A 112,822-nucleotide genomic window follows, 5' to 3' on the forward strand; every position below is an offset into this window, starting at 1 on the left:
CGATCGCGGTGAAGATCAGAGGAACGACGGCGGCGCGGAGCAATGTCACATACGAGCTGCCGATCGTGTCGAGCGTGGCGGACAGGCCGTTCGGGTTCTCCGCCGTGGCGCCGAGCTGACGGCCGATGAGGCCGGCGGCGATGCCGAGGACGAGGGCTGCGAGGATCTGGAAGCCGAACGAGGTCAGCAGCTTCCGGACCGGCCCGCGGGTGTCTGGCGCCTTCTGGGCGCGTGCGGTGGTGCTCATGGGACTCCAAAGTCGATGCGCGCCGGGTGCGCGCCATGAGATCCAACGTTAGGAGTCCTCATTCATTCCGAGCGTGCATATGACAAAGGATGACGGATGCCGGCGGCATCCGTCATCCTTTCGGCGGCAGTCAGTGACCGGCGATCACTCGGTCACACAGGTCGTGACGGCCTCGCCGATCGTCTTGGAGACCAGGTCGCGGGCCTCGATGCTCGTCTGCTCGTCCTTGCCGTCCGCGAGGTTGGTCAGGTCCTGGTCGGAGACCTCGGAGTCGAGGAGGGCCTCGGCCATGCAGTCGTTCTGCTCGTCGGTGAAACGGTCTGCCGTCGACGGGTCCGACTGCCAGATCTTCGCCATGCCCTCGGCGAGTTCATCCTGGGTCGGTCGCTGCGGGCCGCCGATGCCGGCGCAGGCTGCAAGAGAGAAGGAGAGTGCGGCGACGGGCAGCGCCATGAGGAGGCGGGAGTACGGGCGCAGCTTCCGGTCGGTGTTGGTCATGTCTCAACGGTATCGGCACACAGCCCGTTCATAGGACAGAACGCATGGGCACGATTGCCCATATTCCCCGAGTGTTCATCACGCGGCATCCACCGTACAGAGAGCGCGAAGTGCTGGATATTCGCCAGGATGCAGCAGTTCGCACTCTCCGACGTCGATTCCGGCCGGCTCCCGCAGCAGCGTCGGCAGTCGGGGGAGCCGTCGCTTGTACGCTTGCGCACAATCGACGCGCATTCGTGAGGAGAACCAGATGAGCACACCGGCCGAGCTCGACGACCAGTCACTGGCGCGCGCGGTCGAGCAGAACGCGGCCGACCTGCTGCTGCGGATGGGAGCGGCCGGCGGCGGGCACGCGCGCGACGGCGACGTCGTCTGGAGCCTCGGCGGCTCTCCGGTGGATTATCACAACGCGGTCGTCGGAGCGGACCTCGAGGCGGATGCCGCCGATTCCGCTATCGCCGAGAGTCGGGAACTGCTCGCAAGAGCTGCGCTGCCCGGCACCTGGCACGTCGGGCCGTCCATGCGTCCGCTCGACCTGCCGGCGCGGCTCGAGGCGGCGGGCTTCGCCGCGGACGGTGACGAGCCAGGCATGGCCGCCTCACTTGATCGGATGGTCGAGCATCGCGTCCCCGGGATCGACATCGAGACCGTGAGTGACGCCCGCGCTCTCAGCGAGTGGGTGGAAGCGCTCGGCAGCGGTTTCGGCGAAGGGCCGCGCGAAGCGGAGTGGGTCGGCGAGGTCTTCGATCGCATGGGACTCGGCCACCCCGACCTCCGGCTTGTGCTCGCTCGTCGAAACGACCGCGTCGTCGGCACCGCCACGGTCTTCTTCTCGTCCGGAGTCGCCGGTCTCTACTTCGTATCGACCGTGCCCGAGGCGCGGCGGCAGGGCGTCGGTGCCTTCCTCACCCGGGGAGCGATGGCGGCCGCTCGCGATGCCGGCGCGCGACACGTCGTCCTCACTTCGGCGGCGGCGGGGCGACCCCTCTACGAATCACTCGGCTTCCGCCAGGTGTGCACCATCAGGCTGTACACCTGGCGGCCGAGTTGACCAGCGCGCGCGGCGGGGTGCCGGACGCGCCCCGGCGGCGTGAGATGTCGGGCATTCACTCCTGGCCCGTGTAGAACCGGAAGGTCGCGTCCGCAGCAGCAGCCGCCGCTTCCGGGTCCGCGCCTGCGGCGACATGGGCCTCAGCCCAGCCGTCCGCGGCGCCGCGGCTGAACGCCCGACCCTCCTCGGAAAGCTGCCACGCTTCGGCGTCCGCGCGCGAGATCGCGCCAGCGACCGCGCCGAGATGCAGAGCGAGCCCGAGCAGACCCTGGTCCCACCCGACGCCGGCCGCCCCCGGTCCGAAGGTCTCCCACATCCCGGGCGGCACATCGGCGGAGCGTGCGGTGTGCTCGAGCTCGAGGCGCGTGCGGGCCTCGCCCACGGCGGTCAACCGGACGGCGACCCAGCTGATGCCCCCGCCGTACTCCCACGTCACGCGGTAGGAGGCGCCATCTGCGGACGGCGGCGCGCAAGCCAGAATCTCGCCGCCGGCGTTGCCTTCGAGCTGGTACCGGCCGCCGAGCCGAAGGTCACCCGAAACGGGAAGGAACCACCGGGCGATCCGCTCGGGGGTGGTCACCGCCTGCCAGACATCGTCGATCGCCGAGGGGTACTCCTGCGCGACGGTCTGCATGTACGAGGGCTGTCCGTCGAGATCGGACTCTCGCAGCTCTCGAGAGACCGAGTCGAGCTGGGCCTGGATGTCGACCATGATCATTCCTTTCCGTGGGCAGGACTCTCCTGACCACCTACTACGGATCGCTCGGCTCGCCCACGGGCGCTGCGGCCGCGCGCGAGCTCGGTGTCGAGGGCGGCGAGGGGACCGCGCCAGAACCGCTCGAACGGCGTGAGCCAGGCGTCGGCCTCCCGTACGCCGCGCGGATCGACGGCATACAGTCGCCGAGCGCCGTCCGCGCGCACCGTCGCGAACGCCTGCTCTCGCAGGACGCGCAGGTGCTGCGAAACGGCCGGCTGGGTGATGCCGAACTCATCCTGGATGACCGCGCCGAGCTCGCCGGCGGAAGCCTCGCCGTCCGCGAGGACCTCGAGAATGCGCCGGCGTACCGGATCTCCGAGGACATCGAGCGCGTGCATGATCTCAGTATTCAGCCACGACTTATATAAGTCAAGACTTATCCACCAGTTCCAGTTTCGAAGTGCGCAAAGTGCTCGATATTCGCCAGGATGCAGCACTTTGCGCACTTCGAACGACGATCGGCCGCCACTCAGCGCTCGGCCAGGACCAGCAGCTCTCCGACCTCGCAGCCGAGTGCGTCGCAGATCGCCCGCAGCGTCGAGTATCGGATGGCACGGGCCCGGTCGTTCTTCAGCACCGACAGGTTGACGATACTGACCCCGACCCGTGCGCTGAGTTCGGTGAGCGTCATCCCGCGCTCGGCGAGCAGTTCGTCGAGCCGGCAGTGGATGCCTGTGGGCTCCCCGTCGTCGGGAGCGGCCGGGGTCACACCAGCCCCGCTGTCTCACGCTGCAGCCGGTCGCCCACCACGAAAGCGGTGCCGATGACCGACAGGATGAACGCGGCGAGGATGAATCCGAACGGCTCGATGCTGATGACCGCGGTCTCGAAGGCGTTGTCGGCGACGACCGACACGGTGGCGTTGGCGAGCATGTTCTCGAAGAACCGCGAGGCGGCCGCGCCGAGGAGCCCGGTGATGCCTGCGGTCATCACGAGCCGCGTGTTCCGGCGCGAGAACACTCGTCCGCGCAGCGTGCTCTGAGCCAGCAGGATCAGACACGCGATCACCGTCAGGATCGTGAGGATCTGGACCACCTGACCGATGATCCCCGGCACCGTCGCGATCGGGGGCAGTTGGGCCGCTGTGAGCGTCGCGCGGTCGAGTCCGATCGACAGCGCCGAACCGTCAGGGCCGAGCGGTGCATCCACCGTGTCGCCGATGAACTCCACCATCACCGGTACGTCGGTGCCGCGGGCGAGTTCGATGATGCGCATCACCGAGAAGACGGTGATCCACGCGGCGATGGCGATGCCGGCGACGCAGAAGGCGATGAGTGCGGCGGCGTCCGCTCGTGACAGCGTGCTCTGTCTGGTGGTGTCCATGAGCGCTCCTTATCGATAGTCGTTATTAGCGATGATCGATAAGTTATCGACATTCGTTACGCTCGTCAACTCCAGGTGTGATGGCGGCGTGCCACGGCCGGCCGAAAGGGCGTCGGCGACGCCCCCGCTCAGCCGCGCTATGCCCAGGGCGAACACGGGCATACGTGCAGTTCCCGGTGGTTACTCTCGATGTACAAGGCGCACGGCCGGACCCCGGTGTCGGCGCATTCGCCCCGTGCGAACCAAGGAGTCACAATGTTCGAGAGATTCACGGACCGAGCCCGTCGAGTGGTCGTCCTCGCCCAAGAAGAGGCGAAGATGCTCAACCACAACTACATCGGCACCGAGCACATCCTGCTCGGCCTCATCCACGAGGGCGAGGGTGTCGCAGCCAAGGCGCTGGAGTCACTCGGCATCTCCCTCGACGCCGTGCGCGAGCAGGTGCAGGACATCATCGGTCAGGGCCAGCAGCAGCCGACCGGTCACATCCCCTTCACCCCGCGTGCGAAGAAGGTGCTCGAGCTGAGCCTCCGCGAGGCCCTGCAGCTCGGCCACAACTACATCGGCACCGAGCACATCCTGCTCGGCCTCATCCGCGAGGGTGAGGGCGTCGCCGCACAGGTGCTCGTCAAGCTCGGCGCCGACCTGAACAAGGTGCGCCAGCAGGTCATCCAGCTGCTCTCCGGCGCCCCGGGCCGCGAGACCGCCTCCGTCGGCGCGCAGACCAACGACTCGCCCAGCGGAGCGCAGGGCGGATCCCAGGTGCTCGACCAGTTCGGACGCAACCTGACGCAGGCCGCGCGCGACAACAAGCTCGACCCGGTGATCGGGCGCGAGAAGGAGATCGAGCGGGTCATGCAGATCCTGTCTCGCCGCTCCAAGAACAACCCCGTCCTCATCGGCGAGCCCGGCGTCGGCAAGACCGCCGTCGTCGAGGGCCTCGCACAGGCGATCGTCAAGGGCGATGTGCCCGAGACGCTCAAGGACAAGCAGCTGTACTCGCTCGACCTCGGCTCGCTCATCGCGGGTTCTCGCTACCGCGGCGACTTCGAGGAGCGCCTGAAGAAGGTCACCAAGGAGATCCGCACCCGCGGCGACATCATCGTCTTCATCGACGAGATCCACACTCTGGTCGGCGCCGGCGCAGCCGAAGGCGCGATCGACGCGGCCAGCATCCTCAAGCCGCTGCTCGCCCGGGGTGAGCTGCAGACGATCGGTGCGACCACGCTCGACGAGTACCGCAAGCACTTCGAGAAGGATGCAGCCCTCGAGCGCCGCTTCCAGTCGATCCAGGTGGCGGAGCCGAGCCTTCCCCACACGATCAACATCCTGAAGGGCCTGCGCGACCGCTACGAGGCGCACCACAAGGTGCAGATCACCGACGGCGCCATCGTCGCGGCCTCCAACCTCGCCGACCGGTACGTCAGCGACCGCTTCCTGCCCGACAAGGCCATCGACCTGATCGACGAGGCCGGCGCCCGCCTGCGTCTGTCGATCCTGTCCAGCCCGCCGGAGCTGCGCGAGTTCGACGAGAAGATCGCCGCGGTGCGCGAGCAGAAGGAGCTGGCATCCGAGGACCAGGACTTCGAGAAGGCGGCATCGCTGCGCGACGAGGAGAAGAGCCTCCTCGCCGAGCGCCTGCGCCTCGAGAAGCAGTGGCGCTCGGGTGACGTCGCGACCGCCGCGGTCGTCGATGAGGGCCTGATCGCCGAGGTGCTCGCACAGGCCACCGGCATCCCGGTGTTCAAGCTCACCGAAGAGGAGTCGAGCCGTCTCGTCTTCATGGAGAAGGCGCTGCACCAGCGCGTCATCGGCCAGGAAGAGGCGATCGCCGCGCTTTCGAAGACGATCCGTCGTCAGCGTGCGGGCCTCAAGGACCCGAAGCGCCCCTCGGGCTCCTTCATCTTCGCCGGCCCCACAGGTGTCGGAAAGACCGAGCTCGCCAAGGCGCTGGCGGAATTCCTGTTCGACGACGAGGCAGCTCTCATCGCGCTCGACATGAGCGAGTTCGGTGAGAAGCACACGGTCTCGCGTCTGTTCGGTGCCCCTCCCGGGTTCGTCGGATTCGAAGAGGGCGGTCAGCTCACCGAGAAGGTGCGCCGCAAGCCGTTCAGCGTCGTTCTCTTCGATGAGATCGAGAAGGCTCACCCCGACATCTTCAACTCGCTCTTGCAGATCCTCGAAGAGGGTCGCCTGACCGACGGTCAGGGTCGCATGATCGACTTCAAGAACACCGTGATCATCATGACCACCAACCTCGGTGCGCGTGACATCGCCGGTGGCCCGGTCGGCTTCCAGATCGAGGGCAGCAACGCGACCACCTACGACCGGATGAAGGGCAAGGTGAACGAGGAGCTCAAGCGCAACTTCAAGCCCGAGTTCCTGAACCGTGTCGACGACATCATCGTGTTCCCGCAGCTGTCGAAGGAGGAGCTGGTGCAGATCGTCGATCTGTTCACCAAGCGCCTCGGCGAGCGGCTGCTCGACCGCGACATGACGATCGAGCTGTCGCAGGCCGCCAAGGAGCGCCTCATCGAGATCGGGTTCGACCCGGCCCTCGGCGCCCGCCCCCTGCGTCGCGCGATGCAGCACGAGATCGAGGATCGTCTGTCGGAGAAGATCCTGCACGGCGAGCTCAACGCCGGCGACCACGTCAAGGTGGATGCCGAGAACGGCGAGTTCCTGTTCGTGCACGGCCCGCGCGGCGAGCGGGTGGCCGTCGGAGTGAACACCGGCGGTGCGATCAGCGGCACCCCCGACCTGGCGGTCGCCAGCGGGGAGTGAGGCACTGAGGCCCCGAGGGGGCGCAGGAACGAAGGGGCGGATGCTGCGGCATCCGCCCCTTCGTCGTTCGTGCCTAGACTTGTGCCGTGAGCGAGATCATCGTACGGCCGGCGCGAAGCGCAGACATCGTCGAGATCCGAAACCTCCTCCAGCCGCTCGTCGAGCGGCGCATCCTGCTGGGCAAAGATCTCGCGGTGCTCTACGGCTCGGTGCAGGAGTTCGTCGTCGCCGAGGCCGACGGGACGTTGATCGGATGCGGTGCGCTGCACGTGATCTGGGAGGATCTGGGCGAAGTGCGCTCCCTGCTGGTCCGCGATGACTGGCTCCGTCACGGGGTGGGGCGAAGGATCGTCGACCGACTCGAGGAGAACGCCCGGACGCTCGGACTCACGCGGCTGTTCTGTCTCACCTTCGAGGTCGACTTCTTCAGCAGGCGAGGGTACGCGCCCATCGGCGAGCAGGTCGTGGACCCGGATGTGTACTCGCAACTGCTGCGAAGCGGCGACGCCGGTGTCGAGGAGTTCCTCGACCTCGCGCATGTGAAGCCGAACACGCTCGGCAACACGCGGATGCTCAAGGTGCTGAACTAGCCTGGAATCATGCCCCGTACGTCTGCCGCCGTCTATCGACGACGTCGCCTGGTGGTGCTGGGCGCCCTGATCCTGTTCGTCGCAGCGGTCGGCATCGGCATCTGGCTTCTCGTGGCACAGCCGTGGGTGACCGGGGCGGCCGAGGTGACGCCGCGGCCTACTCCGTCATCGTCGGCCTCCGCGGCGCCGACGACACAGTCTTCGGAGCAGGCGTCGCCCGAGTCGACACCGGAGGAGACCCCCGGGATCGTCGCCTGCGAGGCGAAGGACGTCGTCGTCACGGCCGTCACCGACGCTGATCGGTACCCGGAGGGCGTGCTTCCGAAGCTGTCGATATCGCTCACGAACACGGGCGCGACCGATTGCACGCTCGACGTCGGATCGACCCTGCAGGTGTTCACCGTGTCGAGCGGCAATGACATCTGGTGGCGCTCGACGGACTGCCAGGAGAACCCGAGCAGCATGATCGCGACGCTCGCCGCCGGCGTGACGGTGACGAGCAAAGAGCCCGTCGTCTGGGATCGCACCCGCTCGAGCGTCGAGACATGCGCCGAGGAGAATCGCCCCCGGGCACCCGCGGGCGGATCCTCGTACCACGTGGCCGTGTCCATCGGCGGCTTCGCGAGCGAGACGACGAAGCAGATCCTGCTGGATTGATCGCGGGCCCCGCGAACACAGGACATCTCGGCCGTGAAAGATCTGCGAGTAGAGGATTTTCCCCTCATGAGGCTGACAGCGGCCGTTCTTTGGGATACCATTGAATGACTCTCGGGAACACGCGGCACCATGCCATCCCCAGTGGCGTCGAGTTACAGCGTCCCCAGCGCTTCGACATCGCCGTACGAGAGTCTGAGGGCCCTCTCGAGTACCCCAGTCCCCAATGGAGGACTCGAGAGGGCCCCAATCATTTCCGCGAGCGGCGAAATATGCGTTGCACCGGACGGTTCCGGCATCCGTAGGCTGGAAGCATGGCAGTGAAGAAGTCGGCGAAGAACAAGCCCGCCCCTGAGGAGTTCCGCTCCGAGGCGCTCGCGCGGGCCTTGGAGAAGCAGGACATCGCCGCCGTCGCGCTGGCCCTTCGTCATGGCACGACGGTCGTCCCGCTGATCAAGCCCGGTGCCCGCGACAATCCGCTGGACTCGGGCGAGGTGTGGACTTACCGCAACCCGGACAGCGGCGATCTGGCACTCCTGCTGTTCAGCGATGCGAAGAACAAGCCGGCGAACCTGCCTCCCGGTGTCGGCATCTACGACGCCGACTGGCTGCGCCGGTTCCTCGCAGCCCACCCGATCACGACTGTGTTCCTCGACATCGCGGGACCTCACCCGATGCAGGCCGCGCCCGAGGAGCTTCTGAAGGCACTCGACGCCTGAGCCATTCTTTCGAGCGCGGCCCGAGCCGCGCGAACGGCCGCAAGATGTCAGAACGGCGGGATGTCTTCTTCGTTGCGCCGCGACGTGCCGCGAGCCCGCACATCGCCGAGGGCTGCCCTGAGCGTCTTCGAGCGATCGTCCACCACCTGCTCGTAGCCGAGGCGCGCGGCTTCGGACCGCCGCTGCGCAGCCTGCGTCACCGGCCGGATCTCGCCGGCGAGACTCAGCTCTCCGACCGCCGCGATCGTGCGCGGCACCGAGTTCAGCTGCACGGAGCCGGCCACCGCGATCGCGATGGCGAGGTCGGCGGCAGGTTCGGTGAAGCGCACACCACCCACCGTCGAGACGTAGACATCGAGCATGCTGGTCTTGATGTTGGCCCGCTTCTCGAGGATCGCCAGCACCATCGCGACGCGTGATGCATCGAGCCCGTGCACCACGCGGCGGGGGTTCGGAGCATTGCTCGGGATGGTCAGGGCCTGCACCTCGACGGGAAGCGCGCGCTTTCCTTCGAGCGCGATCGCCACGCAGGTTCCCGGCTCGGCCGCGCCCTGCGAGAGGAACAACCCCGACGGGTCGGGAACCTCGGCGATGCCGCCGCCGGTCATCTCGAAGCAGCCCACCTCGTCGGTCGGGCCGAAGCGATTCTTCAGCGCGCGGATGAACCGCAGCGATGTCTGTCGATCGCCCTCGAAATGACAGACGACGTCGACGAGGTGCTCGAGCACCCGCGGGCCGGCGACCTGCCCGTCTTTGGTGACATGGCCGACGATGATGATGGGAAGGCTCCGCTCCTTCGCCACACGGATGAGCGTGGCGGCCACCTCGCGGACCTGGCTCGGCTGTCCCGCCGCGCCCTCCGACAGGGAGGACGACACCGTCTGCACGGAGTCGACGATCACGAGCTGCGGCTTCACCTCGTCGATGTGACCCAGGATCGTGGCGAGGTCGGTCTCGCTCGCGAGATACAGCTCGTCGTGCAGCGCCCCCGTCCGCTCGGCGCGCAGCCGCACCTGGGCCGGAGACTCCTCGGCGCTCGCGTACAGCACGCGGCGCCCGGAGCGGGCGGCTTGAGCTGCCACCTCGAGCAGCAGCGTCGATTTGCCGACGCCGGGCTCGCCGCTGAGCAGGATCGCAGCTCCCGGCACGATGCCCCCGCCGAGCACCCGGTCGAACTCGCCGACGCCGCTGGTGCGGCGAGGCGCATCCTCCGTGGTGATCTGCGTGATGGGTCGGGCGGCGCGATCGGCGTGCGGGGCGAGCGGCGTCATCTGACGCAGGATGCCGGTCGGCGCCGACTGCTCGGCGACGGTGCCCCACTGCTGGCACTCGGCGCAGCGGCCGACCCACTTCGCGGTCGTCCACCCGCATTCGGTGCAGACATACGCGGGGGGAGCGGGTTTGCGGGCGGCCATACCCTCAGGCTATCGGCGGCATCCGACATCGCCCATGCGCGCAGGCTATCGGCGGCATCCGACATCGCCCATGCGCGCAGGCTATCGGCGGCATCCGACATCCCTATCGCCCAGGGCTGGGTTCGCGGACGACCGCACGGGACAATTGAGGCATGGCCAACGGCGGACTCATCCGCAGGCCGGCTCCGCCCCTCTTCCGGATGCAGATCCCGCTGCACCAGTGAACAGGAGTCGCGCATGGAATGGCTTGATCCGCTGGCCCTCTCCCGATGGCAGTTCGGGCTGACCACCGTCTACCACTACCTGTTCGTGCCGCTGACGATCGGCATGGTCACGGTCGCCGCGATCTTCCAGACTCTGTGGGTGCGAACCGGCAGGGTCGAGTACCTGCACCTGACCCGGTTCTTCGGGAAGATCTTCCTCATCAACTTCGCGATGGGCGTCGTGACCGGCATCGTGCAGGAGTTCCAGTTCGGCATGAACTGGTCTGACTACTCGCGCTTCGTCGGCGACGTGTTCGGCGCGCCGCTCGCATTCGAGGGACTGCTGGCGTTCTTCTTCGAGGCGACCTTCATCGGTCTGTGGATCTTCGGGTGGGACAAGCTGCCGCAGAAGCTGCACCTGGCGACGATCTGGTGCGTCTCGGTGGGCAGCATCCTCTCGGCCTACTTCATCATCGCGGCCAACTCGTTCATGCAGAATCCCGTCGGGTACGAGTACAACCCGACGACCAACCGCGCCGAGCTCGTGGACATCTGGGCGCTGCTGACCAACCCCGTAGCCCTCGCCGCGTTCCCCCACACGATCTTCGGCGCGTTCATGTTCGCAGCCGGCGTGGTGATCTCGGTCTCGGCCTGGCACCTGTCACGAGGACAGCATCTCGACACGATGCGGATCTCGCTCAGATTCGGGCTGTGGGCGATGATCGTCTCGACCGCCGGCGTCGTGCTCACCGGCGACCAGCTGGGACTTGTGATGTACGACGCGCAGCCGATGAAGATGGCGGCCGCCGAGGCGACGTTCAACACCGTCTGCGGGTACGACGCCTCCTTCAGCCTGTTCACGCTGGGAACGCCGGACGGCAGTTCTGAGCTGTTCTCGATCCGCGTGCCGTACCTGCTCTCCCTGCTGTCGACCCACTCGTTCGACGCATGCGTGCACGGGATCAACGATCTCAACGCCGAGTACGCCGAGACCTTCGCCGGCACCGGGCTCACCGAATTCGCACCGATCCTGTGGATCACGTACTGGGCCTTCCGCTGGATGATCGGCCTCGGCATCGCCGCAGCAGTGGTCGCCCTCGCCGGTCTCTGGCTCACCCGCAAAAACGCGAGGAGCCAACCCGCCCCCTGGATGTGGAAGCTCGCGATCTGGTCGTTCCCGCTCGCGCTCGCCGCCAACGTCATGGGGTGGGTGTTCACCGAGATGGGCAGGCAGCCCTGGATCGTGTTCGGCCTCATGACGACGCAGGACGGCGTCTCCCCGGGGGTGAGCGGCCTCGAGGTGCTCATCTCGCTCATCGCCTTCACCGCGATCTACGCAGCGCTCGCGGTGGTCGAGATCCGGCTCATCATCCGTGCGGCTCAGAAGGGTCCCGACACCGACGAGCAACCCCACGAAGAGACGGCACAGCTGTCGTCGGTCGTGTACTGACCGGAAGGAATGAAAATGGACCTCGCAACCCTCTGGTTCTGGATCGTCGCGTTCCTCTTCGTCGGCTACTTCGTGCTCGACGGGTTCGACTTCGGCGTCGGCATGTCGCTGCCGTTCCTCGGCAAGGACGACGTCTCGCGTCGGCAGATCATCAACACCATCGGCCCGATCTGGGATCTCAACGAGACCTGGGTCATCGTCGCGGGCGCCGTGCTGTTCGCCTCATTCCCGGAGTGGTACGCCTCGCTGTTCAGCGGGTTCTACCTGCCGCTGCTGGTCATCCTGCTCGCCCTCATCCTGCGCGGCGTCTCGTTCGAGTATCGGCATCAGCGCGAGGACGCGGCGTGGAAGGCCCGCTTCGACCGGATGATCGTCATCGGATCGGCCGTCCCCGCCTTCCTCTGGGGCGTCGCTTTCGGCAACATCGTGCAGGGAGTCGCGCTGGACGCCGACCACATCCACATCGGCGGAGTGTTCGCGCTGCTGAACCCCTACGCGCTGGTGGTGGGGTTCACCACGCTCTCGGTGTTCTTCCTGCACGGGGTGCTGTTCCTCGCACTCAAGACCGATGGCCAGGTTCACGAAGATGCGCGGCGCCTCGCGCGGATCGCGGCCGCGCCGACCATCCTCGTGGCAGCTGGAACGGTCGTCTGGACCGTCGGGCTGGCCGCCGGTCGCGAGGCGCCGCTGCTGTGGCTCGTCGCCAGCGCGGGTGCACTCGCCGCCGTGAGCCTGATCAGCGCCGTGCTCTTCTCGCTGCGCGGCCGCGACGGCCGGGCCTTCGCGGCCGGAGCGACGACCGTCCTGTTCGCGGTCGCCATGCTGTTCGCCGCACTGTTCCCGCTGGTGCTGCCGTCGACGATCGACCCGGCGAACAGCCTCACCATCGCGAACGCGTCGAGTACGCCCTACACGCTGCAGATCATGAGCTGGACCGCTCTGGTGGCACTGCCGCTCGTCCTGGCCTACCAGTCATGGACGTACTGGATCTTCCGTAAGCGCGTCACACGGACGTCCATCGAGGCAGCACCGGCGCACGCGTGAAACCCATCGACCCCAGACTCCTGCGGTATGCCGCCGCCGCGCGCTGGTTCCTCGCGGCGTCCGCTCTGATCGGCGTCGTGCAGACGGCGGTCACGATCGCGTTCACGTGGCTGCTGACGGACGCCATCACCGGCGCCATAGCCGGACGGGATGTCAACGGGTCTCTCGTCTGGCTGCTCGTCGCGGCGGGGCTGCGCGGCATCCTGATCGCCCTGTCGGATGCGGCGGGCACCCGGGCCGCCGCGCGGACCGGCATGCAGCTGCGCGACGCACTCGTGGCGGCGGTCGGCCGTCTCGGTCCAGGGTGGCTCGCGCAGCGCAATGCCACCGGCCTCGCCGTCACGGCAGGTCATGGTCTCGAGGCGCTCGACGCCTATTTCGCGCGCTACATCCCGCAGCTCGTGCTGACCGTGATCGCGACACCGGTGCTGCTGGCGGTGATGTGGTGGCAGGACTGGCCGAGCGGGCTGACCGCGGTGATCACCCTGCCGCTGATCCCGCTGTTCCTGATCCTCATCGGCATGGCGACACGAGTGGTGCAGCGCCGGCAGTGGCAGACCCTGCAGCGACTGGCGGTGCGATTCGCCGACACGGTGCAGGGCCTTTCGACGCTGCGGCTCTTCGGGCGTGAGCAGCGTGCCGCCGCACGGATGCAGGCGACGGCCGAGCAGTATCGCCGCGAGACGATGACCGTGCTGCGGTTCTCGTTCCTGTCGGGATTCGCGATGGAGCTGCTCGCCTCGCTCGCGGTGGCGCTGATCGCGGTGTCCGTGGGGTTTCGGCTGCTCTCGGGGGATCTCACGCTCGAGGTCGGGCTGTTCGTGCTGCTGCTCGCGCCGGAGGCGTTCCTGCCGATCCGGCAGGTCGGCGTGCAGTTCCACGCTGCCGCCGAGGGGGTGGCCGCCACCGAAGACGTGTTCGAGGTGCTGGACGCGGCGGCTGCGGGCGTCGCACGTGTTCACAACTCCTCAGAAATCGCTCGGACTCAGCCCGAACCCTCTCTGCCGGGCCAGAACCGCGATGATTTTGAGGAGTTGTGCACACCGTCGAGCGGAGACCTCGTCGTCACCAAGCTGCGGGGCCGCGACCTGCCGCCGGTGTCATTCACGGCGGTGCCTGGCACCATCACCCTGATCGAGGGGCCGAGTGGTTCCGGCAAATCGAGCCTCCTCGCCGCTCTCCGCGGGGCAGCTGCGTTCGAGGGCGAGGCCCAGCTCGCCGGCCGCGACGTGCGCACCCTCGCGCCCGCGGAGTGGGTGGCGTGGGCGGGGCAGTCGCCGCAGCTCTCCCGCGGCACGATCGCTTCCAACGTCGCTCTCGGAGATCCGGTGCCTGATGCCGCCGGCATCCGCGATGCCCTCGACGATGCGTGCGCTCACGCCCTCGATCCAGGTGCCGAGCTCGGCGTGCAGGGCACCGGGCTTTCGGGCGGGCAGGCGCAGCGTGTCGCGGTCGCGCGTGCCCTCTACTGCCATGCCGCCGACCCCGCGCGCGTGCTCATGCTCGACGAGCCGTCCAGCGCGCTCGACGGCGAGACCGAGGCGCAGCTGTGGGCCTCGCTGCGTGCCCGAGCGGATGCCGGCGCGACGATCCTGCTCGTGTCGCACCGCCGGTCGGCACGAGACATCGCCGATCAGGTCATCGCGCTGGGGGTGACGGTATGACGCCGGCAGCCGTGACGAGCGAACGGACATCCCGGGTGCGGGCTGTGCTGCGCCTCGCGCAGCCCTCGGCAGGGCGCTTCCTTCCCGGGCTGCTCTGGGGCGTGCTCTCGGCGGGAGCCGCCGTGAGCCTGCTGGCGGTGAGCGGCTGGCTGATCGTGAGCGCGTCGATCGTCGACTCGCTCGTGCCGCTGTCGATCGCCGTCGTCGGGGTGCGATTCTTCGCAGTGTCTCGGGCGGTGACGCGCTACCTCGAACGGCTGAGCGGCCATGACGCGGCGCTGCGGCAACTGTCGGTCACCCGCGCCGACATGGTGCGCCGGCTCATCCCGCTCTCGCCCGCGGGACTGGGCGGCACCGACCGCGGGCGAGTGTTGTCGGCGCTCGTCGACGACGTCGAGAACCTGCAGAACCTTCCGCTGCGGGTGGTGCAGCCGCTCGCCATCGGCGCCGTCGTCGCCGTCGGCGCCGTGGTGTTCGTCGCCGTCGTGTCGCCTCCGGCGGCGTTCGCGCTCGCCGCATGCATCCTCATCGCCGGCGCCGCCGCGGTCGGCCTGGGATGGGTGTTCGGATCGCGGGCCGAGGCCGAGGTGTCGGCGCGGCGCGCGGAGCTGTCGGCGTCGCTCGTGGACTACTTCGCAACGCTCGACGTGCTCCTCGCCTTCGGAGCGGAGGAGCAGGCCCGGGCGCGCGTGCGGGCGGCGGATGCGGCCGTTCGGCGGTCCATCACGCGGGCGGCGTTCTCCCAGTCGATCACCGTCGGGATCGTCTCGGTGATGGCGGGGGTCGCCTCGGTGTGGGCGCTCGCCGCATCCGCCCCCGATCACGCGCGCGGGGCCATCGACGGGCCATGGCTCGCCGTCGTGGTGCTGGTTCCGATGATCGTGTTCGAGGTCTTCGGTGCGGTGCCGGTGGCGGCGTCGTCATGGCGGAGCGTCCGGGCCAGCGCACAACGGGTGGCCGGAGTGGTTCCCGATCGGATGCCGGAAGAACTGCGCGCCGACGACGGCATCGAGGTTCGCGACGTCAGCACGCCGGGGATACGTCTTCGCGGGGTGCGCGCGGCGTGGCCAGGGGGAGTGAAGGCGCTGCGCGGCGTCGATCTGGATCTTCGGCCGGGGGAGCGCCTGCTCGTGACCGGGGCGAGCGGGGCGGGCAAGAGCACTCTCGCCGCCGTGCTGGTCGGCTTTCTCCGCGCGGCGGGCGAGTACTCGCTCGGCGGCAGGGACGCGTCTGCGCTGTCGGGACCGGCGCTGCGCCGGATCGTCGGGCTGTGCGAGCAGAGCCCTCAGCTGTTCGATGAGGACATCCGCCAGAACCTGCTCTTCGCCAAGGACGACGCCTCCGACGAGGAGCTGCTGGCGGTGCTGGCGCGCGTCGGGCTCGACGCCTGGGTACGCGAGCGCGGGGGACTGGATGCACGCGTCGGTGATCGCGGTGTTCTCGTCTCAGGCGGGCAGGCGCAACGCATCGCGCTGGCGAGGGCTCTGCTTCGCGGCTTCCCGGTGCTGGTGCTGGACGAACCGACCGCCGGCGTCGACGCCGAGGCGTCCGAGGTGCTGCTGCGTGACCTGCTCGAGGCGGCGGGCGAACAGTCGGTGCTGCTCATCTCGCACGTCGCGCCGCCCGACGGGACGGTCGATCGCGTCGTCCGTCTGGAGGACGGGCGGGTCCGGCAGGGGGCTCAGCCGTACAGCGAGACGGGCGGGTCCATCACGATGCCCTGAGCCTCGAACGAGCGGCGGCGCTCCTCGATGCGGCGGTGCAGTTCGACCTGAGCATCCTCGATCAGCTGCTGATCGATGTCGACGGTCGCGGGGTGGGCGTCGCCGTTGTTCACGGCGATGTACGCGTCGAGTTCGGGGCCAGAGGTCCACGAGGTGATGAGCGCGTAGCGCGGATCCTTGCCGCGGTGCCAGACGGCATGCCAGAAGCGCTGGGTGTCGACGATGATCCGCGATCCTGCGGGAAGCGCCAGTCGTACCTCGGATGCGGGGTCGAAGCGATCTTCGCGCAGGATGAGCATCGAGTCGGGGTCATCGGAGAGGTTGAAGAATCCGCGGACCACCCAGCCGGTGCCCTCGGGGTTGAGGCGGTTGTTGTCGTCCTGGTGCAGGTTGTAGACGGCATCCGCATACTCGTTCGGCTGCAACTCGATCACCCGGCAGCGGCCGATGTCGGCGCCGGGCTCCTTCGCGCGACGCACCAGCACGGGGGCTTTCCTGACCTGCTCGGGGATCCACACCCCGGCCTTGTCGGTGCGCGGAGGAGTGTGGTTCCAGAAGCCGTTGCACTCGATCTCGCCGGCGTAGCTCGCGAGCGGCGCGAACCGGGTGATTCCGGACGAGCGCCATCCGATGTACTCCAGACCGAGCCATTCGGCGGGGTCCGCGGCCTGATCATGGTCGTCGAGCACGACATAGCCGGTCTCGGCCAGAGCGGCGGAGGTGATGAAGCCCATCGTGCGCATCCTTCCATCGGGTGCTCAGGACATGCTAACCCGGTCGGTCCGCGGGGCGCCCGGCTCGGTCCGCGCGGCGCCGGGCACAGTTGATGGAAGAAGGCGGATGCCGGTTCTGAGGCGCGGCTCCTCGACGTCTGTCTTCTTTCCCGCTCGGTCGAGCGCCTCGCGCCGGCGGCGGCCTCTGACGAGGTCCGGATTCGCGCCCCGGCACGGTCTCGCGTAAGCTGTTCGGCGGTGACGTGTCCGAGCGGCCGAAGGTGCAACTCTCGAAAAGTTGTGTAGGGTAACCCCCTACCGTGGGTTCAAATCCCACCGTCACCGCCATGGAAGCCCCGCGATTCCCTGTGAAATCAGGAATCGCGGGGCTTCTCTCGTTCGAGATCGGCGCTGGCAGGCGTCCGCCGGCCGACTGCGACTAGTCCGTGGCATAGGCATTCCGTAGTGGCGACGGTGGGCGGAGGAATCCGCGTGTGTAGCTGACAACTGCGGCCGCGGGCGTTGCTTCCGGGGCGAAGTGATCCAGCCGCGGGAGGACGACCAGTTCACCAGCGGGGAGGATCCTAGCGAGCTCGCCGAGTTCTGCAGCGGTTCCCTTCGCCGATCTGTCCCCGGACATGATCAGGACGGCGGCCGAGACCGCGCGGAACTCTTGCGTGCGACCGACTTGCGCGGCGATGACGCGATGCTCGGCCAGATTCGTCTCCAGGAGCTGTCGTATCCGCAGCCACGCATCTCCGCGAAATCCCACCCGCAGGGCCAGCCGAAGGTACCAGTGCGGCAGCTTGGCGAACATCGGAGGTGCGCCACCTGACCCACGGAGAAAGTCCACGAACGCGCCGCGCGGGTCGCCGGCGGCGAGCCGCTGCTCATAGGGTTCGAACCATTCGGTGGCGACCGGTGTCATCGGGACGCCCGGCTCATAGACCGCGACGCGTTCGAACGGGTCCGATCGCAGTGCGGCCTCGAGCAGGACGAGGCCGCCGAAGCTATGGCCGAAGGCGAGCCGGGCACCCGTCGCATGCTGTACGGCGAGAACATCCTCCACCTCGCGTGCGAGGCTGTATTCCGGCCCCTGCGGTCCGCTCAGACCACGGCCCCGCCGATCGATCACGTGCACCCTGAAGTCGCTGGCAAGCGCCGTGGCGAGCCCGATGTAGTGCTCGGCGCTGCGCAATGAGCCACCGAGGATCAATAGATCCTCGCCTGCCCCGCTCGTGCGGAACCAGATCGGCGTCCCGTCGGACGACCCCACACTGCTTTCGATGAAACGGCCCTCGCTCATGTGACGCTGTTCCCTTCTGTCTGCACCTGCTCGAGGGTTGCAAGGAGCTGGGCTGTCTGCTGCGCGTAATCGGCGTGCCGCACGCCGCTCATCTCGACGAGTTCCGCGAACCGGTGCTCGAGCCCGCGTTGAGCAGAACCCACGAGCCTAGATGCCCTCTCGGTGAGGCGCAGCCTGACGCCTCGCTCGCCGGCGGCTCCGCGTTCCGCGACGAGGAGCCCATCCGCGGCGAGAACACCCACCATCCGGCTGACGGAGGGCTCGGTCACGCCGAGCGCATCGGCCAGGGCGCGCTGGGTCGAGACACCGAGCTCGCCCACCATCGTCAGAGCGAGGAACCGCTTGTACGTCACGCCGTACTCAGCTCGCAACAACCGATCCGCGGCGCGATCCAGTCTCGCGGTCAGCACATGCAGGTCGAAGCTCAGTCCTCTGGCCATCCGCCGAACTTAGCATGCTAAGTATCCGGGCGCGACCCTGAAACGGCGGGGACGTGGACACGAGGGGCGAACCTCCGCTCCCACGTACAGCATCGGTTTCGGATCGCGTGGCGGCCGCAGCGGAGACGAGTTCGCGTTCTCGGACCAGGTGACGGCCCGGGACAGATCTGGATCGACGTCGCCTCAGATCGCTCTGATTGAACACCTGCGCGTCAGTCTCGTGCGACGCTCAGGCGGCGGTGAGAACCAGGTAGGTGAGGCCGGTCCCGTTCCAGACGACATGTGCGGTGATCGACACGAGAAGGTTCCGTTTCGACACCAAGTAGGCCGTCGCCAGCGCGGCGGAGAAGCCGACGTACAGGATGGCGAGCGGCCACTCGTTCAGGCCCCGCAGGTGAATGGCGCCGAACACGAGGCAGGACAGGGTGAACGCTGCCTGCGTCGAGAGCAGACGTCGCAGCCGTGCGAAGGGGAGCTCTCGGAACACCAGCTCCTCGACGACGGGTGCGGCGACACCGCCGGTGCCGACGAAGACGAGCCCTCCCGCCAGCGAGGTCGACGCGACGAGCACCTCGGCCGAGATCGAAGCCTGGTTTGCGCCGGTTGCGGGGGCGGCGGCGACGAACGTCACCAGGTGACTCACGGCTGACGCCACGGCCATGAGTGCCAGCCCGATGAGAACCGCGCCGGCCGCCAGGAGAGGACGCTGTCTCGTCGTGCGCCAACTCCTGGCGAAGCCGTCCCGGAACACCCAGGCGCCTGTGAGCATGAGGATGACATAGCCGCTGTTCTTCACCCACGCGAATACCGGCTCGGATACGAGTTTCGGGCCGACGAAGATCCACACCGTGAGAGCGATGTACAGGCCAGAAAACACCAGCCAGCTCGATCCGCGGTGGGGGCGTTGAACGATCGCGTTGCCCGGTGCAGGAGCAGCCATGCTTCGACCTCTGTTCTTCGGGGGTCGAACTGTTGCGCCCGCACGTCGGATCTTGCATCACATTCTACGAAAGCCGTTCACCGAAGGGAGTTCTCAGCTCGTCACCTCGGTGGCTCGGCGAGGTTGCGGTCGACTGACCGCGTTCGAGGGGGCGAGGGTTACGAGAGTGACCGTCACAGCCAGCCCCAGCAGGGCACCGAGTGCGACGTCGTGGAGATAGTGGACGCCTTGAGCGACGCGTCCGATCGCGACGAGCGTCGCGATCCCTACCGCGGGCCACGTGATCCGCGTTCGCCCGAGGGCGATCGCGATGACGACGACCGCACCGAATGCCAGCGTTGCGTGATTCGACGGCAATGACCAGTCGCCTGCCGGAGGGCAAGCGGCGGCGAAACGCCAGCGGCTGCACGGGCGCGGCTGCGCGAAGAGCAGCTTCGCCCCCTCGCTGACCGCATAGGCGACGACGACTCCGCCGGCGCCCGCGACCAGCCGAGCGCGGCGCTCAGGGTGGCGGACCCACGCGAACACGATGCTGGCCGCCGTCGTCGCAGCGAGTAGCAGCAGCCCAGCTTCCGAGATGAGATCGACGTCCCGGATGCCTGAGCCAGCAGATGCGAACCACTGCGTTCCGATGACGCTGACGCTGCCCGGTGCGGGCACGACGAGCACCGCTATCGCGAGTAGTCCGATACTGAGGAGGGGGGTCAACTGGCGGCGCGACAACAGCGGAGAACGCATGATCCCCAGCCTTGCGGAGAACGGAGGATCTCGCGTCGGGCGCCAGATGGAGTTGCGACCATACTCGAGATGTACGTGGCTGGGATGGGCGGGCAGTTGCTATTCCGCTCCAAGCTCACGCCTTCGTGTGCGGGGTTCGGTGCGGCCTCGAGCCGAGCGACAGAGTTCGTGAAGGACGCTCCGTCCTTGCGGGCGAGTTCTCCGCACTGCTTCAATCAGTACTCGGGCATCAGATAGCGAGAGATCGGCATGAGCATGTACTGTGTGCGGCAGTTTCTTGAGGTAGCAGCCGCTTCCTCATCAGGCGTCGGAATCGGTCTGCGCTGAAAATGCGCCTCTCCGCTTTTCAGCCGCCCAGATCGCCCGCGGCAGTCGCTGCACTCGAGCTCGCCACCCGTTACCACACGGAGTCGGTGCGTAATCATGTCATCCGATCGTGGTTGTGGGCGGAGGCCTTCGCGGTGGTCGAGGACCGGCGAGACATCGATCATGAACTTCTGTACGTCTCGGCACTGCTCCACGACATCGGTATGGCACCCGCCTTCGACAACGTCGCGCTGTCATACGAGGAAGCCGGCGGTCATGTCGCCGTCGCTCTCACCACTGGCGCCGGTTGGCAGGCGGAGCGCAGTCGACGGGCGCTCGAGGTGATAGTCCGGCACAACTGGCCCGCTGTCGACCCGACACTCGATGTCGAGGGCTATCTGCTGGAGGTCAGCACCGCCCTCGACATCTCGGGAGCCCGGCCCGAGGCGCTGCCGAAGGATCTCGTACAAGAAGTGCTCGCCGAGTTTCCGCGCCTACAACTTGCGCAGGAATTCGGTCGAGATGTCGTCGACCAGGCCGACCGGAAGCCGCATACCGCTGCGCGGCGGCTCGTCGACGGAGGTGTGGTCGCCAAGCTCCAGAGCAACCCGCTCGAGCAGTCGAACTGACCGCACGCACCGTCGGGTCATGTCTTCGATGGGGGCGGTCCCCCTTCTCGTCTCATTCTCCGGAATAGTCGATGGCAGGCGGGCGTCCTGATGCTCGATGGCCCTCCGTCGCGATAACCTCAGGCCGAAGGCGCCTCACCGCCCGCACGGAGATCCGTCGCGGAGTGGCTCGGTGCACGTGATCGCCGTACGATATCCGACCCTCAGGAGAACACGATGACCGAGTTCCGCGAGCACTACGACGTCGCCGTGATCGGAGCGGGGCCCGCCGGCACCGCATCGGCGCTGCGCGCGTCGGAACTCGGTGCGAGCGTCGTCGTGCTGGAGGCCGGGCGCACCGGCGGAACCTGCGTGAACACGGGCTGCGTGCCCACCCGCGTGCTCGCCAAGACCGCGCGCCTCATCCGCGAGTCGCGCCACGCCGACGACTACGGCGTCGACGTCGGGGCCCCCGCGATCGACTGGGCGACCACGGTCGAGCGGGTGCACGAGCGCGTCGAGCGGGTGCGTTCGATCAAGAGGGAGACCGAGCGCTTCGCGGATGCCGGGATCGACCTGATCCACGAAGGGCGTGCCCGCTTCGCGGACGATCGCACCCTGGTGCTCGACAGCGGACGCCGCATCTCCGCCGGCTCGATCCTGATCTGCGTCGGCGGACACTCGAAGCGCCTGCCGATACCCGGTGCCGAGCTCGCGATCGTTCCCGAAGAGGTGCTGTCGCTTCGGGAGCTGCCTCGCCGGGTGGCGGTGATCGGTGCGGGGAACACGGGTGCCCAGCTCGTCACGGTCTTCGCCTCCTTCGGGTCAGAGGTGACACTCCTCGACGTCGCCCCTCGCCTGCTCATGGCTTCGGACGGCGCCATCTCCGCGGCCGTGGCGGCGGCGTTCTCGCAGCACGGCGTCGATGTTCACGCGGGCATCGAGACGGTCACGAGTCTCGAGAGATCGGATGCCGGCGAGATCCGGCTCGCCTGGCGAGAAGCCGGCGAGACCCGCTCATCCGGCTTCGATGCGGTGGTCATGGCGACCGGGTGGCCCGCCGACGTCGAGGACCTCGGACTCGAGCACGCGGGCATCGCGATCGAGCGCTCCGCGATCCCCGTCGACCGCTACTTCCGTACCGTCGTGCCGCACATCTTCGCCGTCGGCGACGCGAACGGTCGGGACATGCTCGTGCAGGCCGCGCAGTTCGAGGGCGAAGCGGCAGCAGAGAACGCGGTGCTCGGCGCGAACCGCCGTACGCCGCATCATCTGCTTCCCGCCGGCGGCTTCACCGACCCCGACTACGCCGGGGTCGGGCTGACCGAAGAGCAGGCGAGAGAGCGCGACACCGGCTGCGTCGTCGTCTCCGTCCCGTACGCGAGCCTCGAGCGCGCCGTGATCGATGATCGTGAGAGCGGCTTCCTGAAGCTCATCGCCGACCGACGCCGCGAACTCATCCTCGGCGCCCACGCGGTCGGCGAGAACGCGATCGAGGTCATCCAGTCGGTCACGACGGCGATGGCGGCAGGCGTCGACGTGTCCACGCTCGCCGGAGTGCGGTTCGCCTATCCCACCTACAGCGCGATCATCGGGCTGGCCGCTCGCGCAATCCTCGCCGCACCGGCCGCGCCCGCCCCGAGGTAGCAGAGCGGATGCCGCGCCCGGCCGCCGCGCTCGGGTCAGCGCGACGTCGGGGGCAGCTTGTCGACGCCGTGGCGGTTGGGTTTGTCGGGCTCGGCCGCGGTGTCCGGAGAGGCGTGTTCCGGACCGGTCGGGGCTTCGGAGGTCGGATAGCTGGGCTGCTCGATCTCGACCGCCTCGTCGCGCTCATCGAGCGGGGGCAGATGGTCCAAGGGCTGTTTGATGTCATCTGGGTGGCTCATGGCGACAGAATCCATCTCACGGCTCCCCATGACAAAGGGGGTTGAGAAGGGACGGATCCTGTGGTTGGGGTCGTCTTCGTCGGCGCGGGTCAGTGCCCTGGCGATCCTGTCGAACTCCGGACGATGAGTTCATGCGCGGTGGTGATGGTCCTCGGCTCGTCGCTCGCGGGGCGGAGGATGAGTGCCACGGCGTGCTGCCCCATGTCGAACATGGGGATGCGCGCGGTCGTGAGTGCCGGAGCCACATCCCCGGCGACCGCGATGTCGTCGAAACCGACGACCGAGATGTCGTCCGGTACGCGCGTGCCATGTCGGCGCAGCTCGCTGAGGATGCCGATCGCCATCGCATCGTTCAGACCGACGATCGCCGTGAGACCGCGATCGAGAAGCTCCTGGGCGCCGGCGATGCCTCCCTCACGCGTGAACCGCTTCGACACCACGGTGAGTTCGACATCGGCGTCGCTCGTTCCCTCACGGAGACCCGCGATGCGATCGGCGACGGTGGTCAACTGGAGCGGCCCCGCCACGACGCCGATCCGGCGGTGGCCCAGTTCGGCGAGGTGCCGACCGACCGAGACGCCCGCTCGAAGATTGTCGGGCACGACGGCATCCACCGGCAGGTAGTGGCGACCGATCACCGCCGCACGCCCTCCGGCCGCGGTGAAGTCGCCGAGCGCGTCCGCCATCTTCTCCTCGAGGGTCGGGTCGGCGTAGCCGGAGCCGGCGATGATGATCGAGCCGATGCGCTGGCGAAGCAGTGCTTTCACCTGAGCCAGCTCGCTGTCGGGTGTGCGCTCGGCCTGCGCGATCTGGACCGAGCGATTCTCGAGCGTCGCGCTTCTGATCACACCGCTTGCGATCTCGGAGAAATACGGGTCGCCGATCTCGTGGACGACGAGCCCGATGGTCGGAACGAGTCCGCCGGCGAGTCCTCGTGCATGCATGTTCGGCTCGTAGCCGAGGCGCTGGGCGACGCGACGCACGTGAGCTGCCGCCTCGGGCGAGATTCCTGACCCGCCGGTGATCGCCCGCGACGCGCTCGCGAGGGAGACTCCGGCCGCTTCGGCCACGTCGATGAGTCGTGGTGCGCCTGCACGCTTCACGCGACCTCCCTGCAGAGCGGGCCCGACGCTGAGTGCGCTGGGGTTGCTCTCGACCCTTCCCATCAATATAGTGAGCGCAAGCGCTTACGAAAGCGCTTTCGCTACGATGAAGTAGGAGATGCGCATGACTGCACCCCGACACGGTCGACGGATCGCCACGGCGATCGGCATGCTGTCAGTCGCCGCTGTGACAGCGGTGGCCTGTTCCGGCGCCGGCGATGAGCCGGAGGGGGGCGGCTCTGAGGATCCGATCGTCATCGGCGTCTCGCTCCCCCTCACCGGCGACTTCTCTGAGCCCGGCAAAGGGGTCGAGCGCGGCTACGAGGCGTGGCGCGACATCGTGAACGAGAACGGCGGTCTGCTCGGACGCCAGGTCGAGCTGAAGATCCTCGACGATCAGTCCAACGCCGATCGTGTCGTCTCCGACTACGAGTCGCTCATCGCGCAGGACGGCGTCGACCTCGTGTTCGGCCCGTTCTCGACCAGGCTCGTCGTCCCTTCAGCGCGCGTCGCGCAGGAGTACGGGATGCTGTTCGTGGAGCCGGCGGGCGCAGCTCAGGAAGTCTTCGAGCAGGGCTTCGACAACCTCTTCTACGCGGCCCCCGCGATCGCGAACGACCACTACAACAACCTCGCGGACTATTTGCTCGCGCTCCCCGAGGGCGAACGCCCCGAGACGGCCGCGGTCGCGGCGATGGACGACCCCTTCGCCCAGGGCACGGCATACGGCCTCAGGGACAAGCTCGAGGCCGCGGGTGTCGAGGTGCTCGTCGATGAGGTCTATCCGCCGAACACCACCGATTTCTCCACCATCGCGGCGAAGATCGCGCAGTCGGACGCCGACATCGTCATCGGCGGAACGCAGTATCAGGATGCCGTCAACCTGATCATCGCGTTGCAGCAGCTGGATTACCAGCCGGAACTGGCGGCCTTCTCCACCGCCCCGACCAATCCCGAGTTCGCCGCAGCCATCGGCGGCGCGACCGAAGGGATCCTCGCCCCGACCGGATACTCGCCGAAGTCCCAGTTCCCCAGCAACATCGAGTTCGTCGAGAAGTACACCGAGATGCACGGCAACCCGCCGTCGGAGGATGAGGCGAACGCGTACACGACCGGTCAGGTCGTCGCGGCCGCCGTCGAGGCGGTGGGATGCGCCGAGCAGGGCGAGTGCCAGCAGGAGCTCATCGACTGGCTGCGTGAGAACACGGTCGAGACCGTCGTCGGGCCCCTCAGCTGGGACGAGACCGGGAAGCCCACGGGTGCCCACCTCATCCAGCAGTGGATCGGCGGCGAGATCCTGATCGTCCTCCCCGAGGACGTCAAGGAAGGCGATTTCCTCTTCCCGAAGCCGGCGTGGTGATCCGCACATCGTGAGTGGAGCACTGCTGCTGCAGAGCGTGATCCTCGGCGTGCTGCTGGGAGGGCTCTACGCCCTCCTGGCGGCGGGCCTCACGCTCTATTTCGGAATCATGCGCGTCGTCATGATCGCGCATTCCGCATTCCTGATCCTCGCCGCCTATCTCGCCTGGTGGTTCAACCGGGTCACCGGCATCGATCCGCTCGTGTCCCTGGTGGTCACCGTCCCGGTGTTCTTCCTGGTGGGCGTCCTCATGCAGCGGCTGCTGGTGTCGCGACTGAAGCCCCTCACCCTGACGATGATGTCGGTTCTGCTCACCTTCGCGGTCGCCCTCGTGATCGAGGGGGCGCTCGGGTTCTTCTTCACCGGCACCCAGCGGCGCATCCCGCTGCCGTATGCGAGTGAGAGTCTGAACTTCTTCGGCGCCCAGGTGCCGGTGGTGAAGCTCATCGCCTTCGGCCTCGCGGCACTCTCGCTCGCCCTGCTGTTCGTCCTGCTGAAGTACACGCGGTTCGGTCAGGCGCTGAGAGCGACCATCCAGCATCCCGAGGCCGCCCGACTGGTCGGCATCAACACCGACCGCGTCTCGGGCTACGGATTCGGACTCGGCCTCGCGACCGCCGCGATCGGCGGCACGGCGCTCTCGCTCGACGCCACGATCTACCCGTCGCTTCACTGGCACTGGATCGGGCCGCTCATGGCGATCATCGTCGTCGGGGGCCTGGGCAGCATTCCGGGTGCGGCGATCGCCGCGCTCCTCCTCGGGATCGCGCAGAGTCTGCTCCAGCTGCCGCTCGGGCCGACGTGGGCGCAGACGGTCTTCTACGTCGCGCTGTTCGCCACGCTCATGTTCCGCCCGCAGGGATTCTTCGGAGGTCGTCTTGCCCAGCGCTTCTAGCCCCGGCCCGATCCCCACCGAGACGGTGGTGATCGCACCACCCGCCCCTCAGCGACGCCGATCGACGACGTGGGTGAGCATCGCGCTCATCGTCATCGGCGCAGCCCTGGTGCTGTCGTTCCCGACGATCGCGCCGAACCCGTACATCCTCTCCGCAGGGGTCGTGATCCTCAATTTCGCCGTCCTGTCCACGGGGTGGAACTTCATGGGCGGATTCACCGGGTACATCTCGCTCGGCCACGCCGCGTACTTCGGACTCGGCGCGTACGGCACCGCGCTGCTGATCAAGTACCTCGCGCTCCCAGGGTTCGTCGCCTGGATCCTCGCAGCCGTGCTGGTCGCCATCATCGCCGTACCCATCGGCATCGCCGCCCTCCGGGTGCGTGGCGCCTCGTTCGTCATCGTGTCGATCGCCTTCGTCCTGATCATGCTCCTGGTCTTCCAGAGCTGGCGAGAGGTCACCGGCGGCTCGGACGGACTCAACGTCCCACGCCCGTTCCCTGACCTTCTCCGCCCCGAGCATCATCGCGTCTTCTACTACCTGTACGCGGGCCTGCTCGCCTTCGCTCTCGTGGTGTGGTGGATCATCGACCGTTCCAAGTTCGGCACCGCCCTGAAGTCCATCCGTGAGGACGAGGACAAGGCGAGATCGCTCGGCGTGCCGACGACGCGCTACAAGCTCATCGCGTACGTCCTGTCGGCGCTGATGGTGTCGCTCGGCGGCGGCTTGTACGCCCTGTGGTTCGGCGACCTCGACCCGATCTTCCAGTTCTCGATCCTCATCGGCTCGTACATGGTGCTCATGGCGCTGCTCGGCGGCGTCCGCAATCTGTTCGGGCCGCTCCTCGGCGCCGTGGTGGTCGGGACAGCACTCGAGTACTTCAAGGTCGAGTTCGGTGACACGCAGTTCCACCTCATCGCGACCGGCATACTCCTCGGCGTCGTGGTGCTGTTCATGCCGGACGGGGTCATACCCGCGGTGAAGGCGCTGTTCACGCGCGGGTCGAACCAGGCGTCGATCCGTGAGGTCACGGCAGGCGAGCTGCTCGAGCAGAACGAGTCGCGTGATGCGCCGCCGACACCGCAGGGACCCAAGAGCGTCGCAGGGCAGGAGAGATCGTCATGAACGCAGCACACGCCACCGCCACCGCGGAGAATCTGCGCACGATCGAGATGACCAAGTCGTTCGGCGGCGTCACCGCCGTCGACGCCGCATCGGTGACGTTCCAGGAAGGCAAGGTCAACGGTCTCATCGGACCGAACGGATCAGGCAAGACCACGTTCTTCAACTGCGTCACCGGCATGATCAAGCCCGACTCCGGCGAGGTTCGATATCGCGGACGCAGCATCACGCGGCAGTCCTCCGACCGCATCGCCAGGACGGGCATCGGCCGCAGCTTTCAGCTGTGCCGGGTGTTTCCGCGGATGACCGTGATGGAGAACCTGCTGGTCGCGGTGCGCAGCACGAGCATCGGTCATCAGCTGCGTTCGGCCAAGGACCCCGACGAGCTGGAGCGGGCGCGAGGATGGTTGCGCCGCGTCGGCATCGATCACCTCGAGCACGCCGAGGCGCGCAACCTCAGCTACGGTCAGCAGAAGCTGCTCGAGCTCGCCGGCGTCCTCATGGGCGAGCCGGACACCATCATGCTCGATGAGCCGGCCGGGGGTGTGAACCCCGCCCTCATCGGGCGCATCGCAACCCTCGTGCGAGAGCTCAACGACGAGGGCAAGACCTTCATCATCGTCGAGCACAACATGGAGATGGTCATGAGCCTGTGCGATCACGTGGTGGTGTTCGACCGGGGTCGTCCGATCGCCGAGGGCACGCCCGAGATCATCCAACGCGATCCCCGAGTGCTGGAGGCATACCTTGGCGTCTGAGACGAACCTGCTCGAGTTGCGAGACATCGAGGCGGGATATGGGCGTGCGGCGCTCGTGCTCCGCGGTTTGAGCGTTGTCGTCCCGCCCTCATCGGTGGTGTGCCTCGTGGGTCCGAACGGCGCCGGCAAGTCCACCGTGCTGAAGGTGGCCAGCGGCATGCTGAAGCCGCGCTCCGGCAGCATCCGCATCGACGGTCAGGATGTCACCGGGCACGGACCGCAGCGGATGCTCCAGAACGGACTCGCGCACGTCCTTCAGGGGCACAGCGTGTTCCGTGAGATGACCGTCGGTGAGAACGTGATGCTCGGCGCCTTCACGGTCAAGGATCAGAAGGTGGTGCAGGAGCGCGTCGAGTTCGTGCAGAACCTCTTCCCCATCGTGGGGGAGCGGTGGAAGCAGCTCGCGGGACTCCTTTCGGGTGGCCAGCAGAAGCAGGTTGAGTTCGCTCGCTCGCTCATGGTGAGTCCCAAGGTGGTGCTCCTGGATGAACCCTCGATGGGGCTCGACCCCAAGACGACCGCCAAGGTCTTCGAACAGGTCGCCCGCATGAGAGACGCGGGGACGGCCGTGCTGCTCGTCGAGCAGAACGCCCGGCGCGCACTGGAGACGGCTGACATCGGGTGCGTGCTCGACCTCGGTCGCGTGCATATCTCGGGCCCGGCCCCCGAATTGCTCGCGGATCCGACGCTCGCTGCTCTCTATCTCGGCGGCAAGCCGGCGGCGCGCGACGAAGGGGCGGTACCCACGTCGGGCGCAGGCTCATGACGGCCGGGGGCGAGTGCGTACCGCACTCGCCCCCGGTGGGTCAGGCGCGAGCCGAGCGGGCTCCGGGCCGGTTCGTCGAGGTGTCACGCGACACGAAGATTCCGAGCAGCACCATGCCGATGGCGAGGACCAGGTGCAGCCAGTTGTCCGCGTCGTTCACCGGCAGGAAGTTCATCTGCGGATTGTTCACGGCGATGAGTCCGTAGATCCACACGACGAGATAGACCAGTCCGCCGATGATGAGGTAGTACCGGGATGCCTTGGCGCGGGCCGCGGCGGCGATGCCGGCGATGCCGAAGAGAAGATGGACGGCATTGTGCAGCACGGACACCTGGAACACTCCGAGGAGCTGGGCTTGCGAGTCCGCGCCCGCACCCTGCAGGTGCTCGGTGGAGTGGGTCAGGCCCGGAATGAATCCGGCGATGCCGACGAGGAGGAAGACGATGCCGACGACGAGCGCGGTCTTCTGAATCGCGCTCCTCGCGTATCCGGTGGTTTCGGTGACGTTGCTCACGATGGTGCTCCTTGGCTGTCGGTGCGGTGGTGCGCGGATGCCGCGCTCCGGGGATTGATCGTCTGACGCTAGCGAGTGGAGAGACCGGAAAAGAGGGGATTGACGTCGGCGCCCCCCGTCCTCTCACTTCTCGGAAGCCGGTCTGGGTCTTGTACCGCTGCGGGGACGAATGCGCAAGCCCCTGCAACCCCGGCGCTCGGGCCTCCTACGGTGCTCGCAGGCGACGCAGGGTGCCGTCCTTGTCCTGCGCGATCGGCGTTCGAGCGCCGCCAGAGGCCATCCGAGGAGCACCGTGACAACCTTCCGCGATCGACAGGATCCCGTTTCACCGCATGACGCTGCCGCTCGCCAGGCGGCGGTGATGAGCACCTCGCGCGTGGAGCAGAAGGGCAACATCCTCGTCAAGTGGATCACGTCCACCGACCACAAGACCATCGGATACATGTATCTGATCGCCTCGGTGGTCTTCTTCCTGCTCGGCGGCGTGATGGCGCTCGTGATCCGCGCCGAGCTGTTCGCCCCCGGCATGCAGTTGCTGCCCACGAAGGAGCAGTACAACCAGCTGTTCACGATGCACGGCACGATCATGCTGCTGATGTTCGCGACGCCCCTGTTCGCGGGGTTCGCGAACGCGATCATGCCCCTTCAGATCGGCGCCCCCGATGTCGCCTTTCCCCGGCTCAATGCCTTCTCGTTCTGGCTGTTCCTCTTCGGATCATGCATCGCGGTCGCCGGCTTCCTCACCCCTCAGGGGGCTGCATCGTTCGGCTGGACGGCCTACCAGCCGCTGGCGAACGCGACGTTCACCCCTGGGGCCGGGGGGAACCTCTGGATGGTCGGGCTCGGAATCAGTGGCTTCGGGACGATCCTCGGCGCCGTGAACTTCATCACGACGATCACCACCATGCGCGCTCCGGGAATGACGATGTGGCGGATGCCGGTCTTCACCTGGAACACGCTCATCACGAGCCTCCTGGTGCTCATGGCGTTCCCGGTCCTCGCGGCAGCCCTCTTCGCCGCAGCGGCCGACCGCATCCTCGGGGCGCACATCTTCGACCCGCAGAACGGGGGAGTGCTGCTGTGGCAGCACCTGTTCTGGTTCTTCGGGCACCCCGAGGTGTACGTGATCGCGCTGCCGTTCTTCGGCATCGTCTCAGAGGTCTTCCCGGTGTTCAGCCGCAAGCCTCTGTTCGGCTACAAGACGATCATCTACGCGACGATCGCGATCGCCGCGTACTCGGTGGCCGTGTGGGCGCACCACATGTACGTCACCGGCGGAGTGCTCCTGCCCTTCTTCGCTCTGCTCACGATGTTCATCGCCGTGCCGACGGGCGTGAAGATCTTCAACTGGATCGGCACGATGTGGCGTGGATCGGTCACCTTCGAGACGCCGATGGTGTTCGCCCTCGGATTCCTTGTGACGTTCGTGTTCGGCGGTCTGACCGGCGTCATCCTCGCGTCGCCACCGCTGGACTTCCCCCTTCACGACTCCTATTTCGTTGTCGCGCACTTCCATTACGTCGTTTTCGGGACCGTGGTTTTCGCCATGTTCTCGGGATTCTACTTCTGGTGGCCGAAGTGGACAGGGCGGATGCTCAACGAGCGGCTCGGCTACGTCCACTTCTGGATGCTGTTCATCGGCTTCCACATGACGTTCCTCATCCACCACTGGCTCGGTGTCGACGGCATGCCCCGCCGCTACGCGGACTACGCCGATCAGGACCAGTTCACCTGGGCGAACCAGGTCTCGACCATCGGCGCCATGATCCTCGGTGCGTCCATGCTCCCGTTCTTCCTCAATGTCTGGCTCACGGCGCGCAAAGCGCCGAAGGTGACCGTCAACGATCCGTGGGGATACGGCGCGTCCCTGGAGTGGGCGACGTCCTGCCCCCCTCCACGACACAACTTCGTCACGATCCCGCGAATCCGAAGCGAACGACCCGCCTTCGACCTCAATCACCCCGAGGTCGGGATGCCTGCGGAGCGGCCGTCCAGGGGCGAGCCTGGTGAGCGGTTCGGAGAACGGGAAGTGACCTGAGCAGAGCAGAGCAGAGCAGAGCAGAGCAGCCACGCCCAGGCGCGAGGCGCATATCCCAGCTCCCGCACGGTGGCAAGCCCCTCGCTGGGCGAGATGCGGTTTCTTAGCCTGTCAATATCGCAATGCTTTGGCAGCCCTCACTCTCGAGGCAGTGCGTCGTTCCGACCGCATCCTCGAAAAGTCATCATGCATAATTCACAGCATCCCCCGCGCGCTCATGTCTCCGAAAGAAGGAGCATCTGATGGGCCGGTTCATCTACGAAGGCAACGTTCGCACCGAGGTCGAAGATCGGGCTCTCACCCATCTGCAGCTCGTGATCACCGCGAAACTTCGGCGAGCCGAGCCGTTCAACTTCACCTGGCGTGAAGACCAGAGCATCGGCGGCGGCCGGACCACGGTATGGCTGCACGCAAGCAGTTCGCTGGTCTATCGGTTCCTCGGCAGCCGGCAGCCCTCGATCAACCGCCGGTGGATCGAGGCACTCGCCTTCACCGCGAATTCTCCGAGCGGGCTGTATCTCGTTCCCGAGCCGGCGGCGCTTCCATCCGACGAAAAGCTCGGTGGGCCGGCGGACCTGTGAGAAGCGGCCGACATGACGGATGAACCTGAAGTGAGTGCGCGCACTGCATTGCCTCGCATCTTCGCCCGGCTCGCAGACGCCCTCGATCCCCGGTACGACGTCATCGACACCATGGACTTCCTCGTCGAAGCGGCCACGCATCACACCGCCGCGACGGATGCGGGACTGGTGCTGGCGGATGTTGAGAGCAACCTGCATGTGGTCGCCTCCACGAGCGAGCGGGCAAGCGAGGTGGAAGAGATGGAGCTGGGTGTCGAAGAGGGGCCCTGCGTGGACAGCTTCCAGACAGGACAGGTGGTCGAGGCTCGGGACCTGGAAGCCAGCGTCGTCCGATGGCCGGAATTCGTGCCGATCGCGCTGCGACGGGGCGTCCGATCGGGGTATGCGGTGCCGCTCGTCCTGCGAGGACAGCGCCTCGGCGCGCTGAACATGTTCTATGACCGAGTCGACGCGGTCACGGACCTGGACGCCGCCGTCGCGCAGGCCCTCGCCGAGTTCGCCACCATCGGCATCGTTCAGCACCGCGCCCTGCGGGCGAGCGCCGATCGCGCCGCACAGCTGCAGCACGCTCTGGACAGCAGGGTGGTGATCGAGCAGGCCAAGGGGGCGCTCGCCTTCCGCAGAAGCGTGTCGATCGATGAGGCTTTCAGGATGCTGCGTCAGCACGCTCGCGACGCCGGCCTCAGGCTTCACGATGTCGCGGAGCTGATCGTCTCGCGGCGGTTGTCGCTGTGATCGTGTCCCCGCCGGCAACAGCATGATGCCCACGATGTCAAGACCCGAGATCGGCTGGGTACCCTGGCCTACCGTGCAGACATGAAACACGTGACCTTCGGTGAGAAATCCCTGTTCATGGGCGACGATGCGGCCGATGTCCTCCTGGAGTACGCACGCCTCCTCGCTGACAACGGCAGCGCCGACACCGTCACGCTGCACGCGATCGGTCCGGACGGCAGCACGGTCGAAGCGTCATTCCTGCTCAACGTGAGCACGGTGCTGATGATCGAATCCACCCACTCCGACGTGCAGCCGCCCGACAATGCAGAGGCCGTCGACGAGATCCGAAGCAGGATCGACGCGATCCTGCGTCCTGCGACCATGCCTGCCGAGGAGCCCTGGCCGCAGACCGATTACGACACACCGGAAGCCATCTGAGCGCGCCCGCGAGCAGAGCGCCGGACGCCCTGCTCGGAGGCGTAGGGTCGTGAGCATGCGCCGAGAACCGCTTCTCGTCTTCGACGGCGACTGCGCCTTCTGCACGACGTGGGTGCGGCGGCTTCAGAGCGTGCTGCCGCGATTCCCCGAGGCGGAGCCGTGGCAGTGGCTCGACCTCGAGGAGCTCGATCTGAGCCACGACGACGCCACGCGCTACGCGTGGCTCATCGCCAGTGAGAACCGCTACCGGGGCCATGCCGCATTCGCCGCACTGTTGTGGATGCAGCGGCAGTGGGGCCTGCGATTGGCCGGACGACTGCTCGTGACGCCTCCGTTCTCCTGGGTCGCGGCTCTCGGCTACTCGCTGATCGCGCGCTTCCGGCATCGCCTCCCGGGCGGGACCGCGGCCTGCGCGATGCCCCGAGGCGCGTGACCCCCTTCATCCGCCGTGTCGCCTACGGGCGCGGTCCGACCATGATCTCGCGGATCTCTTCGAGGGGCAGCTTGGGCACCCGATCCGCCCCGACCAGTCCGTTGGTCTCCTGCAGGGTGTCGGTGAGCTGGGTGTAGCAGTAGCCAGCTAGTGCAGAACTGTCATGAATCGCGCTCATCAGTTCTCTCAGGCGCACGCCGAAATCATCGGTCGACGTCGCAGCGCTGTAGCCCCAGGCATCTTCGGTACGGTGCACGTCGAACGAGATGCCGCCGAACTCGGTGAGCATCACGGGCAAGTCGGTGACGTCTCCGCTGAGCACGAGCCGGCGCCCAGCCGGACCGACGCCGGCGACCATCTCGTCGATCGCCGCGCGGTCCCGGTAACGGGCCCGCATCACGTCGCCGTCTCCCTCATAGTCGTGAATGGCGAGGATGTCGGTGTCTGCCTGCTCCCAGCCGTCGTTGGAGACCACCGGCCGGGTGGGGTCGAGGGCCTTGGTGAGGTGGACGAGTGAGCGCGCGAAGTGAAGCATGCGCGCATCGTGCGCGATGTGCTGCACGCCCCAGCTCTCGTTCAACGGGACCCACGTCACGATGGACGGATGTGAGAAGTCGCGGTGCACCACCTCGAGCCATTCGCGTACGGTTCGCTGCGCCGCGATCGAGGTGAACGTGAAGGTCGCCGGCGCTTCAGACCACACCATCAATCCCAGCCGGTCCGCCCAGTACAGGAACCGTGGATCCTCGAACTTCTGATGCACCCGAGTGGCGTTGAAGCCGAGATCCTTGATGAGCTGGACTTCGTCGCGGAGCGCATCGGCGGATGGTGCGGCCAGGTGAGACTCGGGCCAGTAACCCTGGCTGAGCACGGATCGGACGTAGCGGGGCCGGTCATTCAGGAGGAAGAGGCGGCGGTCGACGGCGGCGGAGCGGAGCCCGAGGTAGGAGGAGACCGAGTCGGTTCGCCCGCCGTCATCGGTGATGTGGATGCTGGCATCGATCAGCCGGGGGTGCTCCGGAGACCAGAGCAGCTCTTCGTATGCCTGCCCATTGCTCTGGCCACTGAGAGAGAGCACGACCTCGACCTCTGGTTCGCTCGAGTGCACGATCGTCCGTGCGAGGACGGTGCCGCCACTGCTCAGCTCGACGTCGACGGCTGCGTCGCCGGTGGGTGTATCGCTCAGCCCCATCCGCGCATGCACCGTCGCCGAGGCGAGGTCGGACCGCCAATGGATCCATTCGACAGCGAGCGTGGGGACGGACTCCACCCACACCGGCTGCCAGATCCCGCTCGTGCGGTGATACCAGATCACGTGCGGATGCTCGCGCCAGTCCTGCTTACCCCGTGGCTGCGCGACGTCTGCGGCGTCATCTTCGACGCGCACGACGATGTCGCTGCCGCCCGTCTCGGTCACGGCGTCCGTGATGTCGACCGAGAAGGGCGTGTGGCCACCCTCGTGAGAGCCGACACGGTGTCCGTTCACCCAGACCACCGCGCGATAGTCCACGGCACCGAACCGCAGTATCAGCCGCCGGCCCGACGCGTGTCCGGCGGCGGCGATGTCGTCGCTCGTGAGAACGCGGTGGTACCACAGCACCTGGTGGGCGCTGGTGTCGCCGACCCCTGATGCCGGCGACTCCGGTGGGAACGGCACGATGATCTCACCGTCGAGCGCCGGCGTCTCGTGCCAGCGTTGCCGCGTTCCGCGGTCATCGTCATCGAACGCGAAACCCCAGCGGCCACCGAGATCGCGCCAGTGCGAACGGACGAGCTGGGGCCGCGGGTAGGTGCCGTCGTTGGCGGTGGCCTGTGGCAGAGAGGCGCGGGCTGAGCTGGGCATGCCCTCAGCATGCCCGAAATATGCAGCGCTGTAAACTCGCGGTCGGCGAACGGTTCACGCGAGGGCGCTCGGTGCGCTCTCGCGGACGAGCAGTCTGTAATCGACGATCTCGTGCCGCCCCACCCCGGCGAAGCCATCGATCCTCTCCACCAGCATCTTCACCGCCCGTTGCGCAAGGCCGCTCAGATCCGGGGCGATGGTCGTGATGCTCGGGAAGGTCACTCGACTCCACTCGATGTTGTCCCACCCCGTCACCGCCACATCCTCCGGCACGCGTATGCCGCGTTCGTTCAACGCGCGCAGCGCGCCGATCGCGGCCAGGTCGTCGCGGCATACCAAACCGTCGACGCGAATTCCGGCATCCAGTGCGCGGCCGACGCCCTGCACCGCTCCCGTGGGAGAGATCTCGCCGCTCGGGAAGAGCAGTGAGGGCTCGGGGCGGATGCCGCGCTCCTCGAGCGCCTGCTGGTAGCCCATCATGCGCTGGATCGACGTCGCGGAGAGTTGCCCGGCCTCGTGGCCGGCGAAGCCGATGCGCGTGCGCCCCAACGCCAGCAGGTGCTCGGTGGCGTCGCGGGCCGCGGAGACGTTGTCGATCATGACCCGATCCACCGGCAGCGGGGCGGCTTCTTCGCCCAGGATCACGATCGGCAGATCGCCGCGATGACGGGAGATCTCCACGGAGGACATGACGGAGGGCTGGAACAGGATGCCGTCCACCATCCCGGCCTCGGAGTTGGCGATCACCGCGCGCTCGCCCTCCAGCGTGCCGTCGGTCTCCTCCAGCAGGACTCGGTATCCGAGTGCGCCGGCGGCGACAGAGACGGCGCGCGACAGTTCGGCGAAGTACGGCACCGTCACGTTCGAGAAGGCGAGCGCCAGCAGCGACGTGCGTCCGGTGGCAAGGCGACGGCCCATGAGGTTCGGGCGGTAACCCAGTTCCCGAATCGCTCGCTGCACCCGCTCGCGGGTCGCCGCGCTGACGTGCTCGTAGTCGCGGACGACGTTCGACACCGTCTTCAGGGAAACCCCCGCGTACTCGGCGACGTCCTGCATCGTCACGCCCACGTGCTCTCCAGATCTCGCTCCGACAACAAGTGCAGAGTACACCTTGACAACGCATTTCCAGCGCTGTAAATTTCGGGAGACCGGTCGGAGTCCTGTCCGATCGTGACCGTTCCGGCTCGGCCGGACGCACTCAAAGGAGAGCAATCGCATGAACAAGCCCTGGGCTCGCCGAGCGGTAGGTGCGGGCATCGCACTGGCGGTCGGCATCGCGGTATCCGGATGCGCCGCGTCCGGCGGCGACACGGGAGGTGGGGTCTCCGGCGACGGGGAGTACACCGGACCCGATGTCGAGGTCACCTTCTGGCACGGCTGGACGGGCGGTGCGGCACCGAAGATCGTGCCCGAGCTGATCGAGGAGTTCAACGCCGAGCACGAGAACATCACCGTCAAGGCCGTTCCGCAGGAGTGGGCCGACGTCATCGCGAAGATGCCGCTCGCCATCAAGGCGGGCAAGGGACCGGATGTGGCGGTGCTGCACGGCGATGATCTCGCGACCTTCGCGGCGCAGAACCTGCTGCAGGATGCCGGCGGCATCATCGACGGTCTCGGCTATACCGCCGAGGACTTCCCGCCGACAGTGTTCGACAAGGGCAACTTCCGAGACGCCCAGTATGCCGTGCCGTGGAGCGTGACGCCGCTCGGAATGTACGTGAACAAGACGGTCCTCGCGAAAGCGGGGATCACCGAGATCCCGACCGATGAAGCCTCCTACCTCGCCGCACTCGAAGCCCTGAAGGGGGTCGGCGTGCAGGGCGAGTGGGTCGACGGATACGTGTTCACCGGAACCTTCGAGTTCCAGAGCCTGATCTGGCAGTTCGGGGGCGACCTGTACAACGAGGACGTGACTGAGGCGACCTTCAACTCGGAGGCGGGCGTGAAAGCACTCACCTGGATGACGGATCTGGTGAAGAACGGCTACAGCCCCGCGAACGTGGCGCAGGACGGCAACATCAAGGCTCTGATCGCGGGCGAGACGGCATTCAACTGGAACGGCGTCTGGCAGACGACCAACACCGCCTTCGCCGACCTCGACTGGGCGGCAGCTCCTGTTCCGCAGATCGGCGAGGAGAAGGCCGTGTGGTCGAGTTCGACGCACTGGGTGTTCCCTCAGAACAAGGGCCAGGACCAGAACAAGACGGCTGCCGCATCGGTCTTCGTCAAGTGGATGAACGACAACTCGCTCGGATGGGCCGAGACCGGTGAGCTTCCCGCGGCGAACACGGTCCGTGACGACCCGTCGCTGCTCGAGCAGTACCCGAACCTCGAGCCGTTCATGAGCGAACTCGAGTACGCCCGATACGAGACCGTCTCGCCGGGGATCGCCGAGGCCAACGCGCAGATCACCCTCGCGCTCAACGAGGCGCTGACCGGCAAGAAGGATCCGCAGACGGCTCTTGATGATGCCGCCGACAAGGCGAACCAGATCATCGAGGCGAACCAGGCCAAGTACGGTGACTGAGACAGCCACTCTGGTCGCCGCCCCTCCGCGCAATCGCGCCGGGGGGCGGCGATCCCAGACGGGATCGGTCCGCAAGCCGACCTCGCGCCGCAAGACTCTGACCGCCTATCTGTTCCTCGCACCCTTCCTGGTGCTGTTCGTCACCTTCGTCGTCGCACCCGGCATCTTCGGCATCTGGATGAGCTTGACCAACTGGAGTCCGTTCCGGGAGGTCCAGCAGTTCGTCGGGCTGCAGAACTACATCGACCTGTTCACCCCCGGAAGCGTCACGTCGTCGGACTTCTGGAAGTCGATGAGCGTGACGGGGATCTTCGTCTTGATCAGCGTGCCGTTCCTGGTGGTGATCCCGCTGCTGGTCGCGATCCTGCTCAATCAGAAGATCCGCGCGGCAACGACCTTCCGTACCATCTTCTTCGCCCCGTACGTGCTCGGCGTCGCGGTGATCGGTGTGATCTGGGGCTACGTCCTGGACACCCAGTCCGGCATCCTCAATCACATCTTGGGCCTCGTCGGCCTGCCAGCGAACCTGCCCTGGACCGTCGATGTCCCGTGGGTCTGGGTGTCGCTGGTCGGGGTCACCGTCTGGTGGACGATGGGGCTGAACACGATCATCTTCCTCGCGGGCCTCAAGGGCATCAGTGCCGACCTCTATGAGGCGGCATCCATCGATGGCGCCGGCGTCGCGAGCAAATTCCGCAACGTGACTGTTCCCGGACTCAAGCCGGTGATGCTCTTCATCTCCACGACCACGATCCTGGCCTCGGCGAACATGTTCGGTCAGTCCTACCTGCTCACCAAGGGGGGCCCTGGCACCGAGACGCGCACAGTGATCATGTACATCGCGGATCAGGGCCTCTCGCAGAACAACATGGCGCCCGCTGCCGCGATGAGCTACCTGCTGTTCGCGGCATTGGCGATCATCAGCGTCATCAACTTCCGGCTCCAGCGAGAACGTGTCGAGAAGGGCGCGAGATGACCACCATGGTGAACTCCCGACGCATGCCGGCCAAGAAGGCCTGGGCGCAGGCGGGCCTCTACGCGATCCTGATCGCGCTCGCGCTCGTGATCGTCCTTCCGCTGGTATGGATGCTGGTCACCTCCTTCAAGACGGACGCGGATGCTGTGCGGCAGCCGTACTCGCTGCCGGACCCGTTCTCCCTCGAGGCGTACCAGACGTTGCTCACATCCGGGCAACAACCCATCTTCCTGTGGGTGTGGAACAGTTTCGCCGCTGCTGCCCTGCAGACCGTCCTGATCCTGGTGACCGCGTCGATGGGTGCTTACGCGCTGGCGCGCCTGGACTTCCCCGGCAAGAGGGTGGTCTTCGGGGCGATCATCGCCACCCTCCTGGTTCCGCCCGTGGTGTTCCTCATTCCCAACTACCTGATCGTGCAGAACCTCGGCTGGCTCGACTCCATCTGGGCTATCACGGTTCCCGGAGCGGCCGGGGCGTTCGGGATCTTCTTCCTCAGGCAGTTCTTCGTCGGGCTGCCGCCGGAGATCGAAGAGGCCGCACGGATCGACGGAGCAGGCGACATCCGCATCTTCGTGCAGGTCGTCCTGCCGCTCGCGCGGCCTGCGCTGGCGACTCTGGCCGTGCTGTCGTTCCTCGGCAACTGGAATGACTTCCTCTGGCCCGTCTACGTGCTGCTCAGCCCGGAGAACCTCACCCTGCAACCGGGCTTGAACCAGTTGCAGGGCGCGTACTCCACGCACTTCGCGATCGTGATGGCCGGTGCCGTGATCGCGTCCGTTCCGGTGCTGATCCTGTTCGGTATCGCTCAGCGGCAGATCGTCGAGTCCGTCGCCGGATCCGCAGTCAAGGGATGACCATCAGCAAGTGGCGGCGGATGACCATCTCCGGGTTCATCGCTGCGACTCTGTCGGCGGCGGCGCTGGTCGCCTGCGCGCCCGCGGCGCCGTCGTCTCCCACTCCGAGCCCGGCTGCGTTCCTCATCGACCGGGATTTCGCAGATCCGGATGTCGTCGAGGCGGACGGGCGATACGTCGCCTTCGCCATCAACTCGCGAGGGGGCAATGTGCAGTTCGCCACCTCGGAGGACCTCATCGACTGGCAGGGGTCGCTCGACGACGCGCTGCCGGATCTGCCGGCGTGGGCAAGCCCCGGCCGCACCTGGGCGCCGGACGTTTCGGCTCGGGCGGCAGGCGACTACATCATGTATTTCGTCGCCACCCACACCGCGACCGATCGGCAATGCATCGGCGTGGCGACGTCCCCCGCGGCGACCGGACCGTTTGTCTCCGTTTCGGACGAGCCGCTCGTGTGTCCCATCGATGAGGGCGGGGCGATCGACCCCGCCACCTTCGTCGATGACGACGGAACTCGCTACCTGATCTGGAAGAACGACGGCAACTGCTGTGGAATCGACACCTGGATTCACGTCGCACCGCTCTCGCCGGACGGCACCCAGCTGGCCGGATCGGCGACAAGGCTCTTCACTCAGACCGAACCCTGGGAGGGGAAACTCGTCGAGGGACCGACGCTGGTGAAACGTGGCGGACAGTACGTGATGTTCTACTCCGCCAACGATTACGCCACGGAGGACTACGCGGTCGGGGTGGCAACCGCTCCCGCGATCGCGGGCCCCTATGTGAAACGAGACGAACCGTTGCTGTCCACCGACGCCACCAGCGGACGGTACATCGGGCCCGGCGGGCAGGACGTCATCACCACACCGGATGGAGACGTCATCCTCTTCCACGGTTGGGACGAGCTCCTCATCTACCGCGGCATGCATTCGTTGCCCCTGGACTGGGAAGGGGCTGTCCCGTCCCTCCGCCTTCCTTCGACCGATCACTGAAAAGAGGACGACGATGAACACGGTGAGACGAGTCACCCCCCAGCTCCCGGACCTCGGCCGGGTGGATCCGGATACTGCATCGACGGTGAGTGCGCTCTATCGACAGGGCGTGGACGCGCGGAAGGGATTGTTCCCCGCGGAGTGGGCCGACGAGCTCCGCGAGGACATCGAGACCGCATACGCCGAAGCGCTCACACGCCCGGGTGGGGCTGTCGGACGTGGCACGAACCGCCACTACGTGGAGATGCACCCCGAGCAGATGCGAGGGTGGCTCGACCTCGTGGACCACCCCTGGGTGCGATCCGTCTGTCACGCCACGCTCGGGCCGGACTACCAGTTCGTCGAAGTGGGCTTCGACGTACCCAACCCTGGAGCGAAAGACCAGCCCTGGCATCGCGACTTCCCCATGCCGGACGAGACGATCCAACACGGCCGCCTGACGTCGCTCGCCTTCAACGTCACCGCCGTCGACACCGAGCAGGACATGGGCCCCTTCGAGATCGCACCGACCACCCAGTGGGATCTGCCGGACGGATTCGAGCACGAGATGTTCCCCGCCGCGGAGCTCTATCCCCGATTCGCGGAACTCGCCGTCAGAAAGTTCCCGCGCCGCGGCGACGTCTCCGTGAGGTCAGCGTTGACAATCCACCGCGGCACCGCGAACACCTCTTCCCGGGCGCGACCCGTGCTCGTTCTCGGCGTCGATGCCCCCGGCGCGGGCAACGCCGAGCACCACGACATGGCTGTCACCCGGGAGTTCTACGACTCGCTCCCCGAGCGCGTCCGCCGGCATCTCGCCTGCCCCATCGTCGATCGCCTCACTCCGATCACTCAGAAGCACTCGATCGAGGGGCTGATGATGGGCGACGCCTGAGCGTCACTCATGCTCAGGCAGGATCGGCGTCGACCAGCCCGGGTCTCGGCCGAGCTGCGTGGCGCGCGCGACCGACGCAGAGCCGAAGCGGTCGCGCACGGCGTCGAGCACCGTGTCGAGGCGTTCTCCGTCGCCCCAGTCGATCGGCAGCTCGGGCTGGACGCGGTCGGCGCGGTCGAGCTGTGACAGCGAGATGCCGATGAGAGTGATGCCGCGTTCTGCGATCTCCGACTGCGAGGCGACGAGCAGTGCGCGCGCGAGGGCGAGAAGGATCGGGGTGCGATCGGTCGGAGCGCGGACCGATCGCGACCTGGTGACCTGCGAGAAGTCACCGAAGCGAAGACGCAGCACCACGGTGCGGCACACCCGGTCTCCGTCGCGCAGGCGACCGGCGAGCCGATCGACGATCTGCGTGAGGATGAGGTCGAGTTCGGCCTCCGATCGAGGGCGGGTGCCCAGAGCTCGCTGAGACCCGATCGACCGGCGGCGACGCGCCGGCTCGACGGGACGAGGATCCCGCAGCCGTGCCAGCGCGTGCAGGTGGGCTCCGACCGCCCTGCCGAGCAGCCTTTCCGCGGTGGCGGCTTCCAGCTCGGCGAGCTGCCCGACGGTGCGGATGCCGAGCGCATGAAGCTTCTCGGCGGTCGCAGCTCCCACCCCCCACAGTCGCTCGACCGGCAGGGGGAGCAGGAACGACTCCTCACGGTCCGGTTCCACCACGAGCAGACCTTCGGGTTTGCTGACCGCGCTCGCGACCTTCGCGAGGAACTTCGTCCGCGCGACCCCGACGGAGATGGGCAGCCCGACCTCGGCACGAACCCGCTCGCGCAGCCGCACCGCGACCTGCTCGGGCGTGCCGGCGATGCGGCGGAGACCACCCACCTCCAAGAACGCCTCGTCGATCGACAGCGGCTCTACCAGTGGTGTCATATCGCGGAAGATCGCGAACACATCTCGGCTGGCCGTCGAATAGGCCTCCATCCGCGGTGGCACGACCACAGCTTCCGGGCACAGCTCCAGCGCCTTCCGGCCGCCCATCGCCGTCCGCACACCGCGGGCCTTGGCTTCGTAGCTGGCAGCCAGGACGACTCCACCGCCGACGATGACCGGCCGGCCGCGCAGGGCCGGGGCGTCTCGCTGTTCGACCGAGGCGTAGAAGGCATCGAGATCGGCATGCAGCACGCTCGCTTCGCCACGCATCCCGGCCTCCCTCGTCGTGCCGATGCTCGCACGCCCCGGGGACATCGCCACCGCCCGGATGCGCGGGCTACCGCAGGTAGGCGTCGACCATCAAGGCCCCGCGGATGTCTGTGAGCCTCTCGATGAGACGATCCACTCCGCGCGCGCTCAGCGCCGCCAGCTGCAGGTCATATGGCCCGAGCGGCTCCAGCTTTCCCGTGCGCACCCTGACGACCTCCCAGCCTGCCGCGCGCAGGGCCCGGTCCTTCCGTCGGTCGGTCTCCTCGCGCTTTCCGACATGCTCCAGCCCGTGGCGGCCGACGGAGTCGTACTCGATCGCGATGCGCAGCTCGGGGAGCAGAATGTCCGGCCACACCTCGGTGTGGCGGAAGAAGGGACGGACCACCTTCACCGCGTTGAGTCCGCCGGTGAAGAGCAGGCGCTCGACCAGCGCGGCACGCAGCTTCTCCTCGGCGGCGGACGACGGTTTCGGTGCGCATTCGCTCAGGAACGCGGTGCCTCTGGGCAGGTCGGGGGTCTTCGTGCAGAGCGCCGGCGCGGGTGTGCGCGGACGAGCGGGGATCGCACGCGCTTCGCCGAGCACGACCGGCTGCGGCCGCGCGAGGGCGGAGCACTCCGGGCACCACGCGGAGCGCCTCCGCACCCGCCCCGGACGTTCTCGCTGTTCAGTGGGCGTCGCCGCGAAGCGGTGGCCGACCGCGCATTCCCAGCACAGCAGCACGTCGGCCGCGAGAGGAACCTGCGATAGCGCCACGCCGTGATTCAGTTCCGGGTGATACTGGCGGATCAGTTCGGGATACGCCGCCCACGCCGCCCGGAATGTGCCCACCTCGTACGGCACATCGAGGCCGCGCGAGAACTGCCTCCTCGCCCACCACTGCTGTACCGGCTCTGCCACACGACGAAGTTAGCGGCGTGGGCGGACATCGCCGAAGGATGCCGCCGAGGAGATCACTCGACGTCACGCCGCCGATGCGCTATCGTCTGACCATGCGGTCAGATAATCATCCCGACGGTCAGGCGTCCGTGCGCACCTTCACCGAAGAGGCGCGCCGAGGCCAGCTGATCGACTGCACGATCGAGGTGCTCGTGGCTCTCGGCTACGGCGGCACAACCCTCAGCCGGGTCGCCGAGAGGGCGGGCGTCAGCAAAGGAGTGGTGCTCTACCACTTCACGAACAAGGCCGAGCTGCTCGAGGCGACGGTGCGCGAGGTGTACGACCGCGGCATCGAGTATGCCAAGCGGGCGTGGTTCGATCACCACGCAGAGTCCGCCTCCCCGCCCGATCTGCTGCACGCATACCTTCAAACCAACCTGGACTACATCGCCGCTCACCCGGCCGAGATCGCAGCGACGATCGAGGTCAGCCGAAACCATCGCGATTCCGCCGGTGCGCTCGTGTTCGGCTCCGCGTTCGAGGAGCCCATCTACGCTCCGCTGGAGGGCATCTTCCGTGCCGGACAGGAGTCGGGGCACTTCCGCGACTTCGATCCGCACGTGATGGCGGTGTCGGTGCGGCGCGTGATCGACGGTTTCAGTTTTCAGATGCTGGCTGCGCCCGGCCTCGACAGCCGGGCATACACGAGCGAGGTCGTCGCCCTCTTCGACCGCGCCACACGAAAGGACGGCACCCGGTGACCCTTCAACCGACGACGCACAGAACCCGTCAGCGCCTCGCGTATCTCGACAACGTGAGGGTCGCGCTCACCGTGCTGGTGGTCGCCCACCACGTCGCGCTGGCGTACGGCAACCTCGGACTCTGGCCGAACTGGCAGGAGCCGGCCCAGATGATCGAGGCCGCGCCGCTCGACCTTTTCGTCCTGCTCAACCAGGCCTACTTCATGGGCATGTTCTTCCTGCTGTCGGGGTACTTCGTTCCCGGTTCGGTCGACAGGAACGGAGCGGCGCGTTTCGCGATCGACCGTCTCCGCCGGCTCGGCATCCCGCTTCTCGCCTTCCTCCTGCTGCTGCGTCCTCTGTTCACGTTGCCCCGGTACCTCGGGCTGCCCGCCGCGGATCGTCCGCAGTACTGGGAGTACTATCTGACATCCACCGACATCGGCCCGATCTGGTTTCTCGGCTTTCTGCTGCTGCTGAGCCTCGGCTACACCGTCCTGCGCCGCGGAACGGGCGGCGCGCGGTCAGCGTCGCAGACCGCTGTGCGTTCCTGGCAGATCGTGGCCTTCGCGATCGGGCTCGCCCTGGTCTCGTACCTTTGGCGGATCGTCGTCCCGAACGGCACGATCCTCCTCGGCATCCCGAGCGCCGCCTACCTGCCGCAGTATGTCGTGCTCTTCGTCGTCGGCATCCTCGCCGCACGTCACGGTTGGCTCACGGCTCTTCCGCGCCGCTCCGGGACGCTCGGGGCGGCTCTGATCGTGGCGTCGTTCGTGCCGATGCTGCTCGGCGGCTACGAGACCCTCGGCGTCGGCGCTGACGTCCCCGCGCCCGGCGCGCCCGCTCACCTCGCCTTCGCACTGTGGGACCAGCTCTTCGCCGTCGGGATGATCCTCGTCCTGCTGACGATCTTCCGGCGTCGGGTGACAGCCGACGGCTCATTCGCCCGCTTCCTCGCGGGAAACGCCTACGCGGTCTATCTCGTCCACGCGCCGATCATCGTCGGTTTTGTCGCTCTTCTCGTGCCGTTCGCGCCGAGTCCGTTCGCCGGGTTCGCCATCGTGCTGCCGCTGAGCCTCGCGGCGAGCTGGGTGATCGCGGCGTGGCTGCGACGGCTGCCCGGAGTTCGCAACATCCTCTGAGAACGTGCCAGGCGAGCTAGGGAGAGCGCTGATAGCGGCGGCATGCCGCCGAGGCTGCCCGCCGGGCGACAGGCCTGTCGCGTAGTCGGTGGGCGTCGCTGCCCCTTCGGGTACATGGCGGATGGCGGAGTCTTCTCGATCGACTCCGCCGCCGGCTGCCCGTCACCGCCGCCTCCCGCGCTGGATCGCCTCCGCCGCGAAGCCGGTGAGTGCGCCGACGCCCGCCGACCTGCCCACCTCGAACGCACCGGCGACCAGTGTCGCCGCGATGCCGTGATCGGGCCACTCCCCGAGTGCCAGCGTGGTCAGCCCCACGAGGATGCCGAGCAGGGCGCCCGACAGCGTCAGCGTCGCCACCGGGCGCGGGACACGCCCGAACCCTGCCCCGAGCATCCACACCGTCGAGACCGTGATGAAGGCGACGAGAGCGGTCGCGAGTCCTCCGATCACCGCCTCGAGGCCCACCAGGCGCAGCAACGGCCAGAGCAGCCCCAGCGTCCCGAAACCGACGACAGCGCCCCAATTGATGCGTGGACGCGGAGGACGGCGCGGATCTGCAGATTGCTTCGCCTCGATCATGGCGCCACCGTAGCCAGGGAGTCGTCGCGCGGTCGTCCTTCCGGAAGCGGCGGGTATGTCGTCCTGAAGCGACACTTCGTCGCCGGTCGGCCGGCACGGCCCGATGGCGACACCGAGGTCGACCGAAGTCGACTCATCCCGTGCTCGAGGTCGCTCACGGTGTCGCCCGATGCAGGTGTCGGCGCCCGCGCCGGCGGCCCAGCATGGAGTTCCGGCTGTCGGCCCGACAGTCATCGCCTGACCGGAGAGAAACGACCATGCCCATTCATGAACCCAATCTGCACATCGACACGCTGGACCGCACCTCGATCGACGAGACAGCGGCACTGCTCGGCAGCGGCATGGCGGACAACCCTGTGCACGTCGGCGTCTACGGCGGAGACGACGAGCATCGGGAACGGTGTCACGCGCGCATGACTCGAACACTGCTGACGGTGAAGCCCCTGACGATCGAAGGCGTGCGACAGGGAGGCTCCCTCGTCGGCGTGGCCGCGGTGGCGTCGCCCGGTGCCTGCCAGCCCTCGCCCCCAGCCAGGATGCGACTGATGGCGGCCGCGGCCTCGCTCGGCCCTCGCGCTGCACTGCGCCTGCGCGCATGGGAGCGCGCCTGGGGCCGGAACGACCCTGCGGAACCGCACTTCCATCTCGGCCCGGTCGCCGTCGAACGCCGGCTGCGGGCCCGCGGCATCGGCACGCTGCTCCTCGCCCGTCACGCCTCGCGACTGGATGCCGTGGGAGCGGTCGGCTACCTGGAGACGGATCGGCCGGAGGCAATCGGTTTCTATCAACGTTTCGGCTACGCGGTGGTCGGCGAGGCCGACGTCCTCGGAGTTCCCACGTGGTTCATGCGACGCCCGCCGGCGTGACGGTCAGGGCGCGACGAGCCCCGATCGATGCGCGATCACGATGAGTTCCGGCCGATCGCGAGCACCGAGTTTGGCGAGGATGCGGCTGACGTATGTGCGTGCGGTGGCGGGGCTCAGATGCAACGCGGCGCCGATCTCGTCGTTCGTGTCGCCGTGGCCGATGCGCGCGAGCACTTCGAGTTCGCGCGCGCTGAGCGCCGCAAGGCGCGGGTCGGGCGCAGACGACACCTGTCCCACGGCAATCATGTCCATGACGCGCTGCGTGATCACGGGGGAGAGGAGCCGCTCGCCCCGTCCCGCGCGGTGTACGGCGTCACGCAATTCGTCACGCGGTGTGTTCTTGAGCAGGTAGCCGATGGCACCCGCCCGGATCGCCTCGACGATGTCGGCATCTGCATCGAAGGTCGTGAGCACGACGATGTTGGTGGCGGTAAGACGCTCGTCAGCTCGGATGGCACGCGTGGCCTCGATGCCGTCCATCACCGGCATCCGCAGATCCATGAGGACCACGTCCGGCCGGTACCGGCGGGCCGCTTCGAGCCCGCGTCGGCCGTCGGTGGCTTCGGCGACCACGTCGATCGATTCGCCTCGCGTGAGCAGTGTGCGAAGCCCTGCCCGCACGAGATCCTGATCGTCGACCAGCACGACCGTTGTCATCGCTTCGCCTCCAGGGGAAACGACGCGCGCACAACGAACCCGCCGTCTGCCGGGCCGGCAGTGAAGGAGCCTCCCAGCAGCGTCGCCCGCTCCCGCATGCCGGCGAGCCCGCTGCCGGTGACGCGAGCATCCTCCGGCAATGGACCGGATGATGGAACGCCGTCGTTCACGACGGTGACGTCCACGTGTTCACCGACCTGTCGCACACGCACCTCCACTCGGGAGGCGTTCGCGTGGCGCACCACGTTGGTGATGGATTCCTGGACGATGCGGTAGATCGCCGATTCCAGCGTCGGCGGCAGCGGCGAGTGCACATCCACCAGCGAGCGCACCTCGAGGCCGGCCTGCCGTGCGGGCAGAATCGCGGCATCGAGATCCGTGATGCGCAGCGACTCCCGCGCAGCGGCATCCTCGTTGCGGAGGCTCGCCACCGTTCGCCGCAGATCCTCGAAAGTCGCCGAGGTGGTCTCGCTGATCACCTGCAGGGCGCGGCGGAGGTCGAGGTCCTCTGCAGGCACTCGACCTGCGGGTGAGGGGGTCTCGCCGGCAGCGTCCATCGCCTCCTCGGCGATCTGCGTGTGCAGCGCGATCGCGGTCAGCGCGTGGCCGACCGAATCGTGGAGGTCGCGCGCGATGGCGAGCCGTTCGGACATCACACGCTGTTGCGCCTCGCGGGCGTAGCGGTCCTGCAGAAGCCCCGCGACCTCTGACGACCTCGTGCGCAGGTCGCGCCGTGCGCGCAGGCTGTCGCCGAAGGCGATCGCGGCCGCGAGGAGGAGGGCGTGCCCCGGCAGTTCGTAGCCGACGACCGCGGCCGGATCCTGGTCGATGGCGAGGCGGTAGATGATCGAGATGAGCAGCACCGACGCTGAGGAGATGACGGCCGCGCCCACCCGGCCGCACTCCGCAGCTGAGAAGACGGCGGCGGCCAGCGGGACGGCGACGCCGATCGCCGGGTAGCCGGCGGCGTAGTACGAGAGGACGGCGGCCGCCGACAGGACGACGACGAGCACGGGGAACCGTCGCCGTACCAGCATGAGAGCGCCGAGAGCTACGGCCCACAGGTACGACCACGCATCGGGATCCGCGCCCTCGATGTCGGCGGCGATCGAGAGCGAGACGACCAGCGTGACCCCGCTGCCGAGGAGGAGGTCGAACACCCATGGGGCCGGTTGCCCGGCGTCGTCATCGACGGTGCGTGCATCGGCCATCATGCTGTCATCGTAAGGCGGGGTGGCGTGTCGTCGCAGTCGCTTCCGGGCGACATGTCCTCGCGGTCGGCTGTCGCCCGCGGCCGACGGTGGCCGCTCGTTCATCGCCGGGAGGAGAGCAGGATCATCGCGCGGTCACGCAGGCCGGTGGCACGGTCGGTTGTGGCCACCCGGTTGATGATCCGCGCGGCCGTGACCGTGCGGCGCGTCCGTGCGCGCCGCTCCCGGTCGTACCTCGCGAGGCCAGCCGAGACGTCGCGCCGACCTTCGATGGCGTCTGCGAGGGCGACGGCGTCGAGCAGCGACTCGCACGCGCCGCGGCCGAGGTTGGGTGCCATCGCGTGAGCTGCGTCGCCCACGAGAGCGACTCGGCCCTGGACATAGGGATGCCGGAACGAGACGTCGGACAGGTCGCGGCGATCGATGTCGTCGTACTCGAGGTGGTCCAGCACGTCGACGATGCCGGCATGCCACGTTCCGAACACCGCTCGCAGATCGGTCAAGGGGTCATTCCTCGCACCACCGAGGCGTTCGCGTCGAACGCAGGCGAACCAGTTCGTGCGCCCATCATCGGTCGGGGTGATGCCGAAGAGCGCGCCGCGGCCCCATGTCTCCGTGACCGATGCGACCGGCAGATCGACGATTCCGCGGAAAGCGACCGTGCCCAGTGGCCGCTCGGCGGCCGTCGACCACACTCGCGAGCGCACACCACTGTGGATGCCGTCGGCCCCGACCACCAGGTCGGCGTCCGGGAGGGTGTCGTCGAGGTCCAGGGGGTCAGACCACCGAACGTCGCCGTCGGAAAGCTGACTCATGAGGGCGGACAGCAGCCTGCCGCGGGAGATGAGATGTGCGCGTCGGCTCTGCGGAACCCGTCCGATGACGTCGCCCCGCGGATCGAGGATCCGCGCTCCGCGGCTGAGCGTTGCCTCCGACCGGATACGGTCGCCGACTCCGAGGCGGTCGAGCGCGCGCATCGCCTCTGGCCACATCCCCAGCGCCGTCCCGCCCTCCGGGAGACCCGCTGCACGGTCCTGCATTTGAACCGTCCAGCCGATCCTCCGCAGCGCGATGGCGCTGGCCAGCCCTGCGACTCCCGCACCGACGATGATCGCGTGTCCCATCTGATCTCCTTCCTCCCGACGGACAGTACCGGCCTGGCGGCCGCCGCGCTGTCGCTTCCCGTCGACCTGATCTGTCGACGTCGGACGGATGCTGCTCGCGGCGACCCCTTCGTAGCGTGCCGGTATGAACAGCACGACTGAGTTCGACGACAGGGGTGCGCACGGCGCCCGCCGAAGCCGCGGCAGGGCGATCGGCCCTGCCATCCTCGGGGGCGCAGTGCTGCTCGCGGTGGCGACGACCTTCACCGCGTGCGCCTTCGATTCGGGTCTCGTCTCGGATTCCTCCGTGTTCACCCCGGCGTCGCCCCCGGCCTTCGACACGCCCCTGCCCATCCCGCCGTTGGCGGAGTCCCAGGTCGTCGACGGGGTTCGGGTCTTCTCATTGACGGCTGATGAAGGGCAGCGGGAGTTCCTCGACGGCATGACGACGACGACGTGGGGTTTCAACGGCGACTATCTCGGGCCGACGCTGCGCGCGCACCGGGGCGAGAAGGTCGCCGTCGATGTCACCAATCAGCTGGCCGAGACCACCACGGTGCACTGGCACGGCATGCATCTGCCGGCCGCGATGGACGGCGGGCCCCATCAGCCGATCGCCCCGGGCGGTCAGTGGCGGCCGCAGTGGCGGATCGATCAGCCGGCTGCAACGCTGTGGTACCACCCGCACCCTCACGGCGAGACCGAGGAGCACGTGCTGCGCGGACTCTCGGGGATGTTCATCCTCGACGACGACGACAGCGGTGGGTTCGGGCTGCCCGTCGAATACGGCGTCGATGACATCCCCCTGATCGTCCAGGACAAGAGGTTCCGCTCGGACGGCGAGTTCCAGCTCGACGCGCAGGGCAACGAAGTGGGCCTGCTCGGCAACGTGGTGCTCACGAACGGCTCGTGGGGCTCGGTGCTGGAAGTGACGACCGAACTCGTGAGGCTCAGGATCCTGAACGGTTCCAGCGCCCGCACCTATGACTTCGCTCTCGATGACGGGCGCGAGTTCTCACTCGTCGCCACGGACGGCGGCCTGCTCGAGGCGCCGGTGCGCACCGGACACGTGCGGCTGTCGCCCGGCGAGCGTGCCGAGATCGTCGTCAGCATGCGGCCGGGCACACAGGCGATGCTCCGCTCAGTCCCACCGGATCTCGGAAACGTCGCGGCACCCGCCGCCTACGGCGGGACCGACGAGTTCGATGTCCTGCTGCTGCGCGCGGCAGCGCAACTGCGTCCGAGTGCTCCGCTCGCCGCCGCCTTCGGTGACATCGATCGCTTCCGGGCCGCGGATGCCGACAACACCCGCACCTTCCAGGTGCAGAATCGCGAGATCAACGGTCGGCGGATGGAGATGGATCGCATCGACGAGGTGATGCAGGTCGACTCCACCGAACTGTGGGAGGTCACCAATCGCGATCTTTTCCCGCACAACTGGCACGTGCACGACGTGCAGTTCCAGGTGCTCGACATCGACAGGCAGGCACCGCCCGCGGAGCTGCTCGGCTGGAAGGACACCATCTATTTGGAGCCGCGCCGGGTGTATCGGATCATGATGCGCTTCGAGGACTACACCGACGACGAGAACCCGTACATGATCCACTGCCATCTCCTTCTGCACGAAGATGAAGGTCTGATGTCACAGTTCGTCGTGAGCAGGGGCGGTCCGGGCCGCAACCTCGCACCGGGTGACGCGGACGACGGGCACGGGCACTGATTCCGCCAGGACGAGCGGTGCGACCACCTGCCTGCTCGTCCCCGATCACGATCCATGGAGGTCGGAATGACCGCGATGCACGAAGCGGTGCCGTCGTGCGAGCGAGGTGAATCGGTGAACGGTGAACTCAGCGAAGACGAGAACGCGCTGCTCACGCGCCTCGCGCGCTCGCACGGGCTGTGGGCTCCGGGCGCCGAAGCGGTCGTGTTGACGAGAGGGCCGGAGAACACGACGTTCTCCGTCGGCGACATCATCGTGCGGCACAGCGATCGCACCCGCGAACAGGCGCGAGAGGTCGCGCTGCTTGGCGCTCTGGCCGGCGCCATGAGCGTCCCGATCCCGACGCCCCTCGTCCACGACCTGAACGAGGGAATCTTCGCCTATCGTCGTCTTTCCGGCACGCCGCTGCTCCTCTGCGACGAGCGGGGCTCGGCGCCTGTCGAAGCGGGGCTCATCGAAGTGCTGCGGGCGCTCCGCGCCGCGGAGCCCGCGAGCCGCCTTCCCGTCGACGTCTTCTCGAACGAGAAGATGCGACAGGACGCCGTGCGACACTTCGATGAGATCCGCTGGCACCTGACCGTGGAGCAGGCCGCGGGCGTCGCCGGCTTCCTCGCGGCGAATCCGCCGGCCGACCGGGAGGACATCGTGGCTCAGCACAACGACCTCGGCGCCGAGCACATCCTGGTCGACGACACCGGAAACCTCGCGGGCATCATCGACTGGACCGATGCGGCGCGCACCGACCCCGCCCGTGACATCGGATCGATCTACCGCGACCTCGGTCCTGATGTGGCCTTCCACGTGAGCGAAGCACTCGATCAGCCGGTCACCGCCGACGAATCCGCGCGCATCCGCTTCTTCGCGCGCTGCCGATGGATCGAGGACGTCGCGTACGCCGTCGCCGAACCGGTGACGCGGGCAGCGTATCTGCGCAACGCCGGACAGAGCTTCGAACACACTTTCCGGAGGTCCGGTTGAGCACGGCAGCGCCGGCCCGACGTCCGGCTCGCCCGACGCGACCGCGGCGATTCGTCAACGCCGTCGCGGGCTTGGTGGCGTGCACGAGTGCGATCCTCGGCTGCACGGCAGAGCCCGAGCCGACGGAGAGTGGATCCGCGTCGAGTGCATTCCTCGCTCTCGCGGGCGAGGCGGGCTCGACGTGCGTGGCGATCTCGGCCGCCGGGAGCACGATCGTCGAGCAGTCGACGAACGAGGACGCGGCTGTGAGAGCATTCTCGATCACGAAGTCCGTCACCTCGCTCCTCATCGGAATAGCTCAGGACGACGGCTCACTCCGGATCGAGGATGCCGTCGCCGATTTCGTGCCGTCGTGGCGGGACACCGCGTCATCGGCGGTCACGATCGAGGACCTGCTGGCGAACACCTCCGGACGCGAGTGGGACAGCCGCACCGACTATCGCGAGATGGCGCTCGAGGCGCAGGACAAGACCGCATTCGCCATCGCGCTCGGTCAGGAGAGCCGGCCCGACACCGAGTGGGTCTACAACAACTCCGCCATCCAGGTTCTCGAGGCGGTCCTGGAAGCGGCGACTGGCCGGCCGGTGGCGGAATTCGCGCGGACGCGGATGTTCGAACCCCTCGGCATGGACAGCAGTCGTATCGAGGCGGATGCCGCGGGCAATGCCAATCTCTTCGCAGGCCTGTGGACGACATGCGCAGACCTGGTGCGGCTCGGCGACCTCGTGCTTTCGGGTGGTCTCGCCTCGAGCGGCACCCGCGTGGTGTCCGCCGAGTACATCGAGCAGGCGACCGGCGGCCCGAGCACCGACTTGAACGCCGCCTACGGTCTGCTCTGGTGGCTCAACCGCGACGGCACTGCCGTCACCCCCGAAGTCGCCACCTCCGGACGGGGCGGCGTGGTGGACGCTCCCCTCGTGCCCGTGGCCTCCGCCGACACGATCTGGGCGCTGGGTTTGAACGATCAGGTCCTCGCGATCCTGCCCTCGGAGCAGGCCGTCGCCGTCCGGCTGGGCGGGCGACCGGCGAAGGATTCCGGGTTCTCGCTGCGCTCGTTCACGGCCGGTGCGCTCTCGGTTCTCGAGCAATCCCGCCCGAATCCGTGATCGTCAGGCGTCGCGCTCATCGGTGTCGTGCGTGAGGCGCCTCGTCATGATCTCGATCGCGACACGCAGTTCGTCAGCGTCCGAGGCGATGACGACGGCCGGTTGCACTCCCGCGCCGTCCCAATTGGTGCCGGTCCGCGGGTCGATGGGCGCGCCCGTCGGGATGTGGACACGGAATCCCGATCTCTCGTCGAACGCGTCCGCGGGGTTGGCCGCTCCGACGCTCGGCCTCCCGACCACGGTCCCGCGTCCCGTGGTCTGCACCGCATAGGCGAGACTTTCGGCCGCAGATGCCGTGCGCTCGTCGAGCAGGACGACGAGCGGGAGATCGCGCAGGCGTGGGAAGCGGCCGTCTGGCCGGGTCCACGCCTCGTGATCAGGACTGCCGGCACTCCTGAAGGTGACGATGTGCACGGGGTCGGGTGCGAGCAGAGGGGCGAGGATGTGCTCGACCATGGTCGGCCATCCGCCCGGGTTGCCTCTGACGTCGATGACGACGCCGTCGCACTCCTCCAGCTGGGCGAGGCACGCATCGGCGAGACGAGCGTGCACCGGCCGGCTCGCATCGTCGAATCGTCGAATCGTCAGGATGCCGGCAGCAGCCTCCCGACGGAAGGAGATCGCCGGCTCGCCGCCGGCGTCGGCGGTTCGACGACGCGGCGCGGCATGCCCCCATCGCACGGTGAAATGGCGGTCGTGTGATCGGAGCTCGGCGGTGAGTGTTCGCGCCAGCGCCGACGAGGCGATGCCTCCGGGACGGATCGGCCGCTCGCGCAGTTCGGCGGCCACCGCCGATGCGACCTCGGGGAAGACGCAGTGCTGCTCGATGAGGCGGGCGATGCCCTCCAGCGCGCGTCGCTGATCGGAGGCCGTCAGCCAGCGTTCGGGCACCGCCGCGCCATCGGGGTCTCCGTCGCGACGTGGTCGAGCAGTTCCGGTCACGATGCGCCTTCCTCTCACGAACCGTTCGGGTTCACCCTAGAGCGGGCGGTGGGCGGCCGGCGTCGTCCGAATGCGACCTCGATGTCGCCCCAGGGCAGAAGCTCACGGTGCCGCGAGAAGCCTAGCCTCGGCACCATGATGCACAACCCCGAACCCGTACACATCCCGGCCGAGAAGCGGCGCCCCCTGGGCCTGTCGGTTCTCTCCCTGATCGCCCTGGCAGCTCTCGGCCTCCCGCGTGTGATTCTGCACGACCTGCACATCATCGACGAGGCGCATCCCGCCTCGTGGATCCTCTCCCTCGGGCCGGTGGCCGTCTGGGTCGCTGTCGCCGTCGTGAAGAAGGTGCCGAATCCGTTCCTCACCGTCTTGACCATCGGCCTGATCTTCGCGGTCATGCTCTCGATCACCCACCAGCTGCTGTGGTCCTACGCATTCGCCGACTCCGAAACCGCTCAGTCGATCCCGCGGCTGGCGCAGCTGCCCGGCGGGCTGTTCGCCGGTCTCCTTCTCGGCGGCGTGGGCGGGTTGGTCGCCTGGGGAATCCGGGCGGTGATGAAGCAGAGAACGCGCGGCTGACCGGGGCGGGCGGTCGTCCCGCCCCGCGACCGGGCGGCCTCACCGCAGGATGACGAGCTCCCTCGTGGTTCTCGTCATGGCGACGTATCGGTCCACCGCCCCGGTGAGGCCCTCCCCGAACTCGTCCGGCCGGATCAGGATCACGAGATCGAACTCCAGGCCCTTCGACCCCTCTGGCGTCAGCGAGCGCACGCGTGCGGCGGGCACGAACGAGGCGTCTCCGATCACACAGGCGACACCATCCGGATTCGCGTCGAGCCAGCTCCAGAGGACGCTCTCGAGATCGGCCACCGCTCCTGTGCGGACGGGGACACCGCTCTCGCGTACCGACGTCGGCACGTTCGCATCCGGAATCGCCTGGCGGATGACGGGCGCCGCCGCCTCCATCACCTCCGCCGGCGTGCGGTAGTTCACGCTGAGCCGGGCGATGGTGGGGTCGCTGATGCCGACGCGGGCGAGACGCGCCTCCCAGCTCTCGGTGAAGCCGTGGCGGGCCTGCGCGCGATCGCCGACGATCGTGAAGCTCCGCGATGGGCATCGGGCGAGCAGCATCCGCCATTCGGCATCGGTGAGTTCCTGCGCCTCGTCGACGACGATGTGTCCGAACGGCCCCGCCAACTCGTCCGGCGAGACCACGGGAAGGGCATCGACTCCGTCGAGGACGTTCGTCGCATCCTGGCCCCGGAGGATCGACATGACCTTCATGTCGCTGTCGTCCGATTCGACCAGATGATCGATCACCTGCGACATCTGTTCCCGGCTCTGCGCCACGGCGGCCTGACGGCGATGCTCCTGCCGAACCGTCTCCGGGTCGCCGATGCGTCGTCGGGCCGCGTCCAGCAGGGGCAGGTCCGAGAGTGTCCAGGCCTGCGCATCGTCCCGCCGCAGGAGCGCGACCTCGTCGGAGGAGAGTTCGGGGGCACACTCTCTGAGGAAGTCGGGCGAGCTCCAGAGCCTCGCGACGACGGATGCCGGTACCAGCAGCGGCCACCCGCGGACGAACGCGCCGGTGAGTTCGTCGTCCTGCCGCAGCCACCGCCGGATCGAATGCGGTGGCACATCCTCGTCGTCCACCTGGTCGATGAGGAACTCGAGCACCTCTTCCCACACCTCATCGCGCGCCTCGTTGTGGGACGACGCCGGATCCGCCGTCGTGAACAGTTCGTGCCATTCCTCGCGGCTGATCCACAGATCCGCCCACGGCGTCTCGATGCGCATCGCGTGCTGCGGAGGTCGCTCGAACGCCGAGGCCGCTGCAGCGAGCAGCGCACCGGGGTCGAGGGCGGCCTTCAGGGCCGCCACCCGGGGGTCAAATTCCTCGACGGCCGTGGCGCCCTCGGGAGTGAGGTCTCGCAGTGTCGTCAGGCGCACCGTGTCCTCGCCGAGGCTGGGCAGCACATCGTCAACATAGGAGAGATAGTGCGCGTTGGGTCCGACGAGCAGCATGCCGCCACCGCCCTGCGTGAGCCGGGGCTCCGCGTACAGCAGGTGCGCGGCGCGATGCAGCGCGACGACCGTCTTCCCGGTGCCGGGGCCGCCGTCGACGACGAGCGCGCCCCGCGACGGAGTGCGGATGATCGCGTCCTGATCGGCCTGGATCGTCGCCAGCACGTCGCGCATCTTCGACGTCCGATGGCTTCCGAGACTCGCGATGAAGGCGGACTGATCATCGAGTGAGGCGCCGTCGAAACCGTCCGGCGTCAGGGCCTCGTCCCAGTAGTCGGTGATCCGGCCATCGGCCCAGCGGTACCGCCGCCGAGAGATGATGCCACGAGGTTCTCGCATCGTCGCGGCGAAGTAGGGCTCGGCCGCGGGCGCACGCCAGTCGACGAGTAGTCTCGTTCCGTCCCCCGCCGCGAGGCCCGTGCGGCCGATGTAGATCGCCTCCCCGGAATCCGTGGTCATCCGGCCGAGACAGATGTCGATTCCGAACCGCTCGAGGACGCGCAGGCGCCCGCTGAGCCTGCGCACTTCGAGATCGCGGTCGACGGCAGCCGCGCCCGCGGCCGCGGTCTGGCGCCGCACCTCGGCCAGACGCGTCGCGGCGTCGTCGCGCTGATCCTGCAGGGTCTCGGCGATGCGCTGCAGATGCCGGCGGTCGGATTCGATGAGCGCGGGCGCGGTCTTCGCCCGCAGATCGTCGGGGAGGTGGAAGGGGTCGATGGGCATGAATCTCCTTCGCGGCCGTGCGCAGATCGCACGGCGAGGGTCGAGTCTGCCTCACAGCAGGGGCCTTGCCGCAAGCCCCCACCCCGCCGGTATCCTGGAAATGCGCCGGTTGGCAACCCCCTCGGAGAAGCGGGGTGCCGGGCGCGATGCTGTCGTCCATGCCGCCGCCCATCGCGGCGCAGAAGGGACGACTCTCATGACCGATACCACCGCTGTTCAGCGGCTCGCCGAGCTCATCAAGGGTTTCCGGTTTGCGATGTTCACCACCCGCAACGCGCAGGGCCGACTCGTCGCGCATCCCCTCACCGTTCAGGAGGCCGAGTTCGACGGAGACCTCTGGTTCCTCGTCTCCAAGAGCGCGACGTTCGTCCTCGACCTCGACGTCGACGACCGCGTGGGCATCTCGCTGAGCTCGAACGATGCGTGGGTGTCGCTGTCGGGCACGGCTGAGCTCGTCGGCGATCAGATGAAGGTGCGGGAGCTCTGGAATCCGGTGGTCGAGGCGTGGTTCCCCGACGGTCCGGATGACCCGAACGTCGGGCTGCTGAAGTTCACAGCACATTCGGCCGAGTACTGGGACAGCCCGGGAGGAAGAATCGCGTCTCTCTTCAGCTTCGTCAAGTCCAAGATCACCGGGGAGCAGTACGACGCCGAGAACGTGACCGTCGAGCTCCCCGACCGCTGAACCCGGTGCGGCCGACATACGAACGGACGGGAATCGACTAGCACGCCGCCCGTCTGTCTGGCAATGACGTTTTCAGATCTTGTGTACCTGCCTACTGTCGGTCTCGTCACCGAGTCAGGAGGTATCAGATGTCCGTCACGCATATCCCCGCTGGCTCAGAGAGGCAGGACGCAGCCCTGCCCGCGCAGTCGATCTCCACGCCTGAGCCGACATACGAGCTGGTCGATTTCGACCGCTACGTCATCACCCACGACGGCCCGGTCGGGTATGTCGAAGTCGTCTCTCCCGTGTTCGTCTGCTACCTGGGTCACCCGTACGCCCACGCGGAGGAGATCGCTCAGGTCCACTCTTTCGAACAGGCGGTGCGGCTGGTCGGTGAACGAGCTGCGTCCTCGCAGCGGCATAAGCTCGCCACATGACTCTTGAGATCTGGCCAGGATCGGCGTACCCCCTCGGGGCGACCTTCGACGGACAGGGCACGAACTTCGCCCTTTTCAGCGAAGGGGCGGAAAAGGTGGAGTTGTGCCTCTTCGATGACGACGGCAACGAGGAGAGAGTGCCGCTCACCGAGGTCGACGCCTTCGTGTGGCACGGTTACCTGCCGTCTGTGCAGCCGGGACAGCTGTACGGATATCGCGTGCACGGCCCTTTCGACCCTGCCCAGGGCAAGCGGTTCAACGCGAACAAACTCCTTCTCGATCCCTACGCCAAGGCTGTCGCCGGTCGCATCGAGTGGGGTCAGGCCCCCTTCGGCTACAACTTCGGAGACCCGGACTCCCGCAACGACGAGGACTCCGCGGCCGCCATGGTCAAGGGCGTCGTGGTCAGTCCGTTCTTCGAATGGGCCGGCGACCGCCACCCCAAGACACCCTATGCGCAGACCGTGATCTACGAGGCCCACGTAAAGGGGCTCACCATCCGGCATCCGGACGTGCCTGAAGAGCTGCGCGGCACCTACGCCGGGATCGCGCATCCGGCCATCATCGAGCACCTCAGCCGTCTCGGCGTCACCGCGCTCGAGCTGATGCCGGTGCACCAGTTCGTCGACGACTCGGTCCTTGAGGAGAAGGGGCTCTCCAACTACTGGGGATACAACACCCTCGGCTTCTTCGCCCCGCACAGCGGGTACTCGTCCAGCGGCGAGCATGGGCAGCAGGTGCAGGAGTTCCGTGCCATGGTGCGGGCGCTTCACGCTGCAGGGATAGAGGTCATCCTCGACGTGGTGTACAACCACACGGCGGAAGGGAACCACCTCGGACCGACGCTGTCGATGCGCGGTATCGACAACGAGGCCTACTACCGCCTCGAAGAGGACCGGCGCTACTACACCGACTACACCGGCACCGGGAACAGCCTCAACGCCGGCAGCCCGCACGCACTGCAGCTGCTCATGGATTCGCTGCGCTACTGGGTGACCGACATGCACGTCGACGGCTTCCGGTTCGATCTCGCATCCACGCTCGCACGAGAGTTCTACGATGTCGACAGGCTGGCAGCGTTCTTCGAGCTCGTGCAGCAGGACCCGATCGTGTCGCAGGTGAAGCTCATCGCGGAGCCGTGGGACGTCGGGCCCGGCGGGTACCAGGTCGGCAACTTTCCCCCGCAGTGGACAGAGTGGAACGGCAAGTACCGTGACACCGTTCGCGACTTCTGGCGCGGTGAACCGCAGGCGCTCGGGGAGTTCGCCTCCCGGCTCACCGGCTCGGCCGACCTCTACGAGCACTCCGGGCGGCGCCCGGTCGCGTCGATCAACTTCGTCACGGCCCATGACGGCTTCACGCTGCGCGATCTCGTCTCCTACAACGAGAAGCACAACGAGGCCAACGGCGAAGACAACAACGACGGCGAGAGCCACAACCGCTCCGACAACATGGGGGTCGAGGGGCCGACGGACGACGAAGCGATCAATCGGCGCCGCGCCCGCCAGCAGCGCAACTTCCTCGCCACGCTGCTGCTCTCCCAGGGCGTGCCGATGATCTCGCACGGCGACGAACTCGGCCGCACCCAGAGTGGCAACAACAACGGCTACGCGCAGGACAACGAGATCACCTGGGTCGATTGGCAAGGCGCTGATCTGCCCCTCGTGGAGTTCACCGCCGCCGTGGCGCGCCTGCGCCGTCAGCACCCGACATTCCGTCGGAGCCGCTTCTTCAACGGACGGCCCGTGCTTGTCGAGGACGGCGAGCGCATCCCGGATGTGGTGTGGCTCCGCCCAGACGGCAGCCCGATGGCGCCCGAGGACTGGGACTCGGGGTTCGGTCGATTGGTCGGCATGTATCTCAACGGGCAGGGCATCCGCGAGAAGGACATGCGCGGGCGGGCGGTGACCGACGTCAACTTCATCGTGTACTTCAACAGCGGGGATCAGCCCGTCGACGTCACCCTTCCGGACCAGCAGCATGGTGCGCGCTGGCTCGTCGCCGTCGACACGGCGGGCGAGATGGCGGACGGCTCCGAGTTCGACGCCGCCGCCTCGGTGACGGTCGAGTCGAAGTCTCTCCTCGTGCTGCAGGAGACCGACGGCGTCACACCGTCGACGGATGACTCGGTCGATGCGTCGCTGCGCGTGCAGAACGAACACGCGGAGGGGGCGGCCCCCGCCCAGAGACCAGAGGTGCGAACGGCATGACAAGACGGCCGCTCTCGACGTACCGACTGCAGATCAGCGATCAGTTTCCGCTCGACGAGGCGGCCGCCGTCACCCAGTACCTCGCCGAGCTCGGGGCATCGTGGGTCTACCTGTCCCCGCTCCTGGCAGCTGCGCGCGGATCGAACCACGGGTACGACGTCGTCGATCACTCGCGGGTCGACCCCGACCGCGGTGGCGCCGAGGGGCTCGACCGCTTCGTGGCGGCCGCGCGGGCAGCGGGTCTCGGCATCCTCGTCGACACGGTGCCCAACCACGTCGGCGTCGCGGTGCCGCGGGAGAACCCCTGGTGGTGGGACGTGCTGCGCCTGGGTCGCGGGTCGAGTCATGCCGTCGCCTTCGACATCGACTGGCCCGCCGGCGGCGGCAAGGTGCTCCTCCCGATCCTCGGATCCTCCCCCGGCGAGGTGATGGCGCGTGGCGAGCTCGTCGTCGATGCGACGCCGGCCGATGACGCCCCGGACGGGACGCTGACCTACTTCGACCACGTGCTCCCGCTGGCGCCGGGTACCGGCAGGCTCGCCGACGACCTTCCCGCGCTTCTCGCCGCCCAGAACTACGAGTTGCGGTTCTGGGAAGACCAGAACACCGAGCTGAACTACCGCCGCTTCTTCGCCGTCGTCGAACTCGCCGGCATCCGTGTCGAGCTGCCCGATGTCTTCCGCGACTCGCACCGCGAGATCGTCCGGTGGATCCGGGACGGGCTCGCCGACGGCCTGCGCGTCGACCACCCGGACGGCCTCGCAGACCCTTCCGGCTACCTGGAACAGCTCGCCGATGCCACCGGGGGTGCCTACACGCTGGTCGAGAAGATCCTCGAGCCGGGGGAGCCGCTGCCGTCGTGGTGGCGGACCGATGGAACGACCGGGTATGACGCGCTCGCGGAACTCGATCGTGTGTTCGTCGATGACGAGGGCGCAGAGGCGCTCGGGCGTCTCGACGCACGTCTGCGCGCCGCGACGGGTCTCCCGGAGGCTCAGCCCTGGCCGGAGCTGACCCACTCGACCAAGCGCATGATCGCCGATGAGCTGCTCGGGTCGGAAGTGCGGCGGCTCGTTCGCACTCTGCCGCACGGCATCGTGCATGCCGAGGACGCCCTGGCCGAACTGCTCGCGAGCTTCCCGGTCTACCGGTCATACCTTCCGGAGGGCGTCGCGCATCTGCGGCACGCGTTCGCCGATGCCCGCCGCCGCCGCCCCGATCTCGCCTCGGTCTTCGCCGAGCTCGAGCCCCTGCTGGCCGATCCCGGCCTCGAGGTGGCCCAGCGGTTCCAGCAGACGAGCGGCGCCGTCATGGCAAAGGGCGTGGAGGACACCGCGTTCTACCGGTACACGCGCCTGGGGACGCTGACCGAGGTGGGGGCCGACCCGTCGATCGCGTCGCTCACCGTCGACGAGTTCCACGAGGCGCAGCGGGCGCGACTCGCCGCCTGGCCGCACTCCATGACGACCCTGTCCACCCACGACACGAAGAGGTCGGAGGACGTCAGGGCCCGGCTCTCGGTGCTCTCCGAGATCCCGGATCGGTGGGCGGAGGTGCTCGAAGAACTGCGCGGCGTTGCGAGCACGGGGCATGGGCCCCTCGACGCCCTTCTCTGGCAGGCGGCGGTGGGGGCGTGGCCGATCTCGTCCGAGCGCCTGCTCGCATATGCAACCAAGGCGGCGCGGGAGGCGGCGGAGTCGACTCAGTGGCAGCACCCGGATCCCGACTTCGAGAAGGGCCTCGACGCCATCGCCCGGTCCGTCGACGGCGATGCGCGCGCGATCCTCGACCGCTTCGTCGGGGAGATCGTCGCTGCGGGGCGTTCCAACTCGCTCTCGGCCAAGCTGCTGCAGATCACGGGCCCCGGAGTGCCGGACGTCTACCAGGGAACGGAGCTGTGGGATCTTTCCCTCGTCGACCCCGACAACCGGCGCCCGGTGGATTTCGGCGCACGATCCCGCCTGCTCGAAGAGCTCGATGCCGACTTCGCGCGGGGCGTCCTGCCGCCTGTCGACGACTCGGGTCGGGCGAAGCTGCTCATCACCTCGCGCGCCCTGCGGATGCGGCGAGACCACCCTGAGCTGTTCCGGGTGTACCGCCCGGCCGTCGTGGAGGGTGAGGCTGCGGCACATGCCGTCGCGGTGCACCGGGGCGGTGTGACGGCGGTGGCGACGCGGCTGCCGGTCGGGCTGGCGCAGCGCGGCGGATGGGGAGACACAGTCCTCATGAGACCGGACATCGCGGGTACCGACGTGCTCACCGGGCGCTCGATCGATCCTGGACCTGTGCGGTTGGCCGAGCTGCTCGAGACGTACCCCGCGGCTTTGATCGAGGACGCGCGGTGACCGGCATCGGAACGATCGGAGAAGAGCAGTGATCGAAGTATGGGCGCCGAAGGCGCGGCGGATGCGCGTGAGGCGGTTGTCCGGCGACGGCGCGACGACGGAGGAGCGCGAGCTCTTCGCCGGCGAGGCCGGGTGGTGGCGTTCGGATCTCGCGCTCGCCGCAGGGGAGCGCTATGGCTTCGTGATCGACGACGGTGATCAGCTGCGACCCGATCCGCGCTCGCGCCGACAGCCCGAGGGAGTGCATGGGCCTTCGGCCGAGTTCGACGTGGATGCTTTCGAATGGACCGATCTGTCATGGACGGGACGGCAGCTCGCGGGCGGGCTCATCTACGAACTCCACCTCGGGACGTTCACCCCGGAGGGAACGCTGGATGCCGCGGCGAAGCGGCTCGAGCATCTCACCGACCTCGGCGTCACGCACGTCGAGCTCCTGCCGGTCAACGCCTTCAACGGGCGGTGGAACTGGGGCTACGACGGCGTGCTCTGGTACGCCGTGCACGAGGGCTATGGCGGGCCCCTCGCCTACCAGCGGTTCGTCGACGCCGCTCACGCGCACGGTATCGCTGTGATCCAGGACGTCGTCTACAACCACCTGGGTCCGAGCGGCAATTATCTGCCGGAGTACGGTCCGTACCTGCGCGAGGGCAGTCGCAACACCTGGGGCGACTCGGTGAACCTCGATGAGCCGGCGGTGCGAGCGTTCATCGTCGAGAACGCCCTGATGTGGCTGCGGGACTTCCACGTCGACGGGCTCCGGCTCGACGCCGTGCACGCGCTCCACGACGAGCAGCCCGTGCACATCCTGCGTGAACTGGCCGAGACCGCCGACGCACTCTCTGCCCAGCAGAACCGTCCTCTCAGCCTGATCGCGGAGTCGGACATGAACGATCCCACCCTCATCCTTCCTCGGGAGGCGGGCGGCTACGGCCTCACGGCGCAGTGGTCGGATGACTGGCACCATGCCGTGCATGTGGCCCTCACCGGCGAGACGGCCGGCTATTACGCCGACTTCGCGGCGGGGGATGCCGTCGCGAAGGTCTCGGAGCGCGGATTCTTCCACGACGGCACGTACTCGTCCTTCCGGGAGCGCCCCCACGGATCGCCCATCCCACCCGAGGTGCCGGCCTGGAGGCTGGTGACCTTCGCCCAGGATCACGACCAGATCGGCAACCGCGCAGCCGGTGATCGCCTGTCGGCCACCCTCTCAGCCGACCGCCTCGCGGTCGCCGCCGTGCTCACCTTGACCGCTCCTGGCACGCCGATGCTGTTCATGGGCGAGGAGTGGGGCGCTTCCACGCCCTGGCAGTTCTTCACCTCGCACCCGGAGCCGGAGCTGGGCAGGGCGACCGCCGAGGGCCGCATCGCGGAGTTCGCGAAGATGGGATGGGATCCCGATACGGTTCCCGACCCGCAGGACCCGGCCACCTTCGAGCGCTCGCACCTCGACTGGAGCGAGGCGGGGTCGCCCGACCACGCTCGGCTCCTCGCGCTGTACCGCGATCTCGCGGCGTTGCGCCGGAAGCGTCCCGAACTCACCGACCCCGACTCCACGGCGACGACGGTGTCGGTGCGCGGCGCCGACGGCGCCCCGGAGGCTCGCGTCTACCGGATCGATCGCGGCGGGCTGGGGGTGCTGGTGAATCTTTCCCCGGACCCGGCCGAATTCGAGATCGGCGGGGCGGATGTTCTGCTCGCGACGACGGCGGTCGACGGCTCCGGCGCGGTGCTGGTGATTCCGCCGGACGCGGCGGTCGTCGTCGGCTCTCCCGCGGCGGCGGTCTGACCGGCAGGAGTCAGCGCGGCTCGGCGACGACGGCATCGGCGTCGGCGCGGTCGACCCTGTTGCGTCGGATGCCGATCCACGACACCACTCCGCCCAGAATCAGGAGGGCGGTGGTGACCCATGCGGCGTTGTGGAAGCCGTCGAGATCCAGCGTGCCGCCGACGATCGTCGACAGCATCGCTACCACGAGCAGGCCGGCGACACGGGCGACCGCGTTGTTCACCGCCGATGCGATTCCCGAGCGCGCCTCATCGATCGCGCCCAGGATGGCGGACGTGAGCGGGGCGACCGTGAGCGCCAGGCCCAGGCCGAGCACGATCATCGCGGGCAGCACCTGCCACCAGTAGTCGAAGTCCTCGGCGACCGTGAGCAGCATCAGGGAACCGGCGGCCATGAGCAGAGGGCCGAAGGTCATGAAGATTCGCGGGCCGAAGCGACCGGACCACGCCCCCGCCCGCGAGCTGAGCAGGATCATGAGGATCGTCATGGGCAGACTGGCGAGGCCCGCCGCGGTGGCGGTGAGGCCCGGCCCCTGCTGCAGGTACACCCCGACGACGAAGCCGTTGAGCGAGAGAGCGGCGTACACGAACAGCGTCGCGAGGTTGCCCCAGCCGAAGTTGCGCACGAGGAAGAGATCGAGCGGCATCAGCGGTGAGGACGAGTGCTTCTGCCGCAGCAGGAAGAACGTGAACAGCGCGCCGCCTCCGAGCCCCGGAATCCAGATCGCAGGGGACTGCCAGCCGTAGTTCGGTTGCTCGATCAGTGCGAACACGATCGCACCCAGACCGATGGCGCACAGCGCGCCACTCCACCAGTCGACGCGGATGCCCCGCGGGTGCTCGGGCAGTCGCAGCCGCGCCAACAGCAGCAGCGTGACGCCGATCGGGACGACGTTGATGAGGAAGACGAAGCGCCAGGAGAGGTAATCCACGAAGAGCCCGCCGAGCAGCGGGCCGACGAGCATCGCGGCCGTTGTGAATGCGGTCCAGATGCCGATCGCGCGCGACTGCACCTCGCCCCGCATGGTGGCGGTGATGAGGGCGAGTGCGCTCGGCACGAGCATCGCTCCGGCCGCGCCCTGAAGAGCGCGGGCGATGATCAGGATGAGCGGGTCCGGTGCCGCGGCGACGGCGACCGACGCCACACCGAAGGCGATGAGCCCCCAACGCATCACGACGATCCTGCCGTAAGCGTCGGACACCGAGCCCGCCAGCAGGATGAGGGCGCTGAGTGTGATGAGGTAGGCGTCGACGACCCATTGCTGGGTCGTGATACCGCCCCCCAGTTCCCGGCTGATCGCCGGCAGCGCGACGGTGACGACCGTGCCGTCGAGGAAGGTCACGAATGCCGCGAGCACCGCGATCGCGATGACGAGCCGCTGGGGCGGGACGAAGGAGGCCACAGGCCGACCCTACTCCCGGCGTCGGACCCCGGGGCCCGATCGTCGAAACCGGTCCTGACGGCGTGACGTCAACCCTCGTGCGGTCGCCCTGCGCGGTAGAGATGCCGAAGGCCAGCGACCCCGTCCCGCTCGTAGGCGCGCAACTGGCGCTCCGCTCCCGTCCCGTCGCGGCGAATCCGGTCGAGGCCCGACGTGACGTAGTCCTCATCACCGAGTTCGGCGAGAACAGGACGGATCGCGGCGAGCATCCGTCCGGCGATGTCCCACGTCGGCGCGATCTCTCCGGTCATGGGATCGATCACGCGCGCCGCCGTGCCGTGGCGCGCTGCCGTCCAGATCGAGGCGTCGATGGCGTCGTGTTCCACCGAAGCCACCGGGACATCGTCGGCCAGCACGAGCGCCCGGGTGAGCAGCGAAGCGAGGAGGGTGTCGTCCGTCGACAGCTGCGCGTCGAAGATCCGCACCTCCACGGTCGGGAACCGCTCGGAGATCCGCACCGCCCACGACAGCGACACCGCCTCGGACACCGCACCGAGGTCGATGAGCTGCGTGATCCGAGCCCGGTAGTCGTCGAGATCATGGAAGCGCGGCGGGCACCACGACGACGGCAGGCGCCGGATCACGATGCTGCGCCAGCTGGAGAAACCCGAATCCAGGCCGTCGGCGAAGGGGCTGTTGCCGGTCAGGGCGAGAAGGACCGGAAGCCAGGCGCGGGACCGGTTGAGGGCGCGCACCCGTTCTTCTGCATCGGCCAACTCGATGTGAACGTGAAGGCCGTTGACCTCGTGATCGCGGGTGATGTGCCTCAGGTGGTTCGCGACGACGTCGTAGTGCGCGGAGGGGAACACCGAGGAACTGCGCGTCGAAGCGAACGGTGTGCCCGAGGCGGCCGCGATCGCCGCCTGAGACTGGGCGAGCTCGTTCGCGATCTCGCGGAGATGGCGTATCTGGAGATCCGCCTCCTCCCGGCTGGAGACGGGATCCGTCGCGCACTCGATCTGACAGTCGAGGTACTCGGTCATCACCTTTCCGAGGCGGTTCTGCTCGGCTGCGCGCCTGCGCGCGGAATCATTCGACGCCACCGGCACGAGAGAGCGCTCATCGAGGAGGATGAACTCCTCCTCGATCCCGAATCGGGCCATGCCCCGGGCTCAGTGATTCCTCAGCGCGGAGATCAGCTCTGACTTCCGCTTCCCGCTGTAGCCGCTCATGCCGAGCTCCTTCGCCCGCTTGCGCAACTCCGGTACTGTCCAGTCCTCGTAGTCGCCGTGTTCGCCGCCCCGACGGCCGACCTTGCTGCGGCCCTCCTTGGCGGCGGCATTCGAGATCCGCGCCGCCTTCTCCTTGGAGGCGCCGTCATCGCGCAGCTTCTCATAGAGTTCCGGGTCCTTCAGCGGTGAGTTCTTTCGTCCTGGCATGATCTCCTGCCCTCTCTGCTAATTCACAGGCACCTGCGCGCACCCGAGTCAAGGCCCTCCGGGGATGCTGCCCGCATCGCTACGGTGAGGTCACCGAATCGGGCGCGCGGCGCCCCCGGCAGAAGGGAAAATGATGAACATTCTTTTGATCATCGTCGTCGTCGTCGCCATCATCCTCGCGATCACGGGGGGACTGGTGCAGTCGCTCCAGTTCCTGCTGTGGGTCGGTCTGGTGCTGCTGGCGATCGCGGTCATCGCCTGGCTGATCCGGTCGATCAGCGGCAAGCGCAGCGTCTGATGCAGGAACGGGCTCACCGGAAGGTGGGCCCGTTCCCTTTTCAGGTCTCAGTCCTTGAAACCGTCACGAAGGGAATCGCCGGCGTTCTTCGCCGCGTCCTTGACGTTCTCGCCGGCCTGCTTCGCGCCGGCCTCGGCCTGATCCATCTTGCCTTCGGCCTCGAGCTCTTCGTTGTCGGTCGCCTTTCCGACGCCCTCCTTGACGTTGCCCGCGGCCTTCTCGGCGGCGTTCTGAACCTTGTCTCCGGCACTCATGTCCTCGTCCTTCCGTCAGCGGATTCGGTGGAGATCCCACCGTCGCATCGAGTCCAGGGGAAGGCCAAGGGATTGACATCTCCAGGTGAACATGCCAATCCGGCCGGGGCTCAGGTCGCGCCTGCGTCGTGCCCAGCGGGTGTAAGCTCTCGGCGTGCTGATCTCGATGGGCGCCCGGAGGGCGCGGATGGGAGCCACGGGCGCGAACAGCGCCGGTGGCAGAGGCTGATCACCGGCCGGAGGCGGAATCCCCGTCCCCGGCGATGCGGTGTACCCGGCATCCGCTCTGATGCCGCCTCTCCTGATCCCACCGGCCGCGACCGCGCGGCCCCGCACGAAAGCACCCACATCCTCATGCGTCCCATCGACGAGCGCGCCATCCGCGCCAGTTTCCGCAATGCCTCCCGCAAGGAGATCTCCGACCTGAACCTGCCGGCCGGTTTCGCCGATCTCGACTTCGAGCGTCTCGACTACCTGGGGTGGGCGGATCCGAAGTTCCCCCGCCGCGCGTACGTGATCGCTGCGGCCGGCGAGGGTGTGCACGGCATCCTCCTGCAGCGGGCAGAGCAGCGCGTTCTCGCACGCGCTCAGTGCTCGTGGTGCGAAGACGTCACTTTGCGCAACGACGTGCAGCTGTTCACGGCGCGCAAGGCCGGAGCTGCGGGGCGCAAGGGCGACAGCGTCGGGACGCTGGTGTGCGAGAACTTCGGATGCTCCGCGAACGTCCGGCGGCTCCCTCCGCTCGCCTACGAGGGATTCGACCGGGAGACGGCGCGAGAACTGCGCATCCTGCGGCTGCAGGAACACGTGACCGGTTTCATCGAGGCCGTCACCGGTTGAGCGCAGCGCCGTCGACGATCTCGGCCATGGCGGTCGTCTCCTCATGGTCGCAGGATCCGCCGACCCAGAGGCGGATCCTGCCGGGCTCCACGCGGCGCACGCCGTCGACGCCGGTGAAGGAGAGCCGAGCGGCCGGCACCTCGAACCGCACAACCTGCGACGTTCCGGCATCCAGTGTGACCCGTTGGAATCCGATCAGCTGTGCGAGCGGTCGGGTCACGCTCGCGACCTCGTCGTGCGCATAGAGCTGGACGACATCGGTACCCGTCCTCGAACCGGTGTTGCGCACGCGGACGGTCACCCGGAGATCCGCGCCGACGCCGACGACGTCGGCCGCCGTCAGCTCCTCGTGCGAGAACGTGGTGTAGCTCAGACCGTAACCGAAGGGCCTGACGGGCGTCGGGTCGGCGCTGGTCACATCGGTCCGTCCGCCGAGGACGGGACGGAGGTAGGAGAAGGGCTGAGCGCCCGCGGAGCGGGGGAGCGACACCGGCAATCGGCCGGACGGAGTGGCCCGGCCGCTCAGCAGTGCGGCGACCGCAGGCCCCCCCTCCTCGCCGGGGAAGAAGGTCTGAAGCGCTGCGGCCGCGGGCACTGCACCTGCCGCCCGGTCCGCAGCGGCGTGCGCCCTCGAGTTCACCGCGCCGAGACCGGTGACCGCGCCGCCGCCCGCGCCATCGCCGCGCAGTGCCGGCAGCGCCCAGTCGAGCACGTAGGGCCGGCCCGTCATCACCACGAGCACCACCGGCGTTCCCGTCGCGATGACGGCTTCGACGAGGTCACGCTGGATGCCGGGCAGGTCGAGCGATTCGACATCGTTGCCCTCGCCGACCGTGCCGCGGCCGAACAGTCCGGCGCGGTCGCCAACGACCACGACGGCGACGTCGGCCGCCTCGGCCTCCGCGACCGCGGCAGGCAGCGCACTCCGGTCGGCCGACTCCACCGCGCACCCCGGCGAATGCACGATGTCCGCGTGCGGGAACTCCTCGCGGATCGACTGCAGCACGGTCGGGAGCGCGATTCCTGGCTCGGTTCCCGGATGATGCACGAGCACGTGGTTGACGAACGAATAGCAGCCCATGAGGGCCTCGGCGCTGTCGGCGTTGGGCCCGATCACCGCGATGCGCTGTCGTGCCGAGGGATCGAGCGGCAGGATGCCGTCGTTGCTGAGGAGCACCACGGACTCCTCGGCGAGACGGCGCGCGATCGCCCGATGCGCCGGCGGGTCGAGGTCGACGGCGGTCGGTTCGCGGCTGAAGTCCGCGTCCAGCAGCCCGAGCTTCTCCTTCTGAGACAGCACTCGCGCCACGGCCCTGTCGAGGACCCGGGCGTCCAGAGCACCGGCTCTCACCTGCCCGGCGAGCGTCGTGTACGCATCGGGCGACGGGAGTTCCACATCGATTCCCGCCGAGATCGCGAGCGCGGCAGCTTCGCCGCGGTCCGCGGCGATGCGGTGCATCGTCCGCAGGAAGTCGACGGCGAAGTAGTCGGAGACCACCACGCCCTCGAAGCCCCAGCGCCCTCGCAGCACCTCGTCGAGGTAGTACGGGTCGGCGGCCACGGGCACCCCGTCGATGTCGGTGTAGGAGTTCATCACGCTGCGGGCGCCGCCCTCTCGGATGGCCATCTCGAACGGCGGCAGGAGCACGTCTTCGATCTCGCGGCGACCCAGATGCACCGGGGCGTGATTACGGCCGGCCTGCGAGGCGGAGTATCCGACGAAATGCTTGAGCGTGGCGTGCACGCCCTCGGACTGCAGGCCGCGGACGTAGGCGGTGCCGATCACGCCGACCACCAGGGGATCCTCGGCGATGCACTCGTCGACGCGCCCCCACCGCGGGTCGCGGATCACGTCGAGCACCGGCGCGAGTCCCTGATGGATGCCCAGCGCCCGCATCGACGATCCGATCGCACGCCCCATCTCCTCGACGAGGTCGGCATCGAAGGAGGCCCCCCAGGCCAGCGGCGTCGGGAAGGTTGCCGCCTGCCAGGCGGCGAGTCCCGTCAGGCATTCCTCGTGCACGAGCGCGGGGATGCCGAGACGCGTCTCCTGCTGCAGGCGCCGCTGCTCCGCCCACAGCCACCTCGCCCGCTCCAGCGGGTCGACGGGCCGGGTGCCGTAGACCCGTGTGAGGTGGCCGATGCCGTCAGCCACGGCCTCCTCGTACCGGGTGGAGCTCTTCTTCCCGCCCGACATCGGGGCGACGACCTCATCGCCCTGGTCCACCCAGAAGCCCATGAGCTGCGCCTGCTTCTCCTCGAGGGTCATCCGTTCGAGGAGCGCCTCGACGCGGGGGGAGAGGGGGCGGGGGGTCTTCTGCAGCACGTTCGTCTCTTTCTGCTGGTGGTGTCGTGAGGTCTGCGCAGGTTTTGGCGTCGCCCTGGTGGGGGTCAGCCCTTCACCGCTCCGGTCAGCCCGCCGACGATGCGCCGCTCGAAGAGGCTGAAGAACACCAGCGCCGGAATCATCGACAGCGAGGTGAAGGCGAGGACCTTCGCGGTGTCGACCGAGTACTGCGACGCGAACGACTGCACGCCCAGCGGCAGGGTGAAGGACGCCGCGTCGTTGAGGATGAACAGGGGCAGCAGGTATCCGTTCCAGCTGCCGATGAAGGCCAGGATGCCGGTGGTGATGACGCCGGGCAGCGACAGTGGGAGCACCATGCGCCAGAAGAACCCCAGCCGGCTGCATCCGTCGATGAAGGCGGCCTCCTGGATCTCGTCGGGGATCGCGCGCAGGAAGGGCACGAGGATGATGATCGTGGTCGGGAGGGTGAAAGCGATCTGCGGCAGGATGACCCCGAGCAGGGAGTTCATCAGCCCGAGGTCGCGCACGACGATGTAGAGCGGTGTGATCGCCACGGTGAGGGGGAACATGAGGCCGGCCGCGAACAGCGCGTAAAGGACTCCCCGGCCGGCGAACCGGTATCGCGCGATGACGTATGCCGCCATCAGGCCGAGCGCGATTGCACCGCCGGTGGTGGCGAGGGCGACCAGCGTCGAGTTGAGCACCTGCTGCCAGAACACACCGCCGAACAGCACGTCGAGATAGTTCGCGACGATCCACGGCTGCGGCATGCCCGCGGGGTCCGCGGTGATCTGCGCATTCGTGCGGAACCCGCCGATGACGATGTACGCGATGGGGGCGAGCATGAGCCCGACCGTGATCAGCGCGACGACGTACACCGTCGGGTGCGCCCACGGCAGGCGCGCCCGCGCCGCGCGGCCCGAAGGGGTCGCACGCTGCGTCACCAGCAGCGATGTCGTGGTCATCGTGTCCTCCTCGACACGTTGCGGCGGGATAGCGGTCCGGTGAGGGCGCCGTCGGTGTCTCGCCTCAGCACGGCGCGCTGGTAGATCAGCGCCACCACGAGCGAGATGACGAACAGCACGACCGCCACCGCATTGCCGTAGCCGAAGTTGCCTGCGTTGCGCCCCTCCGACACCATGTATGTGGCCATCGTCGACGTGCCGGCCGTCGAGGCGATGTACTGCCCCCAGATGATGTAGACGAGGTCGAACAGCTGGAGCGAGCCGATGATCGACAGGAAGGCCCAGATCCGCAGCGTCGGTCCGAGCAGCGGCAGGGTGATCCGCCACTGGATCTGCCAGTAGGAGGCGCCGTCGATGGCGGCGGCCTCATGGAGCTCTTCGGGGATGCCCTGGAGTCCGGCGAGGAACAGGATGACGGCGAACCCGACGTACTTCCAGGTGATGATCGCCATCAAAGTCCAGATCGCGACGTCAGGGTTCGACAGCCAGTCGTTGCGCAGGAACCCCAGGCCTGTGCTCTCGAGGAGATCGTTGAACGCACCGGCGGTCTGAAGCATCAGGCTCCAGCCCGTGCCCACCACGACCTCGGAGATCACATAGGGGATGAAGATCAGCACCCGGATCAGTGACTGCCCGCGCATGCGGCGGTTCAGCAGCAGCGCAAGCAGGATCGCCGCAGGCCCCTGCAGCACGAGCGACAGCACGAGGATGACGCCGTTGTGGGTGAGTGCCTCATGGAAGAGCGGGTCCTGAAGAATCGTGATGTAGTTCTTCAGGCCGACGAACTCGGTCGGAGGACCGTACCCCTGCCAGCTGAAGAAGCCGTAGTACGCCGCCATCAGCACCGGGAAGATGACGAATCCGACGAAGACGAGCAGCGCGGGCCCGGCCAGCAGGACGATCTCGAGCCGGACGCCCCACCGGCGCCGGGTGGGGGAGGACCTCTGAGGGTCTTCCCCCACCGGGGTGCCCGTGGTGACGTCGCTCGGCGGTGCGGAGAGCATCACGGGAGTGGTCATGCTCCGCTCAGGCCTTCGCCGCGGCGTCCTGCACGGCTGCGACGATGTCGTCGGGCGTTCCCTGACCTGCCAGCATGTCGACGACCGCGACGTTCAGGGCGTTGCCGACGTTCTGGCCGTAGACCGTGTCGAGCCACTGCGAGGCGTACGGTGCGGCGTTGTACGCCTCGAGGATCGCCTGCAGGTACGGCTCGGTGACGGCCCCCTGCGCGACCGTGTTCACCGGAGGCGCGTTGAACGCCTTGTAGTAGGCGGTCTGCACATCTGCGGTGCCGAGGAAGTTGAGGAAGTCGACGCAGGCGTCCGGCGCGTCGACCGAGCAGGAGTAGCCGTCGACGCCGCCCATCATCGACCCGGGCTCGCCCTCGCCGCCCTCGACCTCCGGGAACGGGAACCAGCCGAGATCCGCGAGCGGCTTCTCGTCCGGCGTGAGCGACCCGATCACGCCGGGGTTCCACGCGCCCATCAGCTCCATTCCGGCCTGGTGGTTGGCGATGAGGCCGGCGGAGCTGCCCGCGCCCTGCTGGGCGGACGTGGTCAGGAAGCCGGGGTTGAACGGCTCGCTCGCGGCGAATTCCTGCAGATCCTCACCGGCGCGCACCCAGCACTCGTCGTCGAAGGCCATCTCATCGGCGGCCTTGGCGAGGGTGTCGGAGCTGCACTCGCGCAGTGCGAACCAGTAGTACCAGTGGGCCGCCGGCCACGCGTCCTTCGCGCCGAGCGCGATCGGCGCGACGCCGGCCGTCTTCAGTGCGGCCGTCGCCTGCTCGAGCTCCTCGATCGTGGTCGGCGTCTCGGTGATCCCCGCCTGGGTGAACAGGTCCTGGCTGTAGAACAGGCCGCCCGGAAGCACGGCGACCGGCATCGCGTAGATCTTGTCGTCGAGACTGTTGGCCGAGTATGCGGCATCCGGGATCTCGTCCGCCGCGGCACCTGAGATGACGTCGGTGAGGTCCTTGAGCTGGCCGGCCTTCACCATCGCCGCCATCTTGCCGCCGCCGCGCTGCAGGAAGATGTCGGGCGCATCGCCGGAGTTGAGTGCGGTCTGCAGCTTGCCGTCGAGGTCCTCGTTCTGAATGGACTGGATCTCGATGGTGACGTCGGGGTTGTCCGCTTCGAAGTCGGCGACCGTCTGCTCCCAGAACTCCGTGCCGGGTCCGGTGGTGGAGTTGTGCCAGAGCGTCATGGAGGTGGTGCCGTCATCCGTGCCTGCACCCTGCGAGCAGCCGGCCAGGGCGAGAGCCCCGACCATGACCGCGGCGGCTGTGGACGCGAGGGGGAGCCTTCTGCTGTTCATCTGATCGTTCTCCTCGTCGAGTTGCGCACCGCGGCATTGCGGGCGCTGCAGCCGCCTGTCGGCTGACCGCGTGGCAAGCAGTCTCACTCGGCGCTCAGCGATCGTCAAACGTTTTCGAAAACAGTTTCCGCCCTGCATTCCGACCGAGCTACGCTGAACACCCATGAGCGGACGAACGACCATCCACGATGTCGCGCAGGCGGCGGGAGTGTCGGTGTCGACGGTTTCGAAAGCCGTCAACGGCCGCTACGGCATCGCCGATGCCACGGTCCGCCGCGTCCTCGACGTGGTGCGCGAGCTCGGATACGAATCCAGCCTGGTCGCCAGCAGCATGCGAGCGAGGCGAACCGGCGTCATCGGTGTGCTCCTGGCGGATTTCGAACCGTTCAGCGCCGAGATCCTCAAAGGCGTCGGATCCGCAGCGCACGGCACCGCCTTCGACCTGCTGGCGTACAGCTCTCGTCAGGCGGCGGGCGAGGGCTGGGAACGCCGCTCCTTGAGCAGATTGTCCGGCACGCTGATCGATGCCGCGATCATGGTGACCCCCACGGTCGTCAGCGCCGCGGCGGAGATCCCCGTGGTCGCCGTCGATCCGCACACCGGCCGCGCGGATCTTCCGACCGTGGAGTCCGACAGCTTCGGCGGCGCACTCACCGCGACGCGGCATCTCATCGACATCGGACATCGCCGAATCGGGTTCCTTGCGGGGCGTCCGGATCTGCGATCGGCGGGCCTGCGTGACGCCGGCTACCGCCGTGCGCTCGGCGACGCCGGCATCCCTGTGGACCCGTCGCTCATCGGTGTCGGGCGCTACGAGCTGGAGACGACGCGCGAGTCGGCGCGCCTGCTGCTCGCGGGCGACCGCCGGCCCACCGCGGTCTTCGCCGCCAACGACCTCTCGGCGATCGCCGTCATCGAGGTCGCACAGGAACTGGGCCTGCGAGTGCCGGACGACCTCTCCGTGATCGGCTTCGACGACGTGCCAGAGGCCTCGCGGCGAGCCCTGCCGCTGACGACGATCCAGCAGCCGATGCAGCGTCTGGGTGCCGTCGCGGCCGACATGGTGTTCACGCTGCTGTCGGGACAGGAGATCGACCAGGTCCACGTGACGCTGCCGACGAGACTCGTGGTGCGAGCGACGACCGCGCCGCCGCGGGCCGGAGGGTGACCCGCACCCTGGGGCTCAGCCGTGCACCGCGGTGCGCACGAACTCCCAGGCCGGTCGTGCCAGCTGCGCCGACAGCCGGGCGTGCGCTGCGAACGTGCGCTGCCCCGGCCAGTCGGCAGGAAGGAGGGAGGGCGGAAGGCCCGGGTCGCGGTAGGGGAGAACCCGCCACTCGTCGATGAAGCGCACGTACGCCGCGAAGGGTGCCGCCTCGGCGGCGGGCAGTGCCGCGAGTGACGCCTGGAAGCGGTCGTGCTCCGCTCGCAGGGCGTCGAGATCCCACCACTGAGCGATCGCGGCGGCAAGGGGCCCCGCGACCTGAGGCGTCTGCGTCCGGAACACCGTCGCCCACTCTCGCGCGCCGACTTCGGTCAGGATCAGTTCGACCTCGTCCTCGAGGTACCCCGGGGCGATCCACAGCGCCGGCGAGACGTTGCCGCAGCCGATCCACTGCAGTCGGCGGCGCAGCTGGTGCCGCAGGTCCCGACGTGACTCCGGGATCGAGAACGACAGCAGGCACCACGCGTCATCGGCCGCCATCTGCCGGATCTCGAAGATGCGACGGTCGCCTCGCTCGAGCATGGGAATCGCCGCGGGGTTCAGCCGGTAACCGATGGCACCCTCACGCTCGGCGAGCAGCAGACCCTTCTGCTTGAGCCGGGCGACGCCTGTCCGCGCCGGTGCGGGCGGGATGCCGAGGACGCCGGCCAGACGCACGAGATCGGCCGTCGAGATCCAGCCGCCGAGGCGCCGCAGGTACAGGCCGATGAAGGTACGCAGGAGCGACGGGGTGCTGCCGGGTCTCGCGTCGATGTCGTCGACGATCGCGAGCTCGAATGTGGTCAGGGCATCCGGCATCCCGCTCACCCCTGCAGTGCGTCTCGCACGGCCAGCACCCCGGTGACGGTCTCGACGTGCGAAGTGCTGAGGGGCGAGAGCCCCAGCCGGATGCCGTCGGGGAACCGGAAGTCGGGGATGACCCCCCGCGACCACAGCCGTGCGGTCACCGCGCGGAAGTCGGGGTGACCGATGGTGACGTGGCCGCCGCGCAGAGCCGGGTCGCGTGGACTCAGCAGCCGCACATCGAGAAAGGCGAGCACCTCGTCGTACGCCCGCACGGCGAGGTCGGTGAGCGACTGCGATTTCGCGCGGACCTGCTCGATCGTCGCCTCCTCGATGAGATCGAGCATGCCCTGCATGGCGAGCATCGACGTCACCGGCGGGGTGCCGCTCAGCAGCTGGCGGATGTCGGGGGCGGGTACGTACTCCGGACCCATCGCGAAGATGTCGGCGGCGCTCCACCAGCCCTGGATCGGCTGACGGAGCACTCCCTGCAGCCCGTGGCGCAGGTATGCGAACGCCGGGGATCCGGGACCGCCGCCCAGGTACTTGTAGGTGCATCCGACCGCCAGATCCACGCCCCAGGCATCGAGCTGCATCGGCACGACGCCGACGGAATGGCACAGATCCCACATCATCAGGGCTCCGGCATCGTGCGCGGCGGCCGTGATCGAGGGCATGTCGGCGAGGGCACCGGAGCGGAAGTCGACGTGGCTGAGTGAGACCAGCGCGGTGCGATCCGACACGACCGCTGCGACGTCGGCGACACGGACGCCGTGCACCGGATCGGGTTCGAGCCAGCGCAGCGTCATCCCGGTCTCGGCCGCCACACCTTCGGCCATGAACCGATCGGTGGGGAAGTTGCCCGCCTCGATCACGAGCTCGCTGCGTGCGGGGTCGGCGGCGGCCGCCGCACGCATCAGCTTGTAGATGAGCACGCTGGTGGAGTCGGCGACGACGGTCTGCCCGGGGGCTGCGCCGAGCGCGATCCGCCCGATCCGGTCGCCGAGCTGCGTGGGAAGCGCCATCCACTGCTCGTCCCAGGAGCGGATGAGCCGGGTGCCCCAGTCCTCGCGCACGAAGGCCGCGATCTTCTCCGGAAGGTCTCGGAGCGGTCGCCCGAGCGAATTGCCGTCGAGGTAGGCGACGACGCCCGGCGCGTCGACGAATGCCTTGAGGTGAGGGTGTAGCGGATCGGCGGCATCGAGAGCGCGGGCGGTGTCGATGAGAGCGCGGTCTGCGCCGGTGCTTGCGACGCCGGCGGCGCCGGAGCGGTCTGTCATGTCAGTTCTCCAGATCGGCGATGGTGAGCGGGCGTCCGCGAAGCGGATCCGCACCGGAACCCGGCGGGAAGCGCAACAGCTGAGAGCCCGGTTCGCGCGGATCGACGGGCGAGAGGGCGCGCAGCAGAGCGTCACCGTCGATCCCCGCATCCCGAAGGGCCGTGACCTCGACGGGATTCACGTCGACCGGCGTCGGGCCGTTCCCCATGTCGGTGCCGTAGCGGACGATGCCTCCGGCCGCGTGGAAGCGCCGCACGTTGTCGGTCGCGATGCCGAGCTCCTCCGCGGCGTGGATGGCGAGGGTCGAGATCCACGACAGGGATGCCGCCTGAGCCTCGATCTCGTCATCGGTGAGTCGCTCGGTGAACGGGGCGTGCGCGAGCATCCGGGCGCCGAGTCGCGCGACGCGCTGCGCCTCACCCCGGCCTTCCGCGTGCGCGACGACCGGCAGCCCCCGGGCGGCTGCGAGTCCGGCGATGACCCGGAAGAGCTCGTCGCCGAACACCGGCCCAGCCGTGCTGTTGCTCGCGACCTTGATGCAGGAGGCCCCGGCATCCGCCATCTCGGCGACGGCCGCCGCCGCTTCGCCGGGATCGGCGATCTCGCGCCACGACGCCGCCGGCGCCCAGCTGCGGTCCGACGGGTAGCCCCCGGGAGCGGTCAGGAAGGCCCCGGCATACTCGACGCGGATGCGGTGCCCCCGCGCGGGCGTCGACAATTCAGGAACGTCGCCGTCGAAATCGCCCGCGGAGCCCCCTCGGCGCGGTCCGCGACGAGTTCTTCCTGAATTGTCGACCGCGAGATCGGCGATGACCGCCGGGTTCCCTCCCAGATCGACGACCCGGCCGAGGGCTGAGCTCGCGAGGAGCGAGGAGTCCACGAGCTGCAGGTGCACGTGGTGGTCGGTGAATCCGCCCGTGATGACGCCGTCGAGCCTCGGGGCGCCGCTGCGCGGAGCATCACCGCGCAGCACGATCGCGCCGTCCACGATGTCGACCGTTCCCTCGTGCCACGCCGTTCCATCGAAGAACGTGACGGCCTTCATCAGCCGCCGATCTCAGTGCGCACGGTGTACAACTCGGGGAAGAACGTCAGCTCCAGGGCTTTCTGTAGGAAACCGGCGCCGCTGGAGCCGCCGGTGCCCACCTTCATGCCGATGGTCCGGGTGACGGTCTTGAGGTGACGGAATCGCCAGAACTGGAAGTTGTCCTCGAGGTCCACCAGGTCCTCGCAGGCTTCGTAGAGATCCCAGTACCGCTGCGGGTCCTGGTAGATCTCACGGATGGCGGGGACGAGCTCGGGCGTCTCACGGTACGGATCGCGCACATCGCGCTCGAGGATTGCGGGCGGGACCGGAAGCCCCCGCCGCGCGGCATACCGGAGGAACTCGTCGTACACCGTGGGCTTGTGCCACTGCGCGGTCAGCAGCGCGAGGTTCTCGGGGTGATCGGCGAAGACCTTCAGCATCCGCTCGTTCTTGTTGCCGAGGGCGAACTCCACTGCCCGGTACTGCACCGACTGGAATCCGGACGAGTTGCCGAGCGCGCCGCGGAACTGCGCGTATTCGGTCGGTGTGAGGGTGGCGAGCACCGACCACTGCTGCGTCATGACGTCCTGGATGCGCTTGACGCGCGCCACCCGCTTCAGCGCTTCGCGCAGGTCGTCGCTGGCGAGCAGGTCGCGGGCCGACGAGAGCTCGTGCAGCATGAGCTTGAGCCAGAGTTCGGTCGTCTGGTGCTGGATGATGAACAGCAGCTCATCATGGTGCTCGGGGACGCTCACCGGATGCTGAGCCGTGAGCAGGCTGTCGAGGTGGAGGTACGACCCGTACGTCATCCGCCCGGCGAGGTCGGTGACGATGCCCGATTCGATCGGACGCTCATTCTGCTCGGTCATCCTGCAAACATATCACTCGCATGCCGAGCGTCACAGACGTGAAATGTCTCAGTCCGTGTGCGCCTCGAGGAAATCGATCGTCTTCTGCAGCGCCGTCTGCGCATCGGGCATGTCGAGGTGGAACTGATACTCGTGCGGCAGGGCCGGCTCGTGGGGTGCGGGCCAGAACAACGGGGTGACCTCGACTCCGAGCTCGTCCAGGCGCTTGGCCATCGGGATCGACTGCAGCCAGGTGAGTCCGTCGCCGTTGCCGCCCGAGATGTACGTCGCCGGGAAGTCCGCGGTCACCCAGTCGATCGTCGACATCGTCGCCCCCGTGGAATCCTCGGCCCAGGTGCGTGTGCCGGAGTACGCCCACATCGCCGACTTGAAGCCCCATCCGATCACGCCGTCGAGTTCTGCGAGGGCGGCGAGGTCGTACACGCCGCAGTTGAGCACCGTCGCGCTCAGCTGGTCCGCGTCGATCGCGGGTGTGATGTCGAGGATCTCGGCGTAGTCCGGGTTGGTGACGAGCGTCGCCATCTGGCTGGCGAGCTGCCCGCCGGCTGAGTCCCCGGCCAGGACGATCTGCGTCGGGTCGACGCCGAGGTCTGCGGCGTTGGCGTCGATGTAGGCGAGGGCGTCGTTGAGCTGATGCACGGCGAGCGGATAGACGCCCTCGGGCCCGATCGTGTAGTTCACCGCGATCGTGGTGTACCCCTCCGCCGCAAGGATGCGCATGTACGGGTCGACGTTCTCCTTCGAGCCCGAGATCCACGCGCCGCCGTGGATCCAGACGACGGTCGGCAGCGCGCCCTCAGCGGATGCCGGCCGGAAGACGTCCATCGTGGTGTCCGCTCCGTCGTCGGCGTAGGCGACGTCGCGCTGCTCGGTGAGCTTCGTGTCGGGGACGTGCTTGTCCATCTCGGCGGCGGTGTCGTCGCCGCCCTTGGAGAACACCGACCGGATCAGCATCGCTGAGGGCCACGGCGTGACAGAGCCGACGATCGCGACGACTGCGATCACGGCGATGACGCTCAACAGCGCCACCTTCGTACGATGCCACGGCCGTCTGGCCTTCTTCTCGTGGTCGGACTGCTCGGCGTGTGCGTCTGTGCTCATGGACCCCTCCAGCAGACAGTGTGGCAGTGATTCGGCTGCGCCGTCGGCACTCGGCTACCCGCGTCAGCGGGCGCTCAGGACGGAGGCGGTGTCGCTGAGAGTGATCTGGGGCGGGTAGAGCCCCATCACGTGAACCGCCGCCGCGTGATTTTCGGCCGTCGAACCGGCACACGCGTCGACGGCGACGGTGACGTGCGCGCCGGCATCCGCCGCGGCCAGCGCCGTCGAGATCACGCAGCAGTCGGTGGAGACGCCGGCGAGCACGATTCGCGCCCCGCGCCCGACGATCGCCTCGATCTCCGCGCCCCACTTGCCGAACGTCGGACGATCTAGGGTCGGAAGCGGCGACAGCTCGGCTGCTCCGGGAACGAGGTCGAACAGCGCGTCAGTCGGCGGTTGATCAGCGAAGGGCCACGCGTCGAAATACTCGCCCCACGAGGTGGTGCGGTCGGCCGTCGGCATCCAACGCGTGACGATGACGCGGTCTTGGAACGACTCGGCCAGCGCTCGGATGCGCGGCATCGTGTCGGCGAAGAACGGTGACCCCCACGCTGAGTCCGCGGAGGCGAAGATCGTCTGCGGGTCGATGACGACCAGCCACGCGCCCTCACTCGGCGAATCGGGCGAGCCGGTCACGACTGCTCCTGCCGCCGGATCCTGCCCGCGCGCGCGAACCACGTCACCGCGAACGAAAGCACGAGCGCGAAGAACACGCCGAGGTTCGCATACGCCCATTCACCGTCCTTGCCGCCGATGAGCCCGAGAAGGTATCCCTGCCAGTTGTTCCACGGCGCGGCATCCGCGAAGTTGTTGATCACGAACCCCCAGCCGATGACGCTGGCGACGAGCATCGTGCCGATCGACGTCCAGTCCCACGCACCGTATCGGCCGTTGTCGTCGAAGAGGGCGGCCTCGTCGTAGTCCTTCCGTCGCCGCAGGATGTCGGCGATGAGGATGCCGGCCCACGATGCGAGCGGCACACCCAGAGTGATCAGGAAGCTCTGGAACGGACCGAGGAAATCCGTGGCGAAGAAGACGACGACGACGGTGCCGATGGTGAGGATGATCCCGTCGATGGCGGCGGCCGACGGGCGGGGAATGCGGATGCCGAGGCTCAGCAGCGTGAGTCCGGAGGAGTAGATGCCGAGCACTGCCCCCGAAACGAGTGCGAGGACGGCCGTCAGCAGGAACGGCACGAGCACCCAGATCGGCAGGATCGACGCCAGCGCACCGATGGGGTCGCCCGCGATCGCGGCACTGAGCTCATCGTCGGATCCGGCGAGCAGCAGGCCGAACACCACGAGGATCACCGGTGCGACGGATCCGCCGACTGTGTTCCACATGACGATTGCGCCGTCGGAGGCGGTGCGCTTCTGGTAGCGCGACCAGTCGGCGGCGATGTTGATCCAGCCGAGGCCGAACCCGGTCATCACCATCACGAGGGCGCCGATCACCTGACCGATGCCGCCGTCGGGCCGCGAGAGCACGCCCGCGAAATCGATCGCGGGCGCCGCGAGGATGATGTAGAGGATCGTCACCACGCCGGTCACCCATGTCAGCACCGACTGCAGCTTCATGATCGTGTGATAGCCGAGCACGGACGCCACCACGATGAGCGCGGCGACGATGACCGTCGCGATGATCCTGAGTGCGACGCTGTCTCCGTCGCCGCCGAGCTGGGTGATCACCGTGGCGGTCGCCAGCACCGCCATGATCGCCAGGAACGTCTCCCACCCGATCGAGGTCAGCCACGAGACGACGCCCGGCACCTTCTGCCCCTGCACGCCGAACGCGGCACGCGAGAGCACCATGGTCGGAGCCGACCCGCGTTTGCCCGCGATCGCGATGAGTCCGCAGAGCAGGAACGACACCACGATGCCGATGACCGAGACCACGGTGGCCTGCCAGAACGAGATGCCGAAGCCAAGCACGAACGACCCGTACGACATGCCGAACACCGATACGTTCGCCGCGAACCAGGGCCAGAACAGGTCGCGCGGCTTGGCGGTGCGGTCTGTCTCGGGGATGATCTCGATGCCGGCGCGCTCGATCAGGGCCGGCGCTGCTGCGATCTTGTCGCTCATGCCATCATCCTGGCACTGCCGACGCGTGGACGGCGCGTCAGTCGCGGAAGAATGTCGACGCGACGCGGGTGAGGTCGTGCAGATCCGACACCCCGGCAAGCTCGCGGGCGGAGTGCATCGACAGGATGGGGATGCCGACATCGACCGTGCGGATGCCGAGGCGCGTGGCGGTGATCGGGCCGATCGTCGACCCGCAGGGCACGGTGTTGTTCGAGACGAACTCCTGTGCGGCGATCCCGGCGCTCTCGCACCACGAGGACCAGGCGGCGGCGCCGACCGCATCGGTGGCGTAGCGCTGGTTGGCGTTGATCTTGAGGATCGGTCCCGATCCGAGCACGGGCTGCACCACCGGGTCGTGCTTGGCGACGTAGTTCGGGTGCACCGAGTGGCCGACATCGCTGGACAGGCACCAGGACGACGCGTATGCCTGACGGCGCAGCGAGGTGTCGGCGCCGAGGTTCGCGTACACCCGCTCCAGCACATCCTCGAGGAACGGGCCCGCTGCCCCCGATCGCGACTGCGAACCGAGCTCCTCGTGATCGAACGCGGCGAGCACGGCGATCGGGCCACCGGGGGCGGTTTCGAGAGCCGTCAGCGCGACGACCCCGGCATGCACCGAGGCGAGATCGTCCAGCCGGCCCGAGGCGAAGAACGCACTGTCTTTGCCGAAGACCGCTCCGCGCGCCGCGTCCGCGATGACGACGTCGTAGCCGCGGATGTCGGCCGCATCGACGTCGGCGGAGGCGGCGAGTTCTGCGAGCAGGTCGGCCTCGGTGGGGTCTCCGAGACCCCAGACGGGCTGCGTCTGGAACTGCTTGTCGAGCTCGAGTCCGCTGTTGACCCCGCGGTCGAGATGGATGGCCAGCTGTGGCAGGCGCAGCATCGCCCCGGTGTCGGCGAGCACCACGCGTCCGTCGGCGAGTGCGAGACGGCCGGCGAGCTTCAGCTCGCGGTCGAGCCAGGAATTCAGCAGCGGGCCGCCGTAGACCTCGACGGCCGCCTGCAGCCAGCCCTTCGTGCCGGTCGTCGGCTGGGGCTTGAGCTTGAAACCGGGGGAGTCGTTGTGGGCACCGAAGATGTGCACGGGGGTCTTCGCCGCCGCGTCCGGCGGAACCACCCACGCGATCGCCGCTCCGTCGCGCACCACCACGTAGCGTCCCCCGGCCTGCGTCGGCCAGGCATCCTGCTCGCGCAGTCGTGTGAAGCCGACCTTCTCCGCGCGTCGAGCGACCTCTTCGGCAGCGTGATAGCTGGAGGGCGACGCGGAGATGAAGTCGGCGAGATCGGCGGCGTGATCGAGTGCAGCCTGGTTGGCGGGCATGGGGGCCTTCCTGAGCGGAGTGTTCTTCGATCGTAATCGTGCTCCTCGTGGACGAACGAGCCGGTCCTCTATCCTGATCAAGGCGGTGGACGCGCGTCGGGGGACGCGGGAGATTCGTGACAGCTGCCGAGAGAAGGAAGTCGTGCGCCCGAAGATCACGCGCCAGCCGCTTCGACGGGCGATGGCGGGCGCGCTGACGGCGCTGCTGCTGGCCGCAGGCCTGACCGTCGTCACTGAGACCGCCATGCCGATCTCGGCATCCGCTGCACAGAATCCGACCAGCTGTCAGAGCGCTGTCGCACTGACCAACGGCGGGTTCGAGACGCCGACGGTGCCGAACGCGAGTTATCGACTCTTTCCCGAGAGCCAGGTCCCTGGCTGGCTCACGAACGACAGCCTGAATCAGATCGAGTTGTGGAGCAGCGGCTTCCAAGGTGTCCCAGCGGCGGCGGGCCGGCAGTTCGCCGAACTCAACGCGAACAGTGCCAGCCGGCTGTATCAGGACGTGACCACGACGCCGGGGCAGACGCTCGCATGGTCGTTGAAGCACCGCGGCCGCGCCGGCGTCGACGTCATGCGGGTGCTCATCGGCCCGGCGACCGGAGCTCTGGCGCAGAACGGGCCGAACCTCAGCGACGGGACGACGGCCTGGGGAACCCACACCGGCACGTATACGGTGCCCGCAGGTCAGACGGTCACACGGTTCGCGTTCGAGGCCGTGAGTTCCGCCGGCGGCAGCAACGGCGTCGGCAACTTCCTCGATGACATCACCTTCGGTACCGGTCCGTGCCTCATCACGACCAAGACGGTGGCGAACCTCACCCGAGTCGGCACGACCGCCGAGGTGGGAGACACCCTCCGCTACACGGTGACCACACGCAACGACGGCGGCAACCCCGCCCTCCAGTCGATCTCGAGCGACGTGCTCGCGACCGGCCTCGAGTTCGTGCCCGGTTCCCTCAGGATCGTCAGCGGGCCGGGTGTCGGCACGCTCACCGGGGCCACCGGCGATGACCGCGGCGACTTCACCGCCGCCGACCGGACGGTCAGGGTGCGTCTCGGCGACGGCGGCACAGCGACGGCGGGCGGTTCCATCGCGCCCGGCACCGCCACCAGCTACACCTTCGACGCCAAGGTGAATGTCTCCGCGGCCGCGGGAACGGTGCTCAACGAGGCTCGCGTCGCATTCCGCGATGCGGTGGTGAACCAAAACCGCACCTCGATCTCGCAGGAGACGCAGACGCCGGTGAATCCGGCAGCGGACCTCGCGGTCATCAAGACGCTGGACACCGCCCAGCTGGTCGCAGGGCTGCCGGCGACCTTCACCGTCACCGCGACGAACAACGGTCCGCAGGCCGCGACCGGCGTGGTCGTGACGGACGTCGTTCCTCCCGGCCTCATGAACGTCACCGCCACCTCGGGTGGGGCGTCCTGCACGGTGGCCGCCACCATCAGCTGCGCCGTGCCGGACATGGGCGTCGGCGACAGCGTGGACATCGAGATCACGGGAACCGTGGTGCCGTCGCGCGATCCCGGCGCCGCGCTCACGAACACCGCAACGGTGTCGGGGTCGCGGACCGACCCCGACCTCGCGAACAACAGCGCCACCGTCATCGGCACGCTGACCACCAGCGCCGACGTCTCGATCGAGAAATCCTTCGCACCCAGCACGCCCGTCGCCGGCCAGGACGTCACATACGAGCTGATCGTGCACAATGACGGTCCGTCCGAGGCCAGGGATGTCGTCGTCACGGATCCGCTCGACCCCGAGACGACTCTCGTGAGCGTCGACACGGATCAGGGCACGTGCGGCCCCGACCCCGACGTCCTCACCTGCGCCATCGGGACCCTGGCGCCCGGGGCGACGGCCACGGTCACTGTGGTCGTGCGGATCGCGACCGGTGCGACCGCCGTCGTGCAGAACACGGCATCCGTGACGACCAGCACCACCGACTCCGATCCCACCGACAACGTCTCCTCCACGAGCTTCCAGCCCGACATCATCGCCGATCTGGCAGTCGTCAAGACGGCATCCGCATCGCAGGTGTCGGCGGGCGTCGCGATCGACTTCACGCTCGCCGTGAGCAACCTGGGCGCCTCGGACGCCGTCAACGCCGTGCTGTCAGACACCCTGCCTGCCGGCTTCACCGTGACATCGGTTGATGCCCCTGCGGGGGTGGCCTGCGACTCCGGCGACGGGTCGTCCGTGCAGTGCACTTGGGCGACCTTGTCCGTCGGCGGGCCCGTGCTCGTCGTCGTCCACGCGGTCGTCGCCGCCGATGCGCCCGCGGGAATCGTCACCAACACGGCATCGGTCGCCTCGCCCGCTGACGACCGCAACACCGCGAACAACTCCTCGTCGGCCCAGGTCGAGGTGGTTCAGTCGGCTGACCTCGCGATCGAGAAGTCGGCGCCCGCCACCGGTGAGCCGGGGAGCGAGTTCGCCTACACGATCGTCGTGACCAACAACGGGCCCTCCACAGCCCGCGGCGCCACCGCGACGGACGTCCTTCCCGCCGAGCTCATCGATCCGGAGGCGGACCTCGCCGGCTGCACCATCGACGCCGGCACACTCACCTGCCAGCTGGGTGATATCGAACCCGGCGGCACCCGCACTGTTCAGCTCACCGGCACCTGGCGTGCGACCGCCACCGGCACCGTCGTGAACACCGCCGCGGTGGCCTCGGCCACCCCCGATCCGGTCGAGGAGAATGACTCAGACCAGGCCGAGGTCTCGCTCGTTCCGAGTGCCGACGTCAGCATCACCAAGAGCACGACGACGCCGACCGTGCCGCTCGGAGGTGATGTCTCCTTCGTCGTCACCGTGCGCAACGACGGTCCGTCGGCTGCGGTCGGCGTGGTCGTCGACGAGCTTCCCGAGGTCGGGCTCACGATCACGGGCGCTGCCGCGTCCGCGGGAACGTGGTCGCAGGCCGAGACGCTGTGGACGGTCGGGACGCTGCTTCCCGGTGACGAGCAGACGCTCACCGTGACGGGGACCGCCGATGCCGTCGGCGTCCTGGTGAACTCCGCCACTGCCGCCTCGCAGACCCCCGACCCCGACGAAGGCGACCTCACCGCGACGGCGACCGTACAGGCGACCCCGTCGGCCGACCTGTCCATCGTCAAGACGATCTCGGTGAACCCGGCGCCGGTCGACGGCGACGTCACCTACACGCTCGTCGTCGAGAACAACGGCCCGGGCGCCGCAGCGGACTTCGCGATCTCCGACGTACTGCCCGCGGAATTGCTCGACGCCGCCACGACGACCACGGACTGCGCCATCACCGACGGCCGGCTGGACTGCGCGGGCGCCCCCCTCGGCGTCGGCGAGACGTTCACGGTGAGCATCACCGGCACGATCGATCCCTCGACCGCGTCGGAGAGCATCTCCAACACAGCCACCGTGACATCCACCACCGACGATCCGACCCCGGCGAACAACGAGTCCACCGTGACTGTTCCACTCGCCGGCACGCCGGCCGTCGAGCTGGTGAAGGTGGCGGGCACCCCCGTCGACGCGACCGGTGACGGCCGGATCGGTGCGGGCGACACCGTCTCGTACACGTTCACGGTGCGCAATACCGGTCCGGTCACCCTCACCAGTGCGGCGATCACCGATCCGCTTCTGGGCGGTGCCGTCGCGTGCGCCGCATTCACCGGGCCGCTCGCACCCGGCACCGAGGTCACCTGCGCGCCGGTGCAATACGTTCTCACCCAGGCCGATGTGGATGCCGGAACGGTGCACAACGCGGCATCCGTCGTCGCTCAGTCCGCCCGCGGGCCTGCTGAGGCTGATGCCGAAGCCGATGCGACCGTCCCGGCGGTGAACGGCATCAGCCTCGACAAGGCGCCCGGAGACATCATCGACGCCGACGACGATGGCGCCATCGGCGCCGGCGACACCATCGCCTACGCGTTCACCGTCACGAACACCGGTACGACGACGCTGACCGACGCGCAGATCACCGATGCGATGCTCGGCGGCGCGGTGCCCTGCGCCGCGCTCGACGGCGTCTCGCTCGCTCCGGGTGACGAAGTCGTCTGCGCCCCGGTCGCCTACGAGCTGACCCAGGAAGACGTCGACGACGGCTTCGTTCACAACGAAGCCTCGGTCGTGGCGGACTCGCCCTTCGGTGAGGTGTTCGACACCGCATCGGCGGATGCGACCTTCGCCGGCAGTGCGGGTCTCGAGCTGGTGAAGACGGCAGGGGCACCCATCGACGCGAACGGTGACGGGCTCATCGGCGCCGGCGACAGCCTTTCCTACACCTTCGCCGCCCGCAACACCGGCACCACCACTCTGAGTGACCTGGAGATCTCCGACCCATTGCTCTCGGACGAGCCGCTGTGCGTGCTGGCGGCCGATCTGGCTCCTGGTGAGACCTACGACTGCGGTGACGTCGTGTTCGACTACACCCTCACACAGGACGACGTCGAGAGCGAGATCGTCCGCAACACGGCCACCGCCGACGCCTCCAGCCCCCTGGGCCCGGTTGCCGATGATGCGTCGGCGGATGTCGTCATCACCGGCACCGCCGCGGTCGAGCTCACGAAGACGGCGGGGCAGCCCGCCGACGCCGACGGCGACGGACGTTTCGGCGAAGGCGATACGGTCTCGTACACCTTCACCGTCCGCAACACCGGCACGACGATCCTCCGCGACATCGTGCTCGACGATCCGCTGCTCGGCGGCGCGATCGACTGCGCGGCTCTGGGAAATCTGGAACTCGACCCGCAGGACGAGGTCGGCTGCGGCCCCGTCGAGTACGCGTTCACGCAGGTCGACATCGACGCAGGCACCGTGCACAACACCGCGACCGTCACAGGCGAGGCGACGAGCAGTACTGCGGAGGACACCGCCGAAGCCGACGTCGAGGTCACCGGAACCGACGCGCTCAGCCTGTTGAAGTCGGCCGCGGCGATCGTCGATGCGAACGGCAGCGGACGCACGGATGCCGGCGACACCATCGCCTACACCTTCACGGTCGAGAACACCGGCACGACGACGCTCTCGGGCGTCTCGGTCTCCGACCCCCGTCTCGCAGGCGATGTCGTGTGCGAGATCGTCGTGCTCGCGCCCGGCGAGGCGACACTGTGCTCTGGTCCGTCGGCGGTGCTCGCGCAGGCCGAGATGGATGCCGGCGAGATCGTCAACACGGCGACGGCAACGGGCACCGGCACTGGCGAGGAGGCCCCGACGGCAGAGGCGACGGTGGTGACGCCCATCGAAACGCAGCCGGCGGTCGCGCTCGTCAAGACCGGGGGTGAATACGCCGACGTGAACGGCAACGGCACGGTGGATGCCGGTGATTCGGTGCAGTTCCGCTTCACCGTCACGAACACCGGCGCGGTGACGCTGACCGGCATCATGATCGATGACCCGAAGCTGGGCGGTGCCGTCGACTGCGGGTTCTCACCGCTCGCGCCGGGGGAGAAGGCGGACTGCGGCCCGGTGGGCTACGTGCTGACATCCGCCGACGTCGCGGCGGGCGAGGTCGTCAACGTGGCGACCGCCACAGCCCTGGCCGGCACCGCGACGGTGACGGCTGCCGCGACCGTGACGATCGATCTGAGCGGCCTCGCGACCACTGGCGGTATGGTCACCGGCGTCGGCTGGGCGCTCGCTCTGCTGGCCGTGGGTCTCGTGGTGATGCTCGTCGCCAGGGTGCGCCGCAACGCCGCGGAGATCTGACCGCGCGCGAACGTCCGGCACGAGTGAGGAGCTCGCGCCGGCGTTTCGCGTGTCGAGCGTTTCGCGTTCGCGATGCGGGTTTAGCGCTAGCTTTGCGGGTTTCGCATCGCGTCGTGGGTTCCGCACCGCGGCATAGGGTGGGTTCGATAGCGCCAAGACACCGTTCGTCGCGCCGCGCCTCGGATGGAAGGTCTCGTCTTGTCCGCTCTCGCATTCGCCCTGGTACTCGCCGCGGCGATCGCCCACGCCTCGTGGAACATCGCCGCTCACGGTGTCAGCAGGGCCGGCATGCCGTTTCTCTGGTGGGGAGCGATCGGGAGCACGCTCCTCTGGGCGGGCGCGATCCCGTTCACCGGCGGGTTGGGCACCGACGATCTCGGCGCATTCGCGCTCGGGGTCGGTGTGTCTGCTTTCCTGCACGTCGGCTACATGGCTGTGCTGCAACGCGGCTATCAGGTGGGCGGCCTTTCGACCGTCTACGCCACCGCACGAGGCACCGGGCCGTTTCTCTCGGTGATCATCGCTGTGCTTGTGCTCGGTGAGCGGCCGTCGATCGTCGCGCTGTTCGGGGTCGCCGCGATCATCGTCGGCGTGGTCGCCATCGGTCTGGTCGACCGGGGGCGGCGGGTGGATGCCGACCGGCCACGCATCGATCGAGGTTTGTTGTTCGGGGTGCTCACCGGCGTGGCGATCGCCGTCTACACGATCTGGGACGCGCACGCCGTCCGCGCCTGGGATCTGTCACCGGTGGCGTTCATGGTCGGAACCACAGCGCTGCAGGTTCCGTTCTACTCGTTCGCGGTGCGAGGGCGCTGGCGGGTGGTGTGGGCGCTCGGGCGCGCGCAGTGGCGCCGCATCCTGATGTTCGGCGTGCTGTCGCCGCTGTCCTACATCTTGGTGCTCACAGCGATCCAGATCGCTCCCGTCGCACTGGTCGCCCCGCTGCGTGAGGTGAGCGTGGTGCTCGTCAGCCTGTTCGGGGCATTCGTGCTGCGCGAATCGCGCGCAGGGTGGCGAATCGCCGCGTCGATCATCGTGGTCGTCGGCATTGTCCTGCTGGCGGTCTGAGCGGGCGGGCAGCCCGCCGCGGTCACAACCGGTCGACAAGGTCCGCACGATGTGCGAGGACGGCTGCCTCGACGCGGTTGCGTACACCGAGTTTCACCAGGACCGCGCTCACGTATCCCTTCACCGTTCCCTCGACCAGGTGCAGGCGGCGGCCGATCTCGGCGTTGGATGCCCCCGCGCCCACCAGGGCCAGCACCGCGCGTTCGCGATCCGTCAGACGCGTGACCGCCTCGCGCGCTTCGGCGTCGCGGACTCGATCCTTATCTCGGTAGGGGGCGATCACCCGGCGTGCGATGGCAGGGGAGAGGTATGCGCCGCCTGCGGCGACAGCATGGACACCCGCGACGAGTTCCCGTGGGTCGGCGGCTTTGAGCAGGAACCCGAGCGCGCCGCCGCCGAGGGCGCGCTCGACGTAGTCGTCTTCCCCGAAGGTCGTCAGGATGATGACCCGGGTGGTCGGCACGGTGGCGCCGATCTCCGTCGCCGCGGCGAGGCCGTCAAGCCCGGGCATCCGGATGTCGAGCACAGCAACGTCGGGGCGATGCCGCTGGGCGCCGTCGATGGCCTCGCGCCCATCAGCGGCCTCGAATACGACCTCGATGTCGGGGGCCGATTCGAGGATCGAACGCACCCCGGCACGCATCATGGCCTCGTCGTCGGCGATGAGCACCCGGATCATCCCGCCCCCAGATGCAGCTTCTCCACCAGCACACCGTCCGTGAAACACAGGCGGTAGGTGGCATCGGTGAAGTGCAGCCAGCCGTCGCGCGCCGCGAAGTACTCGCAGCGCGCGCCTTCCGGCGCAGGCGGCTCGACGACGAGAGGAGTGGGACCGGGGATACCGTCAGGGAGCACCGGGTCGAGCTCCTCGCGAGTGGAACCCACGCTGATGCTGACGTACACATCCGATGAGATAGCGGTCTGCGTCACCGTGATCGCCTGGACGATGATGAAACCGATGAGGGCGAACGCGACGATCGCCACCGGCAGAATCGACGCCTGCAGCACGCGACGGCGCGCGGAATTCGCGTTCGTCCGCACGGCGAGGTCGGTTGCATCAGTGCCGACGGGCCTCGGCCGCAAGGGAGCGCGGAGCCACAACTCGAACCCGTGATCATCCGGACGTGCCTCGATGGTCGCACCGAGGATCTCGGCCCGGCGTCGGAGGCTCGGGATGCCGTGGCCCCCGCTGCGCGCGATGCTCCCTGTCGATCGGGCGGAGCGCACGACGACGGTGATCCCGGATGTCCCGCTCCTCGAAACGACGACATCGACGCCAGCTCCCGGCGCGTGGCGAACTGCATTGGTGAGCCCCTCGCGGACCGTGCGCACGGCGAGTTCCGCGATCAGCGGGTGTGCGACGGCGAGGGCGGAAGCATCGATCTCGGCCTGAACCGTCATGCCCGCCTCGCGCGCCCCCGAGATCAAAGCCTCCGCGTCCTCACCACCGAGCGGCTCCAGCCGTCCGGGACCGTCCGGTCTCGTCATCTGCACGACATCGCGGAGGCGGCCGCTGGCGCGTACCGCAGCTTCGCGCAGCTCCCGAAAGCGCGCCAGCTGCTGCGGATTCAGATCGCGTTCCAGCTCCAGTGCTCCCGCCTGCACCGCGATGAGGGCGAGCTCATGCCCGATCGTGTCGTGGAGGTCGTCGGCGATTCGCGCACGCTCCTCGGCCTGGGCGCGGCCGGCCAGGAGGGCGGCATCCGATTCGCGCTGCTCCGCCTTCAACAGCCGGTATCGGCCGACCCACCAGGGGAAGACGATGGTGAGCAGCGCGATGACCACGCTGACCAGCCAGTCTCCGAGTGGCGCGCCACCGGGCAGGAGGAACGACGCAGGAAGAGAAAGTACGAAGATCGCCGCGAAGGATGCCACGGCAGGGGCCAATGCCGGCATGCGCCGCCCGGCGAGATAGGCGCCGACGCCGGCGGGCGCGAGGATGAGCACCAGTGCCGAATCTCCCCAGCGTGCCACGGGCAGAGCGGTGATGGACGCGGCGATCAGGAGGGCGGCACCGAGCGGCGTCGGCCACGGCCGCCGCTTCGCGCGGTCCGCTTGGAGCATGAATCCATCATAGGAATGCACGAGCCGCGCCAGACCTGACGAAAGTAAGGTGCCTGCCTGCCTTCGGTGCGATGCCCGCGGGAAGGGCCGGCTCGTAGCGTCACAGGAATGGACTTGATCGCACTTCTGACCGCCATCGTGACCGATCTCGCGGCCTCACCGTGGGTATACCTCGTGGTGTTCGCTGTCTGCGTCATCGACGGGTTCTTCCCTCCGGTGCCGAGTGAGACCGTTGTCGTGGCCGCGGCGGCCATCTCCGTGGCGACCGGCGAGCCGCACCTGCTCCTGCTCGTCGGTGCGGCGGCCGCTGGTGCCATCGCCGGCGACAACATCGCGTACCAACTCGGTCGCGCGCTCGGTACCGACCGCTTCCGGTGGATGCGGGCGAAGCGCGTCGCGTCGGCCGTGATGTGGGCGCGCCGCGGGCTCGACCAGCGCGGGGCGGTGCTCATCTTCGCTGCTCGGTACATCCCGGTCGGCAGGATCGCCGTCAACATGACAGCGGGAGCAACCGGCTATCCGACCCGGCGCTTCGTACTGCTCTCGGTCGCCGCCGGTATGACGTGGGCGACCTACTCCGCGCTCTTCGGCATCGTCGCGGGCCAGTGGCTTCACGATCAGCCACTGTTGGCGGTGGTGATCGCCATCGCGTTCGCCATCGTGGTCGGCGCTCTGGTCGACGTCGTCCTGCGCCGCTTCATCGGACCTGCCACGGGTGCGCCCGCTTCCGAGCCCGAGCAGCGCGCAGGCAATACCCTCACGCGAGCCGAGGATCGGACTGTCGCCGACCCGCTACGGTTGTCCGATGAGCGCGGCCACAGCATCCCGAACGTCCTGGACCGACCTGCCTGACGACATCCGGACGTTGGTCGCGGAACGGCTGGGCGGAGATGTCGTCGAAGCGGTGAGCCAGAGCGCCGGCTTCTCGCCGGGCAGCGCGGATCGCGTTCGCACGGCAACCGGGAAGCGCGCCTTCGTCAAGGCCGTGCAGCGCACCGCTCATCCGGGCACGTATGACCTGCATCTCAGAGAGCTCGAGGTCATGCAGACGATGCCGTCCGATGTCAGCGCTCCCGCCCTGATCGGATCATTCGCCTCTCCCGACTGGGTCGCACTCATCCTCGAGGACGTCGAGGGTCGGCATCCCGGCGCAGCGCGCGACGGCAGCGATGTCGTCGCTGTTCTCGATGCGCTCATGACGCTCCCGAAGGTGCCGGCGGGCTCGGGGTTGCCGAAGGCCGTCGACGAGTTGGGCGTGGACGCCTCCGGTTGGGCCGAGCTGCAGGACGAGGATGCCGTCGCCGACCTCCCCGAGTGGGTGCAGGCATCGTTCACCCGCCTGCGCCAGTGTGCGGAGTCCGTCTCGAGCACCGTGGCAGGCGAATATCTTCTCCATCTCGACTGCCGTGCCGACAACCTGCTGATCGACACGGCCGGTTCGGCATGGCTCATCGACTGGCCCTGGGCCGGGATCGGTGCGCGCTGGGTCGATGGGCTCTGCTACCTCCTCGACGCGCGGCTTCGGGGCGAAACGATCGATGCCGAGGCTCATCTGGGCGGGCATCCACTCTTCGACGGCGTCGCGGACGCGAGCATCGATTCGGTTCTCGCCGCGCTGACGGGCGGATTCTTTGCGAAAGCGCGTAGGCCTGCGCCGCCGAACATGCCGACGCTGCGCGAATTCCAGCACGGTGAGGCCCTCGCCGGGATCGCCTGGCTGCGCGAACGCTGGGGCTGATTCGGGCGCACGCTCGAGGCGCGAACCACTCAGCGGAAGTCGACGAGCCCCGCCTGCGCAGCGGTCACCAGGATCTGAACCCGGTCGCGGACCTGCCATTTCGACATGATGCGGCCGAGATGCGCCTTGACCGTGCCTTCGGACACGATGAGCGCTCGAGCGATCTCCGCATTGGACATGCCTTGCGCCAGGCAGCCCAGAACCTCGGACTCTCGCTCGGTGAGCTGTTCCAGGGGCGCGTCCCGGCCGGCGCCGGACGGCTCCCCGTCTCGCACATGCCGGATCAGCATCGACGCGATCCGGGGTGAAAGCGAACTCGCCCCGCCATAGACCTCGCGCACGCCCGCCACGATGGCGTCGGCGCTGGAGTCCTTCAGCAGGTACCCCGAGGCTCCCGCGCTCAGCATCGGGAGCACGGTATCGCTGCCCTCGAGTGTCGTGACGGCAAGGATGCGCACGTCCGGCCACCGCGTCGCGATCACCGACGTCGCCTCGATGCCGTTCATCTCGGGCATCTGCACATCCATCATCACGACGTCCGGCTGGTCGCGTTCGACCGCGGCGATCGCCTCCACGCCGTCTTCGGCCTCACCGATGACCTGGATCTCGGGAGCGCGAGAGACGAAGTGCGACAACGCGGATCTGACCAGAGGGTCGTCGTCGACGATGAGGAGGCGGATATCCGGCATGAAGGAAGCCTAACGGCGTCGCTACTGCCCGAACGCTGTGTAGACCTTCGGCCAAAAAAGACTGTCCAGTAGTCAGATGTGCGATGCGTTCCGCTCGGGCGAAGATGAGTCCAAGCAGTCCACGTAAGACCACATATGGAGGTGAAACACTATGTCTTTTTGGCAGCAGCTCGCACGAGCATTCGGTATCAAAGGCTAGATTACCTGGCGAATAGGGAATACTGAAACCATGGCACTACTCCCGTCAGTCAGGGACGACTCAAGAGTCTTTCGACTGAATCGCGGCGAGCGTCTCAGCGCCCTGGAGCGGGTCCTCGTATTGGTGTTCATCGGAGTGGTCATCAGCCTCGATGTGTTCGGGCTGATCGTCTCTCCGGGCGTAGACCCCACCGGATCCCTTCTCAGCATCGCGACCAGTGCAGTGTTTGCGCTGTACCTTTGGTCGCCTTGGACGGCAACGGCCCTATTGGGCGTCGTGCTCGTCCTGTCGTTCTTTGCCGACACGGAATCTGCCGCGCTCCTCGCCGTGGCGATAGCTGCAGGCCTCATTCTGAGGCTCGGGTGGACAGCTCTGGTCCTGACCTATGTGGTCATCTTCCTTCTTGGATCCTCCGTCTATGCGTACGGGGACGAGAACGGTGCGGTGAATGTCGGCATATATTTGGTGCTCGCAACCGTCGCGGGCGCGATCGGTTTCGCGCTGCGGATGGCATCCGCTCGGGGGCGGCGGTATGAACAGGAACTCGCGGAGAAGGCGGAGCAGGAGCGGCAGGCGGTGCTCGCGGAGCGACGATGGATCGCCGGCGAGTTGCACGACAGTATCGCCCACCACCTCACCGTCGTGGCGCTTCACGTTCAGATGCTGGACGACCCGCAGGCGACCCGGGGATCGCAGGAAGCGATCCGGGTCGCTGCGAAGAAGGCGATGACGGATCTGCGCTTCGTCATCGAGCTCGCCGACGACGGACCTCGGTCGTCCGAGGTCCCGACGGGCGACCTCACCGAGGCGATCGACGAAGCCCGCGGTGAATTCGAATCCGCCGGCCACGCCGTGGTCTACGACGGGGACGCGCGCGTCGAGCGCCTCCACCGCGCCGCGGAGATCATCCTCGCCAGGATCGTCCGTGAATCGGCGACGAACATCCTGAAATACGCCGGCCCCGGCGAGGTCACGATCGCGCTCGACATCGACGAGGAGTTCGCCGCGCTCACGATCAGCAGTCCGCTTCCCACCACGCCTCGGCGCGACCTGTCTTCCAGTCGCACCGGACTCGGGCGAATGGCGGAGAGAGTCGTCGGAGCCAGCGGAGAGTTCAACGCCGGCGAGGTCGACGGACATTGGCGCGTCGAAGCGCGCCTCCCGTTGAGCTGACCGGATTGCCCTCGTGCGGTGGTTTCGCGCGCGAAAGCGGATCGGATCCGTCGAGCACCGATGCAGACACTAGACGAAGGTCCACATGCATCTCGACGTTTAGACCTTATCTGCGATGCTTCGCGTGCGTATGTTGAGAGCACCCCAGAAAAAGCGTCCCCAGCGCTTCGATCGCGGGCGCGATGTATTGGCTTCAACGATCTACACCGCGCTCGCGATCGGTATTCTCCTCAGACTGTCGAGTCATCCGGTCTGTGAAGTACTCCGGACCGTCGCGTCATCCGGGTCCTCGAGTCCTCTGATCCATCCCGTCCGCTGCTTCGGATGCGCTGGAGCGCGAACCATCGGCCCTGTCGCCGGCGGCGCGCTGACGCAGCGATCGATCCTTCGGCACGAGCGCGAGGGAAAGCGCCGGTGAACGCCCTTTGAACACTTCGGAGTCGTATGCGTGTCTGCGTCGACCGGCTGAAACGGTAGAGGTCGATCACCTGGAGACATCAGCATGCACATTCGTTCTTCCGCCGCCCCCGCCGGACACCCGGTCGCCTGAGAGCGGAACTCTGTATGGGCGTAGCAGTCACGCGATCTCCGGTTCCCCGCACGGACGTCGCACTTCGACCCGCCGCCATGGCGATGGCGTGGATCGGTGAGGGGCAGCCACACGAGGTCATCGCCGTGCCTGGCGTCGCGCTCGCCGATGGCGACGTGCTCGTGGCGGTGGAGCTGTCGACGATCTGCGACTCTGACGTGCACACGGTGAGCGGACGAGGACACGTACCGGCACCACTGGTGCTCGGGCACGAAAGCGTCGGCCGCGTCATCGCGATGGGGGAGGGGGTCGTTCATACAGTCGACGGCTCGACACTGCGCATCGGCGATCGTGTCGTGTGGTCGGTGACGGTCTCGTGTGCGAGCTGCGACCGCTGCCTTCACGGGATGCCGCAGAAGTGCCGTGCTGTGAGCACATACGGCCAGGAGCGCATCGGAGTGCATGGCGACCTGACCGGTGCTTTCGGAAGCCACATGCAGCTACGCCGCGGAACAGCGATCGTGCGAGTGCCGGAGACCCTGCCGGCCGCGGTGCTCGCCCCTGCCTCCTGCGCCACCGCGAGCGCCTGGGCAGCGGTCTCGCGTGCGGCGCGCGACAAGGACCTGCAGGGCGCCGCCGTCCGGGTGTACGGGGCAGGACTCGTGGGCCTCTCTGCTGCGGCCATCGCCGTGGAGCACGGGGCCACCGTCGAGATGGTCGACGCGAACCCGCAGCGCCGCGCGTTCGCGGCGCGTTTCGGTGCCGAGGGCATCGACCGCCATCCCGACGTGGTGATCGAGACGTCCGGTCACGCGGTACACGACGCGTTCACGCAGGTCGACACGGGGGGGATCGTGGTGCTCGCGGGCAGCGCGATCCCCACGCCGCCCGTCCTGTTCGACGCGGAGGACATCGCGCGCCGGCTGGTCACCGTGGCCGGGGTGCACCACTGCACCGGTGTGGAACTCTCCGAGGCCGTGTCCTTCCTCGCCGGACGTGGTCGTGCGTACCCTTTCGCGGATGCCGTCGGCGAAGTGCACGCGCTCGGAGACCTCGATGCGGCACTGCTCGCAGCATCCGCCCCCGATGCACCGCCCCGGATCGGACTCGTCCCCGGGCGGTGACCCCGCTCGTCAGGCGGGATGCGCTCGGCGCTGGGGGCCGACGGGGTGGAGGGTCTCGGCGTGGAAGGCGAGCAGTCGCATCGCCGCATCGACGCTGGCGGACAGCACACTCTGCGGGTCTCCGGGCAGCGCCAGCCGGCGGTGACCGACATGGGTGGGCGTGGCCCAGCCGAGGTAAACCGTCCCCGCGGGATGACCGCCCTCTGAGCCAGGACCACCCACGCCCGTCGTCGAAACGCAGATGTCGGCGTCGAAGAGGAGCCGGGCGCCCGACGCCAGCTGCTCGGCGCACGCCGCAGAGCACGGGTCTGTACCGGGGGCGAGCCCCAGCACACGCTCCTTCACATCGGTCAGGTAGGCGACGATGCCGCCGGCGAACCATTCCGAGGCGCTCTCACCCTGTCCGACGGTGTTGGCGAGCTGCCCTGATGTCAGCGATTCAGCCACGCACACGCGCAGCTTCCGGGAACGGGCCAGCTCGCTCATCCGCTCGATGTCGTTCACGTCGCGTTCCTCGGTCACCGTGAAATGCCCTCGACCGTCTCGCCGGTCAATTCCGGCGACAGTGAACGCGCGACATCCGCCTGACTGACGATCCCGACCAGCAGGTGATCCTCGATCACAGGCAGCCGTCGAACCTGATGCTCCTGCATGCGCTTCAACGCGACATCGATGTCGTCGGTCGCCCGAACGGTGACGGGCTTACCCTGCGCGAGAGCGCCCGCCGGCGTCGTCTCCGGATCGAGTCCTTCGGCCACCGCCCTCACCACGATGTCGCGGTCTGTCAGCATCCCCTTCAGCTTGCCGTTCTCTCCGCAGATCGGGAGCGCCCCGACGTCGAGCTCGGACATCACCGCCGCTGCGATGCTCAGCGAGTCGTTCACCCCGATGCAGCGCGGACTCGGGGTCATGATGTCGCGGGTGATGGTCATGTGAGCAGTCCCTCTCGTCGATCGCCAGTGCTTCGTCAGGATGACGATACGGCCGAGGTCGCGGGCGCGGAGGGGCATTGACAATCGAGGTCGCCGGCGTCAACCCCCTGGCGGCGACCCCTTGAGGGCGGCCAGCATCTGGTTCGGAAGACGGGAGAAACGATGCACGAATCGACGACCAGGCACTCCGGGATGATGGCTATGTTCTGGACCTGGATGACGATCATCGTCGCCGGGCTCGCCGTCATGATCGCCATCCCTCTCGGAGGGCGCTGACATGCGCCGCTGGATCCGGGACAACGGACTGAGCCTGTTCTTCCTGGCGCTGTTCCTGCTCGCCCTCATCGGTCAATCGATCGCAGGGTTCTTCCGCAACAACGCCGAACTGGTCGACCACGGCCAGCCCGAGATCGGCTTCGGGCAGTTCGTCTCGTCGTCAGACTTCCTCGTCGACGTCGCCGAGAACTGGCAGTCCGAGTTCCTGCAGTTCTTCCTGTTCATCGCCGCCACCATCTGGTTCATCCAGCGCGGATCACCCGAGTCGAAGAAGCCCGGTGATGAGGGTCCGGGTGACGACGCCGACCAGTACGTGGGCTCGCATGCGCGAGACGATTCACCGCCGTGGGCCCGGATGGGTGGCTGGCGAACGATGCTCTACGGCAACTCGCTGCTGATCGTGATGGGCGCGATCTTCGTGCTGTCGTGGTTCGCTCAGTCGCTGGCAGGGCTGGTGGTGATGAACCAGGAGAACGCGATGCACGGAGCCGAAGCGCTCAGCTGGCTCGGCTATGTCGGCTCGCCGGACTTCTGGGACCGCACGCTGCAGAACTGGCAGTCGGAGTTCCTCGCCGTCGGCACGATGGTCGCCTTCTCCATCTACCTCAGGCAGCGAGGATCAGCCGAGTCGAAGCCGGTGGGCGTCCCGCATCACGTCTCGTCCGAGGAATCGGACTGACCCGCGGCATCGCCGCTGTAGTCGGGGCGCGGCGGCTGCACGGGCTGGTCGTCGTACTCGCCGCCCTTGCGGCCCCCGTACGGCCGGCCATGGTCGGCGAACTCCTCGCGATTGAAAACGAGTGTCCAGGGGCCCGTCGTGAATCGCGCTCCGGTGCGGAGGGTCTGGGTGCGGTCGCCGTCATGGGTCGCCGTGGAGTCCGGGTTCGAGTTCATCTCGCCCTCGCCATGCAGGGTCAGCACGTACTCGTCGCGCTCGTCGTGCTGGATGGTGGCGTGCACGGGGTCGGTGTCCGCGAGTCGGAGCTCGTTTCCCGCCGCCGACCCGATGCGCACGACATCGTCCTCCAGGCGGAACTCGGCGCGCTCGTCGTCTCGCGTGATCCGCAGCAGCGGGTTGCCCGCACCCCACTCGGCGTGGGTGGTCGTCGGGGTGTATCCGGGCTCCGGTGTGGGCTGTTCATCCATGAGTCGTCGTCTCCTCGGCTGTCGGGACTCCCGACGATACAACAGCCCGCCAACGCCGGCCGAGGGGGTTGACTTCAGGCGCGCTCGCCGACGGGTTCGTCGCTCGACCTGACGTGCTCGGGAACGATCGTGATCCCACCACTGGTGTTCGCCGAGTTCGCCATGGCGGTGATCCATTCGCCCGACAGAGGCGGCGGCTCCGGCTCGTCGAAGACGAACCGCAGCGGGATGGACGGATGGAGCCAGATGGTCGAACGTCCGGCCGAATCCCCGTCGGGGTGACGCCACGACAGAGTGAAGCTCTCATTCCGACGGAGCTTCGTGGCGATGACGACCTTGAGATGTGCGAGCGCCCGGTCCTCAATATGAATGGGTTCGGCGGCGCCGCCGTAGTAGATCATGCCCATAGGCCATACGCTACGCATGGGGGAAAGATTCCGACAGACCCCACGTCGGAGCGGCGTGTTATTGATCGAGGAGCAATCTGCATGGGCAAGTTCATCTACGAGGGCGGCGTGAAGACGGAGATCGAGGATCGCGCGCTCACGCATCTGCAGCTTGTGATCACCGCGAAGCTGCGCCGGGGCGAGCCGTTCCCATTCAGCTGGCGCGAGGACGCCAGCGTCGGCGGTGGGCGCACCACCGTCTGGATCCAGCCGGGAAGCTCCCTCGTCTTCAAGTACTTCGGCAGCCGCCAGCCATCCATCAACCGCGCCTGGATCGAGGCCCTGGCCTTCACCGCGAACGCCCCGAGCGGCCTCTACCTCGTGCCGGAGCCGGCCGAGGCCGGTGAAAGCTCGACAACCGGCGAAGTGGCGGTCACCCCGCCGCTCTAGGAGCTGCTGCCCGGTGCCAGGCCGCGCACGCCGACCGCGGAACTGCCTTGTCAACCCCCGTGTCTCCTGCGGCACACGCCGCGAGGATCGCGGACATGACAGTCATCGGCTATCACGCTTCCCATGAACAGCTTCCCCCGGGCATGCTGCTGTCCGCAGTGCGATTGGCGGAGTCCGTCGGGTTCGACGCGGCGATGTGCTCGGATCACCTCGCCCCCTGGACGCGCGCTCAGGGAGAGTCCGGTTTCGCGTGGAGTTGGATCGGTGCTGCGCTCGCGAGGACCGACTTCCCGATCGGCCTGGTGACTGCGCCCGGCCAGCGCTATCACCCGGTGATCATCGCGCAGGCGATGGCGACGCTCGAGGAGATGTTCCCCGGCCGGTTCTGGGCGGCGCTCGGCAGCGGTGAGGCGCTGAACGAGCACGTCACCGGAGACCCATGGCCCGACAAGCCGGCAAGAGAGCGGCGACTGCGCGACACCGTCGCCGTCTTCCGACGGCTGCTGTCGGGCGACCGGATCAGCTTCGACGCCGGCATCCGCGTGCACGATGCGCGGATCTGGAGCCTGCCGGCGTCTCCGCCGCCGCTCTTCGGCGCAGCGGTCAGCCCGACCACGGCGGCGTGGCTGGCCGAGTGGGCGGACGGGCTGATCACGGTCGGCTCGGATGCCGCGGCCACGGAAGAAGTCCGTACGGCCTATCGGTCGGCACAGGGGGCGGGTGAGACGCGACTGCAGATCCACATCAGCCTGGAAGAGACCGACGACGACGCGCTGGCGGTGGCGAGGGAGCAATGGTCCCACGCCACCGCTCCGCCGGAGCACATGTGGGACCTCGAGCAACCCGAAGACTTCGAGGCGCTCGCCAACCCCACCGATGAGGCCCTGCGCAAGGCCGTCGTCATCGGGCATTCCGCCGACGATCTGGCTGACCGCATCGCCGAGATCGCAGCCGGCTTCGACCAGGTGTACGTGCACCACGTCGGCACCGACCAGGCCGCTTTCCTGCGGCGATGCGAGCGGGAGCTGCTGCCGGCCCTTCGGAGCAGGCTGTGAGGCCGGCGGACACCAGCGACCTCTGGTGGCGGACCGCGGTCATCTACTGCCTCGATGTCGAGACCTTCCAGGATTCCGACGGTGACGGCATCGGCGACCTCGAGGGCCTGGCGACTCGGATCGACTATCTGGCAGACATGGGCGTCACGTGCCTCTGGCTGATGCCGTTCCAGCCCACGCGAGACCTCGACGACGGCTACGACATCACGGACTTCTATGCGGTCGACCGTCGCCTCGGCGATCTCGGTCACGTGGTCGAGCTGCTGCGCGTCGCGCACGGGCGCGGCCTGCGCGTCATCATCGACCTCGTGGTGAACCACACGTCGGACCGGCATCCGTGGTTCGTCGACGCGCGACGATCGCGCACCTCCCGCTACCGCGATTACTACATCTGGCGGGACAAGCCCCCGCGCACCTCGCAGGCCCTCGTCTTCCCGGGCGAGGAGACGAGCGTCTGGGAGAAGGACGAGAAGACCGGGCAGTACTACCTGCACAGCTTCTATCGTCATCAGCCGGACCTGAACCTCGCGAACCCGGCGGTGCGTGCCGAGATCGCACGCATCGTCGGCTTCTGGGCCGAACTCGGGGTCGACGGGTTCCGTATCGATGCGGTGCCCTTCCTCATCGAAGGCCCGGGCGCTGCCGGCGAGAGCGATCCGCACGACTTCCTCCGGGAACTCCACCGGTTCATCACGCGGCGACGCGGCGATGCCGCGCTTCTCGGCGAAGTGAACCTGCCCCACAAGGATCAGCTGGACTACTTCGGCACGGAGGGGACGGAGCTTGACCTGCAGTTCGACTTCGCCTCCATGCAGGCGACCTTCCTCTCGTTCGTCCGGCACGACGCCGGCCCTCTGGCCGCAGCACTACGCAATCGGCCGGAGGTCGATGTGCGCCAGGGATGGGCGACGTTCCTGCGCAATCACGACGAGCTGACCCTGGACCAGCTCAGCGAGGACGAGCGTCAAGAGGTGTTCGAGGCGCTGGCGCCGGATGAGAAGCAGCGCGTCTACGGCCGCGGTATCGTCCGCCGCCTGGCTCCGATGCTGAAAGGTGATCCGCGTCGGATCCGCATGGCGTACAGCCTGATGTTCTCGCTGCCGGGAACGCCGGCGCTGTTCTACGGCGAGGAGATCGGCATGGGCGAGGTGCCCCATCTCAAAGACCGGATGGCGGTGCGACCGCCGATGCAGTGGCGCCCGGAGCGCGACGGCGGGTTCTCCACCGCGCGGCGATCCCGGGAGCGCATCGCACTCGCAGAAAGCGGATACGGTCCGGAGCACGTCAACGTCCACGAACAGCTGCGCGACCCCGACTCGCTGCTGTCGTTCATCAAGACCCTCATCACTCGGTTCCGCGAGGCACCGGAGATCGCCTGGGGGAAACTCGAGGTCCTCGATGTCGGCGATTCGGCGGTGCTGGCGCACACCCTGACGGCCGACGGATCCGTTCTCCTCGCGCTCCACAACTTCGGCGACGAGGCGCGACGGATCGTCATCCCCGCCCGCGAGGCAGGAGGCACACGGTTGCTCGATCTGCTCGACTCGGCGCCGCCCGTCGACGCCGAACGCGGCACGCTCGAGGTCGATCTCGACGCGTACGGCCATCGCTGGTCACGCGTTGTCACCCCCGATTGACGGCATCGGGCGCTGAGGGCGCGAGCGTGCCACATGCCGTCCGGTGCGCCGCGATGTCAAGCCCCTGCCGGATCCGCAGAACGCCGGAGAGGCTCGGATCACCATACGAACAAGAAGGAGAAGTCATGGCAGAGAACGCCCCTGACCCCCGCACTGCTCACCGCACAGAAGACTTCCCCGCGCAGGAGCAGGAGCAGCCGGGGCTGACCGGCCAGACCTCGCCGACGCCCGACCATGGCGAATCGAGCTATGTCGGCCATGGCCGTCTGGAAGGGCGCCGCGCGCTGATCACCGGCGGGGACTCCGGCATCGGAAGGGCGGTGGCCATCGCCTTCGCACGCGAGGGGGCGGATGTCGCCATCGTGCACATGCCGGAGGAGCAGGAAGACGCCGACGACACGCTCACCCACGTCCGAGAGGCGGGACGCCGCGGACTGAGTCTTGCGGGCGACGTGCGTGACGAGACCTTCGCCACGGAGGTGGTGTCGGCTGCGCAGCGGGAGTTCGGCGGTCTCGACATCGTCGTGCTCAACGCCGCCTTCCAGCACGACATCGACGGCTTCGAGAACCTGAAGACGGAGGACATGCGGCGGGTGTTCGAGACCAATCTCTTCGGTCTGCTGTACTCCGCTCGAGCCGCGTACCCGATCCTCGAGCCGGGAGCGAGCCTGATCGTGACGGCGTCGATCCAGGCCTACAGCCCTTCGCCCGGCCTCATCGACTATGCGATGACGAAGGCGGCGCAGGTCGCGTTCGTGAAGGGGCTCGCTGAGGAGGCAGGTCCCAAGGGCATCCGGGTGAACGCCGTCGCACCGGGCCCGATCTGGACCCCCCTCATCCCGGCGACCGGATGGGATGCCGAGAAGGTCACCTCATTCGGTCAGGACACGCCCATCGGACGCGCGGGGCAGCCCGTGGAACTGGCCGGAGCGTACGTGTACCTCGCCTCCGACGAGTCCTCGTACGTCTCGGGAGCGGTGCTGCCGGTGACCGGAGGCAAGCACCTCTGATTCGGGCGGGTTCCGCTCGACCGACGCAGACCCGGCGACGCGCCCACCATGAGTGGACGCGTCGCCGGGTCGTTCTGTGCCTCCGGGACCGATCGCTCAGGTCAGCGCATCAGCCCTGCGACGGCGTGTCATCACCACCGAGACAGAGGCCAGCAGACCGATGACGGCGACCGCGATGACGAGGTACAGACCCGGCCGGTACTCGGCGATGCTCGTGGCGGCCGTGGCGCTGATGAGACTGGTGGCGATCGCGAGGACGATCGCTCCGCCGATCTGCCCGGAGGTCTGTACGAGACCGGAGGCCAGACCCTGCTCCTCGTCGGTGATGCCTTCCGTCGCCTGGACCATGACGGCGGAGAAGCCGATCGCGAATCCCAAGCCCAGCAGCAGGAAGCTCGGCAGGTAGTCGACGAGGTAAGCGGGCTGCGGACTGCCGCCGCGCAGGATGAACCACAGGTACCCCAGCACGAACGCCGACATCGCGGCGATGATCATCGGCGTGGTGCCGAAACGATCGATGAATCGGCCGGCGAACGGAGACAGGAACGCGACGATGATCCCCGCGGGCGCCAATGCGAGCGCCATCTGCAGCGGTTCCCAGCCGAGCGTGTTCTGAAGGTAGAGCGACACGATGGTCTGGAAGCTGATGTACGAGCCGAAGATCGCCATCGCGGCGAGATTGGCACGCACGATCGATGTCACTTTGAAGATGCTGAGGCGCACGAGCGGATGCCGCACCCTGCTCTCGATCACGAAGAAGGCCGCGAGAAGGAGTACGGCTGCCACCAGTGTGGCGATGACCGTTCCGGTGAAGCCGGTCTCGGGAGCAGTCACGATGGTGTAGACCGCGGCGAGCATGCCACCCGTGAGCGTCGCTGCACCCGCGAAGTCGATGCGACCGTGATCGGTGTCCTGATTGCGCGGCACGACGATGAATGCCGCGACCAGCACGATGGCCACCGCGATGACCGGGGCGAAGAACGTGAGTCGCCAGTCGATGGCGGTGAGAAGCCCGGACATGATCAGCCCCGAGGCGTATCCGGTCGCCCCGAAGACGGTGAAGATCGACAGCGCCTTGTTGCGGTCGTGGCCCTGCTTGAAGGTCGTCGTGATGATCGACAGTGCGGCCGGCGCGGTGAAGGCGGCAGCGATGCCCTTGACCACGCGGGTGGCGACGAGGATCGCTCCGTCGTCGACGAGTCCGCCGACGAGCGAGGCGATTCCGAACACGACCAGGGCCGCGAGGAAGACGCGGCGGCGACCGAGGAGATCGGCGGCGCGGCCGCCGAGCAGGAGAAGACCGCCGTACCCGAGGATGTAGCCGTTGACGATCCACTGAAGGCTGGTCGTGTCGAGACCGAGTTCCGCTCCGAGCGACGGCAGCGCGACGCCGACCATGGAGAGATCCAGGGCGTCGAGGAACATCGCCAGTCCCGCGACGAAGAGGATGGCCCAGAGCCGAAGACCCCATCGGGGGCTCGTGGTTGAGGGAATGGGCGACAGATGAGAATCAGCGTGGGTGAGTGTCACGTCGGCCAAGCTACATGTCCGTGCATTTGATGTCAAAGCATTTAATGCTCAAACATTAAATGTCGCCACATGTTACGATCGATCCATGAAGTCTGCGCCCGATGACGAAGTCTGCGTGCAGTGGTCCGAGACTCTGCGCATGTATCACACCGCGTCGAGCGAACTCGAAAGTGAACTGCAGTCGCAGCATCAACTCGGTCTGAGCGAGTTCGAGGTCCTGCAGGCCCTCTCCGCTCGCGGTCGCGACACCGAGGGTCCCAAGGTCAGGATGAAGGACCTCGAAACCGAGATGTATCTCAGCCAGAGCGCGCTGTCGCGCACGGTCTCGCGTCTCGAGAAGGTCGGCCTGGTCGCCCGAGGCGAATGCGATTTCGATCGCCGTGCGATCTTCGTCTGGCTCACGGATGAGGGGTGGGCCCGCTGGACGGCGGCGAGCCCGACGCATCGGTCAGTGCTCGAGAAGTACTTCGCTCCCTCGCTCGAGGGTTCGGCACGGGTGTAGGGCGCCTCCAAGGAGGCCAGCTCCGCGTCACTGCTTCCGGCGACGTGCCCGCCACCGATTGGACGTGTCGCCGGGTGATGCCCCACGCTGGAGTGCGTGCACCCGACCTCGTCCCGCCCCCTCGTCGGTGTGGCGCTCGTCGTCGGTTCGTGCCTCTCGCTTCCGTTCGGGGCCGCCATCGCCGCTCAGCTGTTCTCGGTGCTGGGCTCGTGGGGCGTGACCTCGCTGCGCATCGGCATCGCAGCGCTCCTTCTCCTCGCTCTCGTACGCCCGCGGCCGGCCCGGTGGACCAGGCAGCAGTGGATGGCCGCCACCCTGTTCGGTGTCTCACTGGCCGCCATGAACGGGTTCTTCTACGCGGCCATCGATCGCATCCCCCTCGGCCCGGCGGTCGCCATCGAGTTCCTCGGTCCGCTCGTCCTCGCCGCCGTGCTCACGCGTCGCGTCGTGGACGCGGTGTGGGTGGGTGTGGCGCTGATCGGCATGGTGCTCCTGGGAATCGACGGGCTGGTCGGTGCCGATCCTCTCGACCCGCTGGGCGTCGTCTTCATCCTCATCGCCGCGGTGTTCTGGGTGATGTACATCCGGATGAGCGCGCGGGTCGGCGCGACCATCCCTGGCAGTTCGGGTCTCGCGGTCGGGCTCGTGATCGCCGCAGTCCTCCTGTTGCCCGTCGGCATCCCCGCCTCGGTGACCGCCGCGGGCGACGGTCAGCTGCTGCTGCTGGCGGTGCTCACCGCCGTGCTCTCCTCGGTGATCCCGTACAGCTTCGAGCTCGCCGCGCTCCGCCGCCTGCCGCAGCGGGTGTTCGGCGTGCTCCTCAGCCTCGAACCGGCCTTCGCGACGCTCGCGGGCTGGCTGATTCTCGGTCAGGACGCGACGCCGCTGCGGATGCTCGCCATCGCCCTCGTCGTCGCGGCGAGCGTCGGCACGACGCTGGGCGTCCGGCCCAGTCGACGGTCGGCACCCTCGCCCGAGAGCCGTGACGACGATCCACCCGGCGTCTTCACCGGTCCGGTCCCGCTACCGGACTGAGGCCGAGAATGAGAACGTCGACGGCCATCTCGGCGATCGTCGAGCGACGACCCCCTCGGCCGGCAGACGGCGTAATCTCGGATCATGTACGACCTCACGGCGCTCCTCGGCATTGAGCATCCGATCATCCTCGGCCCGTACGGCGGCCTTTCCTCGGTGCCCTTGACGGTGGCGGTGAGCGAGCTCGGGGGGCTCGGCTCCTACGGTCTCTACGGCTACGACGCCGACCGCATCCGCTCGACCGCGGCCGCCCTGCACGCGGCGACGTCTTGCCCGTTCGCGTTGAACATCTGGCTCCCGACCGGCGACGAAGTCGAGCCGAACCCTCAGCACTCCCTGTTCGCGCAGGCCTTGCAGCCGTTCTACGAGGCGACGGGGATTCCGGTCCCCGCGCGTCCTGACCGATACCTGCCACCCGTCGAAGAACAGCTTGAGGCGGTCTGGGAGGCCGCACCCGCCGTGCTCAGCGTGGTGTTCGGGGTGCCCGCACCCGAGGTGATCCAGACCGCGAGGAGCCGCGGCATCCGCGTCATCGGAACCGCCACCACCGTCGCCGAGGCCGTCGCGCTGGCGGACGCGGGGGCGGATGCCGTCGTCGCGACGGGAATGGAGGCGGGAGGGCACCGCGTGTCGTTCCTCCGTCCGGCGGAGGAGTCGCTCATCGGTACCTTCGCCCTCGTTCCTCAGGTGGTCGACGCGGTCGACGTGCCGGTGATCGCGGCGGGCGGCATCGCCGATCGCCGAGGCGTCGCCGCCGCATTCGCCCTCGGGGCCTCCGGCGTGCAGGTGGGGACCGCATTCCTCGCGACCAGGGAATCGGCCGCGAACGATGCGCACCGCGACGCCATCCGATCGACCCCCGCGGAGGACACCGTCCTCACGCGGGCGATGAGCGGACGGCTTGCGCGAGGTGCGCGCAACAGGGTGATCCGGGCGGTCGAGGCCAGCGGTACGATCGCGCCCTTCCCGATGCAGAACTGGCTGACGGGTCGCTTCCGCGCGGCCGCCGTCGAGCAGGATCTCGGCGAGCTGCAGTCGCTGTGGATGAGCCAGGCGGCGTCGCTCGCTCGGTTCGATACCGCGGCCGATGTGTTCGCGGAGCTGCAGGCGGGTCTTCCGGCCGACCGCTGAGCGCCGGCTGACCGTCTAGAGGATCACGGTCGAGCGGCCGTGCACGATCACGCGGTCCTCGGCATGCCACTGCACGGCGCGCGCCAGCACCAGGCGCTCGACGTCGGCTCCACGGCTCTGCAGCTCGGCAGCCGACTCGGAGTGCGTCACGCGGGTGACGTCCTGCTCGATGATCGGTCCCTCATCGAGATCCGCCGTCGCGTAGTGCGCCGTGGCTCCGATGAGTTTCACCCCCCGGTCCTTCGCACGCGCATAGGGGTTCGCCCCGATGAAGGCGGGCAGGAAGGAATGGTGGATGTTGATGACCGGGGCACCGATGCGACCGATGAAGTCATCGGTGAGGATCTGCATGTACCTGGCGAGCACGACGAGGTCGACGTTTCCCTGCAGCAGTTCGAGTTGCCGGGCCTCCATCGCGGCCTTGTCGCCGGAGGGGATGTGGACGAACGGCACGCCGAACGAGCGCACCGCCTCCGCGAGATCCGGGTGATTGGACACCACCATGGTGATGTCGATGTCGAGCTGACCGCGCTGGGTGCGCCAGAGCAGCTCCATCAGGCAGTGGTCGTACTTCGACACGAACACGGCCACTCGCTTGCGCTTGGCGACGTCGTGCAGTGACCAGTCCATGCCGAAACGCTCGGCGACCATGGTGATGCTCTCCTCGAGCGCGGGCCGGGCTGCCGCCAGGCCCTCCAGGTGGATCACGGTCCGCTGGAAGAAGCGCCCGCCCTCGGCATCCGTCGAGTGCTGGTCGAGCGAGATGATGTTGGCACCGTGATCGGCGAGCACGCCCGCCACCGCGGCGACGATGCCGGGCTGGTCGTCGCAGGCGATCAGGAGGCGGGCGGTATCGGGCTGGGGCATGGCGGCTCCTCGGAGAGTGTCAGTCGATTCTGCCGCGGATGCGTCGGCCCCGCGAATCGCACGCTCCCGGGTCGCTAACCTGAGATCGTGAACGCCGGAGATGTCGGTCTGGTGCTGCTTCCGCTGCTCGCGGTCGCAGCGCCCCTGCTGGCACGCGGCGTGCGCCCGATCATGCGGGTGCCCATCATCGTCTTCGAGCTCCTGCTGGGCATTCTCGTCGGTCCCGCAGCACTCGGGTGGGTCGAGCCGCATGCCATCCTCGAGAAGCTGAGTGACTTCGGGCTCGCCATGCTCTTCTTCGTCGCGGGGTCGGAGATCGACTTCAGGAAGATGGCGGGAAGGCCCGTCGTGCGCGCATCGATCGGCTGGGTGCTGAGTGTGGCGCTCGGAATCGGCGTCGGGCTCTTCCTCGCACCGGGAGAGGGGATGGTGGTGATCGGCATCGCTCTCAGTTCCACCGCCCTGGGCACCCTGATGCCGATCCTGCGTGACGCGCGAGAGCTGAACACTCCGTTCGGCCAGGTCGTCACCGCCGTCGGCGCGGTCGGCGAGTTCCTTCCCCTCATCGCGATCTCTGTCTTCCTCAGCACCCGGACGACCCCCGTCGCCGCGGCGGTCCTGCTGGGCTTCGTCCTGCTCGCGGTCCTTGCCATCCTCCTCGCACGACGGCTGCCCCACGGACGGCTGCACTCGCTGATCAGAGCCACCATCCACACCTCCGAGCAGTTCGGAGTCCGCTTCGTGCTGCTGCTGATCGCCGCCCTCGTGGGACTGAGCGTGATGCTCGATCTCGACATGCTGCTCGGCGCCTTCGTCGCCGGGGCGATCTGGCGGATTCTCATGGCGCGGGCTCCGCGGAAGGACGCGGAGGATGTCGAGAGCAAGGTCGAGGCGATCGCCTTCGGCTTCCTGGTGCCGATCTTCTTCCTCTACACCGGCGTGAACTTCGATCTGGCAGCTCTCCTCGCCTCACCGGCGGCTTTGGCACTGGTGCCGCTGTTCCTGATCGCTCTGCTCGTGATCCGCGGATCGGCGGCGCAGCTCTCCGCCCCGCCCGGTCTCGCCCTGCGTGACCGCGCCGCTCTCGGCGCACTCGCGGCCACCGGGCTGCCGATCATCGTCGCCGTGACCGCCATCGGCGTCGACCAGGACATGCTCGACACCGGGACGGCCGCGGCCCTGGTCGGAGCCGGGATGCTGTCGGTGCTGATCTACCCGCTGCTGGGAATGACGCTGCGCGGTGATGCACAGCGCATCGCGGGCCCGCAGCCGGCGGACGAGCTGCCGCAGGGGGAGCTGTGAGGAAAGCCTCGGAGGTGATCGTCGAGGCGCGCGCGGCTCTGGCCGGGCTGCCGAAAGAGGGGCTCGGCGAGGAGCGCAGCTCTCGCTGGCGGGGCCAGCGCATCGTGAGGGTCGGTGCGGCCTGGCATCTGGGCGTGCTCCTGCTGACGGACGGGCAGGCGCTGGCCACCGGTGAGGTTCTCCGCGCAGCAGATCCCGGCCGTCGCGGGTACACGGCCGAGTCCGCCCGCGCCAGAGCGGCGCGTCGCGAGCTGGCGTTGCGCGGTGGATTCGCGCAGGGCGAGGTGGTGCACGTCGGCTGGAGCGTGATCGATGTGGCCGCGGTGGATGCCGGTGGTTCGTCGGGACCGCTGACCGTGCTGGACGGTGTGACGTCAGTGCGCTGGAGTTCGGTCGGTGGCTACGTCCCGCTGGAGACCTACCTCAGCGAGCGGATCGAGCTGCTGCGGGGCAGCGCGCCCTGATCGGACGCCGCGCACCCAGCGGGCGCAGTCTCAGGCGAATGTCTCGGCGAATCGCCGCAGCAGAGCCGCGCCCTCGGTGACCGACGCCGAGAGCACCTGCGTCTGCACGCTGTCGAACTCCGACGGATCGAAGTAGCCCGTGGTGCGGTAGAGCGTCATCCGG

The 112,822-nt window shown here is 68.0% G+C and carries 107 protein-coding genes, 1 tRNA gene and 1 pseudogene (1 of these 109 cut by a window edge); 58 read left to right on the forward strand and 51 right to left on the reverse strand.

Features of this window, described 5'->3' with window-relative positions; translation table 11 throughout:
- Both RIN18_RS04485 and RIN18_RS04490 read right to left on the reverse strand, forming a co-directional pair.
- A pseudogene (locus RIN18_RS04485) lies at positions 1-247 on the reverse strand (dicarboxylate/amino acid:cation symporter); the annotation flags it as partial.
- A gap of 144 nt (positions 248-391) precedes the next feature.
- Positions 392-745, reverse strand: a complete 354-nt coding sequence (locus RIN18_RS04490; RefSeq protein ID WP_309102750.1) for a hypothetical protein — start codon at positions 743-745, stop codon at positions 392-394.
- Between the two features lie 250 nt (positions 746-995).
- On the opposite strand from RIN18_RS04490, the gene RIN18_RS04495 reads away from it, so the two are divergent.
- Positions 996-1,796, forward strand: a complete 801-nt coding sequence (locus RIN18_RS04495) for a GNAT family N-acetyltransferase (protein ID WP_309102751.1) — start codon at positions 996-998, stop codon at positions 1,794-1,796.
- A 55-nt stretch (positions 1,797-1,851) separates the two neighbouring features.
- Here RIN18_RS04495 and RIN18_RS04500 read toward each other — a convergent pair whose 3' ends face one another.
- From RIN18_RS04500 to RIN18_RS04515, 4 genes are all read right to left on the reverse strand, one after another.
- A complete protein-coding gene (locus RIN18_RS04500) occupies positions 1,852-2,508 on the reverse strand; it encodes an SRPBCC domain-containing protein (protein ID WP_309102752.1) in 657 nt (218 codons plus the stop codon).
- Between the two features lie 2 nt (positions 2,509-2,510).
- Entirely contained in the window at positions 2,511-2,891 is a 381-nt protein-coding gene (locus tag RIN18_RS04505; RefSeq protein ID WP_309102753.1) for a metalloregulator ArsR/SmtB family transcription factor, read from the reverse strand.
- Positions 2,892-3,022: 131 nt separating this feature from the next.
- Positions 3,023-3,262 carry a helix-turn-helix transcriptional regulator gene (locus RIN18_RS04510; RefSeq protein WP_309102754.1) on the reverse strand — a complete coding sequence of 80 codons (240 nt, stop codon included), beginning with the start codon at positions 3,260-3,262 and terminating at the stop codon, positions 3,023-3,025.
- A complete protein-coding gene (locus RIN18_RS04515; RefSeq protein WP_309102755.1) occupies positions 3,259-3,876 on the reverse strand; it encodes a hypothetical protein in 618 nt (205 codons plus the stop codon). Before RIN18_RS04515 ends, RIN18_RS04510 begins: the two co-directional genes overlap by 4 nt.
- A 255-nt stretch (positions 3,877-4,131) precedes the next feature.
- Here RIN18_RS04515 and RIN18_RS04520 point away from each other — a divergent pair, with 255 nt between their 5' ends.
- The 4 genes from RIN18_RS04520 to RIN18_RS04535 all read left to right on the forward strand — a co-directional run bounded on the left by RIN18_RS04520 (position 4,132) and on the right by RIN18_RS04535 (position 8,623).
- Complete coding sequence (locus RIN18_RS04520; protein ID WP_309102756.1) at positions 4,132-6,660, forward strand: ATP-dependent Clp protease ATP-binding subunit; 2,529 nt, start codon at positions 4,132-4,134, stop codon at positions 6,658-6,660.
- A gap of 86 nt (positions 6,661-6,746) precedes the next feature.
- Positions 6,747-7,250 carry an amino-acid N-acetyltransferase gene (locus RIN18_RS04525; protein WP_309102757.1) on the forward strand — a complete coding sequence of 168 codons (504 nt, stop codon included), beginning with the start codon at positions 6,747-6,749 and terminating at the stop codon, positions 7,248-7,250.
- A 9-nt stretch (positions 7,251-7,259) separates the two neighbouring features.
- Positions 7,260-7,907, forward strand: a complete 648-nt coding sequence (locus RIN18_RS04530) for a hypothetical protein (RefSeq protein ID WP_309102758.1) — start codon at positions 7,260-7,262, stop codon at positions 7,905-7,907.
- Between the two features lie 311 nt (positions 7,908-8,218).
- On the forward strand, positions 8,219-8,623 hold the full coding sequence (locus tag RIN18_RS04535; protein WP_309102759.1) for a dehydrogenase: 405 nt from the start codon (positions 8,219-8,221) through the stop codon (positions 8,621-8,623).
- Positions 8,624-8,670: 47 nt separating this feature from the next.
- Here RIN18_RS04535 and radA read toward each other — a convergent pair whose 3' ends face one another.
- Complete coding sequence (gene radA / locus RIN18_RS04540; protein WP_309102760.1) at positions 8,671-10,038, reverse strand: DNA repair protein RadA; 1,368 nt, start codon at positions 10,036-10,038, stop codon at positions 8,671-8,673.
- Between the two features lie 237 nt (positions 10,039-10,275).
- Here radA and RIN18_RS04545 point away from each other — a divergent pair, with 237 nt between their 5' ends.
- From RIN18_RS04545 to cydC, 4 genes are read left to right on the forward strand one after another with little or no spacing between them, the layout of a single operon-like run.
- On the forward strand, positions 10,276-11,691 hold the full coding sequence (locus RIN18_RS04545; RefSeq protein ID WP_309102761.1) for a cytochrome ubiquinol oxidase subunit I: 1,416 nt from the start codon (positions 10,276-10,278) through the stop codon (positions 11,689-11,691).
- Between the two features lie 15 nt (positions 11,692-11,706).
- Positions 11,707-12,735 carry a cytochrome d ubiquinol oxidase subunit II gene (gene cydB, locus RIN18_RS04550; RefSeq protein ID WP_309102762.1) on the forward strand — a complete coding sequence of 343 codons (1,029 nt, stop codon included), beginning with the start codon at positions 11,707-11,709 and terminating at the stop codon, positions 12,733-12,735.
- Positions 12,732-14,399, forward strand: a complete 1,668-nt coding sequence (gene cydD, locus RIN18_RS04555) for a thiol reductant ABC exporter subunit CydD (RefSeq protein WP_309102763.1) — start codon at positions 12,732-12,734, stop codon at positions 14,397-14,399. Before cydB ends, cydD begins: the two co-directional genes overlap by 4 nt.
- Positions 14,396-16,123 (forward strand): thiol reductant ABC exporter subunit CydC, encoded by a 1,728-nt coding sequence (cydC, locus tag RIN18_RS04560; RefSeq protein WP_309102764.1) that lies wholly within the window; start codon positions 14,396-14,398, stop codon positions 16,121-16,123. The genes cydD and cydC overlap by 4 nt, the downstream gene beginning before the upstream one ends.
- Here cydC and RIN18_RS04565 read toward each other — a convergent pair.
- A complete protein-coding gene (locus RIN18_RS04565) occupies positions 16,081-16,857 on the reverse strand; it encodes a hypothetical protein (RefSeq protein WP_309102765.1) in 777 nt (258 codons plus the stop codon). The two genes, cydC and RIN18_RS04565, sit on opposite strands and share 43 nt — an antisense overlap.
- Positions 16,858-17,093: 236 nt before the next feature.
- Here RIN18_RS04565 and RIN18_RS04570 point away from each other — a divergent pair.
- Positions 17,094-17,184, forward strand: a tRNA-Ser gene (locus tag RIN18_RS04570).
- Positions 17,185-17,275: 91 nt separating this feature from the next.
- Here the strand turns inward: RIN18_RS04570 and RIN18_RS04575 are convergent.
- The 4 genes from RIN18_RS04575 to RIN18_RS04590 form a co-directional block, all read right to left on the reverse strand.
- A complete protein-coding gene (locus RIN18_RS04575; RefSeq protein ID WP_309102766.1) occupies positions 17,276-18,142 on the reverse strand; it encodes an alpha/beta hydrolase in 867 nt (288 codons plus the stop codon).
- Entirely contained in the window at positions 18,139-18,582 is a 444-nt protein-coding gene (locus RIN18_RS04580) for a MarR family winged helix-turn-helix transcriptional regulator (RefSeq protein ID WP_309102767.1), read from the reverse strand. Before RIN18_RS04580 ends, RIN18_RS04575 begins: the two co-directional genes overlap by 4 nt.
- Positions 18,583-18,811: 229 nt before the next feature.
- Positions 18,812-19,522 carry a type II CAAX endopeptidase family protein gene (locus RIN18_RS04585; protein WP_309102768.1) on the reverse strand — a complete coding sequence of 237 codons (711 nt, stop codon included), beginning with the start codon at positions 19,520-19,522 and terminating at the stop codon, positions 18,812-18,814.
- A 93-nt stretch (positions 19,523-19,615) separates the two neighbouring features.
- Entirely contained in the window at positions 19,616-20,260 is a 645-nt protein-coding gene (locus RIN18_RS04590) for a phosphatase PAP2 family protein (RefSeq protein ID WP_309102769.1), read from the reverse strand.
- Between the two features lie 413 nt (positions 20,261-20,673).
- Between RIN18_RS04590 and RIN18_RS04595 the strand changes: the two genes are divergently transcribed.
- Positions 20,674-21,195: an HD domain-containing protein gene (locus RIN18_RS04595; protein ID WP_309102770.1), complete on the forward strand. Its 522-nt coding sequence runs from the start codon at positions 20,674-20,676 to the stop codon at positions 21,193-21,195.
- 216 nt (positions 21,196-21,411) lie between these two features.
- Positions 21,412-22,821 (forward strand): NAD(P)/FAD-dependent oxidoreductase, encoded by a 1,410-nt coding sequence (locus tag RIN18_RS04600; protein WP_309102771.1) that lies wholly within the window; start codon positions 21,412-21,414, stop codon positions 22,819-22,821.
- Between the two features lie 35 nt (positions 22,822-22,856).
- On the opposite strand, the gene RIN18_RS04605 is transcribed toward RIN18_RS04600, so the two are convergent.
- On the reverse strand, positions 22,857-23,060 hold the full coding sequence (locus RIN18_RS04605; protein ID WP_309102772.1) for a hypothetical protein: 204 nt from the start codon (positions 23,058-23,060) through the stop codon (positions 22,857-22,859).
- An 89-nt stretch (positions 23,061-23,149) separates the two neighbouring features.
- Positions 23,150-24,163 carry a LacI family DNA-binding transcriptional regulator gene (locus tag RIN18_RS04610; protein ID WP_309102773.1) on the reverse strand — a complete coding sequence of 338 codons (1,014 nt, stop codon included), beginning with the start codon at positions 24,161-24,163 and terminating at the stop codon, positions 23,150-23,152.
- Between the two features lie 124 nt (positions 24,164-24,287).
- On the opposite strand from RIN18_RS04610, the gene RIN18_RS04615 reads away from it, so the two are divergent.
- The 5 genes from RIN18_RS04615 to RIN18_RS04635 are packed head-to-tail and all read left to right on the forward strand — an operon-like array spanning position 24,288 to position 29,065.
- The gene (locus RIN18_RS04615; protein ID WP_309102774.1) at positions 24,288-25,523 is read left to right on the forward strand and encodes an amino acid ABC transporter substrate-binding protein; all 1,236 of its coding nucleotides are present in this window, start codon (positions 24,288-24,290) and stop codon (positions 25,521-25,523) included.
- A 10-nt stretch (positions 25,524-25,533) separates the two neighbouring features.
- Complete coding sequence (locus RIN18_RS04620) at positions 25,534-26,418, forward strand: branched-chain amino acid ABC transporter permease (RefSeq protein WP_309102775.1); 885 nt, start codon at positions 25,534-25,536, stop codon at positions 26,416-26,418.
- Positions 26,402-27,544 (forward strand): branched-chain amino acid ABC transporter permease, encoded by a 1,143-nt coding sequence (locus RIN18_RS04625; protein ID WP_309102776.1) that lies wholly within the window; start codon positions 26,402-26,404, stop codon positions 27,542-27,544. The genes RIN18_RS04620 and RIN18_RS04625 overlap by 17 nt, the downstream gene beginning before the upstream one ends.
- A complete protein-coding gene (locus RIN18_RS04630) occupies positions 27,541-28,299 on the forward strand; it encodes an ABC transporter ATP-binding protein (RefSeq protein WP_309102777.1) in 759 nt (252 codons plus the stop codon). Before RIN18_RS04625 ends, RIN18_RS04630 begins: the two co-directional genes overlap by 4 nt.
- Positions 28,289-29,065: an ABC transporter ATP-binding protein gene (locus tag RIN18_RS04635; protein WP_309102778.1), complete on the forward strand. Its 777-nt coding sequence runs from the start codon at positions 28,289-28,291 to the stop codon at positions 29,063-29,065. Before RIN18_RS04630 ends, RIN18_RS04635 begins: the two co-directional genes overlap by 11 nt.
- 40 nt (positions 29,066-29,105) lie before the next feature.
- Here RIN18_RS04635 and RIN18_RS04640 read toward each other — a convergent pair whose 3' ends face one another.
- Positions 29,106-29,579: a DUF4383 domain-containing protein gene (locus RIN18_RS04640; RefSeq protein WP_309102779.1), complete on the reverse strand. Its 474-nt coding sequence runs from the start codon at positions 29,577-29,579 to the stop codon at positions 29,106-29,108.
- Positions 29,580-29,940: 361 nt separating this feature from the next.
- On the opposite strand from RIN18_RS04640, the gene ctaD reads away from it, so the two are divergent.
- The 5 genes from ctaD (at position 29,941) to RIN18_RS04665 (ending at position 33,786) form a co-directional block, all read left to right on the forward strand.
- Positions 29,941-31,617, forward strand: a complete 1,677-nt coding sequence (gene ctaD / locus RIN18_RS04645; protein ID WP_309102780.1) for a cytochrome c oxidase subunit I — start codon at positions 29,941-29,943, stop codon at positions 31,615-31,617.
- Between the two features lie 242 nt (positions 31,618-31,859).
- Positions 31,860-32,198, forward strand: a complete 339-nt coding sequence (locus RIN18_RS04650; protein WP_309102781.1) for an ATP-dependent DNA ligase — start codon at positions 31,860-31,862, stop codon at positions 32,196-32,198.
- A 12-nt stretch (positions 32,199-32,210) separates the two neighbouring features.
- Positions 32,211-32,933 (forward strand): GAF and ANTAR domain-containing protein, encoded by a 723-nt coding sequence (locus RIN18_RS04655; protein WP_309102782.1) that lies wholly within the window; start codon positions 32,211-32,213, stop codon positions 32,931-32,933.
- 81 nt (positions 32,934-33,014) lie between these two features.
- Positions 33,015-33,353, forward strand: a complete 339-nt coding sequence (locus RIN18_RS04660; RefSeq protein ID WP_309102783.1) for a hypothetical protein — start codon at positions 33,015-33,017, stop codon at positions 33,351-33,353.
- A 55-nt stretch (positions 33,354-33,408) separates the two neighbouring features.
- The gene (locus RIN18_RS04665; protein ID WP_309102784.1) at positions 33,409-33,786 is read left to right on the forward strand and encodes a DCC1-like thiol-disulfide oxidoreductase family protein; all 378 of its coding nucleotides are present in this window, start codon (positions 33,409-33,411) and stop codon (positions 33,784-33,786) included.
- 22 nt (positions 33,787-33,808) lie between these two features.
- Here the strand turns inward: RIN18_RS04665 and RIN18_RS04670 are convergent, their stop codons facing one another.
- Positions 33,809-35,629 (reverse strand): glycoside hydrolase family 2 TIM barrel-domain containing protein, encoded by a 1,821-nt coding sequence (locus RIN18_RS04670; RefSeq protein WP_309102785.1) that lies wholly within the window; start codon positions 35,627-35,629, stop codon positions 33,809-33,811.
- Between the two features lie 54 nt (positions 35,630-35,683).
- Positions 35,684-36,685 carry a LacI family DNA-binding transcriptional regulator gene (locus RIN18_RS04675; protein ID WP_309102912.1) on the reverse strand — a complete coding sequence of 334 codons (1,002 nt, stop codon included), beginning with the start codon at positions 36,683-36,685 and terminating at the stop codon, positions 35,684-35,686.
- Positions 36,686-36,845: 160 nt separating this feature from the next.
- Here RIN18_RS04675 and RIN18_RS04680 point away from each other — a divergent pair, with 160 nt between their 5' ends.
- Genes RIN18_RS04680 through RIN18_RS04700 form a run of 5 tightly spaced genes read left to right on the forward strand, consistent with a single transcriptional unit; the run spans position 36,846 to position 41,852 of the window.
- A complete protein-coding gene (locus RIN18_RS04680; protein ID WP_309102786.1) occupies positions 36,846-38,156 on the forward strand; it encodes an ABC transporter substrate-binding protein in 1,311 nt (436 codons plus the stop codon).
- On the forward strand, positions 38,149-39,132 hold the full coding sequence (locus tag RIN18_RS04685; RefSeq protein ID WP_309102787.1) for a sugar ABC transporter permease: 984 nt from the start codon (positions 38,149-38,151) through the stop codon (positions 39,130-39,132). The genes RIN18_RS04680 and RIN18_RS04685 overlap by 8 nt, the downstream gene beginning before the upstream one ends.
- Positions 39,129-39,986, forward strand: a complete 858-nt coding sequence (locus RIN18_RS04690) for a carbohydrate ABC transporter permease (protein WP_309102788.1) — start codon at positions 39,129-39,131, stop codon at positions 39,984-39,986. The genes RIN18_RS04685 and RIN18_RS04690 overlap by 4 nt, the downstream gene beginning before the upstream one ends.
- Positions 39,983-40,978, forward strand: a complete 996-nt coding sequence (locus tag RIN18_RS04695) for a glycoside hydrolase family 43 protein (RefSeq protein WP_309102789.1) — start codon at positions 39,983-39,985, stop codon at positions 40,976-40,978. Before RIN18_RS04690 ends, RIN18_RS04695 begins: the two co-directional genes overlap by 4 nt.
- Before the next feature lie 22 nt (positions 40,979-41,000).
- A complete protein-coding gene (locus RIN18_RS04700) occupies positions 41,001-41,852 on the forward strand; it encodes a phytanoyl-CoA dioxygenase family protein (protein ID WP_309102790.1) in 852 nt (283 codons plus the stop codon).
- Between the two features lie 3 nt (positions 41,853-41,855).
- Here the strand turns inward: RIN18_RS04700 and dinB are convergent, their stop codons facing one another.
- Both dinB and RIN18_RS04710 read right to left on the reverse strand, forming a co-directional pair.
- Positions 41,856-43,052, reverse strand: coding sequence for a DNA polymerase IV (dinB, locus tag RIN18_RS04705; protein WP_309102791.1), 1,197 nt, complete (start codon positions 43,050-43,052; stop codon positions 41,856-41,858).
- A gap of 67 nt (positions 43,053-43,119) precedes the next feature.
- The gene (locus RIN18_RS04710; RefSeq protein ID WP_309102792.1) at positions 43,120-43,950 is read right to left on the reverse strand and encodes a zinc-ribbon domain-containing protein; all 831 of its coding nucleotides are present in this window, start codon (positions 43,948-43,950) and stop codon (positions 43,120-43,122) included.
- 92 nt (positions 43,951-44,042) lie between these two features.
- On the opposite strand from RIN18_RS04710, the gene RIN18_RS04715 reads away from it, so the two are divergent.
- The gene (locus RIN18_RS04715) at positions 44,043-44,690 is read left to right on the forward strand and encodes a TetR/AcrR family transcriptional regulator (protein ID WP_309102793.1); all 648 of its coding nucleotides are present in this window, start codon (positions 44,043-44,045) and stop codon (positions 44,688-44,690) included.
- Complete coding sequence (locus RIN18_RS04720) at positions 44,687-45,811, forward strand: acyltransferase (RefSeq protein WP_309102794.1); 1,125 nt, start codon at positions 44,687-44,689, stop codon at positions 45,809-45,811. The genes RIN18_RS04715 and RIN18_RS04720 overlap by 4 nt, the downstream gene beginning before the upstream one ends.
- 162 nt (positions 45,812-45,973) lie before the next feature.
- On the opposite strand, the gene RIN18_RS04725 is transcribed toward RIN18_RS04720, so the two are convergent.
- Entirely contained in the window at positions 45,974-46,390 is a 417-nt protein-coding gene (locus tag RIN18_RS04725) for a hypothetical protein (RefSeq protein ID WP_309102795.1), read from the reverse strand.
- 257 nt (positions 46,391-46,647) lie between these two features.
- On the opposite strand from RIN18_RS04725, the gene RIN18_RS04730 reads away from it, so the two are divergent.
- A complete protein-coding gene (locus RIN18_RS04730; RefSeq protein WP_309102796.1) occupies positions 46,648-47,256 on the forward strand; it encodes a GNAT family N-acetyltransferase in 609 nt (202 codons plus the stop codon).
- A gap of 3 nt (positions 47,257-47,259) precedes the next feature.
- Here RIN18_RS04730 and RIN18_RS04735 read toward each other — a convergent pair whose 3' ends face one another.
- The 3 genes from RIN18_RS04735 to RIN18_RS04745 form a co-directional block, all read right to left on the reverse strand.
- Positions 47,260-47,913, reverse strand: coding sequence for a response regulator transcription factor (locus tag RIN18_RS04735; protein ID WP_309102797.1), 654 nt, complete (start codon positions 47,911-47,913; stop codon positions 47,260-47,262).
- Positions 47,910-49,127, reverse strand: a complete 1,218-nt coding sequence (locus RIN18_RS04740; protein WP_309102798.1) for a sensor histidine kinase — start codon at positions 49,125-49,127, stop codon at positions 47,910-47,912. The genes RIN18_RS04735 and RIN18_RS04740 overlap by 4 nt, the downstream gene beginning before the upstream one ends.
- A gap of 98 nt (positions 49,128-49,225) precedes the next feature.
- Complete coding sequence (locus RIN18_RS04745; RefSeq protein WP_309102799.1) at positions 49,226-50,248, reverse strand: FAD-dependent monooxygenase; 1,023 nt, start codon at positions 50,246-50,248, stop codon at positions 49,226-49,228.
- Positions 50,249-50,372: 124 nt separating this feature from the next.
- On the opposite strand from RIN18_RS04745, the gene RIN18_RS04750 reads away from it, so the two are divergent.
- The 3 genes from RIN18_RS04750 (at position 50,373) to RIN18_RS04760 (ending at position 54,031) form a co-directional block, all read left to right on the forward strand.
- On the forward strand, positions 50,373-51,947 hold the full coding sequence (locus RIN18_RS04750) for a multicopper oxidase domain-containing protein (RefSeq protein ID WP_309102800.1): 1,575 nt from the start codon (positions 50,373-50,375) through the stop codon (positions 51,945-51,947).
- A 66-nt stretch (positions 51,948-52,013) separates the two neighbouring features.
- Complete coding sequence (locus tag RIN18_RS04755) at positions 52,014-52,925, forward strand: phosphotransferase (RefSeq protein WP_309102801.1); 912 nt, start codon at positions 52,014-52,016, stop codon at positions 52,923-52,925.
- A complete protein-coding gene (locus RIN18_RS04760) occupies positions 52,922-54,031 on the forward strand; it encodes a serine hydrolase domain-containing protein (RefSeq protein ID WP_309102802.1) in 1,110 nt (369 codons plus the stop codon). The genes RIN18_RS04755 and RIN18_RS04760 overlap by 4 nt, the downstream gene beginning before the upstream one ends.
- 3 nt (positions 54,032-54,034) lie before the next feature.
- On the opposite strand, the gene RIN18_RS04765 is transcribed toward RIN18_RS04760, so the two are convergent.
- Entirely contained in the window at positions 54,035-54,973 is a 939-nt protein-coding gene (locus RIN18_RS04765; protein WP_309102803.1) for a S41 family peptidase, read from the reverse strand.
- 135 nt (positions 54,974-55,108) lie between these two features.
- On the opposite strand from RIN18_RS04765, the gene RIN18_RS04770 reads away from it, so the two are divergent.
- A complete protein-coding gene (locus tag RIN18_RS04770) occupies positions 55,109-55,552 on the forward strand; it encodes a hypothetical protein (RefSeq protein ID WP_309102804.1) in 444 nt (147 codons plus the stop codon).
- 39 nt (positions 55,553-55,591) lie between these two features.
- On the opposite strand, the gene helR is transcribed toward RIN18_RS04770, so the two are convergent.
- The gene (helR, locus tag RIN18_RS04775; protein WP_309102805.1) at positions 55,592-57,721 is read right to left on the reverse strand and encodes an RNA polymerase recycling motor ATPase HelR; all 2,130 of its coding nucleotides are present in this window, start codon (positions 57,719-57,721) and stop codon (positions 55,592-55,594) included.
- 196 nt (positions 57,722-57,917) lie between these two features.
- Between helR and RIN18_RS04780 the strand changes: the two genes are divergently transcribed.
- The 5 genes from RIN18_RS04780 (at position 57,918) to treZ (ending at position 65,166) form a co-directional block, all read left to right on the forward strand.
- A complete protein-coding gene (locus RIN18_RS04780) occupies positions 57,918-58,406 on the forward strand; it encodes a pyridoxamine 5'-phosphate oxidase family protein (protein ID WP_309102806.1) in 489 nt (162 codons plus the stop codon).
- A 128-nt stretch (positions 58,407-58,534) separates the two neighbouring features.
- Positions 58,535-58,825: a hypothetical protein gene (locus tag RIN18_RS04785; protein WP_309102807.1), complete on the forward strand. Its 291-nt coding sequence runs from the start codon at positions 58,535-58,537 to the stop codon at positions 58,823-58,825.
- The gene (gene glgX / locus RIN18_RS04790) at positions 58,822-61,035 is read left to right on the forward strand and encodes a glycogen debranching protein GlgX (RefSeq protein WP_309102808.1); all 2,214 of its coding nucleotides are present in this window, start codon (positions 58,822-58,824) and stop codon (positions 61,033-61,035) included. Before RIN18_RS04785 ends, glgX begins: the two co-directional genes overlap by 4 nt.
- On the forward strand, positions 61,032-63,380 hold the full coding sequence (gene treY, locus RIN18_RS04795) for a malto-oligosyltrehalose synthase (RefSeq protein WP_309102809.1): 2,349 nt from the start codon (positions 61,032-61,034) through the stop codon (positions 63,378-63,380). The genes glgX and treY overlap by 4 nt, the downstream gene beginning before the upstream one ends.
- A gap of 61 nt (positions 63,381-63,441) precedes the next feature.
- Complete coding sequence (treZ, locus tag RIN18_RS04800; protein WP_375163495.1) at positions 63,442-65,166, forward strand: malto-oligosyltrehalose trehalohydrolase; 1,725 nt, start codon at positions 63,442-63,444, stop codon at positions 65,164-65,166.
- A gap of 10 nt (positions 65,167-65,176) precedes the next feature.
- Here the strand turns inward: treZ and RIN18_RS04805 are convergent, their stop codons facing one another.
- From RIN18_RS04805 to RIN18_RS04815, 3 genes are all read right to left on the reverse strand, one after another.
- A complete protein-coding gene (locus RIN18_RS04805; RefSeq protein ID WP_309102811.1) occupies positions 65,177-66,568 on the reverse strand; it encodes an MFS transporter in 1,392 nt (463 codons plus the stop codon).
- Positions 66,569-66,636: 68 nt separating this feature from the next.
- A complete protein-coding gene (locus tag RIN18_RS04810) occupies positions 66,637-67,710 on the reverse strand; it encodes a YbdK family carboxylate-amine ligase (RefSeq protein ID WP_309102812.1) in 1,074 nt (357 codons plus the stop codon).
- 9 nt (positions 67,711-67,719) lie between these two features.
- Positions 67,720-67,986, reverse strand: a complete 267-nt coding sequence (locus RIN18_RS04815; protein ID WP_309102813.1) for a Rho termination factor N-terminal domain-containing protein — start codon at positions 67,984-67,986, stop codon at positions 67,720-67,722.
- A 133-nt stretch (positions 67,987-68,119) separates the two neighbouring features.
- On the opposite strand from RIN18_RS04815, the gene RIN18_RS04820 reads away from it, so the two are divergent.
- Positions 68,120-68,284: a hypothetical protein gene (locus tag RIN18_RS04820; RefSeq protein ID WP_309102814.1), complete on the forward strand. Its 165-nt coding sequence runs from the start codon at positions 68,120-68,122 to the stop codon at positions 68,282-68,284.
- Positions 68,285-68,331: 47 nt separating this feature from the next.
- On the opposite strand, the gene RIN18_RS04825 is transcribed toward RIN18_RS04820, so the two are convergent.
- Positions 68,332-68,538 carry a CsbD family protein gene (locus RIN18_RS04825; RefSeq protein ID WP_309102815.1) on the reverse strand — a complete coding sequence of 69 codons (207 nt, stop codon included), beginning with the start codon at positions 68,536-68,538 and terminating at the stop codon, positions 68,332-68,334.
- 354 nt (positions 68,539-68,892) lie between these two features.
- Between RIN18_RS04825 and RIN18_RS04830 the strand changes: the two genes are divergently transcribed.
- Positions 68,893-69,378, forward strand: a complete 486-nt coding sequence (locus RIN18_RS04830) for an FBP domain-containing protein (RefSeq protein ID WP_309102816.1) — start codon at positions 68,893-68,895, stop codon at positions 69,376-69,378.
- Here the strand turns inward: RIN18_RS04830 and RIN18_RS04835 are convergent.
- The 4 genes from RIN18_RS04835 to RIN18_RS04850 all read right to left on the reverse strand — a co-directional run bounded on the left by RIN18_RS04835 (position 69,368) and on the right by RIN18_RS04850 (position 74,967).
- Positions 69,368-71,647 (reverse strand): glycoside hydrolase family 3 N-terminal domain-containing protein, encoded by a 2,280-nt coding sequence (locus RIN18_RS04835; protein ID WP_309102913.1) that lies wholly within the window; start codon positions 71,645-71,647, stop codon positions 69,368-69,370. The genes RIN18_RS04830 and RIN18_RS04835 overlap by 11 nt on opposite strands.
- 122 nt (positions 71,648-71,769) lie before the next feature.
- Entirely contained in the window at positions 71,770-72,651 is an 882-nt protein-coding gene (locus RIN18_RS04840) for a carbohydrate ABC transporter permease (RefSeq protein WP_309102817.1), read from the reverse strand.
- The gene (locus tag RIN18_RS04845; protein ID WP_375163496.1) at positions 72,648-73,655 is read right to left on the reverse strand and encodes a carbohydrate ABC transporter permease; all 1,008 of its coding nucleotides are present in this window, start codon (positions 73,653-73,655) and stop codon (positions 72,648-72,650) included. The genes RIN18_RS04840 and RIN18_RS04845 overlap by 4 nt, the downstream gene beginning before the upstream one ends.
- A 22-nt stretch (positions 73,656-73,677) precedes the next feature.
- A complete protein-coding gene (locus RIN18_RS04850) occupies positions 73,678-74,967 on the reverse strand; it encodes an extracellular solute-binding protein (protein ID WP_309102819.1) in 1,290 nt (429 codons plus the stop codon).
- A gap of 163 nt (positions 74,968-75,130) precedes the next feature.
- On the opposite strand from RIN18_RS04850, the gene RIN18_RS04855 reads away from it, so the two are divergent.
- Positions 75,131-76,135 (forward strand): LacI family DNA-binding transcriptional regulator, encoded by a 1,005-nt coding sequence (locus RIN18_RS04855; RefSeq protein WP_309102820.1) that lies wholly within the window; start codon positions 75,131-75,133, stop codon positions 76,133-76,135.
- A gap of 15 nt (positions 76,136-76,150) precedes the next feature.
- Here RIN18_RS04855 and RIN18_RS04860 read toward each other — a convergent pair whose 3' ends face one another.
- The 8 genes from RIN18_RS04860 to RIN18_RS04895 form a co-directional block, all read right to left on the reverse strand.
- Positions 76,151-76,990, reverse strand: a complete 840-nt coding sequence (locus RIN18_RS04860; RefSeq protein ID WP_309102821.1) for a PaaX family transcriptional regulator C-terminal domain-containing protein — start codon at positions 76,988-76,990, stop codon at positions 76,151-76,153.
- A 5-nt stretch (positions 76,991-76,995) separates the two neighbouring features.
- Positions 76,996-78,255, reverse strand: a complete 1,260-nt coding sequence (locus RIN18_RS04865) for an aminotransferase class V-fold PLP-dependent enzyme (protein ID WP_309102822.1) — start codon at positions 78,253-78,255, stop codon at positions 76,996-76,998.
- Between the two features lies 1 nt (position 78,256).
- Positions 78,257-79,300 carry a hydrolase gene (locus RIN18_RS04870; protein WP_309102823.1) on the reverse strand — a complete coding sequence of 348 codons (1,044 nt, stop codon included), beginning with the start codon at positions 79,298-79,300 and terminating at the stop codon, positions 78,257-78,259.
- A complete protein-coding gene (locus RIN18_RS04875; protein WP_309102824.1) occupies positions 79,300-80,151 on the reverse strand; it encodes a tryptophan 2,3-dioxygenase family protein in 852 nt (283 codons plus the stop codon). The genes RIN18_RS04870 and RIN18_RS04875 overlap by 1 nt, the downstream gene beginning before the upstream one ends.
- A gap of 48 nt (positions 80,152-80,199) precedes the next feature.
- Complete coding sequence (locus tag RIN18_RS04880) at positions 80,200-81,252, reverse strand: alpha/beta hydrolase (protein WP_309102825.1); 1,053 nt, start codon at positions 81,250-81,252, stop codon at positions 80,200-80,202.
- Between the two features lie 63 nt (positions 81,253-81,315).
- On the reverse strand, positions 81,316-81,888 hold the full coding sequence (locus RIN18_RS04885) for an isochorismatase family protein (RefSeq protein WP_309102826.1): 573 nt from the start codon (positions 81,886-81,888) through the stop codon (positions 81,316-81,318).
- A complete protein-coding gene (locus RIN18_RS04890; protein ID WP_309102827.1) occupies positions 81,885-83,336 on the reverse strand; it encodes a cytosine permease in 1,452 nt (483 codons plus the stop codon). Before RIN18_RS04890 ends, RIN18_RS04885 begins: the two co-directional genes overlap by 4 nt.
- Positions 83,337-83,373: 37 nt before the next feature.
- Positions 83,374-84,657: a M18 family aminopeptidase gene (locus tag RIN18_RS04895; protein WP_309102828.1), complete on the reverse strand. Its 1,284-nt coding sequence runs from the start codon at positions 84,655-84,657 to the stop codon at positions 83,374-83,376.
- A 142-nt stretch (positions 84,658-84,799) separates the two neighbouring features.
- Here RIN18_RS04895 and RIN18_RS04900 point away from each other — a divergent pair, with 142 nt between their 5' ends.
- A complete protein-coding gene (locus RIN18_RS04900; protein ID WP_309102829.1) occupies positions 84,800-90,352 on the forward strand; it encodes a hypothetical protein in 5,553 nt (1,850 codons plus the stop codon).
- 198 nt (positions 90,353-90,550) lie between these two features.
- Complete coding sequence (locus RIN18_RS04905; protein ID WP_309102830.1) at positions 90,551-91,420, forward strand: EamA family transporter; 870 nt, start codon at positions 90,551-90,553, stop codon at positions 91,418-91,420.
- A 22-nt stretch (positions 91,421-91,442) separates the two neighbouring features.
- Here the strand turns inward: RIN18_RS04905 and RIN18_RS04910 are convergent, their stop codons facing one another.
- Together RIN18_RS04910 and RIN18_RS04915 are read right to left on the reverse strand one after the other, a co-directional pair.
- Positions 91,443-92,099 carry a response regulator transcription factor gene (locus RIN18_RS04910; protein WP_309102831.1) on the reverse strand — a complete coding sequence of 219 codons (657 nt, stop codon included), beginning with the start codon at positions 92,097-92,099 and terminating at the stop codon, positions 91,443-91,445.
- On the reverse strand, positions 92,096-93,484 hold the full coding sequence (locus tag RIN18_RS04915; RefSeq protein ID WP_309102832.1) for a histidine kinase: 1,389 nt from the start codon (positions 93,482-93,484) through the stop codon (positions 92,096-92,098). The genes RIN18_RS04910 and RIN18_RS04915 overlap by 4 nt, the downstream gene beginning before the upstream one ends.
- Positions 93,485-93,592: 108 nt before the next feature.
- Between RIN18_RS04915 and RIN18_RS04920 the strand changes: the two genes are divergently transcribed.
- Both RIN18_RS04920 and RIN18_RS04925 read left to right on the forward strand, forming a co-directional pair.
- A complete protein-coding gene (locus RIN18_RS04920; protein ID WP_309102833.1) occupies positions 93,593-94,336 on the forward strand; it encodes a VTT domain-containing protein in 744 nt (247 codons plus the stop codon).
- Positions 94,290-95,222 carry a phosphotransferase gene (locus RIN18_RS04925; RefSeq protein WP_309102834.1) on the forward strand — a complete coding sequence of 311 codons (933 nt, stop codon included), beginning with the start codon at positions 94,290-94,292 and terminating at the stop codon, positions 95,220-95,222. The genes RIN18_RS04920 and RIN18_RS04925 overlap by 47 nt, the downstream gene beginning before the upstream one ends.
- A 29-nt stretch (positions 95,223-95,251) precedes the next feature.
- Here RIN18_RS04925 and RIN18_RS04930 read toward each other — a convergent pair whose 3' ends face one another.
- Positions 95,252-95,911 carry a response regulator transcription factor gene (locus RIN18_RS04930; protein ID WP_309102835.1) on the reverse strand — a complete coding sequence of 220 codons (660 nt, stop codon included), beginning with the start codon at positions 95,909-95,911 and terminating at the stop codon, positions 95,252-95,254.
- 229 nt (positions 95,912-96,140) lie between these two features.
- Between RIN18_RS04930 and RIN18_RS04935 the strand changes: the two genes are divergently transcribed.
- Positions 96,141-97,283: a histidine kinase gene (locus RIN18_RS04935; protein ID WP_309102836.1), complete on the forward strand. Its 1,143-nt coding sequence runs from the start codon at positions 96,141-96,143 to the stop codon at positions 97,281-97,283.
- A 564-nt stretch (positions 97,284-97,847) separates the two neighbouring features.
- Positions 97,848-98,936, forward strand: a complete 1,089-nt coding sequence (locus tag RIN18_RS04940) for an alcohol dehydrogenase catalytic domain-containing protein (RefSeq protein WP_309102837.1) — start codon at positions 97,848-97,850, stop codon at positions 98,934-98,936.
- A gap of 9 nt (positions 98,937-98,945) precedes the next feature.
- Here RIN18_RS04940 and RIN18_RS04945 read toward each other — a convergent pair whose 3' ends face one another.
- The gene (locus RIN18_RS04945) at positions 98,946-99,440 is read right to left on the reverse strand and encodes a CinA family protein (RefSeq protein ID WP_309102838.1); all 495 of its coding nucleotides are present in this window, start codon (positions 99,438-99,440) and stop codon (positions 98,946-98,948) included.
- A gap of 14 nt (positions 99,441-99,454) precedes the next feature.
- Positions 99,455-99,868 (reverse strand): CBS domain-containing protein, encoded by a 414-nt coding sequence (locus RIN18_RS04950; RefSeq protein ID WP_309102839.1) that lies wholly within the window; start codon positions 99,866-99,868, stop codon positions 99,455-99,457.
- A gap of 277 nt (positions 99,869-100,145) precedes the next feature.
- Here RIN18_RS04950 and RIN18_RS04955 point away from each other — a divergent pair, with 277 nt between their 5' ends.
- Positions 100,146-100,823: a DUF6766 family protein gene (locus tag RIN18_RS04955; RefSeq protein WP_309102840.1), complete on the forward strand. Its 678-nt coding sequence runs from the start codon at positions 100,146-100,148 to the stop codon at positions 100,821-100,823.
- Here the strand turns inward: RIN18_RS04955 and RIN18_RS04960 are convergent.
- Together RIN18_RS04960 and RIN18_RS04965 are read right to left on the reverse strand one after the other, a co-directional pair.
- Positions 100,796-101,290: an FHA domain-containing protein gene (locus RIN18_RS04960; protein WP_309102841.1), complete on the reverse strand. Its 495-nt coding sequence runs from the start codon at positions 101,288-101,290 to the stop codon at positions 100,796-100,798. The two genes, RIN18_RS04955 and RIN18_RS04960, sit on opposite strands and share 28 nt — an antisense overlap.
- Before the next feature lie 74 nt (positions 101,291-101,364).
- Positions 101,365-101,697: a hypothetical protein gene (locus RIN18_RS04965; RefSeq protein WP_309102842.1), complete on the reverse strand. Its 333-nt coding sequence runs from the start codon at positions 101,695-101,697 to the stop codon at positions 101,365-101,367.
- A gap of 81 nt (positions 101,698-101,778) precedes the next feature.
- Between RIN18_RS04965 and RIN18_RS04970 the strand changes: the two genes are divergently transcribed.
- The 4 genes from RIN18_RS04970 to RIN18_RS04985 all read left to right on the forward strand — a co-directional run bounded on the left by RIN18_RS04970 (position 101,779) and on the right by RIN18_RS04985 (position 105,828).
- Positions 101,779-102,126: an ATP-dependent DNA ligase gene (locus RIN18_RS04970; protein WP_309102843.1), complete on the forward strand. Its 348-nt coding sequence runs from the start codon at positions 101,779-101,781 to the stop codon at positions 102,124-102,126.
- A 95-nt stretch (positions 102,127-102,221) separates the two neighbouring features.
- Positions 102,222-103,181: a TIGR03885 family FMN-dependent LLM class oxidoreductase gene (locus RIN18_RS04975; RefSeq protein ID WP_309102844.1), complete on the forward strand. Its 960-nt coding sequence runs from the start codon at positions 102,222-102,224 to the stop codon at positions 103,179-103,181.
- Positions 103,178-104,818 (forward strand): alpha-amylase family protein, encoded by a 1,641-nt coding sequence (locus RIN18_RS04980; protein WP_309102845.1) that lies wholly within the window; start codon positions 103,178-103,180, stop codon positions 104,816-104,818. The genes RIN18_RS04975 and RIN18_RS04980 overlap by 4 nt, the downstream gene beginning before the upstream one ends.
- A 125-nt stretch (positions 104,819-104,943) precedes the next feature.
- Positions 104,944-105,828 (forward strand): SDR family oxidoreductase, encoded by an 885-nt coding sequence (locus tag RIN18_RS04985; protein ID WP_309102846.1) that lies wholly within the window; start codon positions 104,944-104,946, stop codon positions 105,826-105,828.
- Positions 105,829-105,924: 96 nt separating this feature from the next.
- Here RIN18_RS04985 and RIN18_RS04990 read toward each other — a convergent pair whose 3' ends face one another.
- On the reverse strand, positions 105,925-107,358 hold the full coding sequence (locus RIN18_RS04990; protein WP_309102847.1) for an MFS transporter: 1,434 nt from the start codon (positions 107,356-107,358) through the stop codon (positions 105,925-105,927).
- Positions 107,359-107,443: 85 nt separating this feature from the next.
- Between RIN18_RS04990 and RIN18_RS04995 the strand changes: the two genes are divergently transcribed.
- The 3 genes from RIN18_RS04995 to RIN18_RS05005 all read left to right on the forward strand — a co-directional run bounded on the left by RIN18_RS04995 (position 107,444) and on the right by RIN18_RS05005 (position 110,026).
- Positions 107,444-107,860, forward strand: coding sequence for a MarR family winged helix-turn-helix transcriptional regulator (locus RIN18_RS04995; protein WP_309102848.1), 417 nt, complete (start codon positions 107,444-107,446; stop codon positions 107,858-107,860).
- Between the two features lie 96 nt (positions 107,861-107,956).
- Entirely contained in the window at positions 107,957-108,895 is a 939-nt protein-coding gene (locus tag RIN18_RS05000) for an EamA family transporter (RefSeq protein WP_309102849.1), read from the forward strand.
- 84 nt (positions 108,896-108,979) lie between these two features.
- Positions 108,980-110,026 (forward strand): DUF561 domain-containing protein, encoded by a 1,047-nt coding sequence (locus tag RIN18_RS05005; RefSeq protein ID WP_309102850.1) that lies wholly within the window; start codon positions 108,980-108,982, stop codon positions 110,024-110,026.
- Between the two features lie 15 nt (positions 110,027-110,041).
- Here RIN18_RS05005 and purU read toward each other — a convergent pair whose 3' ends face one another.
- Positions 110,042-110,893, reverse strand: a complete 852-nt coding sequence (gene purU / locus RIN18_RS05010; protein ID WP_309102851.1) for a formyltetrahydrofolate deformylase — start codon at positions 110,891-110,893, stop codon at positions 110,042-110,044.
- Positions 110,894-110,980: 87 nt separating this feature from the next.
- Between purU and RIN18_RS05015 the strand changes: the two genes are divergently transcribed.
- Together RIN18_RS05015 and RIN18_RS05020 are read left to right on the forward strand one after the other, a co-directional pair.
- Positions 110,981-112,195, forward strand: a complete 1,215-nt coding sequence (locus RIN18_RS05015) for a cation:proton antiporter (protein ID WP_309102852.1) — start codon at positions 110,981-110,983, stop codon at positions 112,193-112,195.
- On the forward strand, positions 112,192-112,659 hold the full coding sequence (locus RIN18_RS05020; protein ID WP_309102853.1) for a glutaminase: 468 nt from the start codon (positions 112,192-112,194) through the stop codon (positions 112,657-112,659). Before RIN18_RS05015 ends, RIN18_RS05020 begins: the two co-directional genes overlap by 4 nt.
- Positions 112,660-112,689: 30 nt before the next feature.
- On the opposite strand, the gene RIN18_RS05025 is transcribed toward RIN18_RS05020, so the two are convergent.
- Positions 112,690-112,822 carry the 3' end of a GMP synthase gene (locus RIN18_RS05025; protein WP_309102854.1) on the reverse strand. Its footprint extends 584 nt past the window's final position, so the window shows 133 of its 717 coding nt (coding positions 585-717); the start codon falls outside the window, past its right edge; it ends in the stop codon at positions 112,690-112,692.

Source organism: Microbacterium sp. (assembly GCF_031179285.1).
GTDB lineage: Bacteria > Actinomycetota > Actinomycetes > Actinomycetales > Microbacteriaceae > Microbacterium.

What these genes read in the sequence shown, in the direction of transcription:
- RIN18_RS04490 (WP_309102750.1), bottom strand. Translation starts at nt 745, where the DNA reads ATGACCAACACCGACCGGAAGCTGCGCCCGTACTCCCGCCTCCTCATG.
- RIN18_RS04495 (WP_309102751.1), top strand. Translation starts at nt 996, where the DNA reads ATGAGCACACCGGCCGAGCTCGACGACCAGTCACTGGCGCGCGCGGTC.
- RIN18_RS04500 (WP_309102752.1), bottom strand. Translation starts at nt 2,508, where the DNA reads ATGGTCGACATCCAGGCCCAGCTCGACTCGGTCTCTCGAGAGCTGCGA.
- RIN18_RS04505 (WP_309102753.1), bottom strand. Translation starts at nt 2,891, where the DNA reads ATGCACGCGCTCGATGTCCTCGGAGATCCGGTACGCCGGCGCATTCTC.
- RIN18_RS04515 (WP_309102755.1), bottom strand. Translation starts at nt 3,876, where the DNA reads ATGGACACCACCAGACAGAGCACGCTGTCACGAGCGGACGCCGCCGCA.
- RIN18_RS04520 (WP_309102756.1), top strand. Translation starts at nt 4,132, where the DNA reads ATGTTCGAGAGATTCACGGACCGAGCCCGTCGAGTGGTCGTCCTCGCC.
- RIN18_RS04530 (WP_309102758.1), top strand. Translation starts at nt 7,260, where the DNA reads ATGCCCCGTACGTCTGCCGCCGTCTATCGACGACGTCGCCTGGTGGTG.
- RIN18_RS04535 (WP_309102759.1), top strand. Translation starts at nt 8,219, where the DNA reads ATGGCAGTGAAGAAGTCGGCGAAGAACAAGCCCGCCCCTGAGGAGTTC.
- radA (WP_309102760.1), bottom strand. Translation starts at nt 10,038, where the DNA reads ATGGCCGCCCGCAAACCCGCTCCCCCCGCGTATGTCTGCACCGAATGC.
- RIN18_RS04545 (WP_309102761.1), top strand. Translation starts at nt 10,276, where the DNA reads ATGGAATGGCTTGATCCGCTGGCCCTCTCCCGATGGCAGTTCGGGCTG.
- cydB (WP_309102762.1), top strand. Translation starts at nt 11,707, where the DNA reads ATGGACCTCGCAACCCTCTGGTTCTGGATCGTCGCGTTCCTCTTCGTC.
- cydC (WP_309102764.1), top strand. Translation starts at nt 14,396, where the DNA reads ATGACGCCGGCAGCCGTGACGAGCGAACGGACATCCCGGGTGCGGGCT.
- RIN18_RS04565 (WP_309102765.1), bottom strand. Translation starts at nt 16,857, where the DNA reads ATGGGCTTCATCACCTCCGCCGCTCTGGCCGAGACCGGCTATGTCGTG.
- RIN18_RS04575 (WP_309102766.1), bottom strand. Translation starts at nt 18,142, where the DNA reads ATGAGCGAGGGCCGTTTCATCGAAAGCAGTGTGGGGTCGTCCGACGGG.
- RIN18_RS04580 (WP_309102767.1), bottom strand. Translation starts at nt 18,582, where the DNA reads ATGGCCAGAGGACTGAGCTTCGACCTGCATGTGCTGACCGCGAGACTG.
- RIN18_RS04585 (WP_309102768.1), bottom strand. Translation starts at nt 19,522, where the DNA reads ATGGCTGCTCCTGCACCGGGCAACGCGATCGTTCAACGCCCCCACCGC.
- RIN18_RS04590 (WP_309102769.1), bottom strand. Translation starts at nt 20,260, where the DNA reads ATGCGTTCTCCGCTGTTGTCGCGCCGCCAGTTGACCCCCCTCCTCAGT.
- RIN18_RS04600 (WP_309102771.1), top strand. Translation starts at nt 21,412, where the DNA reads ATGACCGAGTTCCGCGAGCACTACGACGTCGCCGTGATCGGAGCGGGG.
- RIN18_RS04605 (WP_309102772.1), bottom strand. Translation starts at nt 23,060, where the DNA reads ATGAGCCACCCAGATGACATCAAACAGCCCTTGGACCATCTGCCCCCG.
- RIN18_RS04615 (WP_309102774.1), top strand. Translation starts at nt 24,288, where the DNA reads ATGACTGCACCCCGACACGGTCGACGGATCGCCACGGCGATCGGCATG.
- RIN18_RS04630 (WP_309102777.1), top strand. Translation starts at nt 27,541, where the DNA reads ATGAACGCAGCACACGCCACCGCCACCGCGGAGAATCTGCGCACGATC.
- ctaD (WP_309102780.1), top strand. Translation starts at nt 29,941, where the DNA reads ATGAGCACCTCGCGCGTGGAGCAGAAGGGCAACATCCTCGTCAAGTGG.
- RIN18_RS04650 (WP_309102781.1), top strand. Translation starts at nt 31,860, where the DNA reads ATGGGCCGGTTCATCTACGAAGGCAACGTTCGCACCGAGGTCGAAGAT.
- RIN18_RS04655 (WP_309102782.1), top strand. Translation starts at nt 32,211, where the DNA reads ATGACGGATGAACCTGAAGTGAGTGCGCGCACTGCATTGCCTCGCATC.
- RIN18_RS04660 (WP_309102783.1), top strand. Translation starts at nt 33,015, where the DNA reads ATGAAACACGTGACCTTCGGTGAGAAATCCCTGTTCATGGGCGACGAT.
- RIN18_RS04665 (WP_309102784.1), top strand. Translation starts at nt 33,409, where the DNA reads ATGCGCCGAGAACCGCTTCTCGTCTTCGACGGCGACTGCGCCTTCTGC.
- RIN18_RS04670 (WP_309102785.1), bottom strand. Translation starts at nt 35,629, where the DNA reads ATGCCCAGCTCAGCCCGCGCCTCTCTGCCACAGGCCACCGCCAACGAC.
- RIN18_RS04675 (WP_309102912.1), bottom strand. Translation starts at nt 36,685, where the DNA reads ATGCAGGACGTCGCCGAGTACGCGGGGGTTTCCCTGAAGACGGTGTCG.
- RIN18_RS04680 (WP_309102786.1), top strand. Translation starts at nt 36,846, where the DNA reads ATGAACAAGCCCTGGGCTCGCCGAGCGGTAGGTGCGGGCATCGCACTG.
- RIN18_RS04690 (WP_309102788.1), top strand. Translation starts at nt 39,129, where the DNA reads ATGACCACCATGGTGAACTCCCGACGCATGCCGGCCAAGAAGGCCTGG.
- RIN18_RS04695 (WP_309102789.1), top strand. Translation starts at nt 39,983, where the DNA reads ATGACCATCAGCAAGTGGCGGCGGATGACCATCTCCGGGTTCATCGCT.
- dinB (WP_309102791.1), bottom strand. Translation starts at nt 43,052, where the DNA reads ATGCGTGGCGAAGCGAGCGTGCTGCATGCCGATCTCGATGCCTTCTAC.
- RIN18_RS04715 (WP_309102793.1), top strand. Translation starts at nt 44,043, where the DNA reads ATGCGGTCAGATAATCATCCCGACGGTCAGGCGTCCGTGCGCACCTTC.
- RIN18_RS04725 (WP_309102795.1), bottom strand. Translation starts at nt 46,390, where the DNA reads ATGATCGAGGCGAAGCAATCTGCAGATCCGCGCCGTCCTCCGCGTCCA.
- RIN18_RS04730 (WP_309102796.1), top strand. Translation starts at nt 46,648, where the DNA reads ATGCCCATTCATGAACCCAATCTGCACATCGACACGCTGGACCGCACC.
- RIN18_RS04735 (WP_309102797.1), bottom strand. Translation starts at nt 47,913, where the DNA reads ATGACAACGGTCGTGCTGGTCGACGATCAGGATCTCGTGCGGGCAGGG.
- RIN18_RS04740 (WP_309102798.1), bottom strand. Translation starts at nt 49,127, where the DNA reads ATGATGGCCGATGCACGCACCGTCGATGACGACGCCGGGCAACCGGCC.
- RIN18_RS04745 (WP_309102799.1), bottom strand. Translation starts at nt 50,248, where the DNA reads ATGGGACACGCGATCATCGTCGGTGCGGGAGTCGCAGGGCTGGCCAGC.
- RIN18_RS04750 (WP_309102800.1), top strand. Translation starts at nt 50,373, where the DNA reads ATGAACAGCACGACTGAGTTCGACGACAGGGGTGCGCACGGCGCCCGC.
- RIN18_RS04755 (WP_309102801.1), top strand. Translation starts at nt 52,014, where the DNA reads ATGACCGCGATGCACGAAGCGGTGCCGTCGTGCGAGCGAGGTGAATCG.
- RIN18_RS04770 (WP_309102804.1), top strand. Translation starts at nt 55,109, where the DNA reads ATGATGCACAACCCCGAACCCGTACACATCCCGGCCGAGAAGCGGCGC.
- helR (WP_309102805.1), bottom strand. Translation starts at nt 57,721, where the DNA reads ATGCCCATCGACCCCTTCCACCTCCCCGACGATCTGCGGGCGAAGACC.
- RIN18_RS04780 (WP_309102806.1), top strand. Translation starts at nt 57,918, where the DNA reads ATGACCGATACCACCGCTGTTCAGCGGCTCGCCGAGCTCATCAAGGGT.
- RIN18_RS04785 (WP_309102807.1), top strand. Translation starts at nt 58,535, where the DNA reads ATGTCCGTCACGCATATCCCCGCTGGCTCAGAGAGGCAGGACGCAGCC.
- glgX (WP_309102808.1), top strand. Translation starts at nt 58,822, where the DNA reads ATGACTCTTGAGATCTGGCCAGGATCGGCGTACCCCCTCGGGGCGACC.
- treY (WP_309102809.1), top strand. Translation starts at nt 61,032, where the DNA reads ATGACAAGACGGCCGCTCTCGACGTACCGACTGCAGATCAGCGATCAG.
- treZ (WP_375163495.1), top strand. Translation starts at nt 63,442, where the DNA reads ATGCGCGTGAGGCGGTTGTCCGGCGACGGCGCGACGACGGAGGAGCGC.
- RIN18_RS04810 (WP_309102812.1), bottom strand. Translation starts at nt 67,710, where the DNA reads ATGGCCCGATTCGGGATCGAGGAGGAGTTCATCCTCCTCGATGAGCGC.
- RIN18_RS04815 (WP_309102813.1), bottom strand. Translation starts at nt 67,986, where the DNA reads ATGCCAGGACGAAAGAACTCACCGCTGAAGGACCCGGAACTCTATGAG.
- RIN18_RS04820 (WP_309102814.1), top strand. Translation starts at nt 68,120, where the DNA reads ATGAACATTCTTTTGATCATCGTCGTCGTCGTCGCCATCATCCTCGCG.
- RIN18_RS04825 (WP_309102815.1), bottom strand. Translation starts at nt 68,538, where the DNA reads ATGAGTGCCGGAGACAAGGTTCAGAACGCCGCCGAGAAGGCCGCGGGC.
- RIN18_RS04830 (WP_309102816.1), top strand. Translation starts at nt 68,893, where the DNA reads ATGCGTCCCATCGACGAGCGCGCCATCCGCGCCAGTTTCCGCAATGCC.
- RIN18_RS04835 (WP_309102913.1), bottom strand. Translation starts at nt 71,647, where the DNA reads ATGACCCTCGAGGAGAAGCAGGCGCAGCTCATGGGCTTCTGGGTGGAC.
- RIN18_RS04840 (WP_309102817.1), bottom strand. Translation starts at nt 72,651, where the DNA reads ATGACCACGACATCGCTGCTGGTGACGCAGCGTGCGACCCCTTCGGGC.
- RIN18_RS04845 (WP_375163496.1), bottom strand. Translation starts at nt 73,655, where the DNA reads ATGCTCTCCGCACCGCCGAGCGACGTCACCACGGGCACCCCGGTGGGG.
- RIN18_RS04850 (WP_309102819.1), bottom strand. Translation starts at nt 74,967, where the DNA reads ATGAACAGCAGAAGGCTCCCCCTCGCGTCCACAGCCGCCGCGGTCATG.
- RIN18_RS04855 (WP_309102820.1), top strand. Translation starts at nt 75,131, where the DNA reads ATGAGCGGACGAACGACCATCCACGATGTCGCGCAGGCGGCGGGAGTG.
- RIN18_RS04860 (WP_309102821.1), bottom strand. Translation starts at nt 76,990, where the DNA reads ATGCCGGATGCCCTGACCACATTCGAGCTCGCGATCGTCGACGACATC.
- RIN18_RS04865 (WP_309102822.1), bottom strand. Translation starts at nt 78,255, where the DNA reads ATGACAGACCGCTCCGGCGCCGCCGGCGTCGCAAGCACCGGCGCAGAC.
- RIN18_RS04870 (WP_309102823.1), bottom strand. Translation starts at nt 79,300, where the DNA reads ATGAAGGCCGTCACGTTCTTCGATGGAACGGCGTGGCACGAGGGAACG.
- RIN18_RS04875 (WP_309102824.1), bottom strand. Translation starts at nt 80,151, where the DNA reads ATGACCGAGCAGAATGAGCGTCCGATCGAATCGGGCATCGTCACCGAC.
- RIN18_RS04880 (WP_309102825.1), bottom strand. Translation starts at nt 81,252, where the DNA reads ATGAGCACAGACGCACACGCCGAGCAGTCCGACCACGAGAAGAAGGCC.
- RIN18_RS04890 (WP_309102827.1), bottom strand. Translation starts at nt 83,336, where the DNA reads ATGAGCGACAAGATCGCAGCAGCGCCGGCCCTGATCGAGCGCGCCGGC.
- RIN18_RS04895 (WP_309102828.1), bottom strand. Translation starts at nt 84,657, where the DNA reads ATGCCCGCCAACCAGGCTGCACTCGATCACGCCGCCGATCTCGCCGAC.
- RIN18_RS04910 (WP_309102831.1), bottom strand. Translation starts at nt 92,099, where the DNA reads ATGATCCGGGTGCTCATCGCCGACGACGAGGCCATGATGCGTGCCGGG.
- RIN18_RS04915 (WP_309102832.1), bottom strand. Translation starts at nt 93,484, where the DNA reads ATGCTCCAAGCGGACCGCGCGAAGCGGCGGCCGTGGCCGACGCCGCTC.
- RIN18_RS04920 (WP_309102833.1), top strand. Translation starts at nt 93,593, where the DNA reads ATGGACTTGATCGCACTTCTGACCGCCATCGTGACCGATCTCGCGGCC.
- RIN18_RS04925 (WP_309102834.1), top strand. Translation starts at nt 94,290, where the DNA reads ATGAGCGCGGCCACAGCATCCCGAACGTCCTGGACCGACCTGCCTGAC.
- RIN18_RS04930 (WP_309102835.1), bottom strand. Translation starts at nt 95,911, where the DNA reads ATGCCGGATATCCGCCTCCTCATCGTCGACGACGACCCTCTGGTCAGA.
- RIN18_RS04935 (WP_309102836.1), top strand. Translation starts at nt 96,141, where the DNA reads ATGGCACTACTCCCGTCAGTCAGGGACGACTCAAGAGTCTTTCGACTG.
- RIN18_RS04940 (WP_309102837.1), top strand. Translation starts at nt 97,848, where the DNA reads ATGGGCGTAGCAGTCACGCGATCTCCGGTTCCCCGCACGGACGTCGCA.
- RIN18_RS04950 (WP_309102839.1), bottom strand. Translation starts at nt 99,868, where the DNA reads ATGACCATCACCCGCGACATCATGACCCCGAGTCCGCGCTGCATCGGG.
- RIN18_RS04955 (WP_309102840.1), top strand. Translation starts at nt 100,146, where the DNA reads ATGCGCCGCTGGATCCGGGACAACGGACTGAGCCTGTTCTTCCTGGCG.
- RIN18_RS04960 (WP_309102841.1), bottom strand. Translation starts at nt 101,290, where the DNA reads ATGGATGAACAGCCCACACCGGAGCCCGGATACACCCCGACGACCACC.
- RIN18_RS04965 (WP_309102842.1), bottom strand. Translation starts at nt 101,697, where the DNA reads ATGGGCATGATCTACTACGGCGGCGCCGCCGAACCCATTCATATTGAG.
- RIN18_RS04970 (WP_309102843.1), top strand. Translation starts at nt 101,779, where the DNA reads ATGGGCAAGTTCATCTACGAGGGCGGCGTGAAGACGGAGATCGAGGAT.
- RIN18_RS04975 (WP_309102844.1), top strand. Translation starts at nt 102,222, where the DNA reads ATGACAGTCATCGGCTATCACGCTTCCCATGAACAGCTTCCCCCGGGC.
- RIN18_RS04985 (WP_309102846.1), top strand. Translation starts at nt 104,944, where the DNA reads ATGGCAGAGAACGCCCCTGACCCCCGCACTGCTCACCGCACAGAAGAC.
- RIN18_RS04995 (WP_309102848.1), top strand. Translation starts at nt 107,444, where the DNA reads ATGAAGTCTGCGCCCGATGACGAAGTCTGCGTGCAGTGGTCCGAGACT.
- RIN18_RS05005 (WP_309102850.1), top strand. Translation starts at nt 108,980, where the DNA reads ATGTACGACCTCACGGCGCTCCTCGGCATTGAGCATCCGATCATCCTC.
- purU (WP_309102851.1), bottom strand. Translation starts at nt 110,893, where the DNA reads ATGCCCCAGCCCGATACCGCCCGCCTCCTGATCGCCTGCGACGACCAG.